This is a genomic window from Wolbachia endosymbiont of Menacanthus eurysternus, assembly GCA_029715105.1.
In the GTDB taxonomy this organism is placed as follows: domain Bacteria; phylum Pseudomonadota; class Alphaproteobacteria; order Rickettsiales; family Anaplasmataceae; genus Wolbachia.
Genome location: CP085695.1, coordinates 519044 through 634386, shown reverse-complemented (window position 1 = coordinate 634386; position 115343 = coordinate 519044). Strand labels below are relative to the sequence as shown.

Annotated in this window: 84 protein-coding genes, 4 tRNA genes, 3 rRNA genes, 1 other RNA gene and 2 pseudogenes (2 of these 94 running past the window's edge); 50 read left to right on the top strand and 44 right to left on the bottom strand. The window is 28.7% G+C overall.

Annotated elements, in window-relative coordinates; genetic code table 11:
• On the top strand, positions 1 to 555 hold the end of the coding sequence (locus tag LJI21_02620; protein ID WFW29975.1) for an NAD-glutamate dehydrogenase. The gene continues 4143 nt to the left of window position 1, outside the view; the window shows 555 of its 4698 coding nt (coding positions 4144–4698); its start codon lies beyond the left edge, outside the window; it ends in the stop codon at positions 553 to 555.
• A gap of 1 nt (position 556) precedes the next feature.
• Positions 557 to 874: a hypothetical protein gene (locus LJI21_02615; protein ID WFW29643.1), complete on the top strand. Its 318-nt coding sequence runs from the start codon at positions 557 to 559 to the stop codon at positions 872 to 874.
• An 820-nt stretch (positions 875 to 1694) separates the two neighbouring features.
• Here LJI21_02615 and LJI21_02610 read toward each other — a convergent pair.
• The 5 genes from LJI21_02610 to dusB all read right to left on the bottom strand — a co-directional run bounded on the left by LJI21_02610 (position 1695) and on the right by dusB (position 7359).
• Positions 1695 to 2891 carry a hypothetical protein gene (locus LJI21_02610; GenBank protein ID WFW29642.1) on the bottom strand — a complete coding sequence of 399 codons (1197 nt, stop codon included), beginning with the start codon at positions 2889 to 2891 and terminating at the stop codon, positions 1695 to 1697.
• Positions 2892 to 2960: 69 nt separating this feature from the next.
• Positions 2961 to 3335 carry a succinate dehydrogenase, hydrophobic membrane anchor protein gene (sdhD, locus tag LJI21_02605; GenBank protein WFW29641.1) on the bottom strand — a complete coding sequence of 125 codons (375 nt, stop codon included), beginning with the start codon at positions 3333 to 3335 and terminating at the stop codon, positions 2961 to 2963.
• Positions 3332 to 3718, bottom strand: a complete 387-nt coding sequence (gene sdhC, locus LJI21_02600; protein WFW29640.1) for a succinate dehydrogenase, cytochrome b556 subunit — start codon at positions 3716 to 3718, stop codon at positions 3332 to 3334. Before sdhC ends, sdhD begins: the two co-directional genes overlap by 4 nt.
• A 111-nt stretch (positions 3719 to 3829) precedes the next feature.
• A 16S ribosomal RNA gene (locus LJI21_02595) occupies positions 3830 to 5334 on the bottom strand.
• A 1044-nt stretch (positions 5335 to 6378) separates the two neighbouring features.
• Positions 6379 to 7359 (bottom strand): tRNA dihydrouridine synthase DusB, encoded by a 981-nt coding sequence (gene dusB / locus LJI21_02590; GenBank protein ID WFW29974.1) that lies wholly within the window; start codon positions 7357 to 7359, stop codon positions 6379 to 6381.
• 842 nt (positions 7360 to 8201) lie between these two features.
• On the opposite strand from dusB, the gene LJI21_02585 reads away from it, so the two are divergent.
• The 4 genes from LJI21_02585 (at position 8202) to LJI21_02570 (ending at position 10642) form a co-directional block, all read left to right on the top strand.
• On the top strand, positions 8202 to 8792 hold the full coding sequence (locus tag LJI21_02585) for a 50S ribosomal protein L25/general stress protein Ctc (GenBank protein ID WFW29639.1): 591 nt from the start codon (positions 8202 to 8204) through the stop codon (positions 8790 to 8792).
• Positions 8792 to 9334 (top strand): aminoacyl-tRNA hydrolase, encoded by a 543-nt coding sequence (pth, locus tag LJI21_02580; GenBank protein WFW29638.1) that lies wholly within the window; start codon positions 8792 to 8794, stop codon positions 9332 to 9334. The genes LJI21_02585 and pth overlap by 1 nt, the downstream gene beginning before the upstream one ends.
• A 203-nt stretch (positions 9335 to 9537) precedes the next feature.
• A tRNA-Pro gene (locus LJI21_02575) sits at positions 9538 to 9611 on the top strand.
• A gap of 44 nt (positions 9612 to 9655) precedes the next feature.
• On the top strand, positions 9656 to 10642 hold the full coding sequence (locus tag LJI21_02570) for a quinone oxidoreductase (protein ID WFW29637.1): 987 nt from the start codon (positions 9656 to 9658) through the stop codon (positions 10640 to 10642).
• Positions 10643 to 10999: 357 nt separating this feature from the next.
• Here LJI21_02570 and ftsY read toward each other — a convergent pair whose 3' ends face one another.
• Entirely contained in the window at positions 11000 to 11911 is a 912-nt protein-coding gene (ftsY, locus tag LJI21_02565) for a signal recognition particle-docking protein FtsY (GenBank protein WFW29636.1), read from the bottom strand.
• A gap of 176 nt (positions 11912 to 12087) precedes the next feature.
• On the opposite strand from ftsY, the gene iscU reads away from it, so the two are divergent.
• Genes iscU through LJI21_02545 form a run of 4 tightly spaced genes read left to right on the top strand, consistent with a single transcriptional unit; the run spans position 12088 to position 15167 of the window.
• Positions 12088 to 12480, top strand: coding sequence for a Fe-S cluster assembly scaffold IscU (iscU, locus tag LJI21_02560; GenBank protein WFW29635.1), 393 nt, complete (start codon positions 12088 to 12090; stop codon positions 12478 to 12480).
• 18 nt (positions 12481 to 12498) lie between these two features.
• Entirely contained in the window at positions 12499 to 12888 is a 390-nt protein-coding gene (locus LJI21_02555; protein WFW29634.1) for an iron-sulfur cluster assembly accessory protein, read from the top strand.
• Positions 12881 to 13336, top strand: coding sequence for a molecular chaperone Hsc20 (locus tag LJI21_02550; protein ID WFW29633.1), 456 nt, complete (start codon positions 12881 to 12883; stop codon positions 13334 to 13336). Before LJI21_02555 ends, LJI21_02550 begins: the two co-directional genes overlap by 8 nt.
• Complete coding sequence (locus LJI21_02545; GenBank protein ID WFW29632.1) at positions 13314 to 15167, top strand: Hsp70 family protein; 1854 nt, start codon at positions 13314 to 13316, stop codon at positions 15165 to 15167. The genes LJI21_02550 and LJI21_02545 overlap by 23 nt, the downstream gene beginning before the upstream one ends.
• Positions 15168 to 15179: 12 nt before the next feature.
• Here LJI21_02545 and lepB read toward each other — a convergent pair whose 3' ends face one another.
• Complete coding sequence (gene lepB / locus LJI21_02540) at positions 15180 to 15938, bottom strand: signal peptidase I (protein WFW29631.1); 759 nt, start codon at positions 15936 to 15938, stop codon at positions 15180 to 15182.
• 751 nt (positions 15939 to 16689) lie between these two features.
• Here lepB and LJI21_02535 point away from each other — a divergent pair.
• Positions 16690 to 18039 carry a dihydroorotase gene (locus tag LJI21_02535; protein WFW29630.1) on the top strand — a complete coding sequence of 450 codons (1350 nt, stop codon included), beginning with the start codon at positions 16690 to 16692 and terminating at the stop codon, positions 18037 to 18039.
• An 874-nt stretch (positions 18040 to 18913) separates the two neighbouring features.
• A tRNA-His gene (locus tag LJI21_02530) sits at positions 18914 to 18986 on the top strand.
• Between the two features lie 358 nt (positions 18987 to 19344).
• Here the strand turns inward: LJI21_02530 and lon are convergent.
• The 5 genes from lon to LJI21_02505 form a co-directional block, all read right to left on the bottom strand.
• Complete coding sequence (gene lon / locus LJI21_02525; GenBank protein WFW29629.1) at positions 19345 to 21711, bottom strand: endopeptidase La; 2367 nt, start codon at positions 21709 to 21711, stop codon at positions 19345 to 19347.
• A 31-nt stretch (positions 21712 to 21742) separates the two neighbouring features.
• Positions 21743 to 23017, bottom strand: coding sequence for an ATP-dependent Clp protease ATP-binding subunit ClpX (gene clpX, locus LJI21_02520; GenBank protein ID WFW29628.1), 1275 nt, complete (start codon positions 23015 to 23017; stop codon positions 21743 to 21745).
• A complete protein-coding gene (gene clpP, locus LJI21_02515) occupies positions 23017 to 23643 on the bottom strand; it encodes an ATP-dependent Clp endopeptidase proteolytic subunit ClpP (protein WFW29627.1) in 627 nt (208 codons plus the stop codon). The genes clpX and clpP overlap by 1 nt, the downstream gene beginning before the upstream one ends.
• Positions 23644 to 23672: 29 nt before the next feature.
• Positions 23673 to 25016 (bottom strand): trigger factor, encoded by a 1344-nt coding sequence (gene tig / locus LJI21_02510; GenBank protein WFW29626.1) that lies wholly within the window; start codon positions 25014 to 25016, stop codon positions 23673 to 23675.
• 154 nt (positions 25017 to 25170) lie between these two features.
• Positions 25171 to 25252: transfer RNA gene (locus tag LJI21_02505), tRNA-Leu, on the bottom strand.
• Positions 25253 to 25392: 140 nt separating this feature from the next.
• Between LJI21_02505 and LJI21_02500 the strand changes: the two genes are divergently transcribed.
• Complete coding sequence (locus LJI21_02500) at positions 25393 to 25989, top strand: BON domain-containing protein (protein ID WFW29625.1); 597 nt, start codon at positions 25393 to 25395, stop codon at positions 25987 to 25989.
• 456 nt (positions 25990 to 26445) lie between these two features.
• Here the strand turns inward: LJI21_02500 and LJI21_02495 are convergent.
• A pseudogene (locus LJI21_02495) lies at positions 26446 to 27485 on the bottom strand (UDP-N-acetylglucosamine--N-acetylmuramyl-(pentapeptide) pyrophosphoryl-undecaprenol N-acetylglucosamine transferase).
• Positions 27486 to 29102: 1617 nt separating this feature from the next.
• Between LJI21_02495 and LJI21_02490 the strand changes: the two are divergent.
• Positions 29103 to 29450 carry a hypothetical protein gene (locus tag LJI21_02490; protein WFW29624.1) on the top strand — a complete coding sequence of 116 codons (348 nt, stop codon included), beginning with the start codon at positions 29103 to 29105 and terminating at the stop codon, positions 29448 to 29450.
• 589 nt (positions 29451 to 30039) lie between these two features.
• Positions 30040 to 30969, top strand: a complete 930-nt coding sequence (gene ispH / locus LJI21_02485) for a 4-hydroxy-3-methylbut-2-enyl diphosphate reductase (protein WFW29623.1) — start codon at positions 30040 to 30042, stop codon at positions 30967 to 30969.
• An 889-nt stretch (positions 30970 to 31858) separates the two neighbouring features.
• Here the strand turns inward: ispH and rsmH are convergent.
• The 4 genes from rsmH to LJI21_02465 all read right to left on the bottom strand — a co-directional run bounded on the left by rsmH (position 31859) and on the right by LJI21_02465 (position 37010).
• Positions 31859 to 32791 carry a 16S rRNA (cytosine(1402)-N(4))-methyltransferase RsmH gene (rsmH, locus tag LJI21_02480; GenBank protein ID WFW29622.1) on the bottom strand — a complete coding sequence of 311 codons (933 nt, stop codon included), beginning with the start codon at positions 32789 to 32791 and terminating at the stop codon, positions 31859 to 31861.
• A gap of 801 nt (positions 32792 to 33592) precedes the next feature.
• On the bottom strand, positions 33593 to 34021 hold the full coding sequence (gene yajC / locus LJI21_02475; GenBank protein WFW29621.1) for a preprotein translocase subunit YajC: 429 nt from the start codon (positions 34019 to 34021) through the stop codon (positions 33593 to 33595).
• Positions 34022 to 34518: 497 nt separating this feature from the next.
• Positions 34519 to 35595, bottom strand: a complete 1077-nt coding sequence (locus tag LJI21_02470; protein ID WFW29620.1) for a rod shape-determining protein — start codon at positions 35593 to 35595, stop codon at positions 34519 to 34521.
• Positions 35592 to 37010, bottom strand: a complete 1419-nt coding sequence (locus tag LJI21_02465; GenBank protein ID WFW29619.1) for a carboxypeptidase — start codon at positions 37008 to 37010, stop codon at positions 35592 to 35594. The genes LJI21_02470 and LJI21_02465 overlap by 4 nt, the downstream gene beginning before the upstream one ends.
• 405 nt (positions 37011 to 37415) lie before the next feature.
• On the opposite strand from LJI21_02465, the gene LJI21_02460 reads away from it, so the two are divergent.
• The 5 genes from LJI21_02460 (at position 37416) to hisS (ending at position 43403) form a co-directional block, all read left to right on the top strand.
• A complete protein-coding gene (locus LJI21_02460; protein WFW29618.1) occupies positions 37416 to 37901 on the top strand; it encodes an OmpA family protein in 486 nt (161 codons plus the stop codon).
• A 242-nt stretch (positions 37902 to 38143) separates the two neighbouring features.
• Positions 38144 to 39439, top strand: coding sequence for a tRNA lysidine(34) synthetase TilS (gene tilS, locus LJI21_02455; protein ID WFW29973.1), 1296 nt, complete (start codon positions 38144 to 38146; stop codon positions 39437 to 39439).
• Positions 39440 to 39453: 14 nt separating this feature from the next.
• The gene (gene ftsH / locus LJI21_02450; protein WFW29617.1) at positions 39454 to 41280 is read left to right on the top strand and encodes an ATP-dependent zinc metalloprotease FtsH; all 1827 of its coding nucleotides are present in this window, start codon (positions 39454 to 39456) and stop codon (positions 41278 to 41280) included.
• 301 nt (positions 41281 to 41581) lie between these two features.
• Positions 41582 to 42172 carry a NifU family protein gene (locus tag LJI21_02445; protein WFW29616.1) on the top strand — a complete coding sequence of 197 codons (591 nt, stop codon included), beginning with the start codon at positions 41582 to 41584 and terminating at the stop codon, positions 42170 to 42172.
• Positions 42165 to 43403 (top strand): histidine--tRNA ligase, encoded by a 1239-nt coding sequence (hisS, locus tag LJI21_02440; GenBank protein ID WFW29972.1) that lies wholly within the window; start codon positions 42165 to 42167, stop codon positions 43401 to 43403. Before LJI21_02445 ends, hisS begins: the two co-directional genes overlap by 8 nt.
• Positions 43404 to 43754: 351 nt before the next feature.
• Here hisS and uvrC read toward each other — a convergent pair whose 3' ends face one another.
• From uvrC to nth, 5 genes are all read right to left on the bottom strand, one after another.
• The gene (uvrC, locus tag LJI21_02435; protein WFW29615.1) at positions 43755 to 45572 is read right to left on the bottom strand and encodes an excinuclease ABC subunit UvrC; all 1818 of its coding nucleotides are present in this window, start codon (positions 45570 to 45572) and stop codon (positions 43755 to 43757) included.
• Positions 45573 to 45575: 3 nt separating this feature from the next.
• A complete protein-coding gene (glyS, locus tag LJI21_02430; GenBank protein WFW29614.1) occupies positions 45576 to 47708 on the bottom strand; it encodes a glycine--tRNA ligase subunit beta in 2133 nt (710 codons plus the stop codon).
• Positions 47686 to 48525, bottom strand: a complete 840-nt coding sequence (locus LJI21_02425) for a glycine--tRNA ligase subunit alpha (protein ID WFW29613.1) — start codon at positions 48523 to 48525, stop codon at positions 47686 to 47688. The genes glyS and LJI21_02425 overlap by 23 nt, the downstream gene beginning before the upstream one ends.
• An 85-nt stretch (positions 48526 to 48610) precedes the next feature.
• Positions 48611 to 49273, bottom strand: a complete 663-nt coding sequence (locus tag LJI21_02420) for a phosphatidylglycerophosphatase (GenBank protein WFW29612.1) — start codon at positions 49271 to 49273, stop codon at positions 48611 to 48613.
• Between the two features lie 813 nt (positions 49274 to 50086).
• Positions 50087 to 50710 carry an endonuclease III gene (gene nth / locus LJI21_02415; protein WFW29611.1) on the bottom strand — a complete coding sequence of 208 codons (624 nt, stop codon included), beginning with the start codon at positions 50708 to 50710 and terminating at the stop codon, positions 50087 to 50089.
• A 368-nt stretch (positions 50711 to 51078) separates the two neighbouring features.
• Here nth and LJI21_02410 point away from each other — a divergent pair.
• A pseudogene (locus LJI21_02410) lies at positions 51079 to 52350 on the top strand (adenylosuccinate synthase).
• An 834-nt stretch (positions 52351 to 53184) separates the two neighbouring features.
• On the opposite strand, the gene LJI21_02405 reads toward LJI21_02410, so the two are convergent.
• The gene (locus tag LJI21_02405) at positions 53185 to 53922 is read right to left on the bottom strand and encodes a glutamine synthetase (GenBank protein ID WFW29610.1); all 738 of its coding nucleotides are present in this window, start codon (positions 53920 to 53922) and stop codon (positions 53185 to 53187) included.
• 324 nt (positions 53923 to 54246) lie between these two features.
• On the opposite strand from LJI21_02405, the gene dnaA reads away from it, so the two are divergent.
• The gene (dnaA, locus tag LJI21_02400) at positions 54247 to 55629 is read left to right on the top strand and encodes a chromosomal replication initiator protein DnaA (GenBank protein WFW29609.1); all 1383 of its coding nucleotides are present in this window, start codon (positions 54247 to 54249) and stop codon (positions 55627 to 55629) included.
• A gap of 250 nt (positions 55630 to 55879) precedes the next feature.
• Here the strand turns inward: dnaA and LJI21_02395 are convergent, their stop codons facing one another.
• Positions 55880 to 57127, bottom strand: a complete 1248-nt coding sequence (locus LJI21_02395) for a metallophosphoesterase (protein ID WFW29608.1) — start codon at positions 57125 to 57127, stop codon at positions 55880 to 55882.
• A 385-nt stretch (positions 57128 to 57512) separates the two neighbouring features.
• Between LJI21_02395 and LJI21_02390 the strand changes: the two genes are divergently transcribed.
• The 7 genes from LJI21_02390 (at position 57513) to LJI21_02360 (ending at position 66285) form a co-directional block, all read left to right on the top strand.
• The gene (locus LJI21_02390) at positions 57513 to 58601 is read left to right on the top strand and encodes a GTP cyclohydrolase II (GenBank protein WFW29607.1); all 1089 of its coding nucleotides are present in this window, start codon (positions 57513 to 57515) and stop codon (positions 58599 to 58601) included.
• 489 nt (positions 58602 to 59090) lie between these two features.
• Complete coding sequence (locus tag LJI21_02385) at positions 59091 to 60179, top strand: GTP cyclohydrolase II (protein ID WFW29606.1); 1089 nt, start codon at positions 59091 to 59093, stop codon at positions 60177 to 60179.
• Positions 60180 to 60237: 58 nt separating this feature from the next.
• Positions 60238 to 60918 carry a type IV secretion system protein gene (locus LJI21_02380; GenBank protein WFW29605.1) on the top strand — a complete coding sequence of 227 codons (681 nt, stop codon included), beginning with the start codon at positions 60238 to 60240 and terminating at the stop codon, positions 60916 to 60918.
• Positions 60905 to 61708 carry a P-type conjugative transfer protein VirB9 gene (gene virB9 / locus LJI21_02375; GenBank protein WFW29604.1) on the top strand — a complete coding sequence of 268 codons (804 nt, stop codon included), beginning with the start codon at positions 60905 to 60907 and terminating at the stop codon, positions 61706 to 61708. Before LJI21_02380 ends, virB9 begins: the two co-directional genes overlap by 14 nt.
• 32 nt (positions 61709 to 61740) lie before the next feature.
• Positions 61741 to 63216, top strand: coding sequence for a type VI secretion protein (locus LJI21_02370; GenBank protein WFW29603.1), 1476 nt, complete (start codon positions 61741 to 61743; stop codon positions 63214 to 63216).
• Positions 63217 to 63235: 19 nt separating this feature from the next.
• Complete coding sequence (virB11, locus tag LJI21_02365; GenBank protein ID WFW29602.1) at positions 63236 to 64228, top strand: P-type DNA transfer ATPase VirB11; 993 nt, start codon at positions 63236 to 63238, stop codon at positions 64226 to 64228.
• Positions 64229 to 64245: 17 nt separating this feature from the next.
• Entirely contained in the window at positions 64246 to 66285 is a 2040-nt protein-coding gene (locus tag LJI21_02360) for a type IV secretory system conjugative DNA transfer family protein (GenBank protein ID WFW29601.1), read from the top strand.
• 309 nt (positions 66286 to 66594) lie between these two features.
• Here LJI21_02360 and ubiH read toward each other — a convergent pair whose 3' ends face one another.
• Both ubiH and LJI21_02350 read right to left on the bottom strand, forming a co-directional pair.
• The gene (gene ubiH, locus LJI21_02355; protein WFW29600.1) at positions 66595 to 67770 is read right to left on the bottom strand and encodes a 2-octaprenyl-6-methoxyphenyl hydroxylase; all 1176 of its coding nucleotides are present in this window, start codon (positions 67768 to 67770) and stop codon (positions 66595 to 66597) included.
• A 28-nt stretch (positions 67771 to 67798) separates the two neighbouring features.
• Positions 67799 to 68557 carry an Mrp/NBP35 family ATP-binding protein gene (locus LJI21_02350; GenBank protein WFW29599.1) on the bottom strand — a complete coding sequence of 253 codons (759 nt, stop codon included), beginning with the start codon at positions 68555 to 68557 and terminating at the stop codon, positions 67799 to 67801.
• An 810-nt stretch (positions 68558 to 69367) separates the two neighbouring features.
• Between LJI21_02350 and typA the strand changes: the two genes are divergently transcribed.
• On the top strand, positions 69368 to 71200 hold the full coding sequence (gene typA, locus LJI21_02345) for a translational GTPase TypA (protein ID WFW29598.1): 1833 nt from the start codon (positions 69368 to 69370) through the stop codon (positions 71198 to 71200).
• A 169-nt stretch (positions 71201 to 71369) separates the two neighbouring features.
• Here typA and LJI21_02340 read toward each other — a convergent pair whose 3' ends face one another.
• Entirely contained in the window at positions 71370 to 71510 is a 141-nt protein-coding gene (locus LJI21_02340; protein WFW29597.1) for a hypothetical protein, read from the bottom strand.
• 20 nt (positions 71511 to 71530) lie between these two features.
• On the opposite strand from LJI21_02340, the gene LJI21_02335 reads away from it, so the two are divergent.
• Positions 71531 to 71603 (top strand) — tRNA-Thr (locus LJI21_02335).
• Positions 71604 to 72037: 434 nt separating this feature from the next.
• Here LJI21_02335 and LJI21_02330 read toward each other — a convergent pair.
• Together LJI21_02330 and ccmC are read right to left on the bottom strand one after the other, a co-directional pair.
• A complete protein-coding gene (locus LJI21_02330; GenBank protein ID WFW29596.1) occupies positions 72038 to 73561 on the bottom strand; it encodes an acyl-CoA carboxylase subunit beta in 1524 nt (507 codons plus the stop codon).
• Between the two features lie 583 nt (positions 73562 to 74144).
• Positions 74145 to 74855: a heme ABC transporter permease CcmC gene (gene ccmC, locus LJI21_02325; protein ID WFW29595.1), complete on the bottom strand. Its 711-nt coding sequence runs from the start codon at positions 74853 to 74855 to the stop codon at positions 74145 to 74147.
• Between the two features lie 444 nt (positions 74856 to 75299).
• On the opposite strand from ccmC, the gene LJI21_02320 reads away from it, so the two are divergent.
• The 5 genes from LJI21_02320 to plsY all read left to right on the top strand — a co-directional run bounded on the left by LJI21_02320 (position 75300) and on the right by plsY (position 81150).
• On the top strand, positions 75300 to 76490 hold the full coding sequence (locus tag LJI21_02320) for a pyridoxal phosphate-dependent aminotransferase (protein WFW29594.1): 1191 nt from the start codon (positions 75300 to 75302) through the stop codon (positions 76488 to 76490).
• 370 nt (positions 76491 to 76860) lie between these two features.
• Positions 76861 to 77535 (top strand): phosphatidylserine decarboxylase, encoded by a 675-nt coding sequence (locus tag LJI21_02315; protein WFW29593.1) that lies wholly within the window; start codon positions 76861 to 76863, stop codon positions 77533 to 77535.
• The gene (locus tag LJI21_02310) at positions 77532 to 78308 is read left to right on the top strand and encodes a CDP-alcohol phosphatidyltransferase family protein (GenBank protein ID WFW29592.1); all 777 of its coding nucleotides are present in this window, start codon (positions 77532 to 77534) and stop codon (positions 78306 to 78308) included. The genes LJI21_02315 and LJI21_02310 overlap by 4 nt, the downstream gene beginning before the upstream one ends.
• Before the next feature lie 764 nt (positions 78309 to 79072).
• Positions 79073 to 80554, top strand: a complete 1482-nt coding sequence (locus tag LJI21_02305) for an alanine:cation symporter family protein (protein WFW29591.1) — start codon at positions 79073 to 79075, stop codon at positions 80552 to 80554.
• 11 nt (positions 80555 to 80565) lie between these two features.
• Positions 80566 to 81150: a glycerol-3-phosphate 1-O-acyltransferase PlsY gene (gene plsY / locus LJI21_02300; GenBank protein WFW29590.1), complete on the top strand. Its 585-nt coding sequence runs from the start codon at positions 80566 to 80568 to the stop codon at positions 81148 to 81150.
• A gap of 557 nt (positions 81151 to 81707) precedes the next feature.
• On the opposite strand, the gene ruvX is transcribed toward plsY, so the two are convergent.
• The 3 genes from ruvX to LJI21_02285 form a co-directional block, all read right to left on the bottom strand.
• Positions 81708 to 82205 (bottom strand): Holliday junction resolvase RuvX, encoded by a 498-nt coding sequence (ruvX, locus tag LJI21_02295; GenBank protein WFW29589.1) that lies wholly within the window; start codon positions 82203 to 82205, stop codon positions 81708 to 81710.
• Positions 82196 to 83977 carry a ribonucleoside-diphosphate reductase subunit alpha gene (locus LJI21_02290; protein ID WFW29588.1) on the bottom strand — a complete coding sequence of 594 codons (1782 nt, stop codon included), beginning with the start codon at positions 83975 to 83977 and terminating at the stop codon, positions 82196 to 82198. Before LJI21_02290 ends, ruvX begins: the two co-directional genes overlap by 10 nt.
• A gap of 64 nt (positions 83978 to 84041) precedes the next feature.
• Positions 84042 to 84425 (bottom strand): hypothetical protein, encoded by a 384-nt coding sequence (locus LJI21_02285; protein WFW29587.1) that lies wholly within the window; start codon positions 84423 to 84425, stop codon positions 84042 to 84044.
• Between the two features lie 1041 nt (positions 84426 to 85466).
• On the opposite strand from LJI21_02285, the gene LJI21_02280 reads away from it, so the two are divergent.
• Both LJI21_02280 and rrf read left to right on the top strand, forming a co-directional pair.
• Positions 85467 to 88263: ribosomal RNA gene (locus tag LJI21_02280) — 23S ribosomal RNA — on the top strand.
• Positions 88264 to 88317: 54 nt separating this feature from the next.
• A 5S ribosomal RNA gene (rrf, locus tag LJI21_02275) occupies positions 88318 to 88424 on the top strand.
• Between the two features lie 260 nt (positions 88425 to 88684).
• Here the strand turns inward: rrf and rnpA are convergent.
• Together rnpA and rpmH are read right to left on the bottom strand one after the other, a co-directional pair.
• The gene (rnpA, locus tag LJI21_02270) at positions 88685 to 89056 is read right to left on the bottom strand and encodes a ribonuclease P protein component (protein ID WFW29586.1); all 372 of its coding nucleotides are present in this window, start codon (positions 89054 to 89056) and stop codon (positions 88685 to 88687) included.
• Positions 89047 to 89181, bottom strand: coding sequence for a 50S ribosomal protein L34 (rpmH, locus tag LJI21_02265; protein ID WFW29585.1), 135 nt, complete (start codon positions 89179 to 89181; stop codon positions 89047 to 89049). Before rpmH ends, rnpA begins: the two co-directional genes overlap by 10 nt.
• Before the next feature lie 119 nt (positions 89182 to 89300).
• On the opposite strand from rpmH, the gene pstC reads away from it, so the two are divergent.
• The 4 genes from pstC (at position 89301) to LJI21_02245 (ending at position 92972) form a co-directional block, all read left to right on the top strand.
• Positions 89301 to 90392 carry a phosphate ABC transporter permease subunit PstC gene (gene pstC / locus LJI21_02260; protein ID WFW29584.1) on the top strand — a complete coding sequence of 364 codons (1092 nt, stop codon included), beginning with the start codon at positions 89301 to 89303 and terminating at the stop codon, positions 90390 to 90392.
• A gap of 100 nt (positions 90393 to 90492) precedes the next feature.
• A complete protein-coding gene (atpD, locus tag LJI21_02255) occupies positions 90493 to 91929 on the top strand; it encodes a F0F1 ATP synthase subunit beta (GenBank protein WFW29583.1) in 1437 nt (478 codons plus the stop codon).
• Between the two features lie 28 nt (positions 91930 to 91957).
• Entirely contained in the window at positions 91958 to 92287 is a 330-nt protein-coding gene (locus tag LJI21_02250) for a F0F1 ATP synthase subunit epsilon (protein WFW29582.1), read from the top strand.
• Between the two features lie 43 nt (positions 92288 to 92330).
• On the top strand, positions 92331 to 92972 hold the full coding sequence (locus tag LJI21_02245) for a transaldolase family protein (GenBank protein ID WFW29581.1): 642 nt from the start codon (positions 92331 to 92333) through the stop codon (positions 92970 to 92972).
• A 475-nt stretch (positions 92973 to 93447) separates the two neighbouring features.
• Here LJI21_02245 and htpG read toward each other — a convergent pair whose 3' ends face one another.
• Positions 93448 to 95343, bottom strand: a complete 1896-nt coding sequence (htpG, locus tag LJI21_02240; protein WFW29580.1) for a molecular chaperone HtpG — start codon at positions 95341 to 95343, stop codon at positions 93448 to 93450.
• Positions 95344 to 95973: 630 nt separating this feature from the next.
• On the opposite strand from htpG, the gene LJI21_02235 reads away from it, so the two are divergent.
• From LJI21_02235 to der, 4 genes are all read left to right on the top strand, one after another.
• Entirely contained in the window at positions 95974 to 96612 is a 639-nt protein-coding gene (locus LJI21_02235; protein WFW29579.1) for an HAD family hydrolase, read from the top strand.
• A gap of 8 nt (positions 96613 to 96620) precedes the next feature.
• The gene (locus LJI21_02230) at positions 96621 to 97109 is read left to right on the top strand and encodes an RDD family protein (protein WFW29971.1); all 489 of its coding nucleotides are present in this window, start codon (positions 96621 to 96623) and stop codon (positions 97107 to 97109) included.
• Between the two features lie 373 nt (positions 97110 to 97482).
• Positions 97483 to 98601: a tRNA 2-thiouridine(34) synthase MnmA gene (gene mnmA, locus LJI21_02225; GenBank protein ID WFW29578.1), complete on the top strand. Its 1119-nt coding sequence runs from the start codon at positions 97483 to 97485 to the stop codon at positions 98599 to 98601.
• 552 nt (positions 98602 to 99153) lie between these two features.
• Entirely contained in the window at positions 99154 to 100560 is a 1407-nt protein-coding gene (gene der / locus LJI21_02220) for a ribosome biogenesis GTPase Der (GenBank protein ID WFW29577.1), read from the top strand.
• Positions 100561 to 101325: 765 nt separating this feature from the next.
• Here der and secA read toward each other — a convergent pair.
• From secA to LJI21_02175, 9 genes are all read right to left on the bottom strand, one after another.
• On the bottom strand, positions 101326 to 103977 hold the full coding sequence (gene secA, locus LJI21_02215) for a preprotein translocase subunit SecA (GenBank protein WFW29576.1): 2652 nt from the start codon (positions 103975 to 103977) through the stop codon (positions 101326 to 101328).
• A 447-nt stretch (positions 103978 to 104424) separates the two neighbouring features.
• A complete protein-coding gene (locus LJI21_02210) occupies positions 104425 to 104829 on the bottom strand; it encodes an invasion associated locus B family protein (GenBank protein WFW29575.1) in 405 nt (134 codons plus the stop codon).
• Between the two features lie 88 nt (positions 104830 to 104917).
• Positions 104918 to 105814, bottom strand: a complete 897-nt coding sequence (locus LJI21_02205) for an RNA polymerase factor sigma-32 (GenBank protein WFW29574.1) — start codon at positions 105812 to 105814, stop codon at positions 104918 to 104920.
• Positions 105815 to 106075: 261 nt separating this feature from the next.
• On the bottom strand, positions 106076 to 106777 hold the full coding sequence (locus LJI21_02200; GenBank protein ID WFW29573.1) for a P44/Msp2 family outer membrane protein: 702 nt from the start codon (positions 106775 to 106777) through the stop codon (positions 106076 to 106078).
• A gap of 273 nt (positions 106778 to 107050) precedes the next feature.
• Entirely contained in the window at positions 107051 to 107386 is a 336-nt protein-coding gene (locus LJI21_02195) for a YbaB/EbfC family nucleoid-associated protein (GenBank protein ID WFW29572.1), read from the bottom strand.
• Between the two features lie 14 nt (positions 107387 to 107400).
• Positions 107401 to 108891: a DNA polymerase III subunit gamma/tau gene (dnaX, locus tag LJI21_02190; GenBank protein WFW29571.1), complete on the bottom strand. Its 1491-nt coding sequence runs from the start codon at positions 108889 to 108891 to the stop codon at positions 107401 to 107403.
• Positions 108892 to 108911: 20 nt separating this feature from the next.
• Positions 108912 to 109009: signal recognition particle sRNA small type (ffs, locus tag LJI21_02185), an RNA gene on the bottom strand.
• A gap of 335 nt (positions 109010 to 109344) precedes the next feature.
• Positions 109345 to 110073, bottom strand: coding sequence for a DsbA family protein (locus tag LJI21_02180; protein ID WFW29570.1), 729 nt, complete (start codon positions 110071 to 110073; stop codon positions 109345 to 109347).
• Positions 110074 to 110105: 32 nt separating this feature from the next.
• The gene (locus LJI21_02175; GenBank protein ID WFW29569.1) at positions 110106 to 110606 is read right to left on the bottom strand and encodes a type II toxin-antitoxin system RatA family toxin; all 501 of its coding nucleotides are present in this window, start codon (positions 110604 to 110606) and stop codon (positions 110106 to 110108) included.
• Between the two features lie 751 nt (positions 110607 to 111357).
• Between LJI21_02175 and LJI21_02170 the strand changes: the two genes are divergently transcribed.
• The 4 genes from LJI21_02170 to fusA all read left to right on the top strand — a co-directional run.
• Entirely contained in the window at positions 111358 to 112509 is a 1152-nt protein-coding gene (locus LJI21_02170) for an aspartate kinase (GenBank protein ID WFW29568.1), read from the top strand.
• A gap of 286 nt (positions 112510 to 112795) precedes the next feature.
• Positions 112796 to 113170 (top strand): 30S ribosomal protein S12, encoded by a 375-nt coding sequence (gene rpsL / locus LJI21_02165; protein ID WFW29567.1) that lies wholly within the window; start codon positions 112796 to 112798, stop codon positions 113168 to 113170.
• 4 nt (positions 113171 to 113174) lie between these two features.
• Positions 113175 to 113657 (top strand): 30S ribosomal protein S7, encoded by a 483-nt coding sequence (gene rpsG, locus LJI21_02160; GenBank protein WFW29566.1) that lies wholly within the window; start codon positions 113175 to 113177, stop codon positions 113655 to 113657.
• Positions 113658 to 113668: 11 nt separating this feature from the next.
• Positions 113669 to 115343, top strand: partial view of an elongation factor G gene (fusA, locus tag LJI21_02155; protein WFW29565.1) — the 5' portion only. Its footprint extends 383 nt past the window's final position; 1675 of the gene's 2058 nt are visible here — the first part of the coding sequence; it begins with the start codon at positions 113669 to 113671; its stop codon lies off the right edge, out of view.

The following is a 115343-nucleotide window of genomic DNA, read 5'->3' as shown; positions in this document are numbered from 1 at the left end:
TTAGATGATATTATAAAGTTTCAAGATGTAGTTAAATTTTTAGATAAAAATTTAACTAGTATTTTAGATGAACATTTGTTAAAGATTTATTATCATGGATCCGATTTTTTACTGGGTCTCAATATAAATAAAGATTTAGCAAAAAAAGTTGCTAATTTATATGTTTTAGCTTATGCATTAGATATTATATTAATTTCTAAACAAACTTCATTATCTATTCTTGATGTTGGTAAAGTATATTTTGGATTGAAATCTCTATTACGGTTTGATGTAATCAAAACGATTGCTATAAAAATGAAAAGTCATTCTTCTTATTGGGATCGTAGTTTAATTAATGATTTATTGGATGATTTGAGTAATTATCATTATAAATTATCCATTAAAGTTATAAGGTCATCTGGTAGTTGTGAAGATAGAGTTCATGCTTGGGTTTATAATAATGCTGTGAATTGTATAGAGCGTTATAATAATTTTTTAGATGAGATGCTTGCTTCTGAGCTTGATTTAAGTAAATTTATATTTATAATAAGAAGGATTAAAATGCTCGTTTTATAGAATGTTCGGTATAGGTTTTTCGGAAGTTTTGGTTGTGGCGTTAGTGGGTATAATTGCTTTTGATAAAAGAAAGATGCCTACACTTATCAAGCTCATTGGAGATGTGTATAGGTATTTTATAGTTGTAAAATCAAGAACCAAGAAATTATTAGAAGATTCGGGAATTGAGAGTTTATATAAAGAATGTAATAATGTTGAGAAGGTGAATTATATAATTGGTAATGATGGTAAATTTTATCCTAGCTATGACATGAGTAATAGTGAGAACATGTTGTATAATAAAAGTGGTGGTAATAGTAAGGGTTCTCGCAATAGGTAATATTTTTCTATTAAAGGTTTTTATCGAGATAGTTGAAATTATAAAATATTATTATAAGGATCTAAGGATTTTTATGATAGTTTTGTTTTTAAAAAATTGTAGCATGATGGTTTGTATTTAATAGATATTTGAGGATTGATGTTGAGGTTACAATTTAAAGACTGATATAGAAAGTTTTGGTGTGTGGTTTATTTTTAAATTTTAAAAAAGGATAGAGAAAAATATGTGCAGAGTTTTAGTGTTTATGTGATTAGTTTTCTTTAATCCAAGTTAGAAGTTGTAATATAGTGATAAAAGAGAGATAAAGAAAGGATTTGTTCTTTTAGGGAAGAGTGTGTTTGTTAGAGTGGTGGTTTCTTTATTATAGTTGTTCTTATGTATTGATGGTTTACGGAGTTTATAATTTATACTTATAGAGTAAACTTAGATAAATTTTAAATAGTTATTTAGGATAAGAGATATTTTTATAGTAGTTAGAGATTTATATATAGTGGTTTTGGTCGGGAATGTTAATTTATATTAACTTATATAGATTAGTTGATTTTTAAATACTTAAAATGCTAAAATATTTTTGTAGGCAGGGGGTGAAATTTTGCATAAGAAGTAGTAAAATATGGATAGGCTGATGGAATTTTGTGTTATAGAAAATATAATGCGGTTCTAAATTTTAGAGGTGCATTAATTACTATCTAGTAATCATTATGATAGTAATTTTTATTTTACTTTCGAATAAAAAAGAGTCCAATAAAAGAAGTTAAAATTTAAATTTTTAAAAAAGTCTTTATTAAAGTGTGGTAATAAAGAAAGGTGTTTGGATAAACTATAGTTGTTGGTAAGGTATTTTTAAATTTTTTATTTTTTGTGTTACTCTTCTAGAGTAAAGAAGAGTAGTATAAGGAGTATAAATACTGTTTTTAAATGTTATTTCTTTGTTGATTTTTTCATTTTGTAGTTTTTTTGGGTTTTTTCTTTGTTCTATGTTATTAATCTCATTAATTTTGTTTGATATATCTTTTAATTTTTTTTCAAGATTGGGTTCTTTATTGTCAAGTTCTTTTTGTGTTCCCATAATTCTATATTCAGGATAATAACTATTCTCTTTTAATTTTAATTTTTCCCCCCCAAATTTTACAATTGAGTAATCATTTTTTATTTCTTTCCAGCATTCTTTTATTTGAAATTTCCACATAATCCAATAAGCGTCATCATATTTTTTTTTATTTGTTACTAATAACAAAATTGGAATTTTAAATATTGTTGTTCCAAGGTTTACGAAGTTTTTTATTATTGTTGAGGTGATGAATAAAAAATAACCGAGAGTTTTTGTAATTGAATTTTGTTTATTTATTAAGTATTTTCCTAATTCCATTGGAATGGAAGTAAGTATTCTTACACAGGTTTTAGTTAAATTAGCAATGAAAATAATTGGAACAGATATAAGGCTTTTATCTAATTCTAAATTACCGTTTTGATCTCTAATTTCATAAAAACTAATGTTTAATTTTTTAAAATAGCTATTATATAATAGTTTTCCGTTTTTTTCTTTTTGACCGGTTATTTTATAGATTTTTTTTTCTTTATTTTTTTTTATTGGAACGTGGGAATCTGTTAATTTAAATGATGGATATTTGGAATTAAATATTTCTTTAACTTCTAATATTGGAATATATTTTTTTAAGTCTTCTTTTTTAAAAAGAAATGGTTCGTAAAATTTACGATAATCATTAATTTTATATCTATTTTTATTAACTAGAAAGCTAATAGTAAAATAAAGGTTATTATCGATTTTTTTAATTAGAGTTAAATCAAATTTATATCCTTTGTATTTAAGATAGTATTTTGGCTTTTTATTATATTTTTTAATTTTTTCAATTTTTCCTAACTTTATAAGTTGGTCATAATTTTTTGGATATTGACACTTTCTTCCATCGTATATCATTGCTTTTCTGAATCCATTAATATAAACTTGGGATTTAGGAAAATTGAATAATTTTTTTATTATAAGATATAGCGACATGTTATATTGAAAAAGTGATTTTTATAAAATAGTACCATATTATTAATTAATGAGTGTTGATACAAAAATTTATGTTTTTATAAAAAAAAGGTGCTTGTAAGAGAAAAGAATTGTAAAAGTGAGAGTTATATAAGTGATATTTGATAAATATCTTATACATGTAATCGTAAAAATTCTTATAGGAATATTGTGTATATAGTCTTCACATATCGTTTGCATTCCGAGAACTGCATGCTGAAAAACATGGAACAATAATATAATAAAAAATAAAAGTTCTAAAGGGTGATTAATAGCGTAGAATAACTTGCTATTAAAAGACAATTGTTTATCAGCATAAATACTATGAGAAAATAAATAAGCAAACCAAGGAAATAAAAGTAATAAAATAACGGCAGAGGTACGTTGAATCCACCAATGATACACTGAATTTCGAGATTCATTCATAAAAAAAGTATGAGTGAAAAGGTTATTGCAGAGAAGAGTAAAGTTATTGTTAGTAGTATGGCACTTTTTGAGATTTTAGTAATTTCTAAATTGAGTCCAGCACACCATAATAAGTAACGAATACCATTGAGAAAATGGTATAAAAAGCATGAAATGCATAGAACATAAATAAATTTTATAACGGCAGAATTAGATGATAATAATATATCTAGATATTTTATTATAAATAGTTTGGGAAAATAAACATGCAGTATAAAGTACCAAGATAGCATCATTAGTATTATGAATAATATAATCCCAGTAAGTCTATGAATAATAGAAAAAAAGCTAGTAATTTGTAGCTTATATATTTGTAAATGTGGAGAAAGTGGTCTAAAATTCATATTTTTTTTAAAAATAGAAATAAAAAGTAAATAAAAGTAAAGTAGAAGTAGAGACAGCAATATTACAACTACAACACTATCATCAGAAACAGTGAGTTGTTGTACAAAGCCTAAGGAGGTAATCCAGCTGCAGATTCCCCTACCGCTACCTTGTTACGACTTCACCCCAGTCACTGATTCCACTTTAAATAATTCCCTCCTTGCGGTTAGGTTATTAGTTTTGAGTGAAACCAATTCCCATGGCGTGACGGGCAGTGTGTACAAGACCCGAGAACGTATTCACCGTGGCATGCTGATCCACGATTACTAGCGATTCCAACTTCATGTACTCGAGTTGCAGAGTACAATCCGAACTGAGACGACTTTTAGGGGTTGGCTCAGTCTCACGACTTCGCAGCCTATTGTAGTCACCATTGTAGCACGTGTGTAGCCCACTCCATAAGGGCCATGATGACTTGACATCATCCTCACCTTCCTCCAGCTCATCGCTAGCAGTTTCCTTAAAGTTCCCAGCATTACCTGATGGCAACTAAGGATGAGGGTTACGCTCGTTGCGGGACTTAACCCAACATCTCACGACACGAGCTGACGACAGCCATGCAACACCTGTGTGAAATCCGGCCTAACCGACCCTATTTCTTCAAATAGGTATAATTTCCATGTCAAGGAGTGGTAAGGTTTTTCGCGTTGCATCGAATTAAACCACATGCTCCACCGCTTGTGCGGGTCCCCGTCAATTCCTTTGAGTTTTAATCTTGCGACCGTAGTCCCCAGGCGGAATGTTTAACGCGTTAGCTGTAATACAGAAAATAAATTTTCCCATATTTAACATTCATCGTTTACAGCGTGGACTACCAGGGTATCTAATCCTGTTTGCTCCCCACGCTTTCGCGCCTCAGCGTCAGATTTGAACTAGATAGACGCCTTCGCCACTGGTGTTCCTCCTAATATTTACGAATTTCACCTCTACACTAGGAATTTCTCTATCCTCTTTCAATCTCTAGATCAGTAGTTTTAAAAGCAATTCCAGAGTTGAGCTCTGGGATTTCACTTTTAACTTACTAATCAGCCTACACGCCCTTTACGCCCAATAATTCCGAATAACGCTAGCCCTCTCCGTATTACCGCGGCTGCTGGCACGGAGTTAGCCAGGACTTCTTCTGTGAGTACCGTCATTATCTTCCTCACTGAAAGAGCTTTACAACCCGAAGGCCTTCTTCACTCATGCGGCATGGCTGGATCAGGCTTTCGCCCATTGTCCAATATTCCCCACTGCTGCCTCCCGTAGGAGTCTGGACCGTATCTCAGTTCCAGTGTGGCTGATCGTCCTCTCAGACCAGCTATAGATCATAGTCTTGGTAGGCCATTACCCCACCAACTAACTAATCTAGTATAGGCTCATCTAATAGCGATAAAAATCTTTCCCCCGTAGGGAGTATACGGTATTAGTTGTCATTTCTAACAGTTATTCCGTACTACTAGGTAGATTCCTATATATTACTCACCCGTTTGCCACTAAGTTATATAATAGCAAGTATAATATAACTCCGTTCGACTTGCATGTGTTAAGCCTGCCGCCAGCGTTCATTCTGAGCCAGGATCAAACTCTCAAATTTAGAATATTCAACTTGTGAAAGTTGAAAACAAATCGGATAAATCCGATAGAATAATTAGCTTTATATTGCTGTCTTTATCTCTACTTTAAAAACAACTTTTATTTAACTATTCAAACATCTTTGGGTGTTATTTTATGTAATAAAATTGATGTGTCAATAAGTTTTATTAAGTATCTTTAGGAAGATAGGAATGATGAATTAAATTTTTAGAGTATTTTGTTTCTTTAATATATATTAAAAAGGAAAAGAGATAAATGTGTATGTGTAGCTGTTTATTGTTTTGCTATATTTTTGTATTGCGTTATGAGAAGTTGAGTGAATAAGGTTGTAGTAAGGTTTTTGATACGATCAAATCGTTTCTATATTTTATTTTAGTTTTTTTTGATTAAAGTTGATTTCATATCAGGATGATTAAATTTTTATAGTTTTATTTGTATGTTTTTGATTTTGGGGATTTTAATTAATTATTCAGATTATGAGATAAATTTTATGTTTCCAATTTTTATTGGAGAAGTTTGAATTTTTTTAATTTTAAATTTATTAAGATAAAAAATCTTTTGTTATGAATACTTGTGAGAACATTGGCTTTATATTTTATAATAAGAGATTATTAATGGATTCAATTTTCAATTGAAATTGAAAATTTTAACAACTTAAACTTTATTCGTTGTTTTGGGGTTTTATTATTGTTTCATATTCTAAATATAGAGGTAATGTAATAAAGTATGAAAATGGAGAAAAGGAGGAGTTGGGATTACTTTATAAACTTTATAAGTAGAAGTAGAGTAGATGTATATAGTGTAATGTTATGTTGTTCATGAGTGTTTGTTTGCTTTTTATTTATGTATATGTAGTTTTTAAAAATTTATTAGAATTGTGCATATTAGCGGATTTGTTAGTGGAGGGGTTTATTTTATTATTTGTATAATAATAGAAGATCTTCCTTGGAAGATATGACACTAATTTAGGTGGAGCGGGTTTTCGTTTTAATAAAAAATTATTGAAGTATAAGTGTTTGCATACAATAAAAGAACATTTATTTTGCTATTTATCTCCACGAGAGTCGAATTTTTTTTGATTAAAAAAGTTAAATATGTTTTCTCTCATTTCTGCGCTGTCTGTTGTATTGTTTATTTTTAGACGAAATTCAGATGAACCTTCAATTCCGTAGCTATACCAGCCTATGTGTTTACGTGCTATTTTCACTCCAATATTGTTTCCATAATACTCAAGAATGTTATCGTAATGTTCAAGTATGATTTTTAATTTTTCTGAGGCTGTTGGTTCTAAAATTTTGTTTTTATTTAAAAAATTTATTGCCTGATTAATTAGCCAGGGCTTACCGTAAGTACCACGACCTATCATAATTCCGTCCGCATTAGATTCCGCGAGTGCATTCTGAATATCGTTAATATTTTTAATATCACCATTTACTATTACTGGAATTTTTATTTGTTCTTTAACATTTTTAATGAATTTCCAGTCTGCTTGGCCCCTGTAAAGTTGTGTTCTTGTTCTTCCGTGTACAGTGATCATTTTTATTCCAAGATCTTCTGCAATTTTAGATAAACGTGGGGCATTTCGGTTTTCGTTATCCCATCCAGTGCGCATTTTTATTGTAACAGGTATATTAACCGCCTTAACTACAGCTTCAATTATTTTAGCTGCTTTTTTTTCATCTCGCATTAATGCTGATCCTGCATGACCATTTGTGACTTTTTTAACTGGACAACCAAAATTTATATCTATGATTTTCGTTCCCATATTTTCACTTAATTTCGCAGCTTCCGCCATAATACTAGGTTCGCATCCAGAGAGTTGTACTGCAGTTAACTCATCGGTTTTTGCTTTTTGTATGCTTTGATAGGTTTGTAAAATTACAGCTTTGCTTGCGATCATTTCTGATACTAACAAACTAGCACCAAGTTTTTTTACCGTTTTTCTAAACGGATAATCAGTTACCCCAGACATTGGAGCTAAGATTACCGGAGAACTAATTGTTAGGTTTCCTATTTTAAGTGACATATTGCTAAATAATTTTATGGTTAGGGGAGAGGTATTTTCTGACTGGAACAGAGAACCGTGATAGATCACATAAGCACATAAAAATTCACGCATTATAGTACCTAACTATAATAATTTTATAAAATTTTATTGCAAGTATTTTGTAAAAAATATTTTGCTTTTATAAAATTAGAGCTTTTGTTATACTCATCTTCAGGTATATTTTAATTATTGGTTGGTATCGCGTTTTCGTAATTATTCTTACGAGGTTTTAATGTAAATATTACAATTAAATATCGTTATTATTGTTATCGAAGTACCGATGAGGATATGTATATTGTGTGTTGTCATCTATGTCGTGTTACGATTGGATTGTATAAGGTGGTTTAGTTTGTATTTAACTTTATGAGGTTTTGACTAAGATTCGATCCTTAATTTAGTTTGTTAGTTAATTAACTATGAAGATTTGTATTTTTAGTGAAGGTCTGTTGTGTTTTGTTTTTAGATTTTTAAGTTTTATTTAAGTTTTTTTGATTAAAACAATAATGGAGGTCGTGTTATCAAAAATTTGAACTCATTTATGGATGTGTTTTATTAAGTTGTTATTAGTAGCTATATTATTTTTTAGAATATTTTGTTATGGTTATTATGTAATGTAGTATCGTTAATACACATGTACAAAATATTGTTTAAACTTTTCTGAGTTTGCTCTATTGAGCATTTTATAAAATTTGATGTGTTTTTACATGTTATAAGTGTTTTGAGATGATTGTTTGTTATTTTAATTGAAAATTAGTTGAAAGCTGTTTGTATGTCAGTAATATATTTTAGTTATAATAAATATTACGAGTGAGGAGATTGTTGTGGTAGTAGTTAATGCAGAATTGCGTAATGTAAAAAAAACAAAAGCAGTTTCTTCTTTAAGAAGAGGTGGGTATATACCTGCAGTTATATATGGTAAAGGACGTGATACTATGAATTTGGTTTTATCTACAAAGGAATTCATGAGGCAGTATAAGTCTGGTTTTCTTTCTGCACATTTAATAGAATTGAATATTTTAGGTAAAAGGGAATATGCTCTTATTCGTGATATCCAGTGGCATGTAGTGAAGAACGCTATACAGCATGTTGATTTTCAATTTGTTGATAGGAATAATGAGGTTAAAATAGATATACCTTTATCATTTGTAAACGAAGATAAATCTCCTGGAATTAAGCTTGGTGGAGTGCTTAATATTTTATATCGTTTTATTACAATTAAGTGTTCTCCTGACAAAATACCTCAAGTTATAGAAGTTGATTTGTCTGGCAAGATGATTGGTCAGTCTATACATATAGGTGATATAAAATTACCAGAAGGAATTAAGTTTATTCAAGAGGAAGAAAACTATGCAATAGTTACAATTTCTGCTGCTGATAGTGGTGTCGAAGAATCTCAGGAAGAAAAAAAATAATGTATCTATTAGTTGGGCTTGGTAATCCTGGCGAGAGATATGAATTAACTTATCATAATATGGGTTTTATTATTATTGATGCAATTTGTAAATTTTGGAATTTTGATCCGTTTTATCAAGAAATTGGTTATTTGATAAGTTCTGGGAGAATTAATAAGAATAAGATTGTATTGTTAAAACCTTATTCATTTATGAATAATTCTGGTATTTCGGTTGCAAAAGTACAAAACTTATATAAGTTTTCGTTAGATAATATTATTGTTATACATGACGATGCTGATTTAAAGCTTGGGAAAGTAAAAATGAAAAGGGGTGGTAGTTCCGCCGGACATAAAGGACTTAGATCTATAGATAGTTTTATAAGCAGTGGTTATTGGCGTTTAAGATTTGGAATAGGTAGGCCAAATGATCAAAGAAATTTATCAGATTATGTATTATCTAAGTTTACAAATTTTAGTAGTTTTGCTGATTCAATAAAAAAAATATCAGAAAATATACACTTAGTTTTGCAAGGAAATGGTTTTCATTGGGATTTTGAGTAAATGTTTCGATTCTAATAAATGACATTAGGGTTTATGATTAGAGTTTTTATGAGATGATGCAAATAGAAAATTATATTAATTCTTAGTTTTTATATAATTGAATTGCTTTATATTAAATAAATTGTTAAGTAAAGTGAATAAACGTTTCCAATCAATGGATCTTGAATTTTATCCCAGTTATTGTTACTATGAGGGAAGGGGGTCGGGGCGTAGCGCAGCTTGGTAGCGCATTTGGTTTGGGACCAAAGGGTCGGGAGTTCAAATCTCTCCGCCCCGATTTTTAGTAGAGATTCTTATATAAATTTCTAAAAATATAAAAATATGTCTAGTACGATTAAGGCTGTGCAAATAAAAAAAATTGGAGGACCTGAAGTACTGGAATTTGTAGATAAAAATATAGGGGAACCAAAAGGCGAAGAAGTTTTAGTACGTCATACAATTATAGGTTTAAATCGTTATGATTTAGAATGTAGGAATGGTGTTCGTAGAATTAGAAATTTACCGTTAGTGCCTGGAATAGAAGCGGTTGGAATCGTTGAAAAACTTGGTGAAAAAGTTAATAGCCTAGAGATTGGAGATAGAGTTGGATATTGTACAGCCCCGTTTGGGGCATATTGTGAAAAACGCATTATAAATCAAAAGTATTTGATAAAGATTCCAGATGAAATATCCAATGAAATTGCAGCAGCAGTGTTATTAAAAGGTATGACAGCTCACTATTTAGTTAATCATTCTTATAAAATAAAGCCTGGTGCTGTTGTGTTAGTACATGGAGCAAGTGGTGGTTTGGGACAAATAATATGTCAATGGGCAATGAATAAAAAGGGGGTAGTTATAGGGTCTGTGAGTTCTGATGAGAAGATGAAAATAGCTTTGCAGAATGGTTGTGAATATGTGATAAATTACAATGATAAGAATTTTCTTTCTAAAATAATGAAAATTACGCAGAATAGAGGAGTAAATGCAGTATATGATCCAATAGGTTTTGTTATAAGCAAACTTTCTTTTAAGTCTTTGGGAAGATTTGGTATATATGTTTCTTATGGACAAATATCTGGAAGAGCTCCTATTAGTTTTTCTTTACTTAGTTCACGTTCATTGTTTGCTACTGGAACTTCGATATATCATTACAAATATGATAGGTTTACACTTATACTTACTGCGATGGAGATTTTTGAAATGATAAAGAAAAAACTTTTAATAATAAAGATTAATAAAAAGTATAAATTTAGCGAAATAATAAAGGCTCATCGTGATATAGAGAGTAGAAAAGTAAGTGGGTTAAATATTATTAAAATTTTTGAATAATTGAAAGATAATTTTAGAGAGGGAAAATCTCACGGTATTAATATAAGAGGGTTTTTTATTTTTGTTTTGGTAATTTTATTATGATTTGGCGGTCTATATTTTTATATCTATAAAATTATAACGAAGATATGATAAAATATTGACAGTTAAGGTATATTTATTAGGATTTTCAATCCACAATGTTCTTTTGAAGGGTTGATATTTTTATTGGGAAATAATTATAATTTTTGTCTTACTTAACAATATTTTTATGCTTTGCAAGAAGATTTAAGGAATAGAATTAAAATCTAAAAAGGGAACGTTGTTTTGTGTAGAGGATCACTTATTGCGATTTGGAGTGGATGTACAATTAAACTTTTAATTATTTTGAAATAAAGCTTTAGTAAATTCTTTACTAGAGAATTCTTTGAGATCTTCTACGTTCTCACCAATTCCTACGGCATGTAATTTTATCTTATAAATTTCTGCAAGTCCGATTATTACCCCACCTTTAGCAGTGCCATCTAATTTAGATATAATTAATCCAGTGATGTTTACCATTTTATTAAATTCTTCTAACTGATTATAAGCATTTTGTCCTGTAGTTGCATCTAAAATTAGAATAACATTATGCGGAGCAGCATTATCTATTTTTTTTATTGTTTTATATATTTTTGATAGTTCTTCCATAAGATTAAAGTTATTTTGTAATCTACCAGCCGTATCAATTAGAATGATATCGATATTATCTTTTATAGCTTGATTTATAGCTCTATATGCTATACTTGCGGAATCATTGCCATATTTTCCGGTGACAATAGAGCAATTAGAACGTTTAGCCCAAATATTTAGCTGCTCACTAGCTGCAGCTCTAAATGTATCACATGCAACAAGCATTACAGATTTTCCAATTTCTTTATATTTATGTGCAAGTTTACCTATTGTTGTGGTTTTACCATTCCCATTTACTCCGCATATCATTATTATTTGTGGTTTTTTATTTATGATTATAGGTTGCGCAACAGGACTTAGTATTGATTCTATTTCATTCATTAATTGTTGTATAACAACACTGTACTCAGCCTTATCATCAAATTTGATATTTTTAAGTTTATTGATAATTGATTTAGAAGTTTTGTGGCCAATATCCATACTAATTAGTAATTCTTCTAGTTCATCTAAAAGAAATTGATCTATTTTTTTTTTATTATAAAATATATCTTTTATTCCATTACTAAAGTGAAGGGAGGTTTTTAACAAGCCCCTATAAAGATTATTAAATAAATTCAAGGAAAATTCTCCTTTAAATAATATAATAAGGAAAGAATGACATACTATGAGTACTTGTAAAGAAAAATACTTTAATAAAATGTAATTTTGTGTAGATAAAACGTTTTGGGTTTACTTTGGTTTCTAATTTAGATATGTTATTATACTAAAAGTGAATAGTTTATGGTAGTCATATTATGAGTTATAATGAAAAAATTTTAGATCATTACGAAAATCCAAGGAATGTTGGCTCTCTTGATAAAGATGATCCAAATGTTGGTACTGGATTAGTTGGAGCTCCATCATGCGGTGATGTTATGAAGTTGCAAATAAGGGTTAATAATAAGGGCGTTATTGAGGATGCGAAGTTTAAAACTTTTGGCTGTGGTTCTGCAATTGCTTCGAGTTCTTTGCTTACAGAAATGATCAAAGGGAAAACTATTGAAGACGCAACAAAAATAAGAAATACGCACATAGTAAAGGAGTTGTCTTTACCACCGGTAAAAGTACATTGTTCAGTGCTTGCTGAAGATGCTATAAAGGCGGCTATTTGTGATTATCAAAATAAGCAAGATGATAGGCTAAGTTAAGTATAAAACATATGAGTTATGGTAGTAAATATTACGAAGACAGATAGGAAACTTATTACTATCACTGCAAATGCGATAGAAAAAATAAAATATTTGTTAGATAAAAAACATGACGATTCTGAAAAGATAAGAGAAACGATAGGGATAAGAATTTTAGTTAAACAAAAGGGATGTTCTGGATTAAAGTATAATATTGAATATGCGTACAATATACGTCCCTTAGAATTAGTAATTGAAGAGTATTGTAACGATGGTCAAAAAATTAGAATATTAATCGACCCAAAATCTGTTATGTTTATTCTTGGTTCTGAAATAGATTATATAGAAAAAAATTTTTCATCTGGTTTTGTTTTTAAAAATCCTAATGAAAAAGGGAAGTGTGGTTGTGGAGAAAGTTTTTATGTCTAACTATTTTGCATTATTTGGGATTGAACCTATTTTCGATATTAGTCTCGATGAGTTGGAGAAAAGATATATTGATCTTAGTAAAATTGATATAAATGAAAAACAATCACAAAACATGAGAAATATAAATAAGGCTTATCAAGTACTTAAATCACCGCTGAGACGTGCAGAGCATTTGTTAGATCTTTTTCATATAAAAAATGACTATAAAAATCAGCAAAATAATGATAAGTTTTTAATTGAAATAGGGGGAGAATATCTTTCTCTTCATGAGAATTTGCAATTTGCGAGCAAGATAATTAATAAAAAAATAGAATTTTGTGTTAAAAATTTGATTAATGCTTTTGCTATAAAGAATTTTAATGAAGCTATTATACAAGTTTCGAGATTAAGGTATTTGTATAAGTTATTTGAGGAAATAAAAAAAAATGTTACCAATTCAAATTTCTGAACCGAATTTAGGTGAAATAGTGTTTGGTATAGATCTTGGTACTACCAATTCTTTAATTGCCGTGGTAAATAAGATTGGTGAAGTAGAGATATTTAAAGATGAACAAGGAAGAGAACTTTTGCCATCCATTATTTCGTATGAAGATAACGTGTTGAAAATTGGTTATGATATTAGAAAATCATGTGCAATTTACTCAATAAAGCGTTTAATGGGTAAAAGTGTTAAAGATTTATATAAAGAAAATGTAAATTTTGAAATTGATAATAAAAGCGAAAAAGTTATTAGGATAAAATGTGCAAAAGGTAAATATCTTACTCCTGTTGAAATTTCTGCTGAAATATTAAAAGCTTTATGTGAGAGAGTGAGAAGATATAATGGAATAATAGTAAAAAAAGCAGTAATTACTGTACCAGCTTATTTTGACGATTCAGCGCGTAATGCAACTAAATATGCTGCAAAATTAGCTGGTATAGAAGTTCTTCGTCTTATTAATGAACCAACTGCTGCAGCACTTTCTTATTTAAGAAAAAAGAATAGTAAGAACGGAATATATGCTGTTTATGATTTAGGAGGTGGAACATTTGATATTTCAATATTAAAGTTACATCGAGAAGTGTTTCAGATACTTGCAGTTGGTGGCGACACCAAACTTGGTGGTGATGACTTTGATCATCTGCTGAATTTAGTTATACTAGATAAGTATAAAAAACAAGTAAGTAGTTTAAATGAAAATGTTATTTCTAGATCTGAATGTTTACGTTTAAAAAATTTAGTTATAAATGATGATGTACAGTGGAATGATAAAGATTTAACTTCATCACCAGTTACTCCTTTAATTGGAGCATCATTTGTTGAGTTACGTACTGTGAAAGAATACCTGAGTAAAAATTCATCTGGTATTTTTAAGTTCAATATTAATGGAAGGTTTTTTGAATGTGAAATTACAAAAAAGGAATTTGAGCAAGCAATTAAATCTTTTGTTAATAAAACTATTGATATAGTTACTCGTACTATAAATGATGTAAATCTTGGAATTGACGATATTAAGGGAGTAATTTTAGTTGGCGGTGCAACTAGAGTGCCATTAGTTTATAGTTCGTTGGTTAAACTTTTTGGTAGTAATAAAATATTAAATGATATAGATCCAGACAGAGCAATTGTTATTGGAGCTGCTTTACATGCTCATTATTTGACTTCAAGTTCGAGAAATAAAAGTATTCTCTTAGATGTTTTACCATTATCTCTTGGTATAGAAACTATAGGAGGAATGGTTGAAAAAATTATACCAAGAAATACACCATTACCTGTTTCAGAAATAAGAGAGTTTACAACTTATGTTGATGGACAAACAGCAATTAAAATTCATGTTTGCCAAGGGGAGCGCGAAATGGTAGAAGATAATAAATCTTTAGCTCAATTTGAGCTTAAGGGTATATTGCCACTTCCTGCAGGTTCCGTGAAAGTTGAGATAGAATTTACGGTTAATGTTGATGGGATACTTACTGTTACTGCGAGGGATAAAGCTACAGGAATTGAGCAAGTAGTTGAAATAAACTCGAGCTTTAATTTAAGTGAAACCGATATTAAAGATATGGTTAATCAATCAGTAAGTAATTTTGATAAAGATATTAAGGTTCGTTCTATTGTAGAAGCTAAAATTAATGGTAATAAACTTATACATTTGATTGAACGTAATAATAGCTTTTCTTCTAATCAAGAGTTAAAAATTCTATTGCAGAATGCAAAAAAAGTTTTACAAGAAGATGATGATTTGGATAAAATTAATAATGCTATTTCAAAATTAGAGGAAATTCTTTTTAGAAGAGAATAAGATAAATAAATTTTATAGAGTTTTATGTAATATTCTATCAAGTCTAAGTGCAATAGGTATTCTAAAATTAAATGGTAACCAGTTGACCTTACTTAATTTAAATGATAACCCAACTATACTGACGCGGCCAATTATATTTTCTATTGGGACATAACCAACTTCAAAAAATCTACTATCAAAGGAATTATTTCTATTATCTCCCATAACAAAAAATTGATTGTTGGGTACATAGTAAACTGGAGTATTATGTGAAAAATTATTGGAAAGACTGCTATCTATTAGAATTTCATATTTTCTTTTATTTGGAAGAATTTCTATATATCTAGGTATACTACGATTTGATTCGTAATCAAGAAAATTTTCAATTTGTTTTCGTTTTATTTTTTGATCATTTAAATACAACTCTCCATCTATTATTTGTACTTTATCACCAGGTATTCCTATTATTCGCTTAACAAATCTGATACTATCATTTTTTGTTGGCTTAAAAACTATTATATCGCCTCGTTCTGGAGGAGTATAAAAGATTCTACCGCTGAAGATATTAAAATAAAATGGAAAGGAGTATTTACTATAACCGTAGGCGTATTTATTAGTTAAAATATAATCTCCCTCAAGTAAGGTACTTTTCATTGAGCCAGAAGGAATGTGAAATGGTTCGAATAAAAAACTACGTATTGATAATGCAATTAAGAGCAAAAAAAATAATGAATATAAAAATTTCCCTGTTTTTATTATCCAGTTTTCTTTTAATTCTTTTAGTTTTTTCAAAGTTCATTCCTGCATAAACTATATAATGTATATAGTAACAAAAAATTTTGTAGTGTAATAATAAATATTATTGATATGTATATAATAATTATTAATAAGTTGTGATCTGAATCACATCCCTCAAAAATTGAGATACATGGTATATATAGTGTATAAAATGAGTTAACGAGTAAAATTATTAGGTTTTTTCATTAAATGAATTGGAAATTTAGAGTTAGTTTTCATAAAATTTTAGCATGGATTATTTTATAGATTTATTATGTTTTTGTGTATTTTTATCGATCTTGTTAAGAGTAAATAAAGGTTTTTAGTTTTAGGGCACAGTATTTAATATTTGTGATCATAAGGTAAAAAAGAAGATAATGTTGGTCTATTGTATTTGAAAGATTTTATAAGTGTATTATGAACTTATGTTTATTAATACTGGATATTATTAGAAAATTTGAAAATTAAGATAAAAATAGAGGGAAATAAAAGATTTTGTAAATGAAGGTTTAAAATATAAATAAGGTAATGGTTTTACAATGTAAGATTATAAAATCTAAAGGGGAATTATTATTTAAGTGTACTAATGATTAAAGAGGATGAGATTAGAAAATATAATTAAAAAGGGATACGTATAGATTTTATTTAGTTTTATAAAAAATTTATAGTGTTGTTTTTTAGATTTAAATGATTTAAAGTGTTTTTAGTATTGTTCAAAATTTTATTTTGAACATTATTTAGGTTCGTTTTATGATCGAGATTTTTAATGACCAAGATTTGGAGCTTGTTGCAGACAGGACAAAAAGATGGTTATAAGGTAGCATATACGAATGCTCGTATTATTGATCCAGAAACTAAGTTAGATATAAGAAAGGGTACATTGTTGACTGAGGGGAGTAGAATTGTTGATTTTGGTGAGTTTCTATTTTCGAATGGAGTCTTAACAAGTGAAGTTGATGAGGTAGTGGATTGTAGTGGACTTACTATTATACCAGGTCTTGTTGATATTCATGTGCATTTTCGTGAACCCGGTCAGGAGTATAAGGAGACTATATATACTGGTAGTAGATCTGCTGCTGCAGGAGGAGTTACAACTGTAGTTTGTCAGCCTAATACTATTCCAGCAATTGATAGTGTTATTTTGGCTAGGTATCTAAAATATAGAGCATTTGAAACTTCTCATGTAAAAATCGAATTTTATGCTAAGGTCACTACTTCTTTGGAGGAAAAATTAACTGAAATGGCTCTTCTGGTTAAGGAAGGTGCAGTTGGATTTACTAATGACGGTATACCAATTATGAATTCAATGATTATGAGGCAAGCATTACTTTATTCAAGTATGTTAAATGTTCCAATTGCTCAGCATGCAGAAGATTTAAATTTGTCAGCAGGTGGTGTGATTAATGAAGGTAAAATTTCTGAGGAGTTAGGAGTAAAAGGGATTTTAAGTGCTTCGGAATCTATTATAGTAAGTCGTGATATATTACTTATGAAGGATATAAAAAATGCTCGTTATCATATTTTACATGTTTCTGCAAAAGATTCACTTGATATTATTAAGTATGCAAAAAACTTGGGATTAAATGTTACATGCGAAGTAACGCCTCATCATTTTACTTTAACTGAGGATGCTATAAAAAGACATGGAGTAACTGCTAAAATGAATCCGCCGCTTCGTACTGAAGAAGATAGATTAGCTATAGTTGAGGCTTTAAAAACTGGATTGATTGATTGTATCGCAACCGATCATGCGCCACATGATCCTTCTTCTAAGGATCTTTCGCTTAAAGACTCTGCGTTTGGTATTATAGGTCTTGAAACTATACTACCTCTTTCACTTGAGCTTTATTATGGTGGGCAAATTAGTCTATTTGATATACTTGCAAAATTGACATATAAGCCTGCAGATATAATACGTGTACCTCGTGGTCGCATACAAAAAAATTTTACTGCAGATTTAGCTTTAGTCCATTTAGATTATGAATGGGAGATTGAAGTTGATACTTTTGCGAGTAAATCAAAGAATTCTCCTTTTAATGGACGCAAAGTGAAAGGATATGTAGTACGGACTGTTGTATCTGGAAAAACTGTATTTTTAGATGAATCTTTTACATAGGGTCCGGGTTCTTTTAAAGGGAGTCTATAAGTTAGTAGTTTAGTAATATTTTATTAATAAATTATTATGATATTAAATGAAATAAATGGAAGAGAGATAGTTTTAAGTGTGGGCAAAATTTAAATATTACTAGATTTGGTGTTAGAAAGAGAGGAAACAGGTAAGTGAAAAAATTTTTATCTGTAAAATTAATACATTTTATAGCGTGAAATAGCGATAAAGGATTATACAAAAATTGTTTGGTTAATGCTTTATAAATTTTTGTTTAAAAGTTTTAATATAAGTTTAGTTTCTATTAAAATAATAATGTTATAGATATAACAGTTGTAGAAATAAAAGAAAGATATTAATGTAATTAAAATAGCATATAAAAAGTTTTATGTTAAATTATTTTAGTAAGTTTAGTTAAAGTACTAAGATAGGAAGGTTTATAAAAGTGAGTGAACTAAAGATTTTTTAAAAAATTACTGGGTTATTTGTATAGGGAACAAACCTTTTTAAAGATAAGAGTTTGTTTTATTGTTTTAACAGATAATAGATTTATATAGGGATTTCTAGCTCATTTTTGGAAAGTATGTTCTAAAAAAAAAGAGATAGAGATACACAAGAGGTATGCCATCTTAGGGGAAAAGTAGTAGGTATTTGCGAAATATTTTTTGGTGAAGTGATATTTTACATTACGCTATATATAATTTAATATACGTTTTTTTTGATAGAAGAAGTTATAAACCAAATTTTTGAAATTGATTTATTAACCGACAAAATTACTTTGGAATTTTATTGAAAATTATTTTAATGGGTTGCATTTTAAAAATTAATTGACTTTTTTATATTATATTACTATGGTAGGATGCACTGAAGTGTTTGCATTTTGGCGGGCGTAGCTTAATTGGTAGAGCGTTAGTTTGTGGTGCTGAATGTTGCCAGTTCGATTCTGGTCGCTCGCCCGTTTTGTTTGTAAAACAGAGAAATATATCTCTTCTTCACAAGAGATAGAGTTTTTATTGTTTCATCTTTTTTCTTATTGATCTTCTGATTGTGTTTTAATTGATTGCTAAATTTTCTAGTTTAGACTTAGTGAAATAATTTTAACTAAACATAACTAAATGGAGTTTACAAATGAAAAAAGGAAGGCTATTAAATAATGAAAGCAATTGCTTTTATATATTTATATATATTATTTAATAGTCTTTAATTTTAATAGTTTTTATAATGAAAATTCATATTTCTCTTTTTATATAAATTGTTATAAATAAATGTTATAAAGAGGAGAATTTTAGGGGCAGTAATGGGGGGGTAGGGCTTTTAATTAGAAGTAGGTTGTTGTATTAAAGCAATTTTTATAATCTCATTAATGTTTTTAACAAAAACTACATTGATTTTTTCTTTAATGTTTGCCGGTATCTCTTGCATATCTTTTTCATTTTCACTAGGTATAATTACAATTTTTATTGATCCTCTTAGTGCTGCTAGTAATTTTTCTCTTAAACCTCCGATAGCTAAAACTTTTCCGCGTAGTGTTATTTCACCTGTCATAGCGATATTTTTATTAACAGGTATGTTTGTCATAAGAGAAACAATGGATGTGCACACTGCGCTACCTGCAGAAGGGCCATCTTTTGGTATAGCTCCTTCAGGTAAATGAAGATGTATATCATTTTTTTGAAATTTTTCAGGTTTTATACCAAAGGATAGACAGTTTGATCTGATATAACTATATGCGGCTTTTATAGATTCTTGCATAACTTCTCCAAGTTTTCCCGTATATTTTATTTCGCCTTTTCCTGGTATTAAGACTGATTCTATCATTAGGATATCACCACCTGCTTCAGTATAAGCTAATCCAGTTACTACACCTACTAAACTTTCATTTTCCGCAATATTGAATGTATATTTGCGTACTCCTAAATAATTTTGTAAATCGCTGTCTCTTACATGAATTTTTTTATTTTTATTTTCTAATATTTCTTTGACTGCCTTTCTCATTAGTTTTGCAAGTTCTCTTTCCATGCTACGAACACCGCTTTCACGTGTATATAAGCGTATTAATTTATATAGCGCATCATCAGTTATACTCCATTCTTTTTTTCGTAAACCATGTTCATTTTTTAATTTCGGGATCAAATGGTACTTAGCAATATTAATTTTTTCATCTTCAGTATATCCAGATAATTGAATAATTTCCATTCTGTCATGTAAAGGATGAGGTAAATTTAAACTATTTGCTGTAGCTACAAACATTACACTTGAAAGATCGAATTCAACTTCTAGGTAATGATCTATAAAATGCTTGTTATGTTCAGCGTCTAAAACTTCCAATAATGCTGATGCAGGGTCACCACGTGAATCAGAGCCCATTTTATCTATTTCGTCAAGTAAAAAAAGTGGATTGCACGAATTAGCTTTTTTTATGTGTTGAATAACTTTGCCAGGCATTGAACCAATATAGGTTTTTCTATGACCACGTATTTCAGATTCGTCGCGTACACCTCCCAAAGCTATACAAACAAAATCCCTTCCTAGTGCTTTTGCCATGGATCTAGCTAAGGAAGTTTTACCAACGCCAGGCGGCCCCAATAAACAAAGTATTGGGCCTTTAATTTCTTTTACTCTTTTTAGCACTGCTAAAAATTCTATTATTCTATCTTTTACTTTTTCTATGCCATAATGGTTTTCATTTAAAATTTTTTTAGCTGTATTTAAATTAATTTTTGTATCTTTATATTTACCCCAAGGTAAATCAAGTAACCAATATAGATAGTTGGATATAACTGTAGCTTCGGGAGAAATCGGATTCATTTTTTTATATCTTTTTAATTCAGTTATGGCCTTCTCTTTTGCTTCTTGAGAAAGCTTTGTTTCTTCTATTTTTTTTTCAAATTCATTTATTATGCTTCCTTCTTCTCCATTCTCAAATTCACCTAATTCTTTTTGTATAGCTTTTAACTGCTCGTTAAGATAATAAGCTTTTTGAGTGTTCTCGACCTGTGATTTAATTGTTTTATATAAATGATTTTGTGCATTTAAAATGCTAATTTCTCTTTCAATAAAAGTAAAAGTTTTTTTTAAGCGTTCTTCTAAGCTATATGTTTCAAGTATGTTCTGTTTATCAGATGCTTTTATATTCAAATATGAAACTACTGTATCTACAAGTAGATCAATTTCTTTAATTTGCTCAATTGGATTAATGATAACATCAGGTTGGTTTTTTTTGTTTAGTTTACACCAGCTATCAAATGCATCTATGACACATCGTCTTAAAGCTTCTAAATCAATATTATTTTCGTCTCCTTTATATTTGTTATGATGATTATCTAATTCTACTTTAGCCTGTAATAAGGTATGAGTATCTATATATTTAATAGCTCTTCCTCTACTTATTCCTTGAATTACAACCTTTACTGCATTATCAGGTAGTTTTATTAGTGGCTGTATAATATTTGCTAATACACCTACTTCGTAAAGATCTTGTGGTTCTGGGTTATCAAGGGAACCATCTTGCTGTGCTACTAGAAAAATTTTATTTTGGTGGCAATTGTTATTGATTGCGTGCTCTAGCGCGTTGATAGATTTTTCTCTTCCTATAAATAAAGGTATTACTACGCCCGGAAAAATTACTACATCTCTCAAGGGCAATACTGGTAACGTAGTGAGATTAGAATCTATAGGCATATTTAATATTTATATACATATGATATTTTAATCAAGTTCCTGCTACAATATCACCTTTATTATTATGATTGATTACTACTTTTCCTGATTCAACCATTTCTTTGGTAACCACTATTGTACTACCTTCAAAACCTCCGTTTCCAACTATGTACATAACATCAAGTAAAAGTGATTCCAGAATGGCGCGTAACATTCTAGCACCGGTTCTATAATTCATAGCTTTTTCAGCAATAGCTGATATTGCGCTATCTAAAAATTCAAGATTGACTTTGCTAAATGCAAATAACGCTTTATATTGTTTTATTAGTGCGTTTCTTGGCTCTATTAGAACATGTACTAAATCTTTATGATCTAATTCATCTAAAACAGCGGTTACTGGAACACGTCCTACAAACTCCGGTATTAAGCCAAATTTAATTAAGTCTTCTGGTTGAACATCACGTAAAGTACTTTTTTTCTTTTGTTCTTTGGATTGACTAATATCCGCTCCAAAACCAACTGACGTTCCCTTCTTTCTTGCTTCGATGATTTTATCTAATCCCTCAAAAGCTCCTCCACAAATAAACAGCACGTTGTTAGTATCTAATTGTATGAATTCTTGTTGTGGATGTTTTCTTCCACCTTGTGGTGGGACGTAAGCAATTGTACCTTCCATAATTTTAAGTAGAGCTTGCTGCACTCCTTCACCGGAAACGTCACGCGTTATTGAAGTGCTTTCAGATTTTCTAGTAATTTTGTCTATTTCATCTATAAAAACTATACCTCGTTGTGCTCTTATAATATCGTAATTTGCTGCTTGCAGTAGGCGGGATAATACACTTTCTACGTCGTCACCTACATAACCAGCTTCAGTTAATGTTGTAGCATCAGCCATTGCGAATGGTACGTCTGAAACTCTGGCGAGTGTTTTAGCTAGTAAGGTTTTTCCGGAACCTGTGGGACCAATGAGCATTACATTTGATTTTTCGATTTCAACATCGTTTATAGAGTGGAATTGAGCCATAGATTGACAATGATTATACATTGCAACAGACAAAACATGCTGGGCATGTTCTTGGCCAACAACGTGTTTGCTGAGATAATTTTTTATATCTTTGGGTTTTTTAAAGAGTAGTTTTACATCAGAAATATAATCTGAATTAAATACCCAGTTTTTTCTTTGGCTTATTGCTTTGTGAGACAATTCTATGCATTCATTACATATAAACACTTTTAAAGTATCTGAAGAATTAGTAATTAATTTATCTACTTCGTTTTGTGTTTTATTACAAAAAGAACAGTAATGTATATCATCATTATTATTCATCAGTTCACCTTTTGTCCAACTTTAATACTTTCAATTTTAATATCTTTACGTTCAGCTATTACCTTATCAACAAGGCCTATTTTTTTTGCTTCTTCTGGATCCATAAATTTGTCTCTTTCCATCATTTTTTCAATTTGTTTTAACGAATTTCCAGTATGTTTTTCATAAATTTGATTTAGTTTCTTTTTAATTCGTAAAATTTCGTTGGCGTGTATTTCTATATCAGTTGCCTGACCATGATAACCACCAGATGGTTGGTGCGTCATAATCCTCGAATGAGGTAGAGAATATCGCTTACCTTCCGTGCCAGCTGTGAGCAATAATGATCCCATAGATGCAGCTTGACCTATGCATAGAGTTGAAACATCTGGTTTAATATATTGCATTGTATCGTAGATTGATAAACCAGCAGTTACAATACCTCCAGGTGAGTTTATATACATGTAAATATCCTTATCAGGATTTTCTGATTCTAAAAATAAGAGCTGTGCTACTATTACACTTGCCATATTATCTTCGATTGGACCAGTTACAAAAATTATTCTTTCTTTCACCAATCTTGAATATATGTCATAAGCGCGTTCGCCACGACTTGTTTGTTCAACTACAATTGGTATAAGAGTCATACCCTTTTATTTTATTAAATATTACTAAATTATTTAATTTTATTAAACAATTCTTTTAATTCTTTTACAGAAATAGTTTGCTTTTTTTTATTAACTTTTTGTATTATAAAGTCTGTAATCTTATGCTCAAGAGCTTGTCCCTTAACTAGTCTTTGGAATTGTTTATCTGATCTAAAACGTCTTAGTGCTTTGTCGAGTGGTACGTCTTTGTTAACATATTGATTTAAGATGATATTTAAAATATCATTTTGATCTAATGATATTTTATATTTTGTACTGAATTTGATAAACAGCATTGCAAGTTTTACTCGCCTCTTAACTTCTTTAAGGGATTCGTCTTTAGAGTTTGTTAACTTGTTTTTTATTTTTTGTTGCTCTTGCTTTATCATGTCTATAGGTAAATCAAAATTATAATTAGTATCTAAAAAATTAAATAGTTCTTCTTTAATCAAAAGATTTTTCATTTCTTTGCATTGATTATTAATTATTTTTTTTGCATGGTTTTTTAGTGAAAAATAATCTTTAAAACCAATTTTTTTAGCTATTTCGTTATCATCTTCAAAAGCTTTAATGGTTTTGATATCATTAACTTTAACGGAAAAAACAGCTTCTTGTCCTGCGAGAAAAATTGTTTGATAGTTTTCGGGAAATTTTAGTTTAAAGTTTTTTGTTTCTCCTTTTTTCATATCAATTAATTGACTTTCAAAATTATTAATAAATGTACCTGATCCCAGATTAACAGAAAAATTTTTGCCACTTCCGCCTTGGAAGAGTTTGTTTCTAATCCGTCCCTCAAAATCAATTGTTAGTTTATCTCCATTTTTTGCTCGATAAGAATTGTCACTAATAGAAATAAAATTAGGAAACTCTGTTTTTATAGAATCAATAAATTCCTTTATATCTTCATCTTTAATTTTTACTTCAATTCTTTTTAAAATTATTTTATCGAGATCTATTGTTGGTACTTTTGGCATCGACTCAAAAGATAGTTTATATACAAAGTCTCTTCTTTTATTTTCTTTATCTAACTCTGGTAATGATATAATATCAATTTTATGGCAAACACGGGACTCAATCTCGATCTTTTTTATTAAATCACTTGAACAGTAATTAATTGTATTGCTTACTACATATTTTAAAATTTCGTTTTTATAAGTACTTGCGACAAGATCGTAAGGTGTCTTTCCTAATCTGAATCCAGACAATTTTGTATTTTTTGCTATTTCTTGTAATCTAGAATTTATCTTTTGCTCTATATAGTCGCTACTGACTGTGATTTCATATTCATGTTTTAATTTATCTATACTAATCTTTTTGTAGGCATATATATTATTCGATAAATTTTTGATTGTACTTTGAGATATATTAGACATTACAATTTGTTATCAATTTTTATATTATAGGATTTATTTTATCAGAATATTGGTAAAATAACAATCCTTAAGAAGGGTTAGTTGTTTAGAAGTTTTTTTTATTAGGTTTTATTAATTAATTTCGATCTCTGAAAATTTAACATAAAATCCGAAGTGCGGATAGGGGGATTTGAACCCCCATGAGCAAGCCCACCAGGACCTAAACCTGGCACGTCTACCAATTTCGCCATATCCGCTTTCGCATAATTTATGGTGTATTCTTATCATTTTAAATGATTTGCAATTCTATCTTAGTTAATTTATATTGTTTCTACAATATAGAATATTGAAAAGTTTATTAACATTCTTAATAAAATTCTTGATTCTAAAATCAGCAATGAAGTTGACAGCTAGTTTATTATTTGGGGTTTGTATACTTATGCAAAGTAGCTGTACGCCATCTATAATAGGTACTAGTGTGGTGGCTACTGTAACGGCGACAGTGATAGCACAAGATAAATCTTTAGGAAATATTGTCGATGATACGGCTATGATTATTAGGATTAATAGTGAGCTTATAAAATATGGGTTATTTACATCTGTAATAGTTAAAGTAAGTGAAGGAAGAGTGTTGCTTATTGGAGGTGTTAATTCACTTGAAAAACAACTTATAGCAGAAAAAATAGCTTGGCGGCAAAAGGAAGTTAAAGAAGTGATAAATGAAATAAAAGTAATGCCGATACAAATAGCTTCTATAATTGATTCTACTGTAGATTTTATAATAACGACAAAAATAAGAATGAAATTATTGAGTAAAAGGAATATTAAATCAGTTAATTATAGTGTTAATACTCTTGATAGGATTGTTTACTTGATGGGTATAGCTCAAAGTAAACCAGAATTGGAAGCTGTGATGGCGGTTGCAAGGAAAGTAAAGGGAGTAAAACAAGTTGTAAGCTATGTACGATATAAGGATAGCAGATTACGTCATTAAAAATTAAACATATTTTAATAAAATAGTTTTTATGTGATAAAATATCTATAAATGTAGATAAAACCGAGAATGAGTTTTAGGTAAGAAGTTTAGACAAAATGTGAGACTTTAATACGATAGTAAGATATTATTGTTATTTTGTATATAAAAATTAATATAATAATTATACAATCAATGTAAATGGTTTTGTTTTGTGATTTTATGTTTTCGATAAAATTTATAGGCTGTCAGTTGAGTGAAATGGATTTTTACTATTGTTGTTTTATTATTATTCTATAGCAAATCTGGTTTGCCTATATAAGGCCTAATCCTTATCTAAGATTAAATTAGTTGAATTTGAAATAATATTCTATTTTACAAAAATAAAAAAGAAAAGTCAAAGCTTCTCTAAAGAATTAGAAATGTAAATAATTTAATAAGAGTTGTATTCATGGAACAACTTTTTTAATAGTAGATTTAATTTAAAATATTTTTATTTATTATTTTTATGAATTTATTAACACCATTTTTCATTTTTGTTTTTTTAGTATTATTGGCCATAATATATAGTTTTTCATTATTTTGATTTTGCAATAGGTTTATTAATAATTTCTTTAATTTTTTTTTTATTTTATTATTTTGTTCAACTATTACAGCTGCTCCCAGACTTTCGATATATTTTGCATTATAGAATTGGTGATTATCCTTTGAATAAGGATAAGGAATATAAATGGCTGGACGCTCAGCAAGAGTGATTTCTGCTATTGAAGTTGCTCCCGCTCTGCTAATTATTAAGTGGGCATTTGCTAACTTATTTTCTATATCATTAAAAAATTCATTTAATTCATAATAGATTGCTTCATTTTTATACAAACATTTAACTTTATTCATATTTTTTTTTATACATTGTTGTGTAACTTTAATTTTTTTTTTATTTCAATAGGTAGACTGCAAATTATGCTACTTATTATTTCGTCAAAGAAATTTGCGCCCTGACTACCTGCTATTATTAGTATATTTATAATTTTTTTATTGCGAGGATAGTTTCGTTTTTTTATATTGATAAAGTTTCCTGTAAAAATAAATTTGCTTTTACTTACAAACTTAGTTTCTGGAAAACTAGTTGCAATTAATTTTGCATTTTTAGAGAAAAGTCTATTTACTCTTCCCAAAATTATATTTTGTTCATGTAAAATTATTGGTATAAAAAGAATTTTTGCTGCAAGAAGAGTTGGGAAAGAAGAATATCCCCCGAATCCGATAACTAGCTTTGGTTTTATTTTTTTCATGCGATATAACACTGATACGCAACTATATATTAAAAAAAGAAAAAACTTAAGTTTATTACTTGGCTTACATAATGGAAGAATATAACTTTTTATAAAATTTGTGTTTTTATTTATTTTTTTATTAGTAAATAGTATGCTGTTATGTCCATGTATTTTTAGCGCTTTTGCTAAAGTTATAGCCGGGGAGATGTGTCCTTTTGTGCCACCTGTTGCTAGGATGATGCTCATATGTGATTATAATTTCATAATATTATGTGATATTATAATAAAAATAGTAAAATTATAAAATCTATGTTGTTTATATAACAATAGACAATTATAATACAACACTGAATTCTAATATGAAAATAAAAGTTAGAAGTGTACCCATAAAGGATGAGAAGTACATGTAGTTGTAATTTGTATGTATTTAGGAAAAATTTTAGTTTGTGGAATGTAGAGTTTTACAGAAGAGATATTTAAGTGGAAATATAATGATGAGTAGTGTTTTTATTGAACAAATCTTTTAATTTGTATTATTAATTGAAATTCTTTAATCAAGAAGAATTTAAAATGATGAGGTTATAAGATAAGAAATAATTATAGTGGGATTGGAAATTTGTTGTAAAGATTTAATCTGTGTTTCGTTTTTTATATAAAATTGTATACCTTATTTAATATATCAAAATTTTGTTCTTTTTTAATTATTTTAAATTTTATAGATTATAAAGAATTTTGTATGTTTTATTTACATTTGTTTTAATATAGAGGAATTCTTATTAAGAATTAGAGTAGTAATATTGATGATAAATACTATCATCAATGTTTTGTATTATATTGTTGCTTATTCTCAGTGAGGGTAAATACCTGTAAGGTTAGAGTTTATTATTATGGGATTTAATAATTATTAATCCTTTTATGATTTTGCTCTTATTTCGTAAAATATGAAATTTTATAGTTAAGCTACTGCTGTCTCGGTATGGTAATTTAGAAATTAGATTAATTTTTTATTTGTTTGTTTTGATAAGGCTAGAAGAATTTGATTTAATTTGTGTTTTATTTTGTAAATTTTGGTTAAAAATTTACTTTATTTTAAAGTAATTAAGTGAGAACATTTGTGTAATTATTTGTATTTTAAATATATTTAAAAATTAGTGAATTTTATTTCAGATTCTATTTTATCTGCGGGAGATTCTTAGAACAGAAATTTAGATAGTTCATTTAATGAAAACATATCAAGTTTCTATTGATTTCCGTTCAAAGGAAATTTTTATGTTTTATCATTTATATATAATTTTTCTATAAAAATATTTTCTAATGTGTACAAATAAAGTTTATTTGTTTTTTAGTGAATTTTGATGATACTTTTATAATTTGTTGACAGAGCATTTTGTGTGTTTAATTAAAGTTTATATATTTACGGTTTTATACATATTACTACTTATAAGTTTTTTGTCGTTAAAAACGTTAGAATTTTGTTGATGTACATTTTGTAATTTGAACATTATATCACGTTGGATATGGTTGAAAACGCTGTATGTTTACATATATTTATTGCGATGTAGGTATTTTATGTATTATATTCGAAATAAATAATGTAGTAAGTTTATAATATTAAATCGAGTAGGTAAACTTTTGTATTCAGGGACTCTTATGTTTTAAGAGACTTTGAATGTGGTTTATAAATTTTAAAAATTTTTAAGAGAGACATAGAGATAGAACTGATATTAAATCAAATTAATATAAACTATTTATAAAGTAATTAAAATAACGTAAATGCAAATAAATTATTGATATTTTGTTCCTTAAGTGTAGAATAATAATTCTATTGGCGTGGGTTAAGGTGTAAGTAATATTGGAGTTTGTATGTTAGATGGTTTATTGGACTTTCTTATAGATATTCCTGGTGGGGGTTATATGATTGAAAGTTCATATTGTGCAGATGATGAGTGCAATAGTTACGTTGGAAATATTGATCCAAGTAATATTTGGAAGTTTAATTTATCATCTCTAGATGGAAATTCAGTGAAGGAGTTTGAAGCTAGTGTGGAGGATTTTTTTGAGCCAAGAATTTGTCTTAGTGTAGATGATAACGGAGAAAAGGTTGACTTTAATATTTCTCCCAAGAATTGTAATCTGACAGAAGATGGGGTTCTTTGTATTGATGGAAATAATAGAGATCATAAGCTTAAACTTTTTATAAAAAAATATTAGATTTTAGTTATCCTTAAATAAAATGTTTTAGTAGTAGCGTGTAGGCGTCTTTACGTGGGAGTTATATTGTGTTGTGTTGTTATAAAGACACAAATTAGTATATTATTTGAACAAATAATATTATTTTAAATATTAAATTTATGGAGGCTATGTTAGATAGTTAGGTAATATCATAGATTCTTATTGAATTCTTTTGTTTTTATAAATAATCATGTTTGTGTTATGCAGTAATGATCTGATTGTTCTTGTCTTTCTTTTAAAAAGAATTTATTGTTAGCTTTATAAGCTTCTAAAGGTTATTTGTTTTTATTATTCTTTTCAGAAGAATACTGAATGAAATCAAATTAATAAAAATTGAAATTGCAGTTTGTTTAGAGATAAAATTTTTAGCTTTTTAATGTTAAAATTATGTGATAGATCACAGTATTATTATTGTGATATTATATTCTCTAATTTTATTAAAAGGGATTTGCTTATAGTATTATAAGAGTTAAGGATTTATTTGAGTGGGGTGTGTTATTCTTCTTATAAAAGAAAGTGCTTAATACAAAATTTGTATATTTATTTATTTTATATATTGAAATATAAAATGGAAGCTATTTTAGTTGAGCCGTATGGTTTTTGTGCTGGAGTTAGGAGAGCTATAGATATACTATCTATTACCTTAGAAAAGTATAAGGATAGGCATTGTATTTATGTGTTGCATGAGATAGTTCATAATAAATATATAGTGGAGGGCTTTAAGAAACAAGGTGTAATTTTTATAAATAGCATCGAAGATATTAAAAATAATGATGGGGTATTAGTTTTTAGTGCGCACGGAGTATCAAAAAGTATTGAAGAGGGAGCAAAAAGGAGGGGTATTCAGGTGATTGATGCAACATGTCCTTTAGTTAGTAAAGTACACAAAAGAGCAAAGAAGTACGAAGATAGCGGTAGGGAATTGATTTTAATTGGATATAAAAATCATCAGGAAATTAAGGGAATTAGCGGGAGAGTAAAAAATCCTGTTATTTTAGTACAAAGTGTAAAAGATGTACATTCTTTAAGGGTTAAAAATCCAAATAATTTATCATATATTACGCAAACTACATTGAGTATTGATGATGTTGTTGAAATTGTTGATGCTTTGAAGTTTAAATTTCCCAATATTAAAGGTTCTGATTTTAAAGAAATATGTTATGCAACACAAAATAGACAAAATGCTGTTAAAAAATTAATTAAAATTGCAGACATAGTGTTAGTTATGGGAAGTAAAAATAGTTCGAATTCTAATCGTTTATTAGATATATGTTTAGCTAAAGGAAAAAAAGCTCATTTAATTGATAATTATAATTGTGTAGATAAGAATTGGTTTTTAGGTATAAAAAAAATAGGAATTACTGCAGGTGCTTCTGTTCCTGATATATTGGTTAGTGAGTTAATAAATTATTTAAAAATGCAAATGAATGTAAGAGTTTCGATTATGCTTAGTGGTATTACTGAAAATATCCGGTTCAGAATACCAAGTTCGATTTAAGATTTAGTGTGTAAGTATTGTTTAATTAATTTTATGATTTAATTCGGTAAGATTTTATTTTATTATAAATAATTAACGACATTAATGTTCTAACTTATCCCAAGAGGATGTTTATAACAAAACATGATTGAGTTATATATTATTTAATTTATTAAAATAGGAAGCATGTGGTTTTTGCGAAACGTTATGGTATTAAGATGGTGTTGTTTAGTAATAAAATGATAAGTTTATCTTATTTTGAATATTTTAGGGTCTTAATTAGTAGATGTTTTATTTAAATAAAGGTGGTTGGATATTAATATGCTTTATTTAGTGAGTAAAACCTAGAGTAAGAAGGAGGAGGGAGTCTAAGAAAATTATTTTCATTGAAGTTGTAGCGCGATAATTATAGCTTTGATTAGTTTTTAGAAAATTAAAAAAAATTAACAAGGATAGTAAGAAAAAGTAAAAGCGAAATGAGAGAAAAGTATATTTTATAGCGAGAGATCATTTTATGAGAATAAACTGTGTTATATTAAACAATAATTTTAGATACATGGACAGGAAGTAATGATAAAGTAATTGTTTAAAACAATATAAATAATAGACCAGGATCATTTTAAAAATTTAAATAAATCTTAATAGTTCATTTTAGAAAATAGAGTTATTTGATCATATAGAGAAATGTTAAAATTAACATAAAAATAAAATTAGTTAATTTTGTATTTTCTTTATTACATAGGAATTGAAGGAGTTTTATAAAATTCTTTTATTTATATTTTTCAAATAGTTTTAGAGAAAAATTTTATCTTATAATGAAAAATAATAATAATACACTTTAAAATTTTCTTAAAATGTATTTTATCTTTATAAAAAGAAAGCAAATTTTGCCATAAATTTATAGAAGATTTTATGATAGTCTTTGTATAGCTCTTAATTTTGCTGAACGTGCACGTGGATTTGTATTTATTTCTTCAGTACTAGCTCTGATTACTTTTTTATTTAGTAAGGAAAATATTTTATGTTCACTGGTTTCTTGTTTACATAGATTTTTAAAAAAGGTTTTGACTATACGATCTTCTAAAGAATGAAAAGTAATAACAATTAATTTACCGTTTTTTCTTAAAATTTCAGATGCTGCTTTGATGCCTATTTCTAGTTCTTTTAATTCATCATTTACCCATATTCTAATTGCTTGAAATGTCCTGGTTGCAGGATCAATTTTGCTTTTTCTACGAAATACTACAGAGCGAACAATATCTGCAAGTTCAAACGTAGTTTTAATAGTTTTTTTTTTACGTATATTTATTATTGCTTTTGCAATTTTGCGAGAATAGCGTTCTCCTCCATAATTATATATAACATTTGCAATTTTTTTTTCGCATAGAGTATTGACAAATGTCAAAGCATTGATTTTAGAAAACTTATCCATACGCATATCAAGATAACCGTTACGTAGAAAAGAAAATCCTCTATTTCCTTCATCAAGCTGCATAGATGATGTTCCGACATCAAATATAACTCCGTCTACACATTCAATAGTTTTATTGTATTTTTTTTCGGATTTCAGCGTTGGATATTTTAATTTTTTTTTTAAAATGCTTTTAATTTTACTAAATTTTTCAATAGATAGTTCTATCCTATTAGGATATCTAGTACTTAGGTCATTGTAAAATTTGATAACTGTTTCATCTCTATCGATTGCGTATATTTTGCAATCGGCTGATTTTAATATAGCTTCACTATATCCTCCAGCTCCAAAAGTAGCATCTACATAAACACTACCATTTTGTGGTAAGAGCTGTAATAGCATTTCTTTTAATAAAATTGGAACATGTGTCATAATGAATAATTCTTTCAAGAGGCTGTTTTGATAAAATGTTATTTTCTGTTGGAAGATATGATAAAATACGTTTGATAAAATATCAAGATTTAGTTTTAAAGATTTTACATAAAATTAAGGCAATATAATATAATTTATAAGTTTGAACAGTTTTAGAATATCGAGTTAATTTATGAGTAATTATATCTAGTTTCTAATATATTTTATTGTTATTTAATCAAGTTGATCATGGAATTAAAAATCAATCTTAAATTAATTATTGGTTTTTAGTTGTAAAATAATTTTATTAAATGAATATTATTCTTATTTTAATGTTCTATTTGAACATAAAATTTTAGTAGATATTTTTTATTATATTCTTATATAGTGCTATTTATGTTGAATTTTCTATCTCTAATAAAAAGTTATTTTCTAATTTTAGAATCAAAAATTATATAATTTAGTATAGTGTAGCTTTTCATTTATGAAATTTATAAAATTTTAGTGCCATTTTGTAAGTGGAAATATGACGAAATTTTCTAATGATTCTTATATTAAACTCATCCTTTTTTATCATTTGAATAAATTATATTTAATATGTTTATATAAAATTAATATAGGTCTTTCGTATTAATAATAATTATATCTTAAGTTAAATTTTAGTAAACTTTAGTTTAGCATGAGTACTATAAAAATAGGGTTACATTAATTTAATACTCTGGAATAGTTTTAGTAGGTTTAAAGTTTCTTGTAGAGGGATTTAATTTTATCTACTCTATTTTCCATTATGGTACTTTTCTTACTTTTAAAAGTATCAAATATTTAATCCTTATCATTCTGTTCTTTCTTATTTTTATTATCCGATTGGTTTTTATTTTTTTTATCATTTTTTTCAATCTTATTTTTTTCAAATGGTGGTTTGATTTTAATTTCTTTATTTAAAACTTCAGATACAGCAGATTTCAGAATTTTCACTTCAACTTTTGGCGCTATTTCTATTAAAAATTGCGCGTTGACTTCATCAATTTTGTTGACTATACCTATTATTCCTCCAGAAGTAGCAATAGTATCACCGCGTTTTATTTGGTCTATCATTTTTTTAAGATCTTTTAATTTTTTGTGATGGGGACGAATTATAAAAAAATAGAATACTATAATTATCAAAATTAATGGAATGAAATTAGCAAGAGAAGCGCTAAAACTTGATGTATTACTAATTGTATCTGCAGCATAAATTCTAGAAACGAACATATCCTAATCCCGGTTATCAATAAATTCAAATAAACGTGTTTTAACTATTAATCAAATATATTATTTGTGTCAAGTCTATGAGAGAAACAACGGATAATATTCAATGTTTTTATAGAGTTTCATTATTGCAGTGGGATTAACTTAATTTTGTTAGTATTAATGGGTATTATTTTGCAAGTATTGAAATACTAACTCTATATTTATAATATAAACCTTATATTCTTAAAGAAATTTATCATGAAGTTGTGAAATAAAAGGAACTAAATTATTTAAATAAATAGTTATTTTATGTTTCGATCCAATCGAAGCAAACAATATATGTTAATATAACAAATGATATAGAGAATTATAGTTTCTAAATAAGATTCAATAAAGATAGAAAAACAAAATGAACGAAAGGAGTAAACTAATTTTATGGTTAAATAAAATAATGTATATATGTGTATATATGCATATTTATTGTTTTATTTGTATTTTAAAGTTGAACTTTTGATTTGCTATTCTTGCTTAAATAAAACATGACTAAAATAATCCATATCTTCGAGTACTTTTCCACTACCCAAGGCAACACAGCAAAGTGTGTTATCTGCTACACGAACTGGTAGTTTTGTTGTTTCATTAATGACTTTACTTAAATTACGTAGCAATCCACCACCACCAGATAAAACTATTCCTTTATCTGCTATGTCAGAAGAAAGTTCGGGGGGGGTACTTTCTAATGCTGTTTTGATAGCGGAAATTATTTGATGTACAGGTTCTATTAAACTTTCTGCAACTTGATATTCTGATAGAAGAATTTCTTTCGGCATTCCGCTTACTATATCTCTGCCTTTAACTACCATTTCTTTTTTATCGTTTTCATTTGGTAAAATAGCAGAACCTATGTTTTTTTTTATTTTTTCAGCTGTTGTTTCACCGATTAATAATTTATGATTTTCGCGAATATATGATCTTATTTCTTCATCCATAATATCACCGCCTATTCTGGCAGATCGTGAATAAACAATTCCTCCCAAAGAAATAATTGCAACTTCTGTTGTACCACCACCTATATCAACAACCATTGAGCCTTCTGGCTCAGTAACGGGAAGCCCAGCGCCAATTGCAGCTGCCATTGGCTCTTCAATTAAAAATACTTCGTTTGCGCCAGCACTTTCTGCTGCGTCCTGTATTGCACGTCTTTCAACTGGAGTAGATCCAGATGGAACACATATTATAATATTAGGTTTATTAATAGTGAGTTTTGTATTTGCACTATATATAAAATATTTTAACATTTCTTCTGCGCTTTTAAAATCAGCGATGACTCCATCTTTTAGTGGTCTTATTGCTTTTATTTCTCCTGGTGTTTTCCCAAGCATCATTTTAGCCCTTTTGCCAAAAGCATAAGGTATATAGTTTCCTTTTTCTTTTATTCTCGCTACAACTGAAGGTTCATCAAGCACTATGCCTTGGTTTTTTTGGTAAACTAAAGTATTTGCTGTACCGAGATCTATTGCAATATCACTGGCAAATAAACTCTTAAGAGCAAAAAAATTACGAAAATTTTTGGTTATTTTATTTAAAATAATCATCGAGATAAATTATACTTCTCAGATAGATAATTGATACAGCACTCAACGTTTAAATTCTTACCAGTTATTTTTTTTAATAGATCTAAAAAACTATATTTTGTATTACATATATTTTTAGATAACCAATTAATGAGTTTGCTGAAATCTCCTTCCATCATAGCATTTAAAAATTCGTAATGATCATTTTTGATAAATGAAAAAATTTGTATAGCAGTAATTAAAGCTATAACCTTAATAGGAAAATATCCTATAATTCCACTTGCCCAGTATTTATCTTGAAAATAAGTATCTAGTTCATTTTTAGCTTTTACTGGAATTTCGTAATGTTTCATACCTTCTAACCATGCATCATGAAGATCTTTGACTTCTAATGTATTGTTTATTATATTTTGTTCTAATCTGGTTCTTAACATAATATGAGCAAGTAGGCTAAGTTCGTCAGCTCCCTTTAAAAAAGAAGAAAGATTTATTTTGTTGAAAATTAGATATAAGTTCTCGGCACTGCTAAATTTGCCTTTTATAGCAAATTTTTCATTTATATGTGGTTGGATAAATTCTATGAATTCTTTGGATGTTCCAATTACTCTCTCCATGAGCAATCCTTGGGCTTCATATATAATATGATCTACAATACGGTGGTTTTTTATAGTAGTTTGCATTAAATGTTTTTGATAAATTTCGTAGCCGCTATTTCGCAAAAGTAGAAATAAACTTCTGCAAAAGTTAGATTCATCGTAATCTATAGGATGGTAGTAAGATGTGTGGTATAATGTAATACCCATTTTTTGTAAACAGAATGAACCTAGTTCAATTTGTTTTTGAGTAGTAACTTTTTGTATATTGTAAGTTTTATCTTTTTTTTGTTTTTCAAGTATTTTATTTATATTTTCACAAAAAAATTTTCCTATTTTTGGAAATATTTCTTTTATACTTTTTTCTGTAATATCAAGGTCATATTCAGAAAGCAGCGAATCGTATTGTGAACATTTTAGTTGTTGTGATTTTATAGAGACTATCTCACGAATAAGCTTAATTAAATCGGCAAAGCGTTTTTTCAGCTTTTTTAAACTGCTAATTTCAAATTGAGATAGTTTCCATAAATTCTGACATTCAATTTTAGTACGGGATAGGGATTTTATTAATTCAATGGGAATAGCACTGCTACTTTTATGCATTTTTTCTATTAGTCTTAATTGTCGATTACTAATAGTTTTTTTATTATTAAGCGTGTTTGTTTTCACTAATAATTCTTGTATCGTGTTGTGAGATATAATATCATGTTTAATTTCTTCCAAGAGGCTGATTTGCTCAACTTTATCTTCTACGTTTAATTGGCTTTGGTTTAATATTTCTATTATTCTTTCAATGCTTTTTAATTTATATAATATTTCCTCTAGGAATTTATGAGGTTTCATATTTGTTATCAATATTAGAAAGTATTGTGGTTTATTATAACATAATAATACGTGCGTATTATATTACAATTTTGATGAGAAGTATACAAATAACAAATAAATAGTTTTACATTTATACTTGATTTTATTTTTAATTGCTTAATATTGCTTAATATTTTAGTTGAAAAGTTATTTCAACTTCTCATTAATTTTTAATTATATGAAGATTGCATAAAAATTTTCTATAAGACTATTCGATAATCTTTAATTTAATTTGTATTTTAATGGTAAGTTATAATTGAGTAAGACTTGAAATTTTATGATTTCGTTAAAATTAGCAATAAATAATGGGGTATTATTATTTTCTTGACTTTGTTTGTATAATCAAGATTATTTCAAAAAGTATAAAAGTTTTGTAGATGTTTAATGGAGGTTATGATGTGGAATAGATTGATTGTAATGTGTTGTTTTTGTTTAGTTTTTACGGGTGGCATGAGTTCTTGTCAGAGAGTAGGAATTGATGCAGTGAATAAAATAAATTTTGTTAGACATATAGGTGAAAAAAGGGTTTTTTTTGATTATGATAAATTTGATATTAATGAGGCTAGTGTGGACGTATTATTAGATGTAGTGAAGGTGCTGCAGACTAATCCTAATATTGAGGTTACTGTAATTGGTCATACTGATAATCGTGGTTCTTATGAATATAATATTGTATTAGGTGAGAAAAGGGCAGATGCAGTTAAGAGGTTTATGGTTAATTGTACCTCTTATTTGGAGGACAGAATAAAAACTACTTCTAGAGGTGAGGCTGAGCCTTTAGTTTATGTTCAAGATGATTCTAAAAATTCAAAATACGAAAAACAACATGCTAGAAATCGTAGGGTAGAGTTTTTGTTTTCTAGAAAGTAAAAATGAAGTTTGTATTCATTGGAAAAGTGAGCAATAAAAAATATAAAATATGAAATATAAAATATGGGATTGAAGGCGGGTAAGAGAAGGAAAAGAGGGTTTTTAATAAAAGTGTAACTCCCCCCCCTGTTTATATTTTAAAAATAAATGAAATCCGATAATGTTGTTCGTTTTTGTATATAGTTTTTATAATATAGTTGGAATTGTCTAAAGAAAAATTTGCACGAATGGGACACGACGTAGTGGAGCTAGAGTTGTTGTTTCACAACATAGTTAAAGGTTATTTTGTGATAAATAATAAAGCTGCAATTGCGGTGTCTGGTGGTATAGATAGTATAGCTTTATTACATCTAATGATTAGTTGGACAAAGAAGAACAATATTCCTCTTCCTGTAGTGTTAACAGTAAATCATGCATTGCGTCCAGAATCTAAGGATGAGGCTGAATTTACTATACGCTATGCAAAAGAACTTGGTGTGGAGAGATGTTTTATATTGGATTGGGAGAGGAAAGATGGTGTTATTGGTAATGTTCATTCACAAGCACGAAAAGCGCGCTATGGCTTGTTAGCAGGATGGTGTAAAAGTAATGATATTAAGAATTTGTTTGTTGCTCATCATAAAGATGATCAAGCAGAAACATTTTTACTTAGACTTGAGCGTGGTAGTGGTATAGATGGATTGTCATCTATGGATTGCAGATTTTTTTTGAATGGGATCTATATAGTGAGACCTTTATTGAGTTTTAGTCGTAGTGAAATAGAAAAATATGTAAATTTCTACCAGTTGAGATGGATTGAAGATAGTAGTAATTTTAATATAAAATATAGGCGTACGTTATATCGTAATTTACTTAAAATAAGCAATAATCAAAAAAAATTAGTAGAAAGAATATGTCTTGCAGCTCTTCATATAAAAAGAGCTGCAAGAGCTTTGATGTATTACACGCGTCTTGCGTTTGATAAGTGTGTTAATATACATGATCTTGGGTATATTGAAATTAAGTTAAGTGAATTTTATGAGTTTCCTGAAGAGATAGCTTTAAGACTTTTACTTTATTCTATAATGGTAATTAGTGGTAGGTATTATAAGCCAAGATATAGTAATATTATTACAATCTTTAGTAAGATACAAGGGAAAGATAGTTTTCATTGTACACTTTTTGGATGTAAAATTAGGAAGTATAAAGAAAATATATTGATAATTAGAGAACCGTCAAAAATAGTGGAAATGTCTGTTAATTTACCATTAACTGATTCATTTGAGTGGGACAATAGATTTAACTGTGTGATATTTAGCGATCAAGAATGTTTAGTAACTATTTCTCCGTTAAAAAAAATATATAAGGTTCCTAGTTTTTTAAAGAGTTATGATTGTTGTTCTGAGGTTTTTTATTCTTTGCCAGTAGTATTGAAAGACAAAAAATTGTTGGCTTATTTTCATATAAATTATGATAAGAAAGGTATCTATGATGGTAAGTTTCAATGTATTACTAATAGCATAGTAAAACAAAATCTGGTAAACTTGATTGGTATTTAAGTCTAAATAAAACAATGAAGAGATTTTTAGAAGGCTTGCTGATTTGGTTAGTAATAGTTGTGCTTATTTCTATTGCTTATATACAATTCAGTGGAAATATAGGGAAAGGTAAGATGACTATACCTTTTTCAGAATTTTTAATTAGATTAGAAGATGGTGATATAGAAAGTATTGCTATAAGAAATCAGAATATTGAAGGCAAATTTAGAGATGGATCAAGTTTTAATTCTAGTGGTGTTATATATAGTGATTTAATAAAAAGTTTACATGATAGGAAAGTGAAGTTTTCATTTTCAACTGGAGATTCTGCAATGAGTATTATTGGTGGATTACTTATTCAATGGATTCCAACATTTATTTTTATTGGATTATTATTATTTCTTTTAAAACAAACACAAGCAGGAGGAAATAGAACTATAAGTTTTGGTAAGTCGAAAGCTAGGCTTATGACTAATGGCAAAAAGGTTACATTTGATGATGTTGCCGGAATCGATGAAGCGAAAGAGGAATTAGTTGAGATTGTTGATTTTCTTAAACAGAGGCAAAAGTTTCAGGTATTAGGAGGAAAAATACCAAAAGGGTGTCTTTTAATTGGCTCTCCTGGAACTGGTAAAACTTTACTTGCTCGTGCTATTGCTGGTGAGGCTAATGTGCCATTTTTTAGTATCTCTGGGTCTGATTTCGTTGAGATGTTTGTTGGTGTTGGTGCAAGTCGTGTGCGTGATATGTTTGATCAAGGTAAAAAACACGCTCCTTGTATAATTTTTATAGATGAAATAGATGCAGTTGGTAGACATCGCGGTATTGGTCTTGGTGGTGGTAATGATGAGAGAGAGCAAACATTGAATCAATTATTAGTTGAAATGGATGGGTTTGAGCCTAATGAAGGTGTAATAATAGTGGCTGCAACTAATCGTCCTGATGTTTTAGATCCAGCATTACTGAGACCTGGTCGTTTTGATCGTCAGATAACTATTTCTTTGCCTGATATAAACGGACGTGAAAAAATATTGAATACTCATATAAAAAAAATATCAATAGCACCAGACGTGAATATAAAAACAGTTGCAAGAAGCACGCCTGGTTTTTCAGGCGCTGATTTAGCAAATTTAGTAAACGAATCTGCGCTTATTGCCGCGAGAAGGAATAAAAAAATTGTTACTATGGATGATTTTGAGTATGCACGTGATAAAGTGATGATGGGTATGGAAAGGCGTTCTTTAATTATGACAGAGAAAGAAAAAAAATTAACTGCTTATCATGAGGCTGGTCATGCAATAGTTGCAGTTAATATGCCTGCTTCTGATCCTATACATAAGGCAACTATTATTCCAAGAGGTAGAGCTCTTGGTTTGGTTATGAGATTACCAGAAACAGATAGAGTATCTCACGCGAGAGAAAAAATGATAGCAGATATAACTGTTGCTATGGGGGGGAGAGTAGCAGAGGAGCTAATTTTTGGTTTTGATAAAATTACAAATGGCGCATCTTCAGATATAAAACAAGCATCTGATTTATCACGTGCTATGGTGACAAAATGGGGAATGAGTGATAAAATAGGATTAGTATATCATAGTCGTGAGCAAAATGCTCACAGTTGTGATATAATTTCTGAGGATACTTTAAGACTTATAGATGAAGAAGTAAAGCGAGTTATATCTTCATGTTACGAGAAAGCAAAAGATATTCTTATTGAGCATCGAAAAGATCTAGAACTTATTGCTGAAAATCTTCTGGAATTTGAGACATTAACAGGAGACGAAATCAAAGGTATATTAGATGGAAAAAGAATTATAAGAAATGAAGATGAAAATAAGGAGATTAGAAAATCTTCTTTCTAATTTAAACGTTTAGATGACAGGTAATATAGTGTTCTCTAATTTGTGGGTTGGTGCTAAAAATTATACTTAGAGAGCCATTGATAAAGCTTTTTAATTAATTTGAGTTACACTTAGTTAGTATTTGCGGGTAAAATTTATTTGCAATTAAATTGTGTTATTTGTTATTTTATCTTTAGTAGTAATATTAATAAATAAGTTCAGGTATGGAGAATAAAGTGATATGTATTTTATGTTTTAGTATTTTTACTGTTTTGTGATTTAATAATTCAATAGTAAATTGTAGTTGTTTTATAAAAGTGGTATGTTCATGCAAATAGAAAAAACACCAAATCCGAATACACTAAAGTTTTTTCCTGGCTTTACAATTTTAAACGAAGGAGAAACAGTTGATTTTTTTAATACAGACGATGAAGATAAAATAAAAGAATCTAAATTAGCTGCGAATTTACTTCGAATAGAGCATGTGGTGGGAGTATTTTTCGGTTATGATTTTATTTCGATTACGAAGTCGGATAATATTAGTTGGGACGTGTTAAAAACAAAGGTTTTAATTACAATTACCGATTATCTTATTTCGGGTGAAAAAATTCTTGATAATGAGAAGATGGATAATAATATTTCAAAAGAAGGATTTTTTGATGAAAATGATACGGAGGTTGTAAATAAGATAAAAGAGTTAATAGAAAATTATATTAGGCCTGCAGTTACTCAAGATGGTGGTGATATTAAGTTTTGTGGATATAAAAATGGAATAGTTTATGTTAAGTTACAAGGAGCTTGTTCTGGATGTCCTAGTGCAGCAGTAACTCTTAAGCATGGAGTACAAAACATGTTGTGTTATCACATATCAGAGGTTTTAGGTGTGGAAACTATGCATGACTACAATGATTAATAAGAAAGTTAGAGGAACGAAAGATTTTTTATTTGATGAATGGTATAAGTTTAAATATATTCAGCAAATAGCTAGTGAAGTTTCAAGCTTGTATGGTTTTTTCCCCGCCGAGACTCCAATATTTGAATATACAGAAGTTTTTGTAAGGACTTTGGGTGATAGCTCAGATGTTATCAGTAAAGAAATGTATACTTTTAGTGATAAAAGTGGTAGAAGCATAACTTTACGTCCTGAATTTACGGCAGCGATTGTAAGACTTTTGATAGAAAAAAAGTTACAAACGCCTGTAAGATTATTTTCTTCTGGGTCAACGTTTCGTTATGAAAGACCTCAGAAAGGAAGACAAAGACAATTTCATCAGATAAACTTTGAAGTTTTTGGTATAAAAGATCCAAAAGCAGATATTGAATTAATTGCACTTGCTCAACATTTATTAACTAAGTTTGGTATTAATAGAAATATAAGATTAGAAATTAATTCTTTAGGAAATTATGAAACAATAATTAAATATAAAAAAGTTTTAATATCATATTTTAAAAAGTTTCAAATGGATCTATCAGAAGATAGTAAAAATCGATTAATTAAAAATCCACTTAGAATATTGGATTCTAAGGATAAAACGGATATGGAAATAGTTTCTGGCGCACCTAAAATTTGTAATTTTTATACAAAAGAATCTTTGAGTTTTTTTGAGCAGATATTGAATGGATTAAGAATCCTTAATATACCTTATACCATAAACACTAAATTAGTACGAGGTCTAGATTATTATTGTCACACAGTATTTGAGTTTGTTATGGAAAATTTAGGTAATCAAGGAGCGATCTTTGCAGGAGGAAGATATGATAATTTAATATCTTCGGTGGGTGGAAAATATACTCCAGCGATAGGGTTTGCGGGTGGCATTGAGCGTATAATGGGATTAGTTAATTTTTCTAAAAAAGAAAAAAGGGCCATTTATTTAGTTCCTATTGGTAAAATAGCTGAGGAGTATGCTTTAAGGCTTGCAGATAAATTACGTAAAAATAATTTATATGTATTATATGAATATAGTGGACCTCTTAAGATTAGAATGAAAAAGGCCAATCGAGTACATGCTAAGGTTGCTATTATTTTTGGTGATCAAGAATTGAGTAATAAAATGTTAAGGATTAAAGATATGGATTTTGGTGTAGAGAAAACGGTTTCTTGTGAAGAGATAATAAAAACATTGTCTATTTACTTAGAATAAGTAATAAAATTTAAAATAAAAATAGATAGGAAGTGGTTGATTTTGATAGTCTCTAAATATCTTGATTTGGATGCTAGTCTATTTTACGAGGGGGAAATTGGGAAAATATTAGTTTTAAAAAAATGGAGGGATAACCTAAAGAGATAAAAGAAAAAATCAAGAAGGAAAGACTTTTTTATATATGTCTTTAAAATATAAAATTAAAACTAATATAATTAGATTATATAGAAAAGGCGATAACTATTTCATAGTTAAAAATAAAATTGGTATTAAAACTTAACAAATTTTGGTCTAAATAAAGTTTATTTTCTACTGATATAGAAAATTATTAAAAATTGAAAGTTTAATTATTTAATTGAGTAATTTATATGGTCTATCATTTAGATGCTTAAGAATAGTTTCTGCTAGTTTTTTGTTAATTTTGGCTATATTCTGAATTTCAGTTGTAGAGGCTTTACTTATATTTTTTATTGAACCAAAATGGGACATTAATGCGTTTTTTCTTTTACTACCAATGCCAATTATTTCATTTAAGGGCGATGTAAAAAGTTCTTTATCGCGTTTTTTTCTATGTGAAGAAATCGCAAAGCGGTGAGCCTCATTACGTAATGATTGTAAATAAAGTATGACTTTATTGTTTTTTAAAGTGAATTTTTTTCCTAGCATGTAAAATTTTTCCTTTTCTGTATTTTGATATAAACCCTTTGCCATGCAGGCAAAGGGAATATTTATGTTCAAGGTTTTTAATACGTTTTCTACTATAGAAACATGTCCAGGTCCGCCATCGATCAATAAGAAATCAGAAGTTATATTTTTTTTATTAGAGAAACGTCTAGTTAATACTTCTTTTGTCATCTTATAATCATCACCTAAAAATTTTTCTTTTATATTAAATTTTCTGTATTCCTTTTTTAGGAAGCCATCTAATCCAGCAACAATCATTACACCAACTTGTTGATTTCCGGATATATGGCTATTATCGTAAACTTCAATACGTTTTGGAATATTTGATAAGGAAAAAACCTTACTAAATTCTTCAAGTTTTTCTAGATTATTTTTACGTTTGATAAGCTCTTGTTCTAAACTATATTGAGTATTATTATAAATAAATTTTAATAGATCATTTTCTTTTTTGCTTTTTACGTGCCCAATTTTTATTGGGTTTTGAAAAATATTGCGCAATACATTTTCAATAATTTCTCTATTTTTAATAGAATTGGGAACATAAATTTGTGTTGGTGGTATATTATTAGTTGAATTATATAAATTAATTAAAAAAGTTAATAAAATTTTTTCGTTTAGGTAATCGTTGCAGTTTTCTATAAAGAAATGGGTGCTTCCATAGTTTTCTTTATTTCTGAATGACAATATGCCGATACATGCTAAATCTTTTTTATGTATGATACTAAAAAAATCTGCATTCCCTTTAAAGGAAAAATCTGTTCTTTGCATTTGAATTTGTTCAAGAAATTTGATTCGATCTCTATATGTTGCGGCGAGTTCATAATTTCTTTCACTGCTATATTTTTCCATTTCAAGAAGTAATTGTTTTTTTATTTCTTTATTTCTTCCTAGAAGTGTATCTTGTGCTTGCTTTACTGATTTATAGTAGTCGTTTTTTGTAATTTTATTTGCACATGGGGCTGAACAGCGCTGAATTTGATACTCAAGACATGGTTGTTTTAATGAGAAGTGCTGATCTGAACATCCTCTTAAAAGGAAAGCTTTTTGTAATGATAATATAATTTGTTTAATGGCATCAGAAGATGGAAAAGGACCATAGTAATAAAATTTATTCTTTTTTAATTTACCTCTATATCGTCCTATTTTAGGATAATCATGTTTGGAAATTGTTATATAAGAATAAGATTTTCCGTCCTTGAGTACAATATTATAAGGTGGTTTCAATGATTTTATTAATTGTGCCTCAAGAAGTAGTGCATCTATTTCATTTTCAGTTATGGAAATTTTAATTTTAATAATTTGTGAAAGCATAATTTTAATTCGTTCGGAAAGATTTTCATACCGAACATAACTGGATAATCTCGATTTCAAGTTTTTTGCTTTTCCAACGTATAAAACCTCATCTTTTTCTCCTATCATCATATATATTCCGCAAGATTGTGGAGATGATTCAATTTCTTTTTTTAATATCTGAATATTTATCATTATTTATTTTATTAGAAGATTAAAATGCGCTATTAGGTGGAAGATAGAAGTTGTTTTTTTGAGTAGGGACAGTCTATTTTTTCTTAATTCATTGGAATCGCAATTGATTTTTACGTTATCCATGAACTGGTTAATGAATGAAGTAAAGTTAGCAAGCTCGTCAAATGCTGTATCAAAGCAATTATTTTTTAATAGTTGTTTTATCTTTTTAAAGATAACTATTGAATATTTTGATAGTGCTATTTCTTCATTACTAATCAGGAGCTCTTTGTTATAAGATATATCATAGGCGATGATATCATTTTTTTCTGCTTTAGTAACTATATTATTGATTCTTTTATAAGTACCTAGAATCTGTTTGCCTTCAGATTTGTTAAGATATTGATCTAGTGCAATAATTAGGTTTTTTGCTATTAATAAGTCATTTATGTTAGTCTGCAATATGGAATTTATAGTATTTTGTCTTATGCCTTTGTTTTTTAAAATAATTCTAAATTTTTTTAAAAAAAAGTTAAGCACTAATTCTAAAATTTTTTTTTTGTTTGTTAATCTATTAGATCCGTCAAATGATGATGTTGTGATGCGTTTGGTAAATAAAGATTTTGGGTATAAAGATATCGATTTATTTATCAATAATTTAATAGGAATATGAAGGTTATTTTCAAGTATAATTCTAATTATGCTAATTGCCGTTCTTCGTAAACCAAACTGATCATATGAACCTGAAAATTTTTCACCTGCTATGATTAAACCAATTAAGCTATCTATTTTATCAGCAATTGCTACACTGATTGTAGTAGGAGATTTAGGACAATCTTGCTCTGGTCCAATGGGTTTGTAATGATCAGCTATAGCTTCTATTATTTCTTTATCTTCTTGAAAATAAGAGGCATAATATCCACCTATTGTTCCCTGTAATTCTGGAAACTCTTTTATTATTGATGTCGAAAGATCTGCTTTTGCTAAATATGCAGCACGTTCAACTTTAATTAGTGAGGTATATGGAATATACATAGCTATGTATTTTGATAGAGTTATGATACGTTTTACTTTTTTTCCAATATTACCAAGAGAGGTATGAAATAATATCAAATCTAATTTTTTAACAAAATAATCTAGGTTTTTCTTTTTATCTTGAGTTATTAAAAATAAAGCATCAGTAAGACGTGCTTTTAATATTTTTTCATATCCCTCAACAACTTTGTTATTATTAACATTGACAACAGTGATAAAGTGGGAAATTTTTTGTTCCTTACTTAAAACGAGGCATTTTTGTTGTTTGTTAATTATACTAAGAATTATTTCTTTTGGAAGTTCAGATAACTTTTCTTGGTTTACTTTGCCAAATAATACAATTGGCCATTCTACGAATCCTACCAATTCGTTTAGTAAATAGTCATTTTTTTCGAATTGTAATTTATATTCTTTTATAAATTTATTAATTTGATCTAGTATAAGTTGTTTTCTCTTATTTGCTTGAAGGATAACTTTGTTATATTTTAATAATATAAAATAGTCTTTAGGTGTTTTAACAGTGAGCGCTATGTTATTCGAGAAAAATCTATGACCGTATGTTATATTATGTGCCGTAATTCCTGCAAAAGATATAGGTATGATCTCATTATTTAAAATGCATAAAATATTTTGGATTGGTCTAATCCATTTTTCTCTTCTTTCATTCCATCTCATACTTTTTGGCCAAGAGAAATTTTTTAACATTTCTTCTAGTAAGTTTTTAATATATTTTTGAATATTGAATGAGCAGATATTGTTTTTAACAAAATAAAAATTTTTATTATTTAGTTTACGAACAAATAAATCTATTTCGTTTTTTTCATTCTTTTTTAAAAAGCTTTTAATTGCATCTTTTGATGCATTAATATTAGGTCCTTTAATTTCACTATTAAAACTTTTTAGTTTAGAAATATTTATATTTTTAACATAAAGAGTTATACGCCGTGCTGTTACAAAAACTTTTATAGATGTAAATTTTATATTTTTTTTATTGAAAGCATTAACAATATAATTTTCAACTTGAATTGCGGCTGAATTTTGCATTCTAGGAGGTATTTCTTCTGAAAGGCATTCGAATAATAGTTGTAATTGCATATGTTTATTTATTAATATATAGTTCACAACATTTTTTTGTTAGTTCTCTAACTTTGCTAATATATATTGTACGCTCATTCGCGCTAAGTACACCTCTTGCATCAAGTAGATTAAGCAGATGACTAGCTTTAATACATTGGTCGTAAGCTGCTAGCGGCAATTTATTTTCAATAAGAAATTTACATAATTCTTTTGTATCTTTAAACTGTTTTTGTATGACTTTAATATCATAGTAATTAAGCGCTAGATGAGAGAATTCATATTCTCTTTGTTTGAAAATATCTCCATAAGTTATGCCATTACTATTCCAGATAATATCGTAAATATTGTTGATATTTTGTATACACATTGCTAAACGTTCAAGTCCATATGCTATTTCTCCAGAAATTATTTTACAATCAATACCTCCTATTTGTTGTATATATGTAAGTTGCGTTATTTCCATTCCGTTACATGTAACTTCCCATCCAAGTCCTGATGCGCCAATGCTTGGATTCTCCCAATCATCTTCGATAAATTTGATATCGTACTCTTCTATAGAAATACCAAGAGTTTTTAAGCTATTTAAATAAGTATTTTGTAAGTTATTGTTAGAAGGTTTGATTATAACTTGATATTGATGATGTTGATATAATCTGTTATGGTTATTACCATAGCGTCCATCTGATGGTCTAATTGTAGGTTGTAAATATGCAACTTTTGTTGGTTTTTCATTAATTGCTGATATGATTGTTATAGGATGTAACGTTCCTGCCCCCATTTCAGATGTATAGGAATAAAGTATTGTACATCCTTCATTAGACCAAAAATTTTGTAATTCATTTATTATATTTTGTAGATCCACGTGAATTTGTTTATTTTATGTTGAATAAATAATACTAAACAAGACATACTATTCAATATTTTTGTGGTGTTTCTGTATGTAGTTTTCATTTTAAAGCTATTGAATTTTCCTTAATAAATTGAATTATACTTTTATTTAAAATAATTGCATTGCGTATAGTTAAATCGCAAAATATAAATGCAGTTAAATATAAAAAAATTATTCCATAGAAAGTATGAAAAATTCCTTCAAATGTAATTGATATAGCATTATTATAATTAAGTTGTATAGAACTTATTGGCCAAAATTTTGTTACATCTATAATATTAAAAAATGTATAAGGTATAATAAAGAAAAAAAATAGATGCATAAAGTCATTAAACCAAAATGGACATTGAAATATTTGCTTACATATACTTCCATGTAGTTTACTCATAGTATGATAGATTGACATTATTGCTGGCATTGAAAGTGCAACGGTCATCACCTGCCCTGAAGCTATTTGTATTACTATGTCTTCACTGCTATTTGCTAAGGGGTTTTGAACATGAAAAATCGATATTCCAATTAGTTGTAATAGTAACATAATTACTGCTAACTTTGTAAAAGCGGCTGCTGCTATTATAGCGGAATTCGGCATATTGTATAGTATAAAATTTTCTCCGTATATAAGAACTAACGTGATGTCGGTAATAAATAATATTAAAAAAGAGGACCAATAATTTTGCCAGGTTGGTAGGTAACCTATTCCGAAAAAAGAGCTTATCATTTTAGCAGGAAAGACTTTATTGAGTATTTTTTTGAAAATTATTAAAAAAAGTTTACATATTTTAAGTAGATTACTTTTTTTTTGCATTTTATAACTTTAACCTTTATTAAATTTTAATAAAATCACAAGATCTCTACATATTGTTAGAACACTTGTAAAATAATAAATAATTTTGAAGAAAAATAATTATAGAGCAAAATTTAACTTTTTATATATCAGAAATATATAAAAGTAGTTAAGATATATAGATTTTTATAAATAAAATAAGGAAAATGTTATAAGGATAATCTGTAGTTAATTTTATTAAAACAAAAGTTTTTCGATAGGTATGCCGGGGGGGCTATTATAACTTTTAGTTATGTTGTTTCTATGTTTAATTACTAGAGTTTTTCTATAGAGATTTTGAATTTAAGATTCAAAAGATTTGTGTAGTTTTATTTTAAATTGGTTGATTTGATAAATCACATTGAACTTTTTCAATATCTATTAGTTAATTTATTGATTTATGATTTTAATAAAAACTAATTAGGATTAGAAGTTTTGATCAATTAAGGTATAATTTTAATTCATTAAGGGTTTTTGACTAGGTCTAATTTTATTATTGTTTTATATTGATTTTTTATAAAGCTTTTTATAAGGCATTTTTATTTTTACTTAGTTTATAAAATTAGTTTATTTATTGTACTTAGTAGTTTAAGTTTCGTGAAATTGGTGTATATACTTAGATATTAGTATTTTGTAAAATTTATAAATTGTATTTCAGTATAATCACAACTCTGAGATAGAGATGAGATTGTAAAACAACGAAAGGCTTTATGTTTTGAATTCGCATAAATTATGAATTGCGCATGTTTGGCATAGGGGTTTTTTTGCTTTGCAAATATACCTTCCATGCAAAATTAGCCAATTGTGAGCGTACAGTAGATATTCTCTTGGAATTACGTTTAAAAGTGATTTTTCTGTTTTAAGTACATTTTTTTCTTTTACGAGTCCTATTCTATTACTTACTCTAAAAACATGAGTATCAACTGCTAATACTGGAACACCAAGTCCTGTATTTAAGAATACATTGGCGCTTTTTCTTCCTACTCCAGGCAGAGATATTAGATCATTAAAATTTGTGGGAATTTTGCTGTTGTATTGATTAATTAGTATTTTGCTAAGTTTAGTTATATTTATTGCTTTTGAATTATATAAACCAATGCTGTATATGTATTTTTTTAATTTATTTATTCCAAATTTTAGCATTTTTTCTGGTGTATCAATGATATTGAACAACTTTTTTGTGATTTTATTGACATTCACATCGGTTGTTCGAGCTGATAAAATTATTGCAATGAGTAATGTAAAGTGGTTAGTGTAATTTAGTTCTATTTTTGGCGTAGAATTTGATTCTTTAAATTTTTCAAATATTAATTTGATTTTTTTTGAGTCCATATTATGAGATATAATTTTTATATTATGAATAATATAATTATGTTACAAATAATGTTAATACAGTGCTTTTTATTTAAAAATTTAATAAATTAAGTTATAGAGATGGTATAAATGCTCATTTTGATATGAGTGATATGATATTAAATTGATTTACTTTGCTAATAAGGTTTATTTTCTTATAAAGAGATAAAAAGTATAGAGTTTTTGAGTTAGATTAGAGTTTGTTAATTGATGACTTTAATCTAAAAATAGATAAAAGTATTAGAGAACTTTCTCTTTCAGAGAATTATTTATTTGTTGTTTATAGTGTACTGTTGTATTAGTATTTACATATTAGTTTTAGAGTATTTATTTATATATTTTGATTAGTGAATAATATTATAATTATCGGTCTACAATGGGGTGATGAAGGAAAAGGTAAAATAGTAGATTATCTTTCTAGTGATGCTGACGTAATTGTAAGGTTTCAAGGTGGAAATAATGCTGGTCATACTGTAGTAATAGATGATGAGGTTTATAAGTTAAATTTGCTTCCTTCTGGTGTCTTGAGAACTGGTAAAATATCTGTTATAGGGAATGGTGTTGCTCTTGATTTGCATGCATTAATTTCAGAAATAGATTCGTTAAAGGTTAGAGCAATAGATATAAATCCAAATAATTTAATTGTGTCTGAAAGTTGTCCTTTAATACTTAATATACATAAAGATAAAGAAAGGTTATTTGAGGATTTAAGTGGGGATAAAAAAATTGATACAACAAATAAAGGAATAGGACCTTGTTATGAAGATAAAATTGGAAGAAGAGCTATACGTCTTTGTGATTTGGAAAATGCAAATGAATTAAATAGTAGAGTAGATATTCTTTTAAATTATCATAATGCTATTAGGAGAGGTTTGAATTGTTTAATCGTAAAAAGAGAAGAAATATTGAAGGAAATTAAAGATATTGCGGGTAAAATTCTTCCATATAAGAAACCAGTATGGAAGTTATTAAACAATTTTATAAAAGAAGGTAAAAAAATAATATTTGAGGGTGCTCAAGGTACATTTTTAGATATTGATCATGGAGCGTATCCATTTGTTACTTCAAGTAATACTATTGCATCACAGGCAATAACAGGATCTGGATTATTTTTTTCTGATTCATGCGTTATAGGCGTAGCAAAAGCCTATACTACGAGAGTAGGAAATGGCCCATTTCCTACTGAACAGAGAAATAAAATAGGGGATATTTTATTTGACGTAGGTAAGGAATTTGGAACAGTTAGTAATAGGAGAAGACGATGTGGATGGTTTGATGCAGTTTTAGTGCGGCAGGCGGTGTAACTTTCTGGAGTTTCAAGTGTTGTGTTAACTAAATTGGATATACTTGATTCTTTTGATGTGGTTAAAATATGTACTAGTTATAGTTGTAATGGAAGAATATATGATTATTTGCCTGCATCATATACGATACAAGAGAAGTTAGAGCCAATATATGAGGAATTTTCTGGTTGGAAGGAAAGTACTCATGGCAAAAAGTCAATTGAAGAATTGCCTATAAATTTAATAAGATATGTAAAAAAGATAGAAGAATTAATAGGCGTTCCAATTTATTTGATTTCAACAAGCCCAAATAGGAGAGATATTATAGAATTTTAGAGTTTAAAGCTTTGAAGCTTTGTGTTTTGTGTTTTATTTCAAATGTTCGTTTATAAAAAGTTTGTGTTTTAGTGGGGATAATGATATGTTTAAATTAAAGTTTTAGGTTTTTATGAAAATTATTTAAGAAATTTCTTCGTAAGAATGGGATAAAGATGTATGAAGATAAAGCAAAGTTTCTATTCAATTATTAAGTATGCGTATGTTCTTGTTTGGATTTATGTTGTTTGTGTTATTTTTTGAATTATACATTTGTTTTTACAAGAAAAAGATGAAAGTGTGATTCTTTATTTTTAGTTAGTATTAAGCGGAAATCTATTGTTGCGTATTAAAACATCTCTAGAGTTAGGTAAAATATTAACAAAATGAATTAATTTGTGAGATGATAAAACGGAAAAATGAGTTGATGATTAGAGTAACTAAAAATCTAAGTGTTAAGTCTAGAAACTATAAAAAAGAAAAAAGTAAAGAAGAGTTGATGAAATAATAATATGTTTTAATTAGTGTAGTATATCTTACTTTATAAAGATAATTAAAATTCTAGAAAAATTACGTAACATAAAATTTGATCTATCTTAAATAGTCTCTAATTTTATATTAGAGGGTTTTTATTTAATAGGTTTTAGTTATATGTTGGGAGTTATTAAATATGCATCTCATAGAGTTAGCATATGAACAAATTTAAAAAGTTGTAATGAAAAATTTTCTCGATAAAACAAGGAAGTGAAATTATTTAAAGTGAACTTTATTTGAGTAATAACAAACAACCTTAAAAGAGTATGAAACTTTTGTTGTTTATCAATTTTAGGTATGTTATTTAGTATGGTAGTTATATTAAGAGTTTTTTATTAGGCTTTCCATTTTATATTGAAGATCAGATGCAATCCCATATATTCTATTTGGTGGGATAACTTTGTTTTTTATGCCGAAAACGATACTTTTAATTATTACCTTAAGAACTTTTTCCAAATTACAATCTGCCCCTGGTACGCGATGTTCTAGACGGCATTTATTTTCAGAATTAAGTACTCTTATAGCAGTAGTTCTGTTATTTACCCCCCAACTAATTGTAGTTGGAGTATGAATATCTGGATATTTAAATCTTAAATACGAGTTTTTATTTGGGGCAAAAAATGACATATATTTTCTCATCATAGCACACAATCCACCAATGCTATAAATTAAGTGTTTGCTGTATTTTTGTTTGTTACAATAAAATAAATTTCTGTTATTTAAATCTATTAAATTGACATGTATATTTAATGCGCTGCCAGCCCTATTTAAGTAGGGTTTTGCTTTAAAAGAGGCATTTCCACCAAATTTTTGCGCTGTTTCAGAGATTAATTTTTTTGCTAATATAAAATGTTTGATTAACTTATTAAAATTAGTGTAACAAGTACTTTTTATTTCATACTGACATATAGAGTTCTCTTTTTCGCAAAAAAAATCCAATAAAGATATTTTATTTTTAATACTTTCAAAAAGTAAATGTTCTTCTTTTATATTCTCAATATAAAATTCTAACTCAATACCAAATTTAATATTACAGTTTAAGCCATTTAATGTGATCATAAATCCATATGTATTTATATAAATACAGTTCAAATATAAAGCTTAGTTTTAATTAAAGAGTTCATTTTCTTAGGATTAAGCTTCTATATTATTGTATATAAAATATGTTAGTTTTATCTATATAAAATAATAGTAGTGTTTTAATTTTACTAAATAAAATGATTATTTAGATAATTTTATATTCTTTACAACTTATTAAAAATTAACATAATTTTAGTTATGATATTTGGTAGTATTGCTTTTATTTCGCAGTAGAGTATTAGTTTATTCTTCATGTTTTCTAGTTGTTGATTTCTTTTAGTGCGCAGTATGGTAATGTGATGTATGAGCTTGATTAATCCTAAGATTTCTACTGCGTTTTTTGATAAAATTGTTACAGTAACAGATCACAATGTTACTTGGAAAAAAATTCAGAATTATCTCTATGATTTTTATGGAGAAGCAACATATAACAGTTGGTTGAGTTCACTTAGATTTATCAGTAGTAGTAATGGAGGTATTTTGCTATCTGCATCAACTAAATTTATAAAAGAATGGGTTACAACCCATTACATGAAAAAAATATTATCGTTGTGGCAAAATGAAGATAAGAGTATATATTATGTTGATATTCAAGTAATTAAAAAAAAAGAGAATTCTAGCAATATTGTAATAAAAAATAGAAAAAAAAATGGTCATGCTCTTGGTTCGCCTTTGGATCCAAGATTTACGTTTAATAGTTTTGTAGTGGGTAAACCAAATGAATTAGCATTTACAGCTGCGAAGCGTGTAGCGGGATCTATAGGTCCAATACTTGGAAGTAATCCTTTATTTCTATACGGTAAAGTTGGATTAGGTAAAACACATTTGATGCACGCTATAGCTTGGTATATAGTTAATTCTCCTCTTGTAAAGAGGAAGGTAGCATACTTATCAGCAGAAAAATTTATGTATCAGTATGTTATAGCGTTGCGAAGTAAGGATATTATGCTATTTAAGGAGCAATTTAGATCAGTAGATGTATTGATGGTGGATGATGTACAATTTATTAGCGGTAAGGATAGTACTCAGGAAGAATTTTTTCATACTTTTAATACATTAATAGATCAAAATAAACAGTTAGTTATATCTGCTGATAGATCTCCTAGTGATCTTGATGGCATAGAGGAGAAGATAAAATCTAGGCTTGGTTGGGGGTTAGTAACAGATATTGGTGAAACAACTTTTGAATTAAGACTTGGTATATTGCATGCTAAAGTGAAGCAAATGGATATATATGTTCCAAATGATCTTCTGGAATTTTTAGCGAGAAATATAAAATCTAATATAAGAGAATTAGAAGGCGCATTAAATAAAGTTGTTCATGCTTCGTTAGTTGGGAGGAGTATGACAGTAGAGTCAGCCAATGAAATTTTAGCGGATCTTTTAATATCCAATTATAAGTTAATTACAGTAGCGGAAATACAAAAGAAAATAGCTGAATTTTTTAATATAAGAGTTGCTGATATGTCTTCTTTTAATAGACTTCGTAGTCTTGTAAGACCGAGACAAATAGCAATGTATTTTGCTAAGAAATTTACGCAAAAAAGCTTATTAGATATTGGAAGAAATTTTGGTGGAAGAAATCATGCTACTGTTATACATGCAGTAAAACAGATAGAACATCTTATGAGAACGGATTTAAATTTTGCTAATGAAATTAATCAGTTAAAAAAAATATTTAGATAGGAATAAAGTATAATTATTTCACAATTAATTAAAATATAGTTAAGGTGTAGAATTTATATTTCTATATTGCTTGAATATTTTTTTAATTTTCAATTTTATTGATTTCTATGGATTTTGTGATATATAAAATGCTCCTTATTAAAGAAAATTAATATAGGTAGTAAGTAATAAGGAAAGAAATAATTGGGCGTTAATGAATTTTCTTTATTATTTTTATAAAAATTAAAAATTTTTGTACAATTTTATTATTTTATTGTTTAAATTCAAAGTTTTTTGTTAGTTGTACAGAATGTATTTCTTCATTATTTTGATTATAAAAAGTAAATTTGCGATTATTTAAATTTAGGATTGCAAAGCCAAAACCCGAAAAGGTTCTAATTTCATGTGCTAGATAAATTTTATTATTTGGATGATTAAACTTTATATTTTGATAAATATGCTTTTGATCTTGGGAGTATAATAGCGCTCCACCATTTCCAACTATGATTTGATCTGGAGCATTAGCCATTAATAAGATTTGGGCTATATGAATATGACCAGAAATTATAGTTGTAATATTATTTAGAAGTTTATTTTTAAAGATTTTAATTTGAGTAGAGTTACTAAAAATTTTTAATGTTAAAAGTTCTTTTTTTGTTAATCCCCAAATTGGCTTATGTGTTAAAAGCCATATTGGTTTGTAAGAACTGTTATGTATTAGTTTATTAGATTGTTTCTCAACGATATCAATTGTGTTTTTGGTTGTAAAAGTATCTTCACCGGACGAAGAATCGAAGACGAGAAATCTTATTGGTCCAATGTCTAAAAGCCAACTAGGAATAAAGTTTTCACATTTTTTATATGAAAATGGGTATGGGTCTAAATATTTGAACCATCCTTCATGAGCTCTATTACAATTTTCATGATTACCTCTAATGAAAAGAAAAGAAAATTGTGATAAAATATCCTTTGCAGGTTCAAACCAATCGGCGTACCACGTTTCTTTATTATATCCATAAATATTATTGCATTTTTGTTTATTTCTACATTTTGCTCTTCTATAATGATAGTCTCCTACGTGCACAATGAGGTCAGGTTTGTGAGAAGCAATAGAATCTAAGTTTTTTTTTAAAGGCCAGCTATTTATTGAGTTACATTCTTGTTGAAAGAATGCATTTATTTTACAACCCGTATCACCAATGAAAGCAATTTTATTAAATTTTTTTGGTAATGTAGAAATTTGTCTATTATCAATATTAATATTTCTAGCGTTTATTTCTGTGACCATTTCACAGACTGTTTCGTTATAATTATTTGAGCTACGGTTCAACATTTTTATTTTTTTAGTATCGATATTAATAATCGGGCAAGTATTATTGTCTACAATTGCACGTACACTCAATTTATTTTCTGGAATAACTTGAGACCATGCATATAATATTTGTGCATAAGTAGTGCGAAAGTTGTTAGTTAGAAATAAGATAAAGATAATAAAAGGAACAAAGGTATTATTATTCATAATTAGAAATAGAGGAGGCTCTGAGCTTAAACAATTGAAGTATTTTAAGTTGAGCTTTTAATTTTCTAAAACTTAATTTTGTCCTACCTTAATTTAATATAATATACGGTATCTATTCTTATATAAGAAAACTATCTCTATATGTCAATATTATATAAGTATTATAAAGGATTTATAAAACAATTTATAAATTATTCCAAGTTATATAAGAATTGACATTTTAGGTAAAGAATTTTAAAATGGTTGAGTGCGATTTAAGTTTAAAAGTGCGGTCGTGATGGAATTTGGTAGACATGCAGCGTTGAGGTCGCTGTGGCCCTAAATTTGGCTTTGGAAGTTCAAGTCTTCTCGACCGTATCAGATTTATTCATTTAATATAAGTGAAATGTTAATAGGAAATCAGAACAGGAATAGAATAGATAGGGCAGTTAGTGAAGTCAGACGTGGCTCTCCAGTTATGATATATGATGATAAAGGTAATTATTTATTGTTTACTGCTGCTGAGATTTTAGAGAGAAGTTTATTCGATCAGTATAAGTTTATATCAGGTAATTTATTTGTTACTTTGACTTCTAGTAAGGTGCAATATTCGTTTCAAAACGAGAAAAATAATAACAAACGTTTACAGATAAATAGTTTTGATGAGTTGCTTCATTTAATGAATTATTCAGTTTTCGATAGAATGAAAGAACTGTATTGTTCAGGGGTGATAGATAAATATGCTATTGATTTACTTAAATTATCGGAGTTATTACCATATGCATTAATAATTGATTCATCTTTTAAAGATGAAAAAGAGATGTATGATTGGTGTGAAAAAAATGATGTTATTACACTGAATATATCGTTTATAAAAAATTTTTGTTTAGATCGTGATTTATATGAAATATGTGAAACATCATTTTTTTTAAAGCAGACTCAGGAAGTAAAAATTCTATCTTATAGAATTAAAGGTGGTAGCTGCAGAGAACATTATGCAATTATTGTTGGTAATCCAAATAGAGATGGTGAGCCTTTGGTAAGAATACATTCTTCATGTTACACAGGTGATTTGTTGGGGAGTTTATCGTGTGATTGTAGAAGTCAATTACATAAAGCAATTCAAATAATGGTTGATTCTGGAGGTGGTGTCATAATATATCTCATGCAGGATGGTAGGGGTATTGGGTTGATTAATAAATTAAGGGCATATGATATGCAAAGAAGATATGATCTTGATACTGTAGATGCGAATAAAGTGTTGGGTTTTAAGGATGATGAAAGGGATTTTGTTATTGCAGCTAAAATACTTAAAAAATTAGATCTTAAGAGGATTCAATTACTTACAAATAATGGTAGAAAATTATCAGAGTTAAAAAGTAATGGTATAGAGATTACAAAGTGTTTGCCGCTTGTTATGGAGTTTAATCAATATAATTGTTCATATATGAAAACAAAATTTGCTAAGCTAGGTCACAAATTAAAAGTTTTTTAGATTTAGTTTGTATTTTATATAGGGGTTTGGTTGTTGATTTGGATTTTAGAAAATCGAGGTGTTGAGATTTTTAAAACAAAGGAATAGTAGAGCATTAGACGAGGATACAAATTGGAATTCGGATCGTTATAGCGTAATTGTCGCTCAAAGGAACGTTTTATTTTTATTTATACTGGTATTATTGGTAATACTTTTTGTAAGCATATTACACGGTATCTATTCTTAGATAAGAAAACTATCTCTATATGTCAATATTATATAAGTATTATAAAGGATTTATAAAACAATTTATAAATTATTCCAAGTTATATAAGAATTGACATTTTAGGTAAAGAATTTTAAAATGGTTGAGTGCGATTTAAGTTTAAAAGTGCGGTCGTGATGGAATTTGGTAGACATGCAGCGTTGAGGTCGCTGTGGCCCTAAATTTGGCTTTGGAAGTTCAAGTCTTCTCGACCGTATCAGATTTATTCATTTAATATAAGTGAAATGTTAATAGGAAATCAGAACAGGAATAGAATAGATAGGGCAGTTAGTGAAGTCAGACGTGGCTCTCCAGTTATGATATATGATGATAAAGGTAATTATTTATTGTTTACTGCTGCTGAGATTTTAGAGAGAAGTTTATTCGATCAGTATAAGTTTATATCAGGTAATTTATTTGTTACTTTGACTTCTAGTAAGGTGCAATATTCGTTTCAAAACGAGAAAAATAATAACAAACGTTTACAGATAAATAGTTTTGATGAGTTGCTTCATTTAATGAATTATTCAGTTTTCGATAGAATGAAAGAACTGTATTGTTCAGGGGTGATAGATAAATATGCTATTGATTTACTTAAATTATCGGAGTTATTACCATATGCATTAATAATTGATTCATCTTTTAAAGATGAAAAAGAGATGTATGATTGGTGTGAAAAAAATGATGTTATTACACTGAATATATCGTTTATAAAAAATTTTTGTTTAGATCGTGATTTATATGAAATATGTGAAACATCATTTTTTTTAAAGCAGACTCAGGAAGTAAAAATTCTATCTTATAGAATTAAAGGTGGTAGCTGCAGAGAACATTATGCAATTATTGTTGGTAATCCAAATAGAGATGGTGAGCCTTTGGTAAGAATACATTCTTCATGTTACACAGGTGATTTGTTGGGGAGTTTATCGTGTGATTGTAGAAGTCAATTACATAAAGCAATTCAAATAATGGTTGATTCTGGAGGTGGTGTCATAATATATCTCATGCAGGATGGTAGGGGTATTGGGTTGATTAATAAATTAAGGGCATATGATATGCAAAGAAGATATGATCTTGATACTGTAGATGCGAATAAAGTGTTGGGTTTTAAGGATGATGAAAGGGATTTTGTTATTGCAGCTAAAATACTTAAAAAATTAGATCTTAAGAGGATTCAATTACTTACAAATAATGGTAGAAAATTATCAGAGTTAAAAAGTAATGGTATAGAGATTACAAAGTGTTTGCCGCTTGTTATGGAGTTTAATCAATATAATTGTTCATATATGAAAACAAAATTTGCTAAGCTAGGTCACAAATTAAAAGTTTTTTAGATTTAGTTTGTATTTTATATAGGGGTTTGGTTGTTGATTTGGATTTTAGAAAATCGAGGTGTTGAGATTTTTAAAACAAAGGAATAGTAGAGCATTAGACGAGGATACAAATTGGAATTCGGATCGTTATAGCGTAATTGTCGCTCAAAGGAACGTTTTATTTTTATTTATACTGGTATTATTGGTAATAGTTTTTGTAAGCATATTAGTTATATTTAAAATTAGTACAAATAGTACTATTGAACCGTTTGTTATAGAAATTGAGAAAAAATCTGGGATAGTGCAGTTAGTTGATCCTGTTACAGTAAAATTATATTCTGCAGATAAGGTATTGAATAATCATTTCATTGCAGAGTATATAAAAGCAAGAGAAGTGTTTGACCAATATAATTATAATTATAATTATTATACAAAGGTAAGATTATTTTCTTCACCAAATGTATATAGTGAATTTAAAAATTATATAAATTCACAAAATATTGATGACCTTTTTAATCTATACTCAGGTTTTGTTAGAAGTGAATTTAAGATTCGTTCAATTCAGAGATTATATGATAATACTTTTCAGATAAGGTTTACTGTGGAATTTATACGGAAAGATAGGAGTTCTGTAAAGAGAAATAAAATAGCTATTATGTCTTATAAATATGTGTCGCTTGAAATGAATGATCAACAAAGATATGTTAATCCATTAGGATTTCAAGTTACTTCTTATAGGGTAGATGATGAATATGTTTAAAATTTTGTTGATTTTTATCATACTATTGCACAGTAATTTAACTGTATCATTTGATTACAGTAAGTTTTCTTCCGTAGATAAAAGAATAAAAACTTTTGTATACAATCCCAATGAGATTTTTGAAGTTGTTTTTAGTCAAGGTTATTATTCTTATATTGAGTTTGCAGAAGGAGAAAAAATAAAAAATATTGCTATTGGCGATGCTTCAAGTTGGAATATTAGTCCTTATGATAATAAATTACTTATTATGCCGTTTGAGGTTAGTGGACGTACTAATATGATTATTACAACAACTAAAAAAAGAAGTTATATTTTTGATTTAATTTCAAAACCAAATTCTGATAAATATTCGGATTCTAATACTGAAAAGATAGACAGTAATCATTACCGTGAAAAAGATATATTTTATGTAGTGCGTTTTCATTATCCCCGAGAAGAAGATGAGCTTGATATTGATGATGAAGTATTAATGCTTACTCAAACGCAATACTTTACAAGTAAACCAGAAAGTCTAATTCAAAAAAATGATACACAGTATAATTATGTTTATATTGATAATGGTGTTGATATTAGTATGATTCCGATTGAACTGTTTGATGATGGTTATTTAACTTATTTTAAGTTTATAGATAATGATAAAATACCTCAGATTTTTGCAGGAGAAGGTAAAATTAAATTACCTTGTAGGAGATTGTTGTTTGACGGTTATATTGTAATAAAAGGGGTTCATAAGAGATTGTTTATGCGCTACGAAGATAATGAAGTTGAAATTATAAATAAATCGCTTTAGTTACCTGGGATATATAAAAATGAAGAAAGTATATGAAGAGTAAAGAAGAGCTTGATAATTCTAGGAATGAATCGGAAGTAGAGAGCAAGATAGTAATATTTGGTTCTAATCAAGGTTATAGGGTATTAGTGGTTATTATTTTTATACTTCTGGTTGGTGGAGTAATAACGTATTATTATTTTAATTTATCCCCTGATGAGAAGAGTGTGAAAATTTTTAGAGAAGAGGAAATTGAGCAAAATATTCAAGAATTAAAAGGAAAACTAGAACATGTGCCAGATGATGTAATAACTTATGATGAGAGGATAATAACTGATCTGCCATCTTTGCCTCCTCTTCCTATTCCACATGGAATACCAGAAGTGGAACAAATTGAGAAAGAAGATGTTTCATTAAAAAAAAGAGATGAAAAACCAATAGAAACATATGTATCAACAAATGCGCCTTCTTTACCGAAGCAAAGTCGTCATGGTAATAATATTATTACTAGTGATTTATCAAATTCATTTCCTATAATAGGTGACAGTGGTTATCCTAAAGATAGACGTGGTGTACAAATGTTAGTAATTTCAAATAATCCTAAAAATGACAAGGTTGTTGATACTATTTTATTTAATACTTCGGCGCAGCCGAATGTAGCTACGAAAGTAGGAAAACTTGGGTTTATGATTACTCAAGGTAAGATTATTGATGCAGTTCTTGAAACCGCAATAAATTCTGATTTGCAAGGAATGTTACGTGCAATAGTTAGTAGTAATGTTTATGCAGAATCTGGTGATACGGTTTTAATACCGAGAGGATCAAGATTGATAGGTAGCTATTCATTTGATTCAAATATTACGAAAGCTCGTGTAAATATAAATTGGAATAGGATTATTCTTCCTCATGGGATAGACATTGCTATTTCATCATCTGGTATTGATGAACTTGGCAGTGCCGGAATAACTGGAATAGTAGATAATAAGATAACAAATGCGTTATTTTCTTCTATATTGCTTGCAGGAGTTTCGATCGGATCATCTGTTATAGGGCAAAAGGTTTCTAATTTTGTTGACTCATTAACTTTTATGGATGCGGTGAGATCTATTACTGCAACTGCAATAGATTTTTATTCACTTAAAGATATTATTAAACTAGGAAAAGAGATACCTAGTGATAAATGGAAATTGGACTTTGAAGCTATTGGAAGAATTAAGAGCGCTAAAAATGAGAAAGATTTGTTGAATATAATAAAAGAGGAAATAGCAAGTGCGTTAGAAATTGAGAAAGGTGAGATAAATATAAATTTAGAAAATATAAACCAGCTATTGCAACAATTTTTTAAAAAAAATAAATCTATTTATGATGAAGCTGTCAATAGATTGATCGGTGATTTTTCTAAAGATATGCGAGATTTAATTAATAGATCTATAGATAAAAAGATAACTGTTTTTATAAGTCAAGGTACTGCGTTGAAAGTTTTTGTTAAACAAGACATAATATTTCCATTACAAGCAGTGTTAAAGTAAAAAGAAGGAAAGGGAAGAGATGAAGTATGCTGCACTAGATACGTACTTAGAACCATTACAAGGGCTTTTTCAGGAGGAAGGTGTAAGTGAAATATCAATAAATAGGCCTAGAGAAGTATGGATTGAAAATCGAGGTAAGATAAGATGCGAGAAATTAGAGGTGTTTGATTTTAATCATTTAAGATCTCTTGGTAGATTAATTGCTCAAGCAACAGAACAAAGATTAAGTGAAGAAACACCTTTGCTTTCAGCTACATTGCCGAATGGGTGTCGTATACAGATAGTATTTCCACCAGCATGCGAATCTGATAAAGTAATAATGTCAATTCGTAGACCTTCTAGTATCCGATTGTCATTAGATGATTACGAAAAAATGGGAGCCTTTTCTAAAACTGTTGTGGAAATAGTTGGTAATCCTGTGGATCGTCGTCTTGGATTGTTATTAAAACAAAGAAGAATAAAGGAATTTTTAGAATATGCTTTAATAAATAAAAAGAATATTATAATTAGCGGCGGAACATCTACTGGTAAAACTACTTTTATTAATGCAATTTTACGTGTTATTCCATCTCAGGAGAGAATTATTACTGTTGAAGATACAAGAGAAATTATTTTAAGTGATCACCCAAATAAAGTGCATTTAATTGCTTCTAAGGGAGGACAAGGTAGGGCAAAAGTAACAATTCAAGATTTGATAGAAGCATGTTTACGTTTGAGACCAGATAGAATAATAGTTGGAGAGTTACGTGGGGTTGAAGCTTTTAGTTTTCTTAGAGCAGTAAATACTGGTCATCCAGGTTCGATATCGACTCTTCATGCAGATAATCCAGAAATGGCTATTGAACAAATAAAACTTATGGTTATGCAAGCAAATCTTGGTATTTTACCGGATCAAATTGTACCATACATTAGAAATGTAATTGATATTGTTGTTCAATTAAAAAGAACTAGTTGTGGAAAGAGAAATGTTTCTGAAATATTATTTACCAGATTATCAGATTTAAATTCTTAATTTTTAATAGATTATTTATGAGTAGTAGTAATAATCATTTACGTAATATTTTAATAGGAGGAATTATAGCTTTTAGCGTATTAGAATTTTGCTTTTATTTATCTGGCATATTGTTTTATTTATTTGTTGATGGTCCAGATGGAGTGGACTTTAAGGCAATTAATCCTAGTTTAACGCCTTTTCCTCAGGCTCTTTGGCCGACAATTTTTAATCATATACAGTATTGTTGGCGTTATCCAGAGTTGTATGATTTGAATGTTAAAATTAAGTTGTTAATATCTTTTGTTTTGCCTGTTATTATTTTGATAATTATTTTATGGAATTCTAGGGAGAGGATAGTTGAATGGCGTCCATTTAAAAAGAAAGAATCATTGCATGGAGATTCAAAATGGGCATCAGAAAGAGATATAAGAAAGGCTAGATTAAGGAGTAAAAGTGGCTTGTTACTTGGCAGGGATAAAAGAGGTTATTTTATTGCTGACGGATTTCAACATGTATTACTTTTTGCTCCCACGGGTTCTGGTAAGGGTGTTGGTTTTGTAATTCCTAATTTGTTATTTTGGACTGACTCTGTAATTGTACATGATATAAAATTAGAAAATTATGAAATAACAAGTGGTTGGCGAGAGAAACAAGGACAGAAAGTATATGTTTGGAATCCAGCTCAGCCGGATGGAATGAGCCATTGTTATAATCCGTTAGAGTGGATTAGCGAAAAGCCAGGACAAATGGTTGACGACGTGCAGAAGATAGCCAATTTAATTATGCCTGAACAGGATTTTTGGCAAAATGAGGCGAGAAGCCTATTTGTTGGAGTGGTGTTATATTTACTTGCTGCGCAAGAAAAGGTTAAATCTTTTGGTGAGGTTGTGCGCACAATGCGTAGTGACGATGTTATTTATAATCTTGCTGTTGTTTTAGATACAATTGGTAAAATAATACATCCTGTGGCGTATATGAATATTGCAGCTTTTCTACAAAAAGCTGATAAAGAGAGATCAGGTGTAATTTCAACTATGAATTCATCTCTTGAATTGTGGGCAAATCCATTAATTGATACTGCAACAGCAACGAGTGATTTCAGTATTTTAGATTTTAAGAAGAAGAGAATTACAGTTTACGTTGGATTAACTCCGGATAATTTAAATAGATTAAGACCTTTAATGCAGGTTTTTTATCAGCAGGCAACTGAATTTTTATGTAGAAAATTACCATCAGATGATGAACCTTACGGTGTGTTATTTTTGATGGATGAGTTTCCAACTCTTGGAAAGATGGAACAATTTCAAACAGGTATTGCATATTTTCGTGGTTATAGAGTTAGATTATTTTTAATAGTTCAGGATACTGAACAACTTAAGGGAATATATGAAGAAGCGGGAATGAATTCCTTTCTATCAAATTCAACATATAGAATAACTTTTGCGGCTAATAATATTGAGACTGCTAATTTAATATCACAACTTATAGGGAATAAAACTGTAGAACAAGAATCGTTAAACAGACCTAAATTTTTAGATTTGAATCCTGCTTCGAGATCGTTGCATATCTCAGAAATACAAAGAGCATTATTATTACCTCAAGAAATCATTATGTTACCCCGTGATGAGCAGATAATTTTGGTAGAATCAACTTATCCAATTAAATCAAAAAAGATTTTATATTATAGTGATAGTATGTTTACAAGAAGATTGCTTAAACCCACTTCTATACCTATACAAGAACCATACGATCCGGATAAGATTTTTTCTGCTATCTCTAATAAGAATGAAGCTAACAAAAAAGAAGGTAATAATGGTGTTATTATGGATTCTAGTACCATTGATAATGAAGTTCAAAATGAGGTGTATAATAATAGTGAAGAGGGGGGAGTAGATTATGAGGATGAATGCATTGATGATATGCTGTTTGATGATGAAGAGGATGGATTTAATGAAGAAGAAGATGAGTTTGAAGATGACGATAAATTTAAAATGGAAGTTGATGATGTTTTATTCTCCAATATAGAGGAGGATAAACTTGATGAATTAAAAGAAGATAATAAATCTGATTCTTAATTTTGAGTTAAGAGAGTATATATGCAATTTAATGAGAAAAATAAGTGGTTTATTTTGTTTTAATTTTATATATGAGAGGGATTGTTTGTTTTAAATTTTGGTAGAGAAAGAGTGGATAGAGGGGAGAGAATTTAATTTATAGAAAAATTGTGCAAAATATTAAGAGAGGAGGGGAAGGATTAGCCTAAAATTAAAAATCTTATAAAAAGAGTTTTAATTTAATCCAGGAAATTTGTTAAATTGTAATGTCTAAAAAATATGCAAGTTCAAAATGAAAAACAAAGTTTTAAATTTTACTCTTGAGAGAGATTATTTAAATAGATATCTATAGTCCCACATAGCGTGTTTTATGAAACGTTTTTTGAGAAAATTTGAGTTTTCAATTACTATTAAACCAAGATTTCTTATTATTTTAGCAAAATATATTTTATTAGAAAAAATTTTATTTAATCCATTAGTTATAAGTGCCATGATAAAATTGTCAAAATATCTATCGCATGAGATCTTTTTTAAAAGATATTTACTACCAATATCAATACCAAATATTCTTGCAGAAGTTATATGTTTTATAACACTTTCTATATCTTTAATTCCTAGGTTAAGTCCTTGTCCTGCAATTGGGTGGATTGAGTGCGCTGCATCACCAATAAGTAAGATTCTTTCTTTATATAACTTTTTCGCGAAAGCAAAACTTAATGGGTAGGATTTTCTTTGACTTTTTAATTTGATTTTTCCTAGATAGGAACTAAACCTCTTTTTGAGTTCTATTATAAATTCTTTTTCAGATAAACTCATCAACATTTTTGAAATTTCGGACTTTTCTGTCCAAATTATTGATGAAGTGTGACCGCCTTTCATTGGTAAAATCGCAAATGGACCACCTGGAAAAAATCGTTCTACAGCAAGATTTTGATGGTGTAGCTCGTTTTCTATATTAAAAACTATACTACTTTGTTTATAATCAAATTTTATTATTGGTATGGAAAGTAATTTTAGTAATTTAGAATTTTTGCCTTCAGCGCAAATAAGTAGTGACGATATTAGTTGTTTATTATTATCAAGAATAAGTTTTACATATCCCATATTGCAAGTGATCTCTTTATAAGAAAGTGAAGAGTATATATTTAGTTTATGTAGGAAATTATTATTAATTGCGTTCCATATTACTGTATTGTTAACAACGTATCCCATCGGTTCTTTACTAATCATTTTGTAATTATAATGTACAGTAATTGGGCTATATTCATCTAATATACATATGTCGAGTATAGGTTCTGCTTTATTTTTTATAAACTTCCAAATCTCTAGTTTTTCTAATATTTTTTTTGCTATATGAGAAATAGCAAACGCTCTATTATCATCAATTACGTTTGGTAAATTGTTTTTTTCTATTACTGCTACGGAAACGGAGTTATTGTTTAGGCCAATAGCGGTAATAAGGCCAAGCAATCCGCCTCCTGAAATGATTACATCATAATAATTCATATTTAAATGTTATTATATTAAATAATTTTTATAAATTGTAAAAAGATTCAACATTTCTGGCAATATTTTCATAAATTCCTGATAAATTTTTGTTCTGTATTAAGGAATTTTTAGGATTAGAAGTATTGCATGTTTGTGGATCCAATGGAATTTGGCCTAAAAATTTGATTTTTAATTTTTTAGATATTTTTTTCACGTTATTCTTTCCAAAAATATATATTTTTGAGTTGTTTTGGGTAAAATAGCTCATATTTTCTATAATACCAATAATAGGTATATTAAGCTTTGTGAGCATATTATATATTTTATAGACCTCGATCAAAGCAAGTTCCTGTGGAGTTGAGACTATTATTGTACCTGTTAAATTAAAATTTTTCATTAGACTTAGATGTATATCACCTGTTCCTGGTGGTGTATCAATTATTAATTGATCTATGTTAGGCCATTTTGTTCCCATTAATAAATTATAAAGTGTTTTTACTACTATAGGTCCACGCCATATTGTCGCACGACCTTCATCAATAAAATAACCTATTGAAATAGTATATAGCCCATATTTTTCTATAGGTATTATTTTTCCATTTTGTATTTTTGGTTTTATTTTTTCGGCGCCAAGTATTTTTGGAATGGAAGGACCATATATATCAGCATCAAACAATCCAATTTTACGTTTTAACTTTGCTAATGAAAATGCCAGATTTATTGCGACTGTCGATTTACCGACACCTCCCTTACCAGATGCGATAAGGATTATATTTTTTATTCCTTTTATGCATAATTTAGTCATTTACTTTTTATTTATTTTTGATTGATATTGATTATGACGATTCTTTTAAAAAGGCATTAATTTTAGTAGTTTTAAGATTTTTAGTTTTATTTCTATGTATTTTATTACCACATTATAGAAGAACATTAGCTAGAAAATTATTTAATTTTATTAAAAATTGAGCTCTATTGCGTATAGGTAATATACTCTTTTCTAATTTTTATAAATTCTTATTTTGCAACATTATTTCAAATAGTCAAATTTTTATGAATCTGTATATAAATCCTCCTATTGTAAAACGGAATATATAGCTTTAAAAAGAATATAAATTCTTATTTTAACTACAATACCATAAAAGTTACTTTGGCTACACATATAACTATAAAACATTAACAAATCTCTATCAAAGAATTTTCTCTTATGTTTATAAAAGGTAAATAAAACACTAAAATACATTACAAGCTTTGCATTTTAATAATTGTTATAATATAGTTTGTAGATATAAATAATTAATTCTTTTATTCTAAAAACAAACACTTATTTTTGTTTTTAAATTTGCTCAAAACAAACTAAAATATAATTTTCTTTTCATATTACTCGATTTTATACATTTTACTCTCATAAAATTTATATCAGGTAATATAAAATAAACATTAATCTTTGATTTTAATTTATAAATTTTCTATTTTACATTTTCTCAAAAAAAAAAGATTACCGTATTAATAATAGTAAATTATACAAAGGTCTATTTACTCTAAATATGATCATATATATACTAATTAAGTTTTGATGTTTGCTCATCTTACTTAATAAATCTTAAAATGGATAAAAATGAATGAATTTGAATCTATCCACAACATTGCAATAGTTGCTCATGTTGATCATGGAAAAACTACTTTACTTGATAATATGTTAAAACAAAGTGGTGCGTTTCGTAAAAATCAAGAAATACAGGAACGAGTAATGGATAACAATGATCAAGAACGTGAGCGTGGAATTACCATATTTGCAAAATGCACATCCATTATATGGAATAATAAAAAAATTAATATTATCGATACACCTGGACATGCAGACTTCAGTGGAGAAGTAGAAAGAGTATTATGCATGGCAGATGGTGTATTGCTTTTGATTGACGCTACAGAAGGCCCCATGCCGCAAACTAAATTCGTATTATCAAAAGCCCTAAAAGCAAATTTAAAGCCTATTGTAATAATCAATAAGATTGATCGATCAGATGAAAGAATCAATGAAATATTAAACGAAATATACGAATTGTTTTTTAGCTTCGATATAACCAATGAACAGCTTAATTTTCCAATATTATATGCCTCTGGTAAAAATGGCTGGTGTATCGAAAAACTTTCTGATAAAAGGGAAAATTTAAACCCATTATTCTCAACAATTGTAAATTATATAAAACCATTTGTTTATGATCAAGCCGCACCCTTTGCTATGCTAGTTACTTTACTTGAATCTAATAAGTTTCTTGGTAAAATATTAACTGGAAAAATTTATCAAGGAATTGCAAAAATCAATTCCGATATCAAAGTACTTAATATTAATAATAAAGTAGTTGAACAAGGTAAATTGACAAAATTACTATCATTTTCTGGTTTAAAACGCGTTCCAGTAGAACGAGCTGTAGCTGGGGACATAATAACAATTGCAGGACTTGAAAAAGCCTCAGTTTCAGATACTATAGCAGCACCAGGAACTACAACTGCAATAAGATCTATTTCTATTGATCCTCCAACAATGGCAATCACTATAAGTGTTAATGATTCACCTTTTGCCGGACAGGAGGGAACAAAACTCACCCATACTCTCACAAAAAACCGTTTGTATGCAGAAGCTGAAACAAATGTTGCTATTACTGTAACTACATTACAAAACGGCGAAGCTTTCGAAGTTAATGGACGTGGCGAATTACAACTTGGAGTTTTAATTGAAAATATGAGAAGAGAAGGTTTTGAACTTTCTGTCTCTCGCCCTCGAATCCTCTTCAAAGAAGAAAATGGCAAAAAACTTGAACCTATAGAAAAGGTAATAATTGATACAGATGCTAAATATAGCGGAATTATTATTGAAAAACTCAGTTTCCGAAAGGGAGAAGTAATTGATATAAAACATTTTGAAAATGATAGAATAAGAATAACACTTTTAGTGCCATCAAGGGGATTAATAGGTTATCAAGGAGAATTCTTAACCGATTCTCACGGCACTGGTATAATTAATCGATCGTTTCATAATTATGCCCCCTATAAAGGTCAAATTTCTAAAAGACGTAACGGAGTACTAATTTCTACTGATAAAGGTGAAGCTGTAGCGTATGCAATCTTTAATTTACAAGATAGAGGAATTATGTTCATTAAGCCGCAAGATAAAGTATATTGCGGTATGATTGTCGGTCAACACAACCGTGACAATGATTTAGAAGTAAACGTATTAAAAAGTAAACAATTAACAAATATAAGAGCTACAGGTAGCGATGAGGCAATAAAACTTATCCCACCAAAAATAATGACTCTAGAGGAAATGATATCATATATAGATGATGATGAATTAGTAGAGGTCACTCCAAAATCCATACGTTTACGAAAAAAACTTCTTAATCCAAATAAACGTAAACGTGCAAAAAAGACTGAAAATAAAGAAAAATAAATTACACATTTAGTATGTGGGTGTAGTAGGAGTAACAAATGGGGAGGTTAAGTATAGTGGTGATTTATAGTTATGTGTAATTTTTATTATTATGATTTTTGTATTCTGTATATTGTTTTTATGTATTGATTTGTTTATTTGTTTTGCCTTATCAATAAAAACTTGAAAACTATTTTTGATAGTTTTTGATATTTTGATTTTGTTGTTTAAAGTATTGCTGTTTTTTTCTTTTTAAGATATTTTGTTTTAAAGCTTTTGCTAATCTTTTTTTTATTTCTTCTCTTTTTATTTTTTTTATGTTACTCATCATTATATATGTATATAAATTTTGCCGTTATAGCTCAGGTGGTAGAGCGCGTCATTGGTAATGACGAGGTCCTAAGTTCGAGTCTTGGTAGCGGCACATTAAACCCATTATGTAAATGTGTGCTTTTATTATATTATAAACATAATTTTTATCAAATTTGTTTTATGTTTATTTTGATAGAATTTTTATTGATTTTGCAATTTTGCAGAATTTTAAGAAAAGAGATATGTTTTATTAATTGTTTTGTTTTTTATTTATATGACTTTTTAAAAAGTTTATAGAGACTTTGTATGTGGTGTTATCTTGTGTGACTTAGATTAAACAATGTTCATATTTTATATGAGTCTTAATTTTAATGTGTATTTATACTAGAAGGAACATCAGAAAATTCTGAGTTTTACTCATTTCTATTTCTAGAAATTTATAAAATGGTAACACAGATAATATTATTTTTGGAGTTTTGTTTTTGTGGTGTAGTTTGAGGTATTTAATTTCTAATCTGTTATAACTTTTAAATTTAGAAAAAGTTTTTATAAAGGTAGATTGTCATGTTTTTTCCATATTCTATTTACTTTCTTATTTTTTAATAGTTTTAGCGCCTTGCGAAGGTGGTATTTTGTTTTACTTGGTACTATTATACTGTCGATATACCCATGCGATGCAGCAAAAAATGGGTTAGCAAATTTTTTCTTATACTCTTTAATAAGAGTTTGTTCGCATTTTTTATTTCGAAATATAATTTCGATCGCACTTTCTGGTCCCATAACTGCTATTTCAGCGGTTGGCCAGGCATAATTTATGTCTCCTCTTAGATGTTTAGAATTCATGACAATATATCCGCCACCATATGCTTTTCTAGTGATGAGACTGATTTTTACTACAGTTGCTTCAGCATAAGCATAAAGTAATTTTGCTCCGTGTTGTATTATATTATTATGTTCCTGATATATACCAGGTAAAAAACCTGGAATATCGATAAGTGTGATAATGGGTATATTAAATGCATCGCAGAATCTTATGAATCTTGCAGCTTTTCTTGAAGAATTAATATCTAGGCATCCTGCGAGGTATATAGGTTGATTTGCAACAATACCAATAGTATTACCATCGATTCTACCAAAACCAATTATGATATTACGAGCGAAGTCAGGCTTTAATTCAAAAAAATTTTTTTCATCACATATTTTTTCGATTAGTTCATACATATCATAAGGAGTATTCGGGTTATTAGGAATTAGAGTATTTAAAGATTCATCAATATCATCAATATCACTAGTTGATATAGATTTTGGAGATTCTTGATTATTTGCAGGTAAAAAAGTTAGAAACTCTCGTATTTTTAATAGCATTTCAATATCATTATTAAATGCAAAATCTGCAACTCCTGTTTTACTTGTATGAGTTTTTGCTCCACCAAGGTCTTCGTAGCTTACATTTTCATATGTAACTTTTTTTACTACATCTGGTCCTGTTATGAACATATATGAGCTGTTTTTTACCATGAAGATAAAATCAGTTAATGCTGGAGAATAAACGGCACCACCTGCGCATGGACCCATGATTAGAGAAATTTGTGGTATAACGCCTGATGCGTTTACATTTCTTTGAAAGATTTCTCCATAGCCAGCAAGGGAATCTACTCCTTCTTGAATTCTTGCTCCACCAGAGTCATTTAATCCTATAATTGGAGTTCTCGTATTGATTGCCATATCCATAATTTTACATATTTTTTTTGCGTGTGATGCACCAAGTGATCCACCAAAAACAGTAAAATCTTGAGAATAAACAAAAACTTTTCTACCATAAATAGTGCCATGTCCAGTTATGACTCCATCACCTAGAAAATTGGTATTTTGCATGCCAAAATTAGTAGCATGGTGTCTCATAAATTTATCGTATTCTTCAAATGAATTTTCATCTAGGAGTATATTTAATCTTTCTCTGGCGGTTAGTTTTCCTTTTGCATGTTGTTTCTTGATTTTGTCAGAGCCTCCTCCTTTTTCAGCTTCTATTGTTTTAATTTTTAGATTTTTTAATATTTTGAGATCTTGCATCTTAAGAAAGATTATTCTAGTAATAAAGTATATATCAATTTTTTAAATATAAAAATTTTACTTTTAATTGTTCATTAGAATTTTGTGGATTTCGAGTAAAATATTTTGCGAAGTTTTATATTGACCTCCCCTGTTACTGAACGTATGTATATTTTTAATAAGAATTTTGTTTTAAAAAGGTTCTATTTTAAAAGTAAATGGTTTTAATTCTAAAAGCAGGGTGAGGTTTTATTTTGATTGGTTATTAAATAATTAGTTTTCTTTTTTTTTCTTATAAGGGTTTTGTTATATTTATAGCTATGTAGAAGTAGTACAATGTATAGCATTATAAATAGAAAGTAATTTTTATTTAGAGTATTTTGATTTTGAAAAATTTAGAAAATTAAAAAATTCTCAAATTAGAAATTTGATGGATAAAATTAGTGAATAAAAATACTGGGTGGGATTTTTTAATTGAAAGATTTTGAAAATTATTTGATGTTTTTTATAAAAATAAAAAGTTTTAATATATTAAGTTCTAATATAAATAGAGAGAAGAGTTGTTTATTGACTCTATTGATATAATATGATTGAACTATTATCTTTAATATTTTATATTAATTTTTCTTTTTATTTTATACAGGTTAATTAGATGAAGTGAATGATATATCCATATTATTAAAAATAATATAATGTAAAATATAAACATTATGATTAGCGGTAATAGTAGAGAACTTTCTATTGCTATCTTACCGTTTTTAAGAATACTTGCTGGTTGATGGAGAGTGGTCCATAGATTTACAGAAAATTTTACTATTGGAATATTTATAGCACTAAATATTGCAAATATTGCCGCTGATTTTTTTGCTCTTTCTTCATTATCAAAAGTACTCCATAGTGAAAAGTATCCAATATATAAGAAGAACAAAATTAACGTTGAAGTGAGTCTCGCATCCCAAACCCACCAAGTTCCCCAGGTTCCTTTCCCCCAGATGCAACCTGTAATCAAGCACATTATAGAAAAAATTATTCCTGCTGAAGCGGCTGCACGAGCTAAAATACTAGCAATGCTATTGTCCCAAATTAAAAAGATAAAACTGAGTATTGCAATTAATAAATATATTCCAAGAGAAAGCCATGCAGAGGGTACATGAAGGTACATAATTTTTACAATTTCTCCTTGTTTATAATCTTCCGGTGAAGAAAATAAAGATAAAAATATTCCAATTAGAAAGAATGTAAAACATGCAGTGCAAAGCCAAGGTAGAACTTTTTTAAAAAAAAAAGAGAGACGTGTAAGTTTTAGCAGTAACATTTCAGCAGAAATATTTATTATAAAAATCAATTGATTTAAGTTTTATCAAGCTTATCAAGAAAGTAAATAATTTTGCTAAGATAAAATTATGAATAGATATAAAAATGGTGATATGTGTATTACTGAAGTAATAAGTTTCAATATATTTTAATTTTATTAAGAAAACTTATTAATAGGTTATGATTTTGTCGTTATTTAAATTTTTGTTTGTATAATAATTAATAAACACATTATAATTTGGAATTTAGTTAATTAATTTTGTAGATTTTTATAGAGTTAAGAATGCAATATTAATTTTACAATTTATTTTCAGGGTAAAATTTTGGAGGTATTAAGAATAGTAGAGGTGTGATCATTCCGTGAATTTATTTTCTATTTTCTTAATAGAATTTAAACTTTTATTATATTAGGTTTAAAATTTTAATTTTATTTTGATAAGATTGTATGCTAGTTGCGGATAGGATTTCTTTAATAAAGCCATCACCTACAATTACCATAACAGATAAGGCGAATAATATGAGAGCTATGGGGAAAAATATTTGTATTTTATCTGCAGGGGAACCTGATTTTGATACTCCAAATCATATAAAAAAGGCAGCTATTCAGGCAATAAATGATGGTAAAACTAAATATACTGCTGTTGATGGAACACGTGAACTTAAAGAGGCAATAATTGATAAGTTAAAAAGAGATAATAATCTTGAGTATGCGCTTGATCAGATTTGCGTTGGTAATGGTGCTAAACAGGTGTTATTTAATTTATTTATGGCGACAATTAATCCTGGGGATGAAGTTATAATCCCAGCTCCTTATTGGGCTTCGTATTTTGATATGGTAAGTCTTTTTGGTGGATTACCTATTGTAATAAAGTGTAAGCAGGACTTTAAGTTAACCCCGGAATTACTAAGAAATAAAATAACTAAAAAAACTAAGTGGTTAATTATTAATTCGCCGAATAATCCAGCAGGAATTGTTTATACGTATGATGAGTTGAGTAAAATAGCTCAAGTATTGCTTGAATATCCCAGTATAAATGTTATTACAGATGATATTTATGAATTTATATTATATGATAGTAGATTTTTTACTATTGCTCAGGTTGAACCTAGACTTCATAAAAGAGTTTTTATAGTTAACGGGATATCGAAGGCTTATGCGATGACTGGTTGGAGAATAGGTTATATTGCTGGTGAAAGTGATATAATAAGAGCTATTTCTATGATTCAGTCTCAGAGTACTTCTAATCCGAATTCTATAGCACAGGCAGCGGCAGTTGAAGCTTTAAATGGCAGTCATAATTTTTTAAAAGAAAGAACAAAAATTTTTAAGGATCGCAGGGATTTTGTAATAGAAAAACTAAGTTTAGCTCCAGGATTATCAGTATTTACTCCGCAAGGAACATTTTATTTATTATTTTCATGTGAAGGTTTATTAGGTAGGAGTACAAAAAGTGGTAAAGTGATAAATAATGATTTAGATTTTACGGAATATTTATTAGAAGATTATTTAGTTGCTGTAGTTCCAGGAGTGATGTTTGGGCTTGAAAATTTTATTAGAGTTTCTTATGCCTCCTCTCAGAGAAAATTAGAAATCGGATGTAATAGTATTGTTAATGCATGTAAGACATTAAATTGATTTAATTATTATTGGGGTGTGGTATTTTTTTCATATTAAAACTCCTCTGTTATCAACATAAGAATTTGCTTCTAATATTTAGATATATAAATTGTGGGTTAATTGCGATGTTAAGTTACTGATTTTATATAATATTTTCCATGTAATGATGCATTTAAGAATTATTTTAAGAAATTATTTCACATTATTATCTTTTTGTTTATTTTGTCTTTATAAGATTAAGATTGATGGAATGAGTATGATGAATTATTAGTTAATTTTATTTTTACATTTTAAATAGAAAAGCCTTGTATTGATATGTAAATAAAAACTTTCCATAAATATTGATAAATGGTAAGTTATCGTAATACAAGTGATAAATTTTAGAATTATGGTAAATAAGGAAGGTTATTTATTTATAGTGTTTTTTTTTGTAGTAACATGTACGGCATTTTCTATATCATGGACTTTTGGTGTTATGTGTTTTTTCCCAATGTTATTATGTATTTATTTTTTTCGCGATCCTGTAAGAGTTGTTCCGTGTGATAAGGATTTTATATTAAGTCCTGCAGACGGTGTGATTTCAAAGATTGAAGAAGTAAGTTATTCTTCATTAGAAGAGAGCGAAAAAGAAGAAAAGTTTATACTTATCAGTATATTTTTGAATATTTTAAACGTACATGTAAATCGCATACCAATATCTGGTATAGTGAAAGAGATGCATTATAAAAAAGGCAGATTTATATCTGCAATAAGTAATAAATCTATTAGTGAAAATGAAAAGCAAGTTGTTGTTGTTGAGTGTGAAAATGGAAAGAAGGTTATTGTGGAACAGATAGCTGGACTAATTGCACGTCGCGTTGTTTGTAATTTAAGTGTATCTCAATGCGTAAAGGCTGGTGAAAGATTTGGAATTATAAGGTTTGGTAGTAGGGTAAATATTTATGTCCCAATTAATATAGAAATAAGAGTTTCTAAGGGACAGACCGTTGTTGGAGGTGAAACAATTATAGCAGATTTGAGTAAGGAAAAAAGCGTTAAAGAATATACTTTCAGTATTATATGAGTAATAATAATGGAAACAACAATGGGTTTTTACCTATTGCTAAATTATTTCCGAGTTTTATAACCTTATTGGGTTTATGTTCTGGTCTTACCTCGCTTAAGTTTACATTTAATGAGCAATGGGAATTTGCAGTAATTTTTATTATTATTGCGGCAATAATAGATGGAATGGATGGTAGAATAGCTAGGATTTTAAAATTGACTAGTGATTTTGGAGCACAGCTTGATTCTTTTGCAGATTTTTTGAATTTTGGTACTGCACCTGCATTTCTTTTATATTTTTGGAAATTAAAGGAAATTAAAGTTATAGGGTGGATATTAGTAATGATATATGTTATTTGTATTTCAATAAGGCTTGCAAGATTTAACGTATTGCTAAATGTAAAGCAACTCGATTGGAAGAAATTTTTCTTTTCCGGTGTTCCAGCACCAATATGCGCTTTACTTTCTTTACTCCCTATAATTATTACGTTTCAATCTAATGAGAGTGAGTATCTGTTTTTTATGGAGCAATTTTTTAATATAAGAAATATAGCTTGTTATTTTTTAGTTATTTCTTTTTTTTCAGTTAGTCATATTCCGACTTTTTCTGCAAAGTATATCTATATTCCTAGGAGTTTATCTTATATATTTGTATCATTTTTTGGAGTATTCATTGTACTTTTTGTAAGTAAACCTTGGATCACTTTACCGGTTCTCGGTATGTTATATGTATTAACCATTCCAGTAAGTATTGGGCAGTATATATACTATACTTATAAAGTTCATAGTTAAATAAAACTTTATAAAATGTGAAATTTTTAAAGAAATTTTATTAATTTGTTTTAGTTTAGTGACTATATTTACTATTAGCTTTTAGCAAATTTTGTTTATTTGTTTTATTGTAAAATGATCTAAGAAAGAATTTATATAATTTTAAATTATAAAAAGTTATAAGTCGTGGGGTAGCATGAAAGTTTTGTGAATTGTTTATATAATTTTGTTGGGAATTTATGATTATTTATTCAAAATAAGTAATAATAGCTAAGTTTATTCATATGTGCTAAGTACAAAATTCGTAATAAAACTAAAAAGTTATATAGTATTTATTTGATTATTATTAATGTGGCATTAAATTTTGCTGTATTTGAAACTGCTCTATCTATTGAAGATAAGTGAGGTTCAATTAAAAATTGGAGTAGTGTTGAAGCTGTGTTTTAGGAAGATTTATAAAGTTAGGATTTGTATTTTGTTCTAGTTTAGTAGGTCAATTTATTTTGCATTTTAGCGATGTAATTTATCATTTGTTCACTATGGGGACTGTTACGTATGTATTATTTTTTTATATTCCTATAGAGAGTGTTATGCGTTTGAATTTAAATTCATTGGTATTTTTATTTTTATTTTGTAAATCAATTTTTAAAATTACAAAATGAATTTTTTATTTAGGTAACAGGTTTATTTACATTTTACGATTTCAGGTGTTATATTGGTAGTGCTTTGTAAAGAAGGAAGTTTTAAATGTGATAAATTTTGTCGTCGTTCAAGAGGTATTAATCATGATTTATAAATTGTTATGTGTTGTAGTATCGTTATGTTTATTGTTTAGTGTTGATGATGTATATGCTATTTCATCAGATTCGTATAAAAATTACGATATTATATTGAGTATAATAAATAATTTTGTAAATGAAGTATTATTTTTTAAAATTTTCCATGTGCCATTTGTAATTTTATTAGTGGCTTTTGGTTATATATTTTTAACATTACGTTTTAAGTTTCTTAATATAAGAATGCTCAAACATGCATTTGCTGTTTTATGTGGAAAATATGATACAAATCATCATGATGGTCATATTACGCATTTTCAAGCATTCATAACTGCGCTCTCAAGTACAGTGGGCCTTGGAACTGTTGCTGGTGTTGCAATCGCTGTTTCAATGGGGGGTCCTGGTGCAATACCATGGATGATGATTACAGGATTTTTTGGTATGTCGGCGAAATTTGCTGAAGTAACTTTAGCGTTTAGACATAGAACAGAAGATCAGGAACGATTATTTAGTGGTCCTTTCCAATATATAAGAAATGGACTTGAAGAGTTTGGATTTAAAAGACTTGGCATTATATTAGCCGCTGTGTATGCAGTGTTTTTTGTTTTATCAGGTCTTGGTGGGAGTGTAGCATTTCAAACTAATCAAATGGTTTCAATATTATCTGGTTATTCAAATTGGATGGATTGTCATCCATGGTTTCTTTCTTCTATAGTTTCTACGTTGCTTGCTTTAGTGATTATAGGTGGAATTAAAAGAATAGCTAGAATATCTTCTGCACTAGTACCTATTATGTCGCTTATATATATATTTAGTTGTATTGTTATAATTGTGTTCAATATTAATAATTTTGTTAATACATTTAAAATATTATTTTCTAATATGATAGATTTTAACGCCGTTGGTGGAGGAGTTGTTGGAGCATTTGTTGTTGGAATCCAGAGAGCAATTTTTGCTAGTGAAGCGGGTGTTGGTTCTGCCTCTATTACACATGCAGTGGCTAAAGATGAAGAACCAGTTAGAACTGGATTAGTTGCAATGATAGAGCCATGTTTTGATACTATGTTAATTTGCTGCTTGACAGGAATTACGATAGTTATAACAGGAGTATATCAAACTGCTTGTTTTGGTGAAGGAGTATTGATTACTCAAAAGGCATTTGAAACGGTGTCTTCTTGGTTTCCAGTACTTTTGACCGTAGCTGCACCTTTGTTTGCATTTTCTTCAGTGATTTCTTTTGTATATTGTTGTGAAATGGGATGGTTATATTTATTTGGTGCAAGGAGTATAGTTATATATCGCATTGCAGTGGTAATTGTAGCATTTTTTTCGGGTCTTTCTAAGGATATAATGGCTATTGCTAATATTGGTGGAACCTTATTTTCTTGTTTGGCTCTTATTAATATGGTAATACTGATACTATTTAGTAGTAGGATTAACGATGAAATTCAATGTTATCTTAATAGATTGAAAAATGATAAGATTAGTTAGAAATAAATGCAATGGAGAAATATATGATTTTTGTATTATCGTACCTACTCGGCTCGATACCATTCAGTTTAATTATTGCAAAGATAAAGGGGATAGATTTGAGAGAGATGGGTTCCGGAAATATTGGCGTTGCAAATGTTGCAAGAACAATCAGAGATAGAAAACTTGTTATTTTAGCATTATTTTTAGATTCCTTTAAAGGGTTTATTGCAGTTTGTTTAGTACAACAATTGTTTTATAGTATTTGTCATTATTTTATATCTGCTGTATTAGCGATTATAGGGCATATGTTTCCAATATGGTTAAAATTTAACGGAGGGAAGGGAGTTGCAACAACTTTAGGAGTTTTAATGGCACTTAATATTGATATGACATTAATTTTTATATTTGTTTGGTTGTTAATATTTTTTATTTTTCGGTATTTTTCTCTTGCTTCTTTAACAGCTATTTTTATAACTGTTATAGTATCTCTATTTTTTCAAAAAGATTTGTTTCTTTTTCTTTTAATTGTAGCAGTATTGCTTTTTTTAAAGCATCACAGGAATATTGTGAATCTTTTCTACGGCAAAGAATGTAAGTTTTTGTCTTGGAATTAGATAGTAATTAAATCATTCTAAAAACTTAGGATAATTTGTCGTTTTTAGTTTTGTTATGCTAAAAGTAGCACAAGTCGACGAGAAATTGTATTTTTTGATATAATTTTGTTGATTATATTATATATCGGGGGGCGCTTTGTGAGTGGTTTGCATTAAGAAGAAGATTTATAGATGAAAAGATGCGGAGATAGAGGAGTAAAAAAAGAAAGTTGATGAGAAATAATAATTATGCTTTAATTTCTTGGTTTTATTTTGATTGTGCTTAATCTTAATTAAGATTAAGGGTTTTAAAATAATTAATGACTGTGTATTTATTATATAATATATTAGTAGAGTAGAATTTTGTATTTAAAATTTTTTTTGTATGAAGTTAAAGACTTTACCCTACTTCGTTAAAACACTTAAAAAGATATTAAGTTTTAATTATAAATGTAAAACTTTTAAATAAGGGATTTATAGATGCATCTTTGATTTTAGTTTACTAAGGAAATGATAAAAGAGAGTTTAATTTATTGGTTTTTAAGTTAACATTTGTATACGAAATTTTCGTTAGACTTTTAGAGAAGATTTGTAAAAAAATTTTTACTATTGTTTATTTTATCTAATGTTCGTTGTAAAATAATGCATGCAGCAATTTTATCATTTATTTTTTTTGATTTTTTTATTGATATTCCAGTAGTTTTTAATGCGTGAATAGCGATAGATGTCGATAAACTTTCATCCTGAAAATAAATATTTATTTTGCATTTTTTTATTAATTTATTTGCAAAATGAATTATTGTTTCACTCCATTCACTTTTTTGTTTCTCTATTTCAAATGGTAATCCTATTACCATTGATCCAGCTTTATTCTCCTTTAGAATCCTATTTAAATATCCAAGATCTTTGTTTATATTTTTTCTATGGTATACGTTATGAGCTGTAGCTATAAGTTGTGTCTTGTCACTAAATGCTATACCTATTCGTTTCATCCCCATATCTAGGCACATTATACATTTATTTTTTGGAATAGATTTTGAAAATTCATAGTGATTTTTATATATTTTTACTGACATGATAAACACTCATCATAATTAATATCTACTTTTTTTTGTATTTTATTTTTTTTTAGTATGTTGTGTGAAACTTTATCAGCTCTTTGCATTGATTGTGATCTACAATAATATAGACTTTTTAAACCCTTTTTCCAAGCAAGCATATGTATTCTGTGCAAATGACGTTTATGTATATTAGCAGGTAGAAATAAATTTACTGATTGAGATTGGCAAATATAAGGCATTCTATCACTTGCATGTTCTATAATCCATCTTTGATCAAGTTCATAAGCTGTTTTAAATATTGATTTTTCGTATTCGCTAAAGAAATCTAAATGTTGTACGGAGCCTTCATTTGTTGAAATTGAGGACCATATTTTATCAGTATCTTGATTTTTTTTTGCTAATAGCTTTTGTAAAAATTTGTTCCGTACCACAAATGAGCCTGTTAATGTTTTTTGTGTAAATACATTTGCTGCATATGGTTCTATTCCTGGTGAGGTATTACCTGCAATAATTGAGATCGATGCAGTGGGAGCGATAGCGAGCTTATGGGTGAATCTTTCCATTAAGTTAATTTCCTTGGCATCAAGACAGGCCCCTCTTTCTTCTGCTAATTTTTTAGAAGCAATATCTGCTTGTTTGCGTAAATATCTAAATATCTTTTTATTCCATTGTTGTGCTGCTATTGACTCAAATGGAACCATTTTACTTTGCAAAAATGAATGAAAACCCATAACGCCAAGACCAATACTGCGCTCTCTTGTTGCAGAATATTTTGCTCGTTGTATTTCAATTGGTGCTTTTTTTATAAAATCTTCTAATACATTATCAAGAAATCGCATTATATCTTCTATGAAAAGTTTATTATTTTTCCATATTTCATAGTATTCAAGATTTACAGATGAAAGACAGCACACTGCAGTGCGAGATTTATTTAAATGATCGTAACCTGTAGTTAAAGTAATTTCACTACATAGATTTGACATTTTTATTTTTAAATCTAGTTTTTTGTAAGGTTCTGGTTTATTGTTATTGATCGTATCAAGGAAAATAATGTAAGGTTCTCCAGTTTCAACTCTTGTTGTTAATATTTTTATCCATATATCACGCGCTTTAACAGTTGAAATAATTTTATTATTATATGGACTGATCAAATTCCATTTTTGACCATTCTCAACAGCCTGCATAAATTTGTCATTTACTATTACTGCATGATGTATATTTAGTGCTTTACGATTTGGATCTCCTCCTGTTGGTTTACGTATATCGAGAAATTCTTCTATTTCTGGGTGTGATACTGGAAGGTAGACTGCTGAGCTTCCTCTCCTTAAAGATCCCTGGCTAATTGCAAGTGTTAATGCATTTTGTACTACAATAAATGGTATGATTCCAGATGTTTTACCACTACATTTTACACTTTCACCAATTGAACGTAGATTTCCCCAATAACTACCTATTCCGCCTCCACGTGCAGCAAGCCAAACGTTTTCATTCCATAAATCAACTATTCCATGTAAACTATCTTCAGTTTCATTAAGGAAACAAGAAATAGGTAATCCTCTTTTAGTACCACCGTTGCTAAGTATTGGTGTTGAAGGCATAAACCATAAGTTGCTCATATAATCATAAAGGCGTTGTGCATGTTCTTTATTATCAGAATAATAATTAGAAATGCGCATAAAAAGATCTTGATAACTTTCATTTTCTATTAAATATCTATCTGAGAGAATTGCTTTTCCAAAACTAGTTAGATTACTGTTTTTTTTGTGATTAATAATGATATTTATCATATAAAATTCCTCTTATTCTACTCCATTAAGTAGTAATGATTTTAAGATTGACTTCTTGATTTTTTTATAGGTGTAGTTCGTATAGAATACCATTAATTTGACTTTCATATATTTTACAATAACTCATATATAAATTATTTGCATATTTATTTTTTGCAATTTGTTGAATATAACTTTCTGAGTGACAAAAGTATTCTTTATTTATAAATTTATTATTGCCATCGTTTTTGTTTTTTCTTAATAAGCGTATTATTGTTTCTTTTATATTAATAGATTTTGCTAGTTCTAATTCTATTCGGAAGTTACATAGATGATGTAACACCTCAGTAAAAGTGATATCATACAAATGATTTCTTTTCTGTTTAAGAAAATCTGTCATTTCCATGTTTATTAATTCATTGTAAACAGGTTTACTTTTTATAAAGTATTTTCTGGCAATATTTAACATTTTATTTGAAATGTCAATTCCTGTAATATTACCAGTTTTAAAGAAATTTATTACATATTTCCAGTTCCGCAGCTAAGATCAAGTCTTTGAGCATAGAAATATAGAGTTATCGTTAAAGATTTTTATAATTACCACATGTACAAGTTTGTGTCCTCTATATTGTTTAGAGATTAACAAATGTTCAACAAAATTCATAAGTATAATTAAAATATTGTTTTATAGAATTTTTAGGTAATCTTGCAATTGATATTGGGTTTATCATTTTTCTTTATTTTATTTTACATTCTTCGTGATTATTATCTAGTTTTAAATGTTTTTATGTAGCTATGTGTTTTGTCATGTTTCCGGTTACAAGAGGTAATATTTTTCAATGGAGTTGTACTAGATTTTTAATAAATTAGAGTAAAATATACTACTAATAAGCTAAAATCTCAGTTTTATATCTGATAATGACCTTTATAGAAATGATATAAACCGATTTCGGTATTAGTGTTTAGCAGTTAGATTTTTTAAAAACGATATTATTTTTTGTAGAAATGGTCATGCTACTTTGTAATAAATTGTTTAATTTTAATATTTGTTAATTAATTTGCAGATAAAATTCATAACGACTTCTATGACAAGGTTGTGTTTTATATTTTGTTGATACTTTACTGTAGTTTAAACATACTAGTTTTAAAAGCAATTTTTATATAAATTTTATTATATTTGTAAGTAGTATATTTGTTCTATAGACAAAAAATTGATTAAATAATTTATTTTAATATAGTGTAGAGCTATTAAAGGTTTTTGTTATTTTGTGCAATAATCCTTACTCTACAAAATGACTTTTTTATTTGGTATATTAAGCATTTATTTAATTTAATTGCTATTAATTATGCGAATTTTATATAAAAAAGACATTGACATATTGTTTGTCAGCTTTTAGCATGTAGAGAGTGATTTTATTTTAGATGTTTGAAAAGTTTTATGGTAGAGATTTATTGATCTCAATTTAATTTCAATAATATTTAACTCTGCATATATTCTACGTATATGAGTGAATAAATTATTAAGAGCATTTGATGGATGCCTTGGCATTAAGAGGCGATGAAGGACGTGGCAGGCTGCGATAAGCTGTGGGGAATTGTCAACAGGTTTTGATCCGCAGATTTCCGAATGGGGAAACCTAGCTAGTTAAACTAGTTGTTACATATTGAATAAATATGTAAAGCAAACTTAGTGAATTGAAATATCTAAGTAACTAAAGGAAAAGAAATCAATTGAGATTCCGTTAGTAGTGACGAGCGAAAGCGGAAAAGGCTAATGATTTAGGAATAAGAATTAGAATATTCTGGAAAGAGTAACCATAGAAGGTGATAGTCCTGTATAAGTAGAAAGTTTTTAAATCTTTGAGTAGAGTGGGACACGTGGAATCCTGCTTGAATTTGGGGGGACCATCCTCTAAGCCTAAATACTCCTTAATGACCGATAGTGAACAAGTACCGTGAGGGAAAGGTGAAAAGAACCCCGGGAGGGGAGTGAAATAGAATCTGAAATCAAGTGCTTACAAACAGTTGGAGCTCTATGTTTTTTGTCGTTAGAGTAATCTTACGGTTGGATTACATTGAGTAACAGCGTACCTTTTGCATAATGGGTCAGCGAGTTAATCTATAAAGCAAGCTTAAGCCGTTAGGTGTAGGCGTAGCGAAAGCGAGTCTGAATAGGGCGTTAGTTTTATGGATTAGACCCGAAACCAAGTGATCTAGTCATGACCAGATTGAAGGTGTGGTAAAACATACTGGAGGATCGAACTAGTTAATGTTGCAACATTATTGGATGAGTTGTGATTAGGGGTGAAAGGCCAATCAAACTTGGAAATAGCTGGTTCTCCGCGAAATCTATTTAGGTAGAGCGTTGTATGTATATTGTTGGGGGTAGAGCACTAGATAGACTAGGGGGATTCGCAATCTTACCAAATCTAACTAAACTCCGAATACCAACAATTAATTGTACAGCAGACACACTATGGGTGCTAAGTCCGTAGTGAAGAGGGAAACAACCCAGATCACCATCTAAGGTCCCAAAATTGCAGCTAAGTGGGGAAGGAAGTAGAAAAACCATTACAGCTAGGAGGTTGGCTTGGAAGCAGCCATCCTTTAAAGAAAGCGTAACAGCTCACTTGTCTAAATAAGTTTTTCTGCGCCGAAAATGTACCGGGGCTAAAGCTGTATGCCGAAGATGTGGGCGCTTATTATTTAATAAATTACGATTTTAAGTGCGGTAGCGGAGCGTTCTGTAAGTCTGCGAAGGTAGCTTGTGAAAGCTATTGGAGATATCAGAAGTGAGAATGCTGACATGAGTAGCGTAAAAGAGTGTGAAAAACACTCTCACCGAAAGTCTAAGGATTCCTACGTAAAGTTAATCTGCGTAGGGTTAGTCGGCTCCTAAGGCGAGTCCGTAAAGGGGTAGTCGATGGCAATCAGGTTAATATTCCTGAACCTCTTAAGTGTGACGGGTTTTGTATTTGTATAAGTCTGATTGGATTGATTTATGCTTAAAAAAAACTCCAGGAAATAGCACTTATATTTTATGAGGCCGTACCGTAAACCGACACTGGTGGATAGGTAGAGTATACTAAGGTGTTGAGAGAATGATGTTGAAGGAACTCGGCAAATTATACCCGTAACTTTGGGAGAAGGGTAGCCTACTTTTAGGTAACTATTAGTAGGTGGCACAGAATAGGGAGTAGCGACTGTTTACTAAAAACACAGGACTCTGCAAACACGTAAGTGGAAGTATAGGGTCTGACGCCTGCCCGGTGCTGGAAGGTTAATAGGAGGGGTGTAAGCTCCAAATTGAAGCCCCAGTAAACGGCGGCCGTAACACTGACGGTCCTAAGGTAGCGAAATTCCTTGTCGGGTAAGTTCCGACCCGCACGAATGGCGTAACGATTTCTCCACTGTCTCCAACATCAATTCAGCGAAATTGAATTCCCCGTGCAGATGCGGGGTACCCGCGGTTAGACGAAGAGACCCCGTGCACCTTTACTATAACTTTGCATTGTTATTGAAAATACAATATGCAGGATAGGTGGGAGACTTTGAAGTTATGACGCTAGTTATGATGGAGTTGACCTTGAGATACCACCTTTTGTATTTTCGGTATCTAACTATGTTTCATTATCTGAGACTAGGACATTGCATGGTGGGTAGTTTGACTGGGGCGGTCGCCTCCTAAAATGTAACGGAGGCGTGCGAAGGTAAGCTAGGGCTGGTCGGAAATCAGCTTGATAGTATAATGGCATAAGCTTGCTTGACTGCGAGGCTGACAGGCCGAGCAGGGACGAAAGTCGGTCATAGTGATCCGGTGATTCTGTATGGAATGGTCATCGCTCAACGGATAAAAGGTACGCCGGGGATAACAGGCTGATGGTGTTCGAGAGTTCATATCGACGACACCGTTTGGCACCTCGATGTCGACTCATCACATCCTGGGGCTGGAGAAGGTCCCAAGGGTTCGGCTGTTCGCCGATTAAAGTGATACGTGAGTTGGGTTTAGAACGTCGTGAGACAGTTCGGTTTCTATCTGCCGTGGGTGAAGGAAATTTGAGAAGATCTGACTCTAGTACGAGAGGACCGAGATGGATATACCTCTGGTGTACCAGTTGTTATGCCAGTAGCATTGCTGGGTAGCTATGTATAGAAGGGATAATTGCTGAAAGCATATAAGCGAGAAACCCTCTTCAAAAAGATTTCCCAATTAAGGTCGTGGGAGACTACCACGTTGATAGGCTAGGTGTGGAAGCATGGTAACATGTGAAGCTAACTAGTACTAATAACCTGATTGATTTATTTACTTTATATGTGTGTATATGCAGTGTTCAATATTAATGTTTAGAGATTTTTATTAGCTTGGTGGCTATAGCAAAAATGAAACACCCGATCACATTTCGAACTCGGAAGTGAAACTTTTTAGCGCTGATGGTACTTGCAAAGGGAGAGTAGGTCGCTGCCAAGTTTATAAAAGTCTTTTGTTGGGATTGTATTGTTCTCTATTTTATGACAGAGTAGTTGTTGTTTTATTTCTATTTATCAGAAGAGAAAGAGGTCGAAAATTTTTATTTTTAGTTCGTTTTATGGTGAAGGAGCTAATTTGTATTTATAATATACATATTTATGTGTTATATTTTGTCTGTAGTTTTATAATATTTGTTTTGTTAACTCTTTAATTTATTTATGTGTTTTTTCTATTTTGTTTTATAGAAATTTATAAACAAATTAAAAATTATTATCTATTTGTTTGAAACAAATAGCTAGGTCTTTTTGTAAACTTTTATAATTTGCTTGTGTAACATTTTTATAAGTTGATACTATATAATAGTATCCTATGTTTTTTACGTTTAGGCTTAATCTAATAATCGATCTTAGTTGTCTTTTAATTTTATTCCTTTTTACTGCTTTTGCAGTTTTCTTACTAATAACTAAACCAAACCTAATAGTGTTGTGAATATACTTTTTCGGTTCTTCTTCTTTTATAGCATAAAGTGACACATACACACCTCGGCAAAAGAGATTTTTATGTAGAAGTTTTCTTTTAAAAGCAAACGAAAACTCTTTTTTTTTTATGCTTAGTAATTTAACTACGCACACAGTTTTTTACATCCTAGCAAGCGACGTCTGTTAAGAATTTTTCTTCCAGCTCTTGTTGAGGAGCGTAAACGAAAACCATGTCTACGTTTTCTTATTAAATTTTTTGGTTGAAAAGTTCTTTTCATTGTTTTTGCAACTACAATTAGTTATTTTAATTTATTTTACTTTATTGTCAAATAATGGTTCTATTATTTTATTTCGATATTTTTATATTTATATTTTCTTAAAAATTAGGATTCGGTAGATGAATTCTTTGGTAATAGTCTTTTTTATATCCATACTATTAATTCTTTTATTTCCTTTTAAAAGAGTGAATAAGGTAAAATCTTATTTATATCTCAGTTGTGTGTGGATAATACTAACTTGGTTATTATTGTTCTACAACAATTATTTTATGGTTTATATTTACATAGCATTATTTTTTTTTGTATTTGCTTTCATACGCAAAAATATAAGAAATAAGATGATTAATTTTTTACTATTTATTGCTCTAGTGATATCATTTTTTATAACTTTATTTATAATGCTATTTATTCTTATTCAATCCATTGATTTTTTTAAAAAAGTAGCAATTTCAGAATTTTTGTTTTGTTTAAAGTGGAATTATAATGTAGTAACTATTGATGGAGAGAAAATTGGATGTTTTGGTATAATTCCACTTTTGGTTGGTACATTAATTATAACTATAATAGCAATGCTAATCGCTATTCCATTAGGTTTATTTTCTGCATTGTATGTTAGCGAATATGCAAGTAGTAGAATACGTTATATTATTAATACAATTTTGCAGATTTTATCTGCTATTCCTACGGTTGTATATGGATATTTTTCAGTTGTATTTTTATCTTCTTTCATAAAAGAAATGGCGAATTTTTTCGGTTTGAATATACATTCAGAAAGTGCTTTAATCGCTGGTTTATCGATAGGAATAATGATTCTCCCCTCTATTATTTCTTTATTAGAAGATGCAATCAGATCTGTTCCAAAAAGTCTGCGTTATGGTTTTATGGCATTAGGAGCTACTTCAGCAGAAACTATATGGCATATAATAATACCTTATGCAATGCCAACAATTTTAAGTGCAATTTTATTATCAGTTTCGAGAGTTATAGGAGAAACGATGATTGTGCTTATGGCTGTTGGTATTAATTCAAATTTAACTTTTAATCCTTTAAATTCAGTTACTACTATTACTGTACAAATTACCACTTTACTTACAGGTGATCAAGATTTTAATAGTGTGCAGACACTTGCTGCTTATGCACTTGGTTTAGTATTGTTTATCATTACATGGCTTTTAAATGCATTTGCACTTTTTATAATAAAGCGTAATTAGTAAATATTTTATTATTTGCAAGATCTTTATTAATAAGATAAGATCTTTTAAAGAGTTTTCAGGCTCTATGATTAGAGAGTATTTAACGAAATATTAAAAAATGAATATAGGCAAAGTAGTTAGAGTAACTCAAGCGATTATTGATTTAAGATTTGACAATAAGTTGCTACCTAAAATATTAAATGCTTTAGTAAGCGAATTAAAATATAAAGATAAAAAATTGGTTCTAGAAGTTTCACAGCACGTAGGTGACAATATAGTTCGTTGTATTGCTATGGGTAGTACTGATGGTGTGTCAAGGGATGATAAGTTTATTGATATTGGTACACCTATATCAGTTCCAGTTGGACGTTCAATTCTAGGTAGAATTTTTAATGTTACTGGAGAACTTATAGATGGGCGTGGACCTTTAAAAGAAAAATGTGATTTAAAATCTATATATAGAATCCCTCCAAGTTTTACTGAACAAATGATACATGAGGAAATTTTAGTTACTGGAATAAAAGTTATAGATCTTCTTGCACCTTATCTTAAAGGAGGAAAAATTGGTTTATTTGGTGGAGCTGGAGTTGGTAAAACAGTTTTAATAATGGAGTTAATAAATAATATAGCAAAAGTTCACAAGGGATTTTCTGTATTTGCTGGAGTAGGAGAGAGAATACGTGAAGGTAACGATCTTTATTATGAAATGATCACTTCTAATGTGATAAATATAAACGAGTATGAAAAGTCTCAAGCTGTTTTAGTTTATGGTCAAATGAATGAGCCTCCGGGAGCAAGGGCTAGAGTTGCTTTAACTGCTCTAACTATGGCGGAATATTTCCGTGATCATGAAAATCAGGATGTTCTATTTTTTATTGATAATATTTTTCGTTTCACTCAGGCTGGTTCTGAGATTTCTGCTTTGCTTGGGAGAATACCTTCAGCTGTTGGTTATCAGCCAACTCTTGCAACTGATATGGGTGCGATGCAGGAGAGGATAGCTTCAACTATTTCTGGTGGTTCTATTACTTCCGTACAGGCTATGTATGTTCCTGCAGATGATTTAACTGATCCAGCTCCTGTTGCTACGTTTTCTCACCTTGATGCGGTTACAGTTTTATCTAGGCAAATAGCTGAAGTTGGTATATATCCTGCTGTTGATCCTCTTGATTCAACTTCTCAGTCTTTGTCTATTGAAATTGTTGGTGAAGATCATTATGAGATTGCTTCTGAGGTGAAACGTATATTGCAGACCTATAAATCTTTACAAGATATTATCGCAATACTTGGTATGGACGAGTTATCTGATGAAGATAAAATAATTGTTAATAGAGCTCGTAAAATTCAAAAATTTCTTTCTCAACCATTTCATGTTGCAGAGATATTTACAGGTATACCTGGTAGATTTGTTTCACTTTCTGATACTATTTCTGGCTTTAAAGGAATTGTTAAGGGTAATTATGATCATTTACCGGAAGATGCTTTTTATATGGTAGGAAATATAAATGAAACGATCCAAAAAGCTGAGTTAATGAAGAAAAAAATTAAGGATTAAATTTTATATGATTAAAGGTAAAATTTTTATGAATACTTTTCAAGTACAGTTTATTTCTCCAAATAATCAGATTTTGTTTGATAAAGTGATTTCTCTTTCAGCAAATGGGCTTGAGGGAGAATTTGTAGTTTTGGTTAATCATTCTTCTCATTTAATTTATTTATTACCTGGTATAGTTGTTATTAGGATGAACAGAAAACTGGAAAAGGTTGTGATTGGTAGTGGCATAATGAAGATTATAGCTAGTGATTGTACTATTTTTAGTAATCAGATCCAAATTTTTAATCGTATAATTCATAATGAGAAATCCTTAAAAAGAAAGGGAATAGATGTGCAATTAAATTATTATTTTAATTAGTATGAATTTAATATTGTGATTATGAGGTGGGTAATATTATATAATGGAAATTTTTCTTGATAGTGTTAATTTAGATGAAATTAAGGAATTAAGGGAGTTTATTTGTGGTATAACGACTAATCCTTCTTTGATAGCAAAATCTGGATATAGAGATAAGTATGAAATTTTAATAGGTGAAATATGTTCTATTATAGATGGGCCTGTTAGTGTTGAAGTTGTAGCAAATAATTATAGAGATATAATTGAGGAAAGTCTTAAGTTAACTAAAATTGCTGGTAATGTTGTAGTCAAATTGCCTCTTACGTATGAGGGATTAATTTCTTGTAAAAAATTGTGGACAGAACATAGAGTATCTGTTAACATCACACTGTGTTTTTCTCCTGGACAAGCACTGCTTGCCGCTAAGGTCGGTGCTTGTTTTGTTTCTCCTTTTGTTGGCCGTCTTGACGACATAGGTTGTAGCGGCTTATCTATGGTGAGGGATATACGTACTATATATTCTAATTATGGTTTTGATACTAAAATTCTTGTTGCATCAGTGAGGGATTCAACGCATGTAATAGAAGCCGCTAAACTTGGAGTTGATTCGATTACTTTACCAGCAAAGGTACTTAGACAATTACTTGATCATCCTCTTACTGAGCGTGGTTTTGTAATATTTGAACGAGATTGGAATGCAAAATGATGAATTTAATTTCTTTTATAGATAAAAATAATCTAAAAGAAAAAAGTTTAGGGGGTATTATAAACCCCTATAAAAATCTAGTTCAATTAGGGGGTTGTGAGTGATTCGTTTAATGAAATTGTTTTATCTTATATTAAATAAGGTTTGGGCTAAAACCCACGGGGTGCTAATAATTTTTGAAATAAAAATTTCACGAGATGCTTTGCTAAGTGTGTAATCGTGTTTCTATAAAAAATTTATAGAAGAATTAATATTTATTTTTATTATTTTAATTTGTAATGGCTTAACAGTTTTTAAAAAAGCAATTGATAAAGGCTTAGTTAAATTTTTGATTTTAAAGGGTGTGAAGTTTGCATTTTGTACTTAGTGGATTTTTATGGTTTTTGATGTAGAAAGTATTGTTAGTTTTATAAAAGAGATAATCTTTTTATTACAAAAATTTAAGTTTGAATTAACTTTAAAAAGCTCCATGATATTAGATGGTAATTATGCTGAGTAAACTATTTAACCTTTTAGCAAATAGATTTGCATTATCCATTTCTTCGCCTTCTACAATGCAAGCTTGATAGAACAATAGGTGAACCATATTTTCTAGTATTGGGTTTTCCTTATTTTTATTATAAGATTCCATTATTTTTTTTATTATGAGATGCTTAGTATTGATTTCAAGTACTTTTGGAGTACGATAGTTTAATTGTTTTTGTTCACGTAAGAAGCGCTCCATTCTAAGGTCCATTGCGCCTTCATCAACTACTAGACATACAGGACTATCGGTTAGCTTTTTGGAGATTTTTACGCTTTTTACTGAATTGCCCAGAATTTTAGTAAAATATTCTAATATAGAATTTACATCTTCTTCATTTTTTTCTTCGATTAACTCAGATTTTTTGTTTTCTTTTTCCGAATTGAATCCTTCTAAGTCAACATCTGCGCGAGTTACAGATTTAAATTTTTTATTTTTGTAATCATGAATTACACTAGTCCAAAAGTCATCTACTGGATCAATAAAAAGAAGAACTTCTAATCCTTTATTTATAAATCCCTCAAGTTGTGGGCTATTTTTTACCGAATCCAAATTATTTCCTGTGAGATAATAAATATATTCTTGTTTTGGCTTCATTTTGTTTATGTAATCATCGATACTGACTAGTTTAGTATCGTTCGTGCTATAAAACCTACAAACTGATAATAGTGTTTCTCTTTCATCGATTGGCATAGCTTCGCAAAGACCCTCTTTTAAAACTGCACCAAAATTTGTCCAGAATTTTGTATATTCTTCTAGATTTTCTTTTGCTTTTTTTCCAAGTTCAGATATTACTCGTTTAGTAAGAGATTTTCTAATTTGTTCAATAACTCGGTTGTTTTGCAGCATTTCTCTACTGATATTAAGTGGTAAATCTGGTGAATCTACTATACCTCTAAGAAAACGTAAATACTGTGGTATAATCTGTATATTATCTTCTGTTATGAACACTTTGTTTACATGTAATTTTACAGAGCATCGTCTATCCGGATGAAATAAATCAAAAGGCTTAATAGAGGGAATGTAAAGTAGGTTTATATATTCTATTGCACCTTCATTTTTATTATGCAATATCATCCATGGTTCTCCACCAATATGTGAAACACTTTTGAAAAAATTACTATACTCTTCTTGAGTAATATTTTTTTTTGGTTTAGTCCAAATCGCAGCCTTACTGTTTAATTTTTCGCTTTTTTTATTTTCATCTATAAATTCAACAGGAAAATTTATATGATCTGAATAAGTAGTGACTATATTTTCAATGCGAAATTTATCTAGGAATTCGATTTCTTCGGGACGCATGATTAAGGTTATTTTAGTGCCACGAGGAACTTGATTGCTTAATTTTCTGACTGAATATTCTCCATCTCCTTTTGATCTCCATTCCCAAGACTCTTCTTCTCTTGCTTTTTTAGATTCAACTATTACCTCCGAAGCAACCATAAAACTTGAATAAAAACCTACACCAAATTTTCCAATTAATTCTATAGTTTGGCTTGAATCTTTATTGTTTTTGATTCTTTCTAAGAATTTTTGTGTACCAGAGTTAGCAATTGTGCCTAGATTAGTTATTAGATCATTTTTATTCATTCCGATTCCATTATCGGTTATATATAGTTCATTTTTATTTTTATTAATACTAATAGTAATTTTTAACTCATCATTTGAATTTAAAAAACTGGAATCTAGTTGTGATTCATAACGTAGTTTATCACATGCGTCCGATGCATTTGATATTAACTCACGTAAAAAAATATCCTTATTAGTGTAGAGAGAATGAATTACTATATTTAATACCTTCCCTACTTCAGCATCGAATTTTAAATTTTCAATTTCTTGTGTATTCATTTTAAACTCCTTATTTAATACCAATATAATTTTTGTATTACAATCTTTCAAGGTTAATAAAAGTTAAATAAAACTTTATAGTGTGTTTAAATTATTATTTAAAGTCTCTTGTTGTTAGTGTGTTTTTATCTCTATTGTGGAATTAGAAATAAGTTGAGGTTTATTTCAAGATTTCATTTAAGTGATGTAAATTATTAATTTTAATGTTTATTTACTAAGAAAATTTTTATATCTTATCTTATATATAAGAGGACACGAGAGATGAAATGTATTTTTATATTTAAGTTTTTATTTATATAAATTTGGTTTAATCAGAACTTTTTTAGAAAATAGAAAATTGTGCATTTTATATACATTTCAATTTTGTTTAATTTTTAGTTTTATTTCATTTAATTTGATTAATTTTGGCTTTTATAAAATTTTATCATGAGGAAAATAATATATGCTTTATAATTTTAATTTATACATGTTTTTAGAGAGAGTTATTATTTTTATAAAGCTTTTTTATATAGTATATTCATGTCAGTATCATTAGGGTAATAGTGATTATATATTAATATATGTTATTTATTAAAGTTTTTTTATTATTTAATAAAAAATATTTTACTTGTTAATATAAAATACGTAACAATGAAAAATAGCCCGTTAGCAGTAGTATTTGATTGGGATAATACTTTGGTTAATACTCAAGAGAATATTTTTAATGCTATTAAGCATACTTTAGACTCAATGGGATACGAGAATGAAGTTTTCGATAAAAGTTTTTATGAGTCAAGGGAGAGTTATATGATTAATTTGTTTGGTAATCAATGGAAGAAAGCAAATCAAATATATCAAGAATATTTGGATAATGCTTTATTACAGAATATAACTTTGAATCAAGGGGTAAGGAAGATGTTGCAGAAATTAAAAAGTTATAGTATATATTTAGCAATAGTAAGTAATAAAAAAAATACTAATTTACGTAAAGAGGTGGCTTATTTTGGACTAGACTTTTATTTTGAAAGAATAGTTGGTTCGTATGATACAGTCGAAAACAAACCGTCTCCAGTTCCATTATTATTTGCACTTGAGAGATGCATATTACCAATAAGTAAAGAGAATGTGTTTTTTATCGGTAATAGTATTACGGATGTTTTATGTGCGCAAAATGCAAACTGTTTGCCTATAGTGTATGGACAATCGATAAATAAATATGGGGGTTTATTGTGTTTTCAACGTTTTGATGAACTCACAGATTTTATAATAAAGTATTTGGAAAATAAATAATGAATATTATTACAGAAGTTGCAAGCCTTAGGAGGCGTTTTTTTGCATATTTAATAGATGTTGTAATTTTATTAATTCCAAATTTATTGGTCATATCTTTGTTAAAAGATTTTCCGTTGATTTTATATTTAGTGTATATGTGTATAAATTGTAGCTATTTTACATATTTTATATCTTCGGAAACACAAGCAACTCCAGGTCAACAGGTAATGAGTATATATACTACGAGTATAGATGGCTCTAAAATAGATCTGGGTTTAGCATTTGATAGGAGTATTTCTCAGTTTTTTCTTCATTTATTAAATAATATAATAGCTATTCTTATTGAATTTTTTCAAGAAAAAAGTTTATTAGTTGGAATTTTTAGTATATTGGGAGTGATTGTGCTGCTGCTTACTTTTTGTTGGTATTTAGTTGCTTGTTTTTCTCAAAAGAAGCAGACATATCATGATATATTGTTTGATACAGTTGTTGTAGAGGGAACTTTTACAAAGTGAATAAAATTATGCACATATATTTTAAGGTTATATCTATGTTATAACTAATTATAATTGAAATTTTCTTTATTTATTTGTTAATCAATCTTAATCTAGTAAAGTTTTTCTAAAATTTAGTCTTATTGTGAAGATGATCTATTTCGTAGTTAGTTCAATTAAATAGTCTTTATTATAAAAAAGATGGGTGTTTTATAAGGTATATAAATTTTAACATGTAATTTATTTGTGTTAAGTCTTACTTTAATAAGTAAATGTTTATTTGTAATTATAATTGTATTATATTTATATTTTATGATTTTACTTGCTAACGATGTTTTTAGTTGTATAAGTTATTTATGTGATGTTATAAATGGATGATGGTCTGTGAGGGGCTGTGTTAAACAAATTTGAGATTAAACCTTTATTAAAAGGTAAGCCTCCATGTCAAACTAAAGTTGTAGTTGCAATGTCTGGTGGTATTGATAGTTCTGTTGCAGCAGTATTATTGTACCATCTTGGATATCAAGTAATTGGTATAACTTTGCAATTATATAGTGACGATACTAGTAGTGTTAAAAAAGGTTCGTGTTGCGCTAGGCAAGATATTTACGATGCTAAGCGTGTAGCTGAAAATACAGGTTTTTCTCATTATGTTTTGAACTACGAGGAAGTATTTAAAAAAGAAGTGATAGAAGATTTTGTGAATACTTATGTGCGTGGAGAGACTCCTATACCTTGTATAAGGTGCAATCAAATTGTGAAGTTTCGTGATTTATTGCAAGTTGTAAAGAATTTAGGTGCAGATGTTCTTGTTACAGGACATTATGCGATAAGATTAGAACAAAATGATGGAGTAAAGTTATACGCAGGGATCGATAGAAATAAAGATCAAAGTTATTTTTTATTTACTATAACAAAGGATCAATTAGATATTTTGAGATTTCCACTTGGTAATTTTTATAAGAGCGATATAAGAAAATTAGCAAAGTATTTTAATTTATTAATTTCTGAAAAACCAGATAGCCAGGACATATGTTTTGTTTCTAAAAATTATAGCGAAACCATAGCTAAATTGGCTCCACAATCTATACAGAAAGGTAAAATTATAGATATATATGGAAAAATACTTGGTGAACATGATGGTATAATAAATTTTACAATTGGGCAAAGAAAGGGTCTTGGTATTACTCATAGTGAACCTCTTTATGTTATAAGAATTAATGCAGAAAACAATGAAATTGTAGTAGGTCCAATTAATGCATTAATGCAGAGAAAGGTGTTAGTAAAAAATTTAAATTGGTTAGAAAAACCAAAAAGAGGGATGAAAGTTATTGTAAAGCTACGTTCATCCCATTTAGGATGTTTAGCAAAACTGTATCCGATTGAAAGACAAAATAAAGCTTATGTTATTTTGTTGAACAACGATTATTTTGCTATTAGTCCTGGTCAGGCTTGTGTAGCGTATATAGATAATCAAGTTATAGGAGGTGGTTGGATATGTTCTTTTTCTTGAAATTTAAAAGAAAGATAATTAGAAATTAGTATATGTTTCCTAGAGATAATATGAGTTATTTAGTAATGTGATTTTGTAGGCTTTTGTCTTATAGTGAGGATTGATGTATAGGAGTGAGTGAAATTGTTTAACTACGTTATTTTTTTATATAGGGAGGGTTACCAGAAATTTCTTTTGAAATGTTTTTAGTTTCTTTATGGATAAAGAGAGCGTACTTTCTTAGAGTAAAGAGTTGTTAATAAAGAGTTAATTAAAAGTTGTTGACGCTTGTCTTTTTTTTTAAAAAAAAAGGGGGGGGATTATTTATCGTTTTAATATTTTATGGCTAAGAAGCTTCTTAGTGATATAATTGGTGATCTGTAGAGATTTTATTTCAGTGTAATTAAAAAAAGATCTTTTAAAATGTTTATTTTGTTATGCTAAGTTTGCAAATATTTATTTAATATATAACTTTTAGAAATTAAAAAATTAATAGAATATTGGAAGTTATGCTTACAAATATATAAAAAAGAAAACTAGAGTTTTAGTTTTAGTAAAATTTAGGGTATATGGATGTTAAAAATCACTATAGTAGGTTTACCAAATGTTGGCAAGTCAACCTTGTTTAATAGATTAGTAGGAAAAAAGACAGCAGTAGTTAGTAATGTTTCGGGAGTAACAAGAGATAGAAATGAGAAAGTTGGGAGGATCAGTAATTTAGAATTCGAAATTACTGATACAGGAGGATGGAATAACAAGAGTGATTTCTCGCTACAAATTATTAAGCAAGTAGAATTTTCTTTATTAAGAGCAGATATGGTTCTTTTTCTTGTTGATGCAAGGATACAAGATGAACAAAATAAAGAACTTGCAAAATGGTTAAAAAAGAAAACAAGTAAACCTGTAGTGCTTGTAGCAAATAAATGTGAAAGCTATAAATCTGAAAATCTTGATTATTTACAATTTTTTGATTTCATGGGTCCGGTATATATTTCAGCTGAATGTAATCTTGGTATGGTTGATCTTTATGATGCATTAACCTGTATTGTCCGATCTATAGATTCTTCATCATCTATTATTTCTGGGGTTGTTGATTATTTACATCAAAAAAAAAATGAATTAATTTCAGGGTTACATACTAAAATAGTACCAGATCAAGCTAATAAACTTGCTAAGATGAAGATTGCGATCATTGGTCGTCCAAATGTTGGGAAATCTACTTTTTTAAATAGCTTTCTTGCAGAAAATAGGCTGATAACAGATTCGAAGCCAGGTACTACACGTGATTCTATTGATATTACATATTATTATAATGGAAAGTTAATTACATTAATTGATACAGCTGGAATTCGTAGAAAGGCAAATATTATAGGTAGTTTAGAATCAAAATTTGTTGAAAAGAGTATTGAATCAATAAAACGCTCTCATGTAGTAATTCTAATGTTGGATTCTGTTGTTGGTATTAAACATCATGATTTATCAATTAGTAAAATTGCAATTGAAAAGGGAAAGGGTATTATTTTTGTTTTAAACAAGTGGGATCTAATGAGTAAAAATGACAGGAGTAATTTTGTATGTTTTATGAAACAACAGATAATTCATTTAGAAGTATCGGCTATGACAATTTCTGCATTGAAAAATATTCGTTGTTCTAATGTAATAGATAAATGTCTTGAGATAGGTGAATTTTTGAATAAAAAAATTAGTACTGCAAAATTAAATAATTGGTTAGCTAATACTTTAGACAAACATTCTCATCCTCTTGTTAATGGTGGTAGGATAGTTAAAATAAAATATATTGTTCAGGTTGGAACTAAACCTCCAGCTTTTTCTTTAATATGTAATGTACCTGAATATATTAATGAAAGTTATAAACGGTATTTAATTAATGATCTTAGAAAGAGCTTTTTTATTAAAGGTGTACCAGTTAGATTATTTTTTAAAAAAAATAAAAACCCTTACAGGAATAATATATGTTGAAAACGTTTAATTTAATATTTTAAAAGAGAGCTTTATAAGAGCTTTTTACTTTGAAGGGGAAAGATGTAGAATAAAGTTTTATATGTTTTATTTTAGTTTTGTGTTTATTTATTAATTTGTTAATTTATAAAATTATTTGATTTTATTTTACAATTTCTAGAAAAATAGTTTTATATAAAATATCTTTTGAAGTTTTTAGCAAAATATTTTTATTGACTCTAAAGGCTAGAATTAGGATATTAAAATAATTTAATTTATTTAATATAATAAACTTTATGGGACCTATACCCCTATAATAAAAGGTCGGTCTTGTAATTTTTTCTATATTGTTTAATAATATCCCTATATTACGGCAGGAAATAATATAATATGAGGTTTGAAATAAAACATTCTGTTTCAAAAATTGAAGCATATATGTTATAATCCACGTCTTTAAAATTTTTTAAGGTTTAAAATTATTATTTTGGTAATCTTTATATTATTTTCTTTCTCATTATAAAGATAAATTTCTTTCTATGAAGATAAATTATATCAGAGAGGATGGTGTATTTAGCTATAAAATATTTTATTATATCAAGTAGGTAATTTTTATATTTTACAAAATAAGATAAAAATAAGTATGATCTGGATCCATTATAAAATGAAATTGCACTCTTTATAATTTTGGGACGGTTTTCTATAGGAAGGGTGTTATATTCTCTAATTTAGAAAGAAATATAATTTTAAATTATAAAATAATTAATTATTAAACAAAAAAATAATTTATTAAAGTAACTGTGTACCATGGCAGTGCTTATATTTTTTTCCAGAATTACAAGGGCATTTATCATTTCTCGAAACTTTTTGGAAGTTGTTCTTTTTAACAGGATGATGGAATTTTATTTCTTGACTATCTGTTAGTTTGAAATGTGCTAAACGATAAATAGTAAGTTCTTTCCACTTTTCAAGCATCGATTCAAACATAAAAAAAGCTTCACGTTTAAATTCACTTAATGGGTCTTTTTGTCCCATAGCACGTAGATTTGAGCTTTGTCTTAAACTTTCTAAAAGAGAAAGATGTTCTCTCCATAAATGGTCGAGTGTCATGATCATTACTTGTTTCACTATTGTGTTCCATAAATCTATAATTTTTTGACTATTAAAATATATTTTCTTTTTTAAAAAAAATTCTTTTGTTTTACTATTTATATAGCTTAAAACTTCTTGCTTTTTAAAAAGCTTTGCTAAGTTTTCTTTGTTAAGAGTTATTCCATATCTCATACAGAATTCTTTAGTTATATCTTCAACATAATCTTCACAATAACCGTTTTGTACTATATTTTCTATTATATTTTCATTTACTTCACTATATATTTCATATAGATCATTGATTTCATTATTTAAAATGTGATTTCTTTGTTTAAAAATGACTCTGCGTTGGTTATTGATTACATCGTCAAACTTAAGTAAAGATTTTCGTACATCATAATTTCTAGCTTCGACTTTCTTTTGAGCCTTTTCAAGTGCTTTACTAATCCATGGATGATGAATAGCTTCGTTGTTTTTTAACCCTACTTTTTGTAAAAAATTTTTTATTCTATCGGAACCAAATATTCTCATTAAATCATCTTCAAGGGATAGAAAAAATTTAGAAAGTCCAGGATCGCCTTGGCGACCTGAACGACCACGTAATTGATCATCTATTCTTCTACTTTCATGTCTTTCGGTTCCAATTACGCATAAGCCTCCGGCTTTTATAGCGATTTCTTTATCTTTTTTTACTTTTTCAACTATTTCTTGATATTTTTTTATTTTATCGTAAGAATTTTTTATTTTATTTAGTTCAATTTTTGCTATCATTTCAGCGTTACCGCCAAGTCGAATATCAGTTCCACGTCCAGCCATATTAGTTGCTATAGTAATATTTCCAGGTATTCCAGCTTGAGCTATTATGTATGCCTCTTGTTCATGATAACGAGCGTTTAATATTGAATGTTTAAGAGAATTTTTTTTTAGAAGTGTAGAAAGTTTTTCGGAATTTTCAATACTAGCTGTACCAACTAAAACAGGTTGAAGTCGTTTGTGACATTCTTTTATAAATTTCAATACAGCATTAAATTTTTCTTTTTCTGTACCATAAATTTCATCATCGACGTCTACTCTTTTTATGGATACATTAGTTGGAATTTTTATTACATTTAATTTATATATATCACGAAATTCTTCTGCTTCTGTTATTGCTGTTCCAGTCATACCAGAGAGTTTGTTATACATGCGAAAGTAATTCTGAAATGTGATTGATGCTAAAGTTTGATTCTCATATTGAATTTTAAGATTCTCTTTCGCTTCAAGTGCTTGATGAAGGCCATCGGAATATCTTCTGCCGTTTAGTATGCGTCCAGTGAACTCATCAATAATTATTACCTTACCATCCTTTACTATGTAATCCTTATTAGCAATGAATAATTTATGGGCACGTAATGCTTGATTTATATAATGAGTCATTATCATATTACCTGTATCATAAAGTGAAGAATTTTCAGGAATAAGATTGTATAATTTAAGTAGTTCTTCTACTTGTGAAATACCTTTTTCAGTAAGAAATACAGTTTTACCTTTTTCATCAATTTCATAATCAGAATCGAGCAATTTAATTACTATTTTATTTATATGTTCGTATATTTGATTATCTTCTTTTACCGGACCAGAAATAATGAGAGGAGTCCGTGCTTCGTCAATTAATATAGAGTCTACTTCATCTATTATTGCATAATTAAATCCTCTTTGTACCATATCTTTCTGAGAAAATTTCATGTTATCTCGTAAATAATCAAAAGCAAGCTCATTATTTGTTGAGTATACAATATCTGCATTATAAGCCTTTTTTCTTTCTTGATCTGTTAAATCATTTGTGATAAATGCTACAGAAACTCCAAGAGAGCTATATAATTTATTCATCCATTCTGTATCTCGTTTTACGAGATAGTCATTGACAGTTACAACGTGTACTCCTTTTCCTTCTAAAGAATTTAGATATGCAGCTAGAGTTGCAACTAGTGTTTTTCCCTCACCTGTTTTCATTTCCGATATCATACCACTGTGAAGTACTATTCCACCTATTAGTTGAACATCAAAATGTCTCATACCAAGAAATCTTCGAGATGCTTCTCGTACAATTGCAAATGCTGGTACTAGAAGATCATTTAATGTTTTTCCGTTTTTTAATTCTTGTTTAAATTTTTTAGTTTTATTAGCTAATTCTTCATCAGATAAATTTTGCATCTCGGATTCTAAAGAGTTTATTTGTTGAATAATTTTTTTAAAGGATTTTAATATTTTTTTATTTGTTGATATAGATGTACTTTTTATAAAAAAAAATAATAATATAAAAATGAAAAATATAAGGATAACTGTTAAAATTAGTGCAGAATTCGACATAATCTATAATGCGCGTTCTATTCTTAATTAAATAAGAGAATTATTATATTGTTAAATATAGTTTATAACAATTATATATTAAATTAGAAAATTTTAGTGGTATCATTCATTTAAAAGCTTTTCTTTTATAAAATATTTTTTTTTAAATTTTATAATTTAATTCCTTAAATATTGATTATTTATAATAGATTTATTATCTCATTAATTTTAATGTTTGGTGATTTTGTTCTAATTTTTAATCAATAAATCAATTATGTACATTTAAAATGTAATAAGCTTTGAAATTTTTAAATTGAGCTCTAAAACTATTTTATAAAATTTAATAACTACGAAATTTTTATCTATTATACCTTCTGTTAAGAATACGGGACGAGATCAGAAGCTCCTACTTTAATATTTCTTTTTGGTTTATATTATCTCATTTTTAATAATTATTTATTATGACTATTATTTTATATGACATAGATTGTGCATTTTTTGGTATGCTTTTTTAAAACCAAGCAGAGAATAAGTATCATCAACAGTTGTTGCTTCATTTGTTTTTCCATTAACTTCCATTGAGAGCCCTTGTTTCATTTCAATAATTAGTTCTTGATCTGTTTTTGTACACTCTGTCCATGCAAAATCCTCTTGTATTATTGGTAATGTATATTTAACTTTTTTATCAATATTAAGAATTACAGGTTCATTATAATAACGAAAACCGGAAGTAACACTGACTTCATCAGCCTTTTTATCGACATAGATGACCATTATATATGGTTTTCGATTAGTTTTGTAATGTTTACTTTTCTTTTTAGGGTATGATACAATGTAGCATACTCTTTCCCCATCCTCCAGTGCAGTATACACGAACCAATCTTTATATTTATCTTTCAAATGTATATCACTAATTGATGTGAAAGCAGATATTAGAAAAAACGCTAGGAGCGCGAAAAATTTAAGCATATAAGCCAAGCTCTAAACTTTTTAGGTGTATATGCCGTTTTATTTTACCCATCGCTTGTTCGGCTAGTTGTCTTATTCTTTCTTTTGAGATGCAATATTTTTTGCTAAGTTCATCTAAAGTTTGAGAATTTTCAGATAGATATCTGCTGATAAAGATATCTCTTGATCTTTCATTGAGATTTGCTAGTGCGCTATTTAAAATAATTTCTTTTAACTCTTTTTCTTCATGTTTTTGATAAGTCATTTCTTGATTAATTGTTGAATTATTGCATGGAATTATGTCTTGTAATTCTTTTTTAGAGCTATCGCCTATTTTTATACATTTGTTCAGCGATTGATCTTGATAAGCTAAGCGATAACTCATTTGTATAATATCCCCTTCAGATACAGAAAGTTCATTAGATATTGATTTTATTTCTTCATTATTTAATGTCTCTCTATTTGTATATCGTAAAATTCTTTTTTTTATTTTACGTAAACTAAAAAATAGTTTTCTTTGTGCTTGAGTCGTACCTATTTTTACAAACGACCAAGATTTTAATATAAAGTCTTTTATTGAGGCCTCAATCCACCACATTGCATAAGTTGAAAAGCGAAACCCTAAATCAGGATTAAACTTCTTTATTGCATGCAGTAAACCCATATTTCCTTCCATCACTAAATCCATTAGTAATAATCCGTAATTTTTGAATTTCATTGCAATTTTTATTACTAAATTTAAGTGACTTGTAATTAATTTATGAGCAGAAGAGATATCTTTGTGTTGGTGCCAATTTTTTGCTAGCTGTATTTCTTCTTCTTGGGATAAAATAGGAAACTTTTGTACTTCGACAATGTATTGTGACAGACTAGAGCTATTGATACACAAATCAGATGTTGGAACTAACATAGCAAACCTAAACAAACTTGTAAGTACAATATATAGATTTTTATAAAAATTCAAGTCTTTCTTTTTAGTAAAGAAGGGGCCGGTGAGGAAGAAGTGTTGCTATCCAGTGTTTTATAATACTAGGATCTACAATTAAGCAACGCTTCCAGTCCTTCCCCTTTTATTACCAAGAAAAACTTTTGCTTTTTAAAAATATTGCCAGAAAGAGGATACTATAATTCGATATTAGTACCAATTTAGAGATACAAAATAATTTATTATTTAGAAATTGAATATTATTCCAGTTTCTGCACCGACAGTATTATAAAGAATTCTATATGCATCTTTAATAATTTTTATTCCTTTTTCATCTTCGCTTTTATCGAATTTAGCACCATAAGAACCAAAATAGCGAGCTCCAGCGAAAAGCTTAACTTCTGGAGTTGTGTCATAGCTGACACCAGCTTTTGCTTGGTAGGCAAAACCAAATCCGTATTTTTGATCTGTGATAACTCCATCCATCATAGGATTATTAAGATATGCTATACCCAATCCAACACCAACATACGGAGTAACAGGGATATCCTCAATTTCTATATCATAATAAACGTTAATTAACCCTGAAAATACGGTTAAATTATCTGTAATCTTTGAAACAGACATTGTATCATCATTAATTTCACTTTTGTATAGTTGTGAATAGAGTCCTTCAATATCGACTCTGATGTCGTCCATCTTGTAACCAAATGCTGTACTTCCTGCTATAAAAGAGGCTTTTAAATAGTCTCTTTGACTTTCTTCTTTCTTGAGCTCAACACCACGAACTTCTGTTTTAAAAGGTAAAAATTCATTATTGTATTGCATGCGAATATAATAATTTGCTTCCTCGTCAATTATTGAATCAATGGAATCTGAAAAAGCGGCGTTTGACAGGCTTAGCAATGCTACTAAAGCTGTTGATGAAAAAAACTTTTTATAATGCATAATTGCCCCCGTTAATAAAATTTTACTTTAGCAATCTAAGTAAAAACCAAAGCTAAGTCAAGTATTAACTTACGGCGATAATATATAACATAAAATGTTAAATGTTTGATATTTGGACCTTCTCTTTTACTCTTACTCTAGATTTATATATATTGTCATATCAAATTTTGATTGTCTCCATTTTAGATATTTCTCATTAACTTTGGATTTATTCTTCCGCTTTGGAATACAATTTATCTAACAAACATAGAAATTTTATTTACAGGAATTCTCTTAGAAAGGAAGTTTAAATCCAGGTGGTAATCCAATCATATTTGCTAGATCAGAAGTTGCATTTGCCATATCTTCTTCTGCTTTTTTAGTTGCATCATTAAATGCTGCTATTATTAAATCTTCTATTATATCTTTCTCTTCATTTTTTATAAGTTCTGAATCTATGTTTACTTTTTTAGCTTTATAGCTACCTATTTTTATAACTTCTACTAGTACAGAAACTTTTCCACCTCCGGAGATACCTTGAAATTTTTTTCCAATGTATTTTCCTTGAGTTTCCGTAAGCTTTCTTTGCATTTCTTGCGCTTGTTTCATTATTTGATTGAAATCTACCACTTTATTATTACTCCTCAATTTTCATTGTCTTCAACATTAATTACTTTTGCACCTTTAAAGGTGTTAAGTATATCATTAATGATAGGTGCATTTGAACTATCCATCTCTTTTGTGCAGACTTGATCGATTGTAATAATCCATTTCAGTTGAGTTACATGATTTAAGTAATTTTTTAATTTACTACAAAAATCATTATTTAATTGAGACATTGCTTTTAATTTTAGATATCCGTTCTTGCAGTCCACCAATTGTAGATTATTGCATAACTGTTTGTAAAGATAAATTTGCTTATCTTGTTGTAATAATTGCAAAATTTTATCAAAATTATAATTTTTTTGCTCTTTGTTGCTTTTTATATTACAAACGTTTTTTTGTATATGTTGTGTATTTTGTATAAAAACTTTTTTAATTACCTTCTCCAAAGAAGGTAAGTCAGAAAGATAGCATAGATTAATTAATATCATTTCAGCGGCAACGTCATTGCATGTTGATATTTTTATATCATGAATTCCATTGAGTAATACTTTCCATAGCCTTGAATAAAAGATCAAAGATTTTTTTATGCTTAGATTCTTTATTTTATCTTTTTCATAATCTGTAATTGAAATGTTAATTTCCTTTGTTATTATATAACGACACACTAGTTGAATTGTTTGTAATAGGCCTTCAAAAATATTAAGAGGATCCGTTGATTTTACTGTTTTGTCGAATATTAGTAGAGCATTTTGTAGATCTCCGTCTACTATTATTTCTAATAAATTGAATACAATATCTGTGTCTATTATGTTAAGTGTCTCTATTACATTTTTGATAGATATTGTACTACCTTTACTATATAAAACTACTTGATCCATTAGGAATAGAGCGTTACGTAATGAACTGTTACAATGGCGTGCAATTAATTCAGATACACCATTCTCGATGAGGTAGTTTTCTTTTTTAGCAATATCATTCAACCGTTTTACTATTTTAATAGAAGGGATATTATGTAAATTGAATTTTTGACAACGCGCAATAATGGTTATTGGTATTTTTTTTATTTCTGTAGTTGCTAAAATAAATTTTACATTGTGTGGTGGTTCTTCTAAGGTTTTAAGTAATGCATTAAATGCATTATTAGATAACATATGCACTTCATCTATAATGTAAATTTTAAATTTAGAATTTATGGATGAATAGCAGATGTTTTCTAAAATTATTTTGATATCCTCAATGCTAGTATGACTCGCTGCGTCAATTTCTATTACATCTGGGTGATTCGAATTTTTTATTGCTAGACAATTTTTACATGATCCACAGGGATTAGAAGTTGGTCCGAAGGAGCAATTTAAACACAGAGCTATTATTCTTGCTGTAGTAGTTTTACCAACTCCGCTATTACCAAACAGCAGTATGGATTGTGGTATCTTGTTAAGAGAGAAAGAGTTTTTTAATATACGGACTAGTACATCTTGACCTATTAAATCTTCGAAATTGTCCGGGCGATATTTTAGTGCTAAGTTCACAATAATGTTGTGTAATTATATAGTGTAGAGAGACATGCAACCCAAAATGTATTCTGATGTGGCTGCTTCATTTCTGATCTGACCAGATTACAGAGTTTTTGCCCGCACGCTCTCCCTAGTTTGCTAGGATATATACTTTTTTTTTTATTAGCAAGAATTTAATTTCAGTTCAATATAAGGAATTTTAACGAGAAGAATTAAAATTTTGTGTATTGTGTGTTATACAATAAAAACTATAAATAGGAATTCAGCTTGATAAAGCTCGAAACTTATAAAGTTGCTCTAACTCTACTGGGAGAGATTTTAAAAGTAATTTGCTATATGCTTTATATGTGGCAAGAAAGGTTTCTAAGAGTAGAAGGTACATATATAAATATAATAATTAACACTAGAAGTTTTTTATAAATATAAAATAAATAGAAGAAATATAGGAAGGGTGGTTTGTTAGATACTTTATTTCACGGTTTTTTCATATAATCTATCGATTATATCGGTAAAGTATTCTAATGTTCTATATCCTTCGTGTTTTATTTTGTCGTGTTCTATATTTGTATCTGCATACAAATTGTTATTGAATTTTATAAAAAACATTGGGGTAGCTGTAACGCCGAGTTTATTTATCGCAAGAGATTTATCGTTAATAATTTTATTAAATACTTCTTTATTTTTTTCTTCATCAATACACCTGTTAAAAATGTCATGCTTTAAGTTACTTAATGAAGCAATTTTTTGTAGTACAGTTAAATCGCTTAAGTCAGAATAATTCCATAAGTCTATCGAATTAAAAACGGCTTTATTAAAATTAAAATAATCCTCTTCATTTTTATAACAAAAACTCAACATTGCAGCTTTTAAACCCCTATAATCCAATGGAAAATGACGATATATATACAATATTTTACCAGTATCTATATATTTTTTTTTAATTGCAGGAAAGACATCTCTATGGAATAGAGAACAATGATAGCAGGTGAGCGAAGCATATTCTATCATTAAGATTGGAGCTTCTAGATTTCCCAATAATTTATCGTCAGGTAATGGTGATAGTAATTTTTCTGTTGTTATTTCTTCAATAACTTCTTGAGTGCATTGTTTTTTAGATAGATCCTCTTTCTTAATATCAGTGTAAGAATTAGCACTTATAAAGATAGAGATAAGTAAAATTGATAACTTGAAAAACATTTTATAAGAACTTTTATTAATTATTAGGGTAACTAATCTATATTGATGATGTCAAGCTTGCTTTCATTACATTTATCACTTGAAGCAAGTTTCTTGATTCTTTTTTCAAAAGCATCAATTATTCTATTTTGTACGTATTTATATACTAAGCTTAATATAGTTGAAAGCGAATTAGATTTAAATTTAAATTCTATATAAAATTTTACTACAGTAGTGTTTTTATTCATAGGAATGAATTTCCATTCGTTGTATAAGTATTTGAATATTCCGTTTGTCGATGTAACTTTTATCCAGCATTCATTTATTTTATTTGGAGGAAGAAAAGTTATATTTGATGTGTACTTTTTTTTAAAGTTATAGAAAGTTATTACAAGATCTACAATTATTTGATCATCAACTTTTTTTTTTATATGGACAGCTTTACACCAAGGGAGAAAATCAGGATACTTTTCAATATCAATTACAATTTGAAATATTTTATCAAGTGGACAGGATAATGTGCTTTGTTTTTTGTATCTATGTAGTGTTATCATATATATTACTAATATATTGCTATAATAATACCCATCTCATAATATTAAAAGTCATAAGTTTGCCAGTAGTAAAGAAGGTTAACTAAATTAAAAAGGATCTGTATCTACCGTTAGTTCTAGTAGATTTTCTACGAGACTTCGAAGTTAAGGTGGGCATTACATACTAATTCAAAAAAATTAACAGAGGTAATTCCCTTGATCAAAAATTATCACTCGGAAAAGTTCACTTAACTATAACGTGTAGAACAGAACCTTATGCTGAATTATATTCATAATGTGAACTGTGTCTATATATAAAAAACTAAAATTTAAAAATAAAAATAAATATAAACTGTAGTAATTGTAAATAACATCTATGGGGATTTGTAAAACTTTATTTTATTTGTGTTGCCATTGTAATTTTTGTACACTTTAATTGTATTTTAGTAGTAATTTCTTTTCTTTATATAGATCTAAGCGTTTAATGTTTCGGAACGTTAATAAAAAATAGGATTATAGAGCGGACTTTGATTTATAAAAGACTGGAATTTTGATTTAACCGTTAAATTTTTTAGAGTTTAGTTTAAGAAAGCCATAAATATGCGAATATTTTAGGAGAACTATGTATAAAATTTTACTTTTGTTGAGTTTTAATTAAATTTGTTGAAATGATTATAACTTGATAAGTTATTGTAGTATCGAATTTGATTCTGTGTGTATAAAGATAAATTAGTTTTTAAAAATTTTTGATATTGATTAGTAGAATTTAACTATGAGTAATACTAATATAATCATAAAGAAATTTGGTGGAACATCATTGACCGATTTAAATCGAGTTGCAAATTTAATAAAGAAAGACGTTGAGAAGGGTTGTAGTGTAATTGTTGTTGTATCTGCAATTGCAGATTTTACTAATCAAATGACTTTTCAAGTTAGAAAAATTTCAAATTTATGTTGTAAACAAGAATTATCTGAATGCGACGTTATACTTTCAGCTGGAGAACAAATCTCTTGTGGTATGTTGGCAATCACACTCCGGTCTATTGGGGTAAATGCCAAATCTTGGCTTGCTTGGCAATTACCTATTATAACTGATGATTTTTATTCAAAGTCTAAAATAAAAACGATAGAAGTTGATAAATTAAAAAGGTCTCTTGAAGAGGGGTATACTGTAGCTATTGTTGCAGGCTTTCAAGGTGTATTTAATGGTAGAATAACTACTTTCGGAAGAGGGGGCTCTGATATATCAGCAGTTGCATTAGCGGTAGCTTTTAAAGTTAAAGTTTGTGAAATTTTTACTGATATTGATGGAATATATACAGCTGATCCAAAAATTGTTCCGAAGGCACGTAAGCTAAAATTTATTTCCTATGATGAAATGTTAGAAATGTCATCATCTGGTGCAAAAATATTACATAGTCGTTCTGTACAGCTTGCAATGAGACACAATATTAAGATACAAGTGTTATCTACCTTTAGAGAGACAGAAGGAACCGTGGTGCTGTGTAAAAAAGATATATTAGAGAAATATATAATTACTGGAATAACTTGTAGCGCTAATAAATCCCTTATAACCTTTGCTAGTATTTCGGATAATTTGCGTGTTTTAAGAGATATTATAAGAGCAAATATTAAAATCGATATGATACACGGATCTAGTATTATAATTTCCGAATTTGATATTGTTTTGGTAGAGAATTTATTGAGTGGAAGTTATATTATAAATAATAATGTAGCTAAAATTTCAGTGATTGGTATTGGTATTATATCTGATGTTGAGGTAATGCGTCGTATATTTACGGTTTTGAGCAAAAAAAAAGTGGAAGTATTTGCTATTACAGCATCTGAAATTAAAATTAGTGTAATAGTTCACAGAGAATATGCTGAAATTTTAGTTAGGGATTTACATACAGAGTTAGTATAGATGATGGAGTTTTTGATTTTATAATTTTTTATATATACTATTGCAAATGAACTATTACAAATGACATGATTAATAATCAAATGTATTGCGTGTGTGTAGGATATTTTATTTGGCGGGCGTTTTGTTTATTGAATAAATTTTTTACATAAACTTTGATTGGTGTTCTTTAATGGAATGGTAGTATTTCGCTAATTTATGGGTTATAGTTATGATATTTTATATTGACTATTAGGGTTTTATTGTTTATTATCGTAGATATGGTAGTTGATTTATTAAAGTTTTGTTAATGCCTACAATAAATCAGTTAGTGAGAATGGGTAGGTTAAGGTTGCCCTATAAGAAAAAAGTGCCTGCTCTTGGAGATAGAAATCCTCAAAGAAGGGGTGTCTGTACGAAGGTGTATACCACAACTCCCAGGAAGCCTAATTCCGCGTTGCGCAAGGTAGCAAGGGTGAGGATTAGTGGATATGGCGAAGTAACGGCTTATATACCTGGTGAGGGTCATAATTTGCAAGAACATTCTGTTGTTTTAATACGTGGCGGTAGAGTTAAGGACTTACCTGGTGTGCGCTATCACATGATAAGAGGTGCTCTTGATTTGCAGGGTGTTCAAAATCGTAGAAAGGCCCGTTCAAAATATGGTGTAAAGAAGTCTAGTTAGCATAATGGCTCGTCGTAGTAAAGCAAAAAGGAGAGAGGTAGTTCCTGATTCGCGTTATGGTAGTGTTCTATTGATGCGTTTTATTAATGTGGTTATGAGGTGCGGTAAGAAGTCTGTTGCTGAAAGGATTGTGTATTATGCCTTGTCTTTAATTGAAAAGAAAATGATAAATGAAAGTGGAGTATCAGTTTTTGAAAAAGCAGTGGAAAATGTTACTCCTTCCGTGGAAGTGCGTTCTCGCCGTGTTGGTGGGGCAACTTATCAAGTGCCCTGTGAGGTTAGAAGAAATAGGGCAATTTCTTTAGCGTTAAGGTGGATTGTTAAAGCTGCTTCTATTTCGAGGAAGAAAAGTGCTAAAACTTCTTCTGATTGTCTTCAATCTGAAATAATAGATGCCTATAATAGGCGGGGTGGTGCATTTAAGATGTATGAAGAAAAATACAAAATGGCCGAAGCTAACAGAGCGTTTTCTCATCTTCGTTTTTAGTATTTGTGTTTATGAAAGTATCTCAGTATAGAAATATAGGTATAATGGCTCATATAGATGCTGGTAAGACTACCACAACTGAACGTATTTTATTCTATACTGGCAAACAGAATAGAATTGGTGAAGTGCATGATGGTTCGGCGTTTATGGATTGGATGGATCAGGAGAAAGAGCGTGGTATCACGATTACGTCTGCTGCTACTACTTGCTTTTGGAATGATCATAGAATTAATATTATTGATACACCAGGGCATGTTGACTTTACTGTTGAAGTTGAAAGATCATTACGGGTTTTGGATGGGGCTGTAGCTGTATTTGATGGAGTTGCGGGGGTTGAGCCTCAGTCTGAAACTGTTTGGCATCAGGCTGATAAGTACAATATTCCTCGTATTTGTTTTATTAATAAAATGGATAGGGTGGGAGCTGATTTTTATGGATGTGTTGATATGATTAAAAATAAGTTGGGAGCAGAACCTTTAGTTATTCAGCTTCCAATAGGAAGTGAAAGAGGTTTTAAGGGGGTAGTTGATCTTATTTTTATGAGGGCTGTTATATGGAAAGAAGAGGCGTTAGGAACTTTATTTTTTTATGAAGATATTCCTTCTAGTTTGTTTGGTAAAGTTCAAAAATATAGAAATCTTTTATTGGATACTGTTGCTGGAATTGATGAAAGAGCAATGGATGTTTATTTTGAATCTAACGATTTACCTGTAGACATATTAAAAAAATGTGTTAGGAGGGGGGTTATTAATAGTATGTTTGTTCCTGTATTATGTGGATCCGCTTTTAAAAATAAAGGGATTCAGCTACTTTTGGATGGTATAGTGGATTTTTTGCCTTCTCCTCTTGATATTTGTGAAATTGTTGGAACAGATCCTAGGGATTTGGAAAAAAAGATTATAATTAAACCTTCTGAGCAAGAAAAATTTGTTGCTCTTGCATTTAAGGTTATGACAGATAAGTTTGTAGGTAGTTTGACGTTTATTCGTGTTTATTCAGGTAGATTAAGATCTAGGTCAACTTTGTTGAATGCGGTAAGAAATGAGACTGAAGGAGTTGGTAGAATGCTACTTATGCATGCAAATAATAGAGAAGATATAAATGAAGCTAAAGTTGGAGATATAGTTGCATTAGTTGGATTAAAAAAAACGGTTACTGGTGATACTTTATGTTCTCAGGATTTTCCTGTATTATTAGAGCGTATAGAGTTTCCGGAACCTGTTATTGAAATTGCTGTAGAACCTAAAATTTCTTCTGATCAGGAAAAATTAGGTATTGCTTTGGCTAGATTGGTTGCAGAAGATCCGTCTTTAAAAAGATCGGTAAATTCGGAGAATGGCCAGACTATATTGAGAGGCATGGGTGAATTACATCTTGAAATTGTTACAGATAGAGTGAAGCGTGAGTTTAATATTGATGTTAATGTTGGTATGCCTAAAGTCGCATATCGTGAAACTATTACCAAATCTGTTGAAGTTGATTATACTCATAAAAAACAGTCTGGTGGTGCTGGTCAATTTGCTAGAGTAAAGATTTTGTTTGAGCCTCTTGAAGCTGGTTCTGGGTTTCAGTTTAAAAGTAAGATTGTAGGTGGTGCGATTCCAAAAGAATATATACCGGGTGTGCAAAATGGATTGGAGTTAGTAAGAGAAGGGGGGATAGTTTCTGGTTTTCCAGTTGTTGATT

Coding starts and splice junctions, on each gene's coding strand:
- LJI21_02610 (WFW29642.1), bottom strand. CDS start 2,891: ATGTCGCTATATCTTATAATAAAAAAATTATTCAATTTTCCTAAATCC.
- rpsG (WFW29566.1), top strand. CDS start 113,175: ATGGCTCGTCGTAGTAAAGCAAAAAGGAGAGAGGTAGTTCCTGATTCG.
- LJI21_02235 (WFW29579.1), top strand. CDS start 95,974: ATGAAAAATAGCCCGTTAGCAGTAGTATTTGATTGGGATAATACTTTG.
- LJI21_02490 (WFW29624.1), top strand. CDS start 29,103: ATGTTAGATGGTTTATTGGACTTTCTTATAGATATTCCTGGTGGGGGT.
- virB11 (WFW29602.1), top strand. CDS start 63,236: ATGAAGTATGCTGCACTAGATACGTACTTAGAACCATTACAAGGGCTT.
- dusB (WFW29974.1), bottom strand. CDS start 7,359: ATGTCACTTAAAATAGGAAACCTAACAATTAGTTCTCCGGTAATCTTA.
- virB9 (WFW29604.1), top strand. CDS start 60,905: ATGAATATGTTTAAAATTTTGTTGATTTTTATCATACTATTGCACAGT.
- LJI21_02405 (WFW29610.1), bottom strand. CDS start 53,922: ATGATCACATTAAATGGCTTAAACTGTAATATTAAATTTGGTATTGAG.
- LJI21_02340 (WFW29597.1), bottom strand. CDS start 71,510: ATGATGAGTAACATAAAAAAAATAAAAAGAGAAGAAATAAAAAAAAGA.
- LJI21_02370 (WFW29603.1), top strand. CDS start 61,741: ATGAAGAGTAAAGAAGAGCTTGATAATTCTAGGAATGAATCGGAAGTA.
- sdhC (WFW29640.1), bottom strand. CDS start 3,718: ATGAATTTTAGACCACTTTCTCCACATTTACAAATATATAAGCTACAA.
- LJI21_02180 (WFW29570.1), bottom strand. CDS start 110,073: ATGTTTTTCAAGTTATCAATTTTACTTATCTCTATCTTTATAAGTGCT.
- clpX (WFW29628.1), bottom strand. CDS start 23,017: ATGAATAATAATGATGATATACATTACTGTTCTTTTTGTAATAAAACA.
- typA (WFW29598.1), top strand. CDS start 69,368: ATGAATGAATTTGAATCTATCCACAACATTGCAATAGTTGCTCATGTT.
- rpsL (WFW29567.1), top strand. CDS start 112,796: ATGCCTACAATAAATCAGTTAGTGAGAATGGGTAGGTTAAGGTTGCCC.
- LJI21_02290 (WFW29588.1), bottom strand. CDS start 83,977: ATGATAAATATCATTATTAATCACAAAAAAAACAGTAATCTAACTAGT.
- pstC (WFW29584.1), top strand. CDS start 89,301: ATGAATTCTTTGGTAATAGTCTTTTTTATATCCATACTATTAATTCTT.
- tig (WFW29626.1), bottom strand. CDS start 25,016: ATGTCTAATATATCTCAAAGTACAATCAAAAATTTATCGAATAATATA.
- yajC (WFW29621.1), bottom strand. CDS start 34,021: ATGTTCGTTTCTAGAATTTATGCTGCAGATACAATTAGTAATACATCA.
- LJI21_02535 (WFW29630.1), top strand. CDS start 16,690: ATGACCAAGATTTGGAGCTTGTTGCAGACAGGACAAAAAGATGGTTAT.
- LJI21_02445 (WFW29616.1), top strand. CDS start 41,582: ATGTTCATGCAAATAGAAAAAACACCAAATCCGAATACACTAAAGTTT.
- ruvX (WFW29589.1), bottom strand. CDS start 82,205: ATGTCAGTAAAAATATATAAAAATCACTATGAATTTTCAAAATCTATT.
- LJI21_02550 (WFW29633.1), top strand. CDS start 12,881: ATGTCTAACTATTTTGCATTATTTGGGATTGAACCTATTTTCGATATT.
- hisS (WFW29972.1), top strand. CDS start 42,165: ATGATTAATAAGAAAGTTAGAGGAACGAAAGATTTTTTATTTGATGAA.
- rpmH (WFW29585.1), bottom strand. CDS start 89,181: ATGAAAAGAACTTTTCAACCAAAAAATTTAATAAGAAAACGTAGACAT.
- LJI21_02555 (WFW29634.1), top strand. CDS start 12,499: ATGGTAGTAAATATTACGAAGACAGATAGGAAACTTATTACTATCACT.
- htpG (WFW29580.1), bottom strand. CDS start 95,343: ATGAATACACAAGAAATTGAAAATTTAAAATTCGATGCTGAAGTAGGG.
- dnaA (WFW29609.1), top strand. CDS start 54,247: ATGAGCTTGATTAATCCTAAGATTTCTACTGCGTTTTTTGATAAAATT.
- LJI21_02170 (WFW29568.1), top strand. CDS start 111,358: ATGAGTAATACTAATATAATCATAAAGAAATTTGGTGGAACATCATTG.
- LJI21_02205 (WFW29574.1), bottom strand. CDS start 105,814: ATGTTAGTTCCAACATCTGATTTGTGTATCAATAGCTCTAGTCTGTCA.
- der (WFW29577.1), top strand. CDS start 99,154: ATGTTAAAAATCACTATAGTAGGTTTACCAAATGTTGGCAAGTCAACC.
- LJI21_02460 (WFW29618.1), top strand. CDS start 37,416: ATGGAGGTTATGATGTGGAATAGATTGATTGTAATGTGTTGTTTTTGT.
- secA (WFW29576.1), bottom strand. CDS start 103,977: ATGTCGAATTCTGCACTAATTTTAACAGTTATCCTTATATTTTTCATT.
- pth (WFW29638.1), top strand. CDS start 8,792: ATGTATCTATTAGTTGGGCTTGGTAATCCTGGCGAGAGATATGAATTA.
- lon (WFW29629.1), bottom strand. CDS start 21,711: ATGCCTATAGATTCTAATCTCACTACGTTACCAGTATTGCCCTTGAGA.
- LJI21_02330 (WFW29596.1), bottom strand. CDS start 73,561: ATGCAAGATCTCAAAATATTAAAAAATCTAAAAATTAAAACAATAGAA.
- ccmC (WFW29595.1), bottom strand. CDS start 74,855: ATGTTACTGCTAAAACTTACACGTCTCTCTTTTTTTTTTAAAAAAGTT.
- atpD (WFW29583.1), top strand. CDS start 90,493: ATGAATATAGGCAAAGTAGTTAGAGTAACTCAAGCGATTATTGATTTA.
- plsY (WFW29590.1), top strand. CDS start 80,566: ATGGAGAAATATATGATTTTTGTATTATCGTACCTACTCGGCTCGATA.
- LJI21_02545 (WFW29632.1), top strand. CDS start 13,314: ATGTTACCAATTCAAATTTCTGAACCGAATTTAGGTGAAATAGTGTTT.
- ispH (WFW29623.1), top strand. CDS start 30,040: ATGGAAGCTATTTTAGTTGAGCCGTATGGTTTTTGTGCTGGAGTTAGG.
- LJI21_02320 (WFW29594.1), top strand. CDS start 75,300: ATGCTAGTTGCGGATAGGATTTCTTTAATAAAGCCATCACCTACAATT.
- LJI21_02360 (WFW29601.1), top strand. CDS start 64,246: ATGAGTAGTAGTAATAATCATTTACGTAATATTTTAATAGGAGGAATT.
- uvrC (WFW29615.1), bottom strand. CDS start 45,572: ATGATAAATATTCAGATATTAAAAAAAGAAATTGAATCATCTCCACAA.
- LJI21_02315 (WFW29593.1), top strand. CDS start 76,861: ATGGTAAATAAGGAAGGTTATTTATTTATAGTGTTTTTTTTTGTAGTA.
- LJI21_02175 (WFW29569.1), bottom strand. CDS start 110,606: ATGATAACACTACATAGATACAAAAAACAAAGCACATTATCCTGTCCA.
- LJI21_02200 (WFW29573.1), bottom strand. CDS start 106,777: ATGCATTATAAAAAGTTTTTTTCATCAACAGCTTTAGTAGCATTGCTA.
- LJI21_02285 (WFW29587.1), bottom strand. CDS start 84,425: ATGTTAAATATTGCCAGAAAATACTTTATAAAAAGTAAACCTGTTTAC.
- LJI21_02250 (WFW29582.1), top strand. CDS start 91,958: ATGAATACTTTTCAAGTACAGTTTATTTCTCCAAATAATCAGATTTTG.
- LJI21_02385 (WFW29606.1), top strand. CDS start 59,091: ATGTTAATAGGAAATCAGAACAGGAATAGAATAGATAGGGCAGTTAGT.
- clpP (WFW29627.1), bottom strand. CDS start 23,643: ATGACTCTTATACCAATTGTAGTTGAACAAACAAGTCGTGGCGAACGC.
- LJI21_02310 (WFW29592.1), top strand. CDS start 77,532: ATGAGTAATAATAATGGAAACAACAATGGGTTTTTACCTATTGCTAAA.
- rsmH (WFW29622.1), bottom strand. CDS start 32,791: ATGACACATGTTCCAATTTTATTAAAAGAAATGCTATTACAGCTCTTA.
- LJI21_02570 (WFW29637.1), top strand. CDS start 9,656: ATGTCTAGTACGATTAAGGCTGTGCAAATAAAAAAAATTGGAGGACCT.
- LJI21_02350 (WFW29599.1), bottom strand. CDS start 68,557: ATGACTAAATTATGCATAAAAGGAATAAAAAATATAATCCTTATCGCA.
- ubiH (WFW29600.1), bottom strand. CDS start 67,770: ATGAATTATTATGATGTAATCATTTCAGGAGGCGGATTGCTTGGCCTT.
- nth (WFW29611.1), bottom strand. CDS start 50,710: ATGGACTCAAAAAAAATCAAATTAATATTTGAAAAATTTAAAGAATCA.
- LJI21_02420 (WFW29612.1), bottom strand. CDS start 49,273: ATGATAAGCTCTTTTTTCGGAATAGGTTACCTACCAACCTGGCAAAAT.
- LJI21_02470 (WFW29620.1), bottom strand. CDS start 35,595: ATGATTATTTTAAATAAAATAACCAAAAATTTTCGTAATTTTTTTGCT.
- LJI21_02305 (WFW29591.1), top strand. CDS start 79,073: ATGATTTATAAATTGTTATGTGTTGTAGTATCGTTATGTTTATTGTTT.
- LJI21_02465 (WFW29619.1), bottom strand. CDS start 37,010: ATGAAACCTCATAAATTCCTAGAGGAAATATTATATAAATTAAAAAGC.
- LJI21_02395 (WFW29608.1), bottom strand. CDS start 57,127: ATGAATAATAATACCTTTGTTCCTTTTATTATCTTTATCTTATTTCTA.
- iscU (WFW29635.1), top strand. CDS start 12,088: ATGAGTTATAATGAAAAAATTTTAGATCATTACGAAAATCCAAGGAAT.
- sdhD (WFW29641.1), bottom strand. CDS start 3,335: ATGAATGAATCTCGAAATTCAGTGTATCATTGGTGGATTCAACGTACC.
- ftsH (WFW29617.1), top strand. CDS start 39,454: ATGAAGAGATTTTTAGAAGGCTTGCTGATTTGGTTAGTAATAGTTGTG.
- LJI21_02245 (WFW29581.1), top strand. CDS start 92,331: ATGGAAATTTTTCTTGATAGTGTTAATTTAGATGAAATTAAGGAATTA.
- LJI21_02390 (WFW29607.1), top strand. CDS start 57,513: ATGTTAATAGGAAATCAGAACAGGAATAGAATAGATAGGGCAGTTAGT.
- LJI21_02500 (WFW29625.1), top strand. CDS start 25,393: ATGAAGTTGACAGCTAGTTTATTATTTGGGGTTTGTATACTTATGCAA.
- LJI21_02615 (WFW29643.1), top strand. CDS start 557: ATGTTCGGTATAGGTTTTTCGGAAGTTTTGGTTGTGGCGTTAGTGGGT.